Here is a 115,343-nt window from a genome sequence, read left to right as displayed (position 1 = left end):
CGACCAGCAGCGCGAGTTCCAGTCGCAGATGATAGACCTGTTGCAACTCCTCGATGTCGACGTCCGTGACGATGGTGCCGACGCCGTGGACCGATTGCACAAGGCCTTCGGCCTCGAGCCGCGCCAGCACGCGTCGGACCGGTGTGCGGCTGATCTCGAATTCCTGGGCGAGTTCTTCCTCGGAGAGCCGGCTTCCCGGCGGGTAGTCGAGCAGGCAGATACGGTCGCGCAGGATCAGGTAGATGCGTTCGAACCGTTCCCGCGCCGAGAGCGGACGCGAAGGCGGCACGGTCTTGGCCGAGGCATCCGTATCAAGCGTCATCCAGCCTCCAGGACAGCGTGCAGGAACTGCCGCGTCCGCTCATTCTTGGGTGCGCCGAAAAGCTCTGCTGGCGGCCCCTGCTCGCAAATTTTGCCCTGATAGAAGAAGCAGACGCGATCGGAAAATTCCTTGGCGAAGCCCATCTGGTGGGTGACCATGAGCATCGTCAAATCATGCTCGCGGCCGATTTGCCTTATCACTTGCAGCACTTCGCCGACAAGTTCCGGATCGAGCGCGGACGTCACCTCGTCGAACAGCATTATCTTGGGCCGCATCGCCAGCGCCCTGGCAATGGCGACGCGCTGTTGCTGGCCGCCGGAAAGCTGGGAAGGGTAGTGATCCTTCTTTTGCGACAGCCCGACCATGTCGAGAAGCTCGGCCGCCCGTGCCTCGGCATCGGCCCGCTTCATGCCAAGCACGGTCATCGGCGCCTCGATGCAATTGGCCATCGCCGTCATGTGTGGAAACAGGTTGAAGGACTGGAACACCATGCCGATCTTCGCCCGGATGCGGCGGATATGGGCGAGATTGGCGGGCACCAGCTTTCCGCCTTGCTTCATATGCGTCAGTGGCTCGCCTTCCACCCAGATGACGCCGTCGTTGATCGTCTCCAGCGTCATCAGCATGCGCAGGACCGTGGTCTTGCCGGAGCCGGACGGTCCGATGACGGAAACCTTCTCGCCGCGCGCGATTTCGAGGTTCAGCCCGTCGAGCACGGTGAGCGCGCCGTAACGCTTCGAGACATTGTCGAAACGGACCATCGGTTGTTCGGTCATCGCGCGGTCCTCCGGTTGAGCAGGCGTTCGAGGGCACGGATGAGCGCGGCCGAAACCAGGCTCATGGCCAGGAAGAACAGGCCGACCAGCGTGATCGGTTCGGTGTAGCGGAAGGTTTCGGAGCCAATGATCTTGGCCGTCTGCATGAGTTCTAGCACGGCGATGGCCGACAGCAGCGGCGTCTCCTTGAACAGCGCGACGAGATAGTTGCCGAGCGCCGGCACGATCGGCGGTATCGCCTGCGGGATGATGATGTCGCGAAAGGTCGTCCAGGAGGAGAGGTTGAGCGCGATCGAGGCTTCCCACTGGCCGCGATGGATGTTGTCGAAGCCCGCGCGGTAGACTTCCGAGCAATAGGCGGCGTAGTGGATGCCGATGGCCAGAACACCGGCCGTGAATGCGTCGAGCACGACGCCGAATTTCGGAAAGACGAAATAGAGAAAGAAGATCTGGATGAGCAGAGGCGTCGAGCGGATCAGTTCGACGAGCACCGAGATCGTCCAGCCGGTCCAGGGCACTGCGATACGGATTACCGCGAGGACCAGGCCGAGCAAAGCCGCGATGACGAAGCCGAGCAGCGTCGCCTCGATCGAGACGACGGCGGCGCGTGCCAGCACCGGGAGGATCTCCGCGGCAAAACTCCAATCCCAGATCATGCCGCCCTCCCCCGCGCCAGGCCGAGCGAGGCCCGCCTTTCGAGAAGCCGCATGCCGATGGAAACAACCAGTGACATGGCGAGATACATCAGCAGCACCAGCGTGAAGATGGGAATGGTCTTGAAGGTGTTCTGGTTCATCTGCTGCGCCTTGAAGGCAAGATCGGAGAGCGTGATCAGCGAAACCAGCGCCGTCGATTTCAAAAGCTCGATGAAAAGATTGCCCCAGGGCGGGATCATGGCGATGAAGGCCTGCGGCAGGATGATCCGGCGCAGCATTTGCGCGCGGCTCATGTTGAGCGCCGTTCCCGCCTCCCATTGGCCGCGCGCGACCGACTGGATGGCGCCGCGCACGCATTCGGATCCGTAAGCGCCAACATTCAGGCCAAGCGCCAGCACCGCGACGGGAAACGCGTCGAGCGTGACGCCGAATTGCGGCAGCACGAAAAACAGCCAGAACAATTGCACGAGCGCCGAGGTGCCGCGAAAGACTTCGACATAGACAGTCGCCAGCCATCTGAGCGGCGCCGGACCATACATGCGCGCAAGCGCGGCGAGCACGCCCATGACGACCGCCAGCAGGCTGCCGAGGACAGCGATCTCGATCGTCAGGACGGCGCCCTGCAATAGTCCCGGTAGGAACAGCCTGTATGTCTCCTGCGTCGCCAGCGCCGCGATCAAGGCCAGCGAAACGACCAGCATGGCAACGAGCGTACGGATACCCATCTGCTTCTCCGAGGAAAAAAGAGGGCGGCGCTTTCACGCCGCCCAGCAGTTGGGAATTTATTCGCCCTTGCAGAGCTCCGCAGTCGTCTTGTTCGGCAGATAGTCCTTGCCGAAGCCGAGCGGCTCGACCAGCGCGATATGCTCCGGCGTACCGAGAAACTTCTTCAGTTCGGCATTGAACGCTTCCTGCAGGTCGGTGTCCTCCTTGCGGAAGCCGAAGCCGCCATGCCCCTTCACCGACTTGCCGGCAACTTCACCGAAGGGCTTGGTCGATTCGACGCCATCGGCCTTCTTGGCCATATCGGCGATCGAGAGCGCGGTTAGCGCGGCAGCATCGGCACGGCCAGACTGGACGGCCGCGACCAGGCTGGATTGGTCGGGCAAGGAAACGACTTGTCCTTGGGCAACGCCGGCGTCCTTCGCATATCCCCCCTCGACGGCGCCCGCCATCACGGCGAGCTTGAGATCGGGATTGTCCTTGATGCTCGAATAGTCCTTCACGCCTTTCGGATTGCCCTTCGCGACCAGCATGGCCTGGCCGATGCCATAGGACGGTTCGGAAAAATTGATCTCGGCGCAGCGCTTGGGATTGATGAACATGCCGGCGGCGATGATGTCGAAGCGGCCGGCCTTGAGACCCGGAATGAGCGAGCCGAATTCGGTCAGCACGCCGTCGACCTGCGCAATGCCCATCTTGGCGAGCACCGCCTTGGCGACTTCCGGCGCTTCGCCGGTCAATTTGCCGTCAGGCGTGGCGAAACCGAACGGCGCCTCATTGGCGAAGCCGACGCGGATATAGCCGTCCTTCTTGGCGCGTTCGAGCGTCGTTTCGGCATGGGCCGGCAGTGACGTGAATGCGGTCGCGGCAAGCGCAAGACAGGCGGCGGCCTTCACGAGCGCGCGGCGGGATATCTGTGACGTGAACATGCATTCCCCTTTTCTTCTTCGATAATTTCCGGCTCCAACGACGTTTCTCCACCATCGTGTCAAGCACACTAAGAGGTATACAACTCATCTGGACATATCGCAAGACGCACTGTACGAATCTCGAAAAATCGCCGTAGAGCTCGATTTGGCGGCTTGGCGATGCGCAAGTTGTGCACAATTAAGGTGTACTTTCTCGATGCAGATACGAACCGTATTTGGATGAGACAGGAAGGAAAACGGCTTTGGACGTGTCGGGCGGGTTCAGCAAGGCGGAATACGTGCAGCGACTGGCCGACGTGAGGCAAACGCATGGCAAAGGCCGGCTTCGATCTCACCATCTGCCAGGATCCCAGCGTCACCGAAGGCGGCGGCGAGCGGCTCTGCGACGTGGCCCGCGATCCCATCGTCATTGACTGACCATCAGCCCAGGACCGGCAACTCAAGGACACCTCAATGGACCGCAATCCCTTTTCCGAAGCCGAGATCGCCGGCCGCTTGTCGAAAGTTCGCACGGCATTGGTAGAGCGCGAGCTCGATGCCGCCGTCTTCGCCTCGCCGGAGACTGTTTTCTACCTCACCGGCCTCGACCATTGGGGTTATTTCGCGCCGCACCTCCTGATCGTCACGCTCGACCGGCGCCCCATCCTGGTCACCCGGTCGATGGAGAAAGTGACGATCGAGAACCAGGTGAAGGCAGCGGAATTCCGTGGCCATTCCGACAGCGAGACCGCGGCCGACCTCGCCGCGCGCATCATTTCCGAACTCGGCCTAGCAGGCAAACGAATAGGCCTCGAACACTGGACCTCCGGCCTCAGCCACGGCCTCGCCCTGAAGCTCGAGGCGCGGGCCGACGCCAAATGGAGCGACGTCTCGGGACTGGTCGACAAGATGCGGCTGGTGAAGAGCGCCGAGGAACAGGTGCTGATGCGCCGCGCCGCCAAGGTCACGGATGCCGCGGCAGGTGCCGCGATCGCTGCCATCTCCGATGGCGCCGCCGAGCAGGAGGTTGCCGCTCAATGCGTGGCGGCGATGGTGCGCGCCGGCGGCCACGCGCCGGGCTTCGGCCCGTTCATCCGGCCCGCCGCCCGGCTCGGCGAGGAGCACACGACCTGGGGCGACGGCATCTATCGCAGCGGCGAGCCGGTCTTCGTCGAACTGTCGGGCTGCGTCTCGCGCTATCACGCACCGCTTGGCCGGCTGATCCGCATCGGCAACATCAAGGACGAAGACGCCGCCATGGCCGAGGTCACGGCCAAGGCATTCGATGCCGTCGTCAAGGCGCTCGAGCCCGGCGCCAGGGCGCGCGATGTCTACGCCGCCTGGCAAGGCGTCGCCGACGAGGCCGGCCTGTCGCACTATCGTCGCCATCATTGCGGCTATCTCGTCGGCATTGGCCAGCCGCCCTCATGGACCGGCGGCAATTCAGTGACGGGCCTCAGGCACGATTCCGATCTCGAAATCGAGACCGGGATGAGCTTCCACATCCTGTCCTGGCTAATGGGAACCGGCCGCGGCGACCATTTCATCTCCAACACCGTGCTGCTGACCGATGTGGGGGCCGAAGTGCTGACCCGCACCCCGGCCGGCCTGATCGTCCGCTAGACCATGAACATGGCGCGCTATTCGGCGTTTTCGATTTTCCGCAATGCTCTTTCCGGCCAGAAGAATTGGCAGCGTGCCTGGCGCGCGGCCGAGCCGAAGCCCGCCTATGACGTGATTGTCGTGGGCGGCGGCGGGCATGGCCTCGCGACGGCTTTCTACCTCGCCGAGAACCACGGCATCCGCAATGTCGCCGTTCTGGAGAAGGGCTATATCGGCGGCGGCAATGTCGGCCGCAACACCACCGTCATCCGCTCCAACTACCTGCTCGACGGCAACACCCAGTTCTACGAATTCTCGGTCAAGCTGTGGGAAGGCCTGTCGCGGGCGCTGAACTTCAATGTGATGTTTTCGCAGCGCGGCCAGATCGTCACCGCCCATTCGGCCGATCAGCTCGACACATTCAGCCATCGCGCCAACATCATGCGCCTGAACGGCATCGACGCCGACATTCTCGACCGCGACGCGGTGCGCCGGATGGTGCCCTATCTCGATTTCTCCGAAACCGCGCGATTTCCGATCCATGGTGGGATCCTGCAGGGCCGCGCAGGGACCGCCCGACATGATGCCGTCGCCTGGGGCTATGCGCGCGCTGCCGACGGCCACGGCGTCGACATCATCCAGAACTGCGAGGTGACCGGCTTTGTCCGCGACGGCGAAAGGATCGTCGGCGTCGAGACCAGCAAGGGCCGGATCAGCGCCGGCAAGGTCGGCCTCGCCGTTGCCGGCCATACTTCGCTCCTTGCCGCCAAGGCCGGCCTGGAACTGCCGATCGAAAGCCACGTGCTCCAGGCTTTCGTCACCGAGCCGCTCAAGCCGCTGGTCGATCACATCGTCGCTTATGGCGCAGATCATTTCTATGTCAGCCAGTCCGACAAGGGCGGGCTGGTCTTCGGCGGCAATCTCGACGGCTACAATTCCTACGCCCAGCGCGGCAATCTCGGCGTCGTACGCGAAGTGGCGGAGGCCGCGATAGCCCTGATGCCCTGCATCTCGCGTGTCAGGCTGCTGCGCCACTGGGGCGGCGTCATGGACATGACGCCGGACGCCAGTCCGATCATCTGCCCGACCCCGATAGAAGGGCTCTATCTCAATGGCGGCTGGTGCTATGGCGGCTTCAAGGCGACGCCGGCCTCCGGCTGGTGCTTTGCCCATATGCTGGCCACCGGCAAGCCGCATCCGCTGACCGCCGCCTACGGGCTCGACCGTTTCCGGACCGGCCACACGCTCGACGAGGCCGGCGCCGGCCCCTCGGCCTGGCTGCAATAGAGAGCGAGAGAAATGCTTCATATCGACTGCCCATGCTGCGGCCCGCGCGACCATGACGAGTTCCGCTATGGCGGCGACGCTTCCGCGGTGCGTCCGGCGCATGACGATCCCGACCCGGAGGCATGGTACCGCTATGTCTATGTGCGCAAGAACCCGGCGGGGCTGCACCGGGAATTCTGGCAGCATGTGACCGGCTGCCGGCAATGGCTGGTCATCGAGCGCGACACGAGAAACCACGCTATCGCATCGGTCGGCTTCGCCAGGAAAATGCCAGCATGAAAATGATTGGAAATCGTCTGGCCGCCGGCGGCCGCATCGACCTCACGCAGCCGCTCCGCTTCACATTCGACGGCCGCGAGCTGGGCGGCTATCGAGGTGATACGCTTGCTTCCGCGCTGCTTGCCAATCGGGTCATGCTGACAGGCCGCAGCTTCAAATACCATCGCCCGCGCGGCATCTTCTCGGCCGGCCCGGAAGAACCCAACGCGCTAGTCACGCTCGGAAGCGGCGGACGGCGCGAACCGAACTTGCCCGCCACGACACTGGAACTGGCTGAAGGTATGGCTGCCGAAAGCCAGAACCGCTGGCCGTCCCTTGCCTTCGACATGCAGAGCGTCAACGGCCTGTTTGCGCCGCTCCTTTCCGCTGGCTTCTACTACAAGACCTTCATGGGTCCGACCCGCCGCGCCTGGATGTTTTACGAGCATTTCATCCGCAAAGCCGCGGGATTGGGCCGGGCCGGCACCGAACCCGATCCCGACCGTTACGAGACCCGGCATGCATTTGCCGATATTGCAGTCGTCGGCGGCGGCCCTGCCGGCCTGTCGGCGGCGCGCGCCGCGGCAGCCAGCGGCGCCAGGGTCGTCCTCGTCGAGCGGGATTTTCTGCTCGGTGGCCAGCTTCTTGCCGAGCGCCCCGATGGTGAGGCGGCAGCTTGGCTGACAAAGATCGAGGCGGAACTTGCAGGCCAGCCCAACGTCACCGTGATGCGCAAGACGACGGCGTTCGGCACCTATGACGGCAACACGCTGGGGCTGATCGAGAGGCATGACGGCCAAGTCGCGCAAGACGCTGCTCGGCAGGTCTTCACCATGCTGCGCGCCCGCTCGATCGTCTTTGCAGCCGGAGCCATCGAGCGGCCGCTGGTGTTCTCCAACAACGATCGGCCGGGCGTCATGCTGGCGTCCGCCACCCGGACCTATCTCAACCGCTTTGCCGTGCTGCCGGGGAAAAACATCCTCGTTGCAACGATGAATGACGGCGCCTATCGCGCTGCTTTCGACCTCGCCGCCGCCGGCGCGCAAGTGACGATCGCGGACCAGCGCGGCGCTCCGCCCGCCGGTCTGGCGGCGGAAGCCGGACGCCTGAACGTAGAGATCCGCTCCGGAACCCGGATCGCCGACCTGCGCGGCAGCCATGCGGTGAAGGCAGCACAGCTTGCCGGGCCGAACGGCAAATCGGAAATCGCCTGCGATTTCGTCTGCGTCTCCGGCGGCTGGTCGCCGACCGTGCATCTCACCTCGCATCTTGGCGTCAGGCCCGTCTATCGCCACGACATCGACGGCTTCGTTCCGGGCGGCTTTCCGGCAGGCCAGTTCGGCGCCGGCGCGATGATGGGGCGCTTCTCGACCGCCGGCGCGATCGAGGACGGCCACCGCGCCGGCGTCGAAGCGGCATGCTTCTGCGGAAAGTCAGCGGCGTCGCCGGCGCCGCATGAACTCGATCTCGAAGAGGCCCCGGCCGCTCCCTTTCGCGCGATCTCTTCCGCGGGGCGCGGCAAGGCCTTCGTCGATCTCCAGATGGATGTGACCACGAAGGACATCGAGCTCGCCCATCGCGAGGGCTATGAATCGGTCGAACACCTGAAGCGCTACACCACGCTCGGCATGGGGACCGACCAGGGCAAGACCAGCAATTTCGCCGCGCTTTCGGCCATGGCGGCGTTGCGCCGGGCGACGATCCAGCAAACCGGAACCACGACCTTTCGCCCGCCCTATGCGGCGGTCGCGATCGGCGCGCTGGCCGGCCGTGCCGTCGGTGATCATTTCAAGCCGGTCCGCCGCACGCCGATGCACGACTGGCACCTGGCAAACGATGCCGAGATGCTCGAGGTCGGCCTCTGGATGCGGCCCTATTTCTACCGCGGCGCCGGATGCGATGTGAATGAAGCCTATGTCGCGGAGATGCGGACGGTGCGCGGTGGCGCCGGGCTGATGGACATTTCCACCCTCGGCAAGATCGACGTGCAGGGACCGGACGCGGCCATCTTCCTCGACCGCGTCTACGCCAACGGTTTCGCCAAGCTTCCCGTTGGCCGCGCGCGCTACGGCGTCATGCTGCGCGACGACGGCGTCGTCTTCGACGACGGCACCACCACGCGCTTGTCGCAAAATCGCTTCTTCATGACCACCTCGACCGCCAGGGCCGCCGACGTCCTGTCGCGGCTGGAATTCCTGCTCGACACCGCCTGGCCGGATTTGCGTGTCGCGGTCTCATCGGTAAGCGACGAGTGGGCGGCGATGTCGGTCGCCGGGCCAGGAAGCCGCGATGTCCTCGCCGCCGCCTTTCCCGCGCTCGATGTCTCCAACGAGACGCTGCCGCATATGGGCGTCATCGAAGCCGGGTTCGAGGGACGGGCCCTGCGCATCATCCGCCTCAGCTATTCCGGCGAGCGCGCCTACGAAATCTATGTCGGTGCAAGCGCCGGCGGGCAGGCCTGGAGCCGTCTCATCGAAGCAGGCGCGCCGTTCGGCCTCAAGCCCTATGGCGTCGAGGCGCTTGGTGCGCTGCGTGTCGAAAAGGGCCATGTCGCCGGACCCGAGATCGATGGCCGCACCACGCTCGACGATCTCGGCCTCGGGCGCATGGTCGGCAAACACGGCGGATTCGTCGGTGACGTCCTGCGTCGCCGCCCGGCGTTTCAGGCGCCCGACCGCCAGCGCCTCGTCGGGCTGGAATGCATCGAGGACGGCAGGCGCCTGCGCGGAGGCGCGATATTGTTCCTGCCTGGCGATGCGGTCGTCGGCCACGGGCGCGGCCGGATCACCTCGGTCACCTTCAGCCCGGAACTCGGCCACTATGTCGGACTGGCGCTGTTCGCGGGCAATGCCGCGGCCGAAGGGGACGAAGTCATCGCGGCCTATCCGATGCGGACAGAGACCGTTCGCGCCCGCATCGTGCCCTCCGTCTTCCTCGATCCCAAGGGAGAGCGCATGCATGGTTGAACCTGTGCTTTCGAAGGGCTTCAATCTGTATTCGTCGGATTGTCCGATCATTCAAATCGAGAGCTGGGAAGGAACGCTGGCGAGATTCGAAGCGAGCGTCTCGCAGGCCTTGGGCGCGACGCTTCCTGCCAGCGTCGGCGAGACGGTTCGGCATGCCGGCGCTCTCATCGTCAGGATCGCCCCCCGCCGTCTTTGGCTGATCGTCGAGAGCGGTGCGGAACCGCCCGCCATTGCAATCGATCCGGAATTGGGCTGCTCGGTTCCGCTCGGCGAAGGCCGGGTGCGGTTCAGGATGGAGGGTGCCCGTCTTCGAGACATTCTCTCTGCCTGCATGCCGGTCGACTGGTCGTCCGCCGCTTCGGCCCCCGGCCGTGCCGTACAGACGTCCATCCATCATGTGCCGGCGCTCTATCTGCGAACCGGCGAGGGCAGCTGCGACCTGATCGTGCCGCGAAGCTTCGCCCGCAGCCTTGCCGACTGGATTGCCGCCGCGCGTTAAAGCAATTCCAGGAAAGGTGCGTAACGTTTTCCGCTCGCGATTGCGTAAGGAAAAAGCTGGACCTGTTCGGCGATCCTGTCGGCCGCTGAGCCCACACTGTCCGTCGCGTGAATTCGACAGTGCCTCCTGGCATGGCGAAAGCCGGTCACCCTGCCGCGGGTGATGCGGCTCAACCGTCAATTATTCGCCGCCGGCACGACAGACATGATGATTTCCGTCCTATCCGCAGCCCTCGCTCCTTAATCCATATCAGGCTTTCTGATACAGTCCAGATAATGCGTTGACATGACCTATGGTCTAATCGAAGATGCCTGACCTAGCGGCATGCCCTTGAGAGCAGCCGCAACGGGAGGATACGGCATGTTATCGAGGAGAACTTTCATTCTGCTCGCAGGGACGGCCCTCGCCAGCAGGAAAGCCTACGCGCAGGCGCAAATACCGACTTCGGACATTCCACGCGACCAGCTTCTGATACTCGAAAACCCGGAAGGCACGATCAAGAACGCGGGATGGTTCAACATCTGGGCCATCAACGCCGGCGGTCAGTCGACGGGCCTGCATCAGCAGGCGATGGACACGTTCTGGTATATCGATGCCGACCATGGGATCGACGGCGTCTGGGACAACTCCCTTGCTTCGGACAAGCCCCGGTACAATTCCGATTTCACTGAAATGACCGTGAAGCTGCGGTCCGGCATCTTCTGGAGCGACGGCGTCGAATTCACAGCCGACGACGTGATCTACACGGTGGAAACCCACATGAAGACCAGCGGTCTACGGTGGAGCGCGCCCATCCAGATCAATGTCGCCTCAGTCGAGAAGAAAAGTCCGACCGAGATTCTCTTCAAACTGAAAAAGCCGAACTCACGCTTCCATGCGCTGTTTACGGTCCGCTGGAACGCGATGTGGATGATGCCGAAGCACGTCTTCGAAAAGGCCGGCGACGTGCTCAAATTCGACTTCAACCCACCAGTGTCGCTCGGCGCCTACAAGCTGAGGAACTACGACCAGGGGGGCAAATGGTTCATCTGGCAAAAGCGCGATGACTGGAAACGCACCAGCGTCGCCCGTTTCGGCGAACCCGGCCCGACATATCTGGCCTATATCGATCCGGGGCCACCGGAAAAGCGGGTGATCGAGCAGCGCAACCACCAGCTGGATGTCATCCACGACACTTCGCCGGAAGGCATGTTCACGCTGGCCAAGGAATCCCCGTCCTCGACCAGCTGGTTCAAGGGCTTCCCTTACGCTCATCCGGACCCGACATTGCCGGCCGTCATTTTCAATCACCAGATCGAGAAGTTCCAGAACAAGGACGTGCGCTGGGCGTTGGCCTTGCTGATCGACATCAAGGCCCTCGACATGGCCTCGTATCGTGGCGCGGCAACGATCTCGGCGATCGGTGTTCCACCGACGGGACTTTATCCAAAATGCTATTTCGAGCCCATGGAAGAATGGCTGACCAGCTTCGAGGTCGATACCGGCAAGCGAAAGATCAAGCCTTACGACCCGACAATGGGCCAGCAGATCGCGGAGATGCTGCGGCCCTCGATGGGAGACAAGGTGCCATCGAAACCTGAAGACATCGCGACCGCCATCGGGCGCGGCTGGTGGAAGCGCGACCAGCAGGCTGCCGCCGAGCTGCTGGAGAAGGCAGGCTTCACCAAAAAAGGCGACGAATGGTACCAACCCGACGGCAAGCGCTTCTCGGTCAAAGTCATGGTCGAGGGCGACCTTCGCCCGGTCATGACGCGGGCGGGCTCGCTAATCGTGCAGTTGTGGCGGCAGTTCGGCATCGACGCCCAGATCGACGTCGCGCAAGGCACTTTGATCGACCGGCGCGGCGTCGGCGACTTCGAAACCTTCATCGGGTGGAGCGTGGAGACCTGGGGCGGCCACCCCGATCTCTCCTTCTTCCTCGACAGCTGGCACTCGCAGTTCGTGGCAGAGCCCGGCAAGGTGCAGCCGCCGCGCAACTGGCAACGGTGGAAGGAGCCGCGTCTCGACAAGATCATCGAGGAGATCAGGACGATCGACTTCGATGCCCCCCGGGGCGTGGAGCTCGGCCTTGAATATCTGAAGCTCGCGACCGAAGAGATGCCCACGATACCTCTGATGTCCTACAATGTGTTCACCGTGATGGACACGACCTACTGGACCGGTTTCCCCAACGCAGAAAACGCGCCCTACACCGACCCGGTGCCGAACTGGGCCAATACCAGGTACATGATGGTGAAGCTCAAATCCACGAAGGCAGGCTAGCAGCAGACCCATCATCCTCAGGGCGGACGGAGGCGCACGCATGGTGCGCCCCCCACCGCAGGGCAAGCCGCCAAACCGACCAGAGCGACCGATGCAAGCCTACGCCATCCATGTTCTCAAGCGTCTCGGGCAATTCATCCTGGTTGTCTACATCGGCATCACGATCACTTTCTTCATCACGCACCTGACCCCAGTCGACCCGGTCGAGCATGCTGTGGCGCAGGTTAGTTCGTTCGGCTTCTCCAGTCCTGAATCGATCGAACTCCTGCGCACCTCCCTGCGCGAGATGTACGGCGTGGGCGACGATCTCGGGCTGCAATATCTCAACTTCCTGAAACGGGTTGCGGTACTGGATTTCGGCCCGTCCCTTTCGGCCTTTCCCACTCCTGTCGGCGTGCTGATCGGGCGCGCGCTGCCGTGGACGATCGGCCTGCTCGCGATCTCGACTCTGTTGAGCTGGTTCCTGGGCAACCTGCTGGGCGGTCTCGCCGGCTATTACCGGAAGAACCGGCTGCTCAAGGCGATCGGGGTGATCGCGATGGGAATGCATCCGGTACCCTATTACATCGTTGCCTTCGTCCTGCTCATTGTCTTCACCTTCCTCTTGCCGATCCTGCCCAGTGGCGGCGGATATGAGATGAATCTCACGCCCGGCTTCACGCCCCGCTTCATCGGCAGCGTCTTCATGCACTCAATTCTCCCAGCACTCTCACTGATCCTCGTCGGCATCGGCGGCTGGTTCATGGGCATGCGCGCACTCGTTTCCAACATCGTCACGGACGACTACGTCGTCTATGCGGAACTGGCGGGCGTGCCGCGAGGCCGCATCCTCGCTTCCTACGTGATGCGCAACGCCTTCATGCCCCAGATCACTGGTTTGGCGATCTCCATCGGATCGATCTTCAACGGCGCCATCATCACCGAGCAGGTGTTCGGCTACCCCGGTATCGGGCGGCTGCTGGTCGATGCCGTTCACGCGGCCGACTACTCACTTGTCCTCGGCATCGCCTCGATCTCGATTATCTCGGTGTCGGCCGCCGTTTTCCTGATCGACATCATTTACCCGCTGATCGATCCGCGCGTGCAGGTGAAGGCATGATCCAGACCGTAAGGGATCTGTTCCGCTACAATGGCGAGTTCGCGATCGGCGCCATCATCATGCTGGCGGTGGTGGCGATGTCTCTCGCGTCTTTTTTCTCGCCCTACTCACCAATCGATTCCTACCTCGTCCCAATGGATGTGCCACCATCGGAACCCTATTGGTTCGGCACAAATTCGCGCGGCCAGGATGTGTTCTGGCAGCTCACTTTCGCCCTCCGCAACACGCTGGCCTTTGGCTTTGTGGTGGCTTTCATCAGCCGCGTGCTTTCTCTCATCGTCGGCCTCCTTTCGGGCTATCTCGGCGGCATGGTCGATCGCGTGCTCATGTCGATCAACGATACCTTTATCGTCATCCCGCTCTTTCCGCTTCTTGTCCTACTCTACTTCGTCCTGCGTGACGAAATGACATGGATCATGCTGGCGCTGGTGATGTCTTGCCTCGGCTGGGCCTATGACGCCCGGCTGATACGCTCCGTGATGATCAGCCTGAAAACCCGCGAGTTCACCAATGCCGCCGTCTTCTCGGGCATGTCGACGCCGCGCATCGTCGCCGAAGAACATCTGCCCTATGTGCTGCCGATCGTGTTCTCGACTTTCATGAACAACATGAACTGGTCCATCGGCCTCGAGGTCACGCTGGCCGTGCTCGGCTTCACCGACGTGGACACCCCTACCATCGGCAGCATGATCTTCTGGGCCAACCAGCATAGCGCCATGGTTTCGGGCACATGGTGGTGGTACCTGTTCCCGACCTTCTTCATCACCCTGACATTCATCGGCCTCTTTCTGCTGTCGATCTCGATGAACGAGTATATCGACCCACGCAGCCGGCTGAGCCGGATGGGGAACGGCTGATGTCGGACCGGGGTCTCGCGGATGGCGACGCCAAGGACGCGGTGCTGCGGACCAAGAACCTGCGGGCCTATTACCAAATGAGCTATTTCGGTATCGACCGCGAAGTCCGCGCCGTCGATTCGATCACCATGCATGTCCGCCGCAACGAGATCTATGGACTGGCGGGCGAGTCCAGTTGCGGCAAGACGACGTTCATCAAGACCATCGCCGCCGCGATCCAGCCGCCTCTCAACGTGATCGGCGGCTCCATCCGCTACAGCTTTCTCGACCGCGACATCTATGCGCTGGCGCCCGAGCAACGCGACGCCATTCGCTGGCGGCATCTGTCATACATCATGCAGGGCTCGATGAGCGTCCTCAATCCTGTTCGCCGGGTCCGGCGGACCTTCGAGGACTTTGCCTTCCGGCATATGGGCCTCCAAAAAGATGCATTCCTGGAGGCGGTGAAAACCCATCTTGCACGCCTCCGCCTATCCCCCGATATCCTCCAGGCCTATCCGCATGAACTTTCGGGCGGCATGCGCCAGCGCGTCTGCATTGCACTGGCGACGGTCTGTCGGCCCGATTTCATCATCGCCGACGAGCCCACCACCGCACTCGATGTCGTCGTCCAGAAGGACGTCCTGACCATGATCCGGGAAACGCAGCGTCAGTTCGGATCTTCGATGATCTTCGTGACGCACGATTTGACCGTGCATGCCAACATCGCCGATCGCCTTGGCATCATGTATGCCGGGCGCCTCGTCGAGGAGGGCCCGACGGCGGCCGTCTTTGCCAATCCGCTGCACCCCTATACCGCACATCTGGTGGCAAGCCTCCCCAGGATCGGCGACGCCACCGCGCGGCCGGCGCTGCCAGGAGCGCCTCCCAACCTGGCCGAGCCGCCGGCCGGATGCAGGTTTCATCCCCGTTGCCCCTTGGCGATGGACATATGCCGGCGCGAGGTTCCCGCCCTTACCAGGCTCGCGCCGGACCATCGCGTTGCCTGCTTTGCGGCCAGCACCGAGGTTCGCCCGGATACGGCCGACACGGAGACTGCCGAAGAGACCGCAGAGGAAGGCGCATGACCGGGACCAGCCTTCTCGAGGTCAGCCATCTCACCAAGTCTTATGCTCGTGGCGGCATCCTTGGACGGCAGAGCTTCGACGCCGTAAGCGACGTGAGTTTCACGCTGCCAGCCGGGCGACCAGAGGTGTTCGCCATCATCGGCGAGTCGGGAAGCGGCAAGACGACCCTCGCCCGCATGATCCTGAACATGATTACGCCGACGGCCGGCAGCATACGATTCAAGGACAGGGATCTAACGGCGCTACGAAGACGTTCGGCGCGACTTGCCTTCATGAAGCAGGTCCAGCCCATCTTCCAGAATCCGTTCGAAGCGTTCAGTCCGTTGAAGCGCGTGGATCGATATCTGCTGATATCGGCAAAGAACTTCATGGGGGCCAGGTCACGTGCCCGGCGTGAGGAGTCTGCCAACACCGCCCTAGAAAAAGTCGGCCTCTCCCTGACGGAAATCCGCGGGCGCTTCCCGCACGAATTGTCCGGGGGACAACTTCAGCGCGTCGCGATCGCCCGCGCACTCGTTTCCGAGCCCTCGCTGATCGTCGCAGACGAACCCGTGTCGATGGTCGATGCGTCGCTGCGCATGTCGATCGTCAACCTGTTCAGGACACTGCGCGACGATCTCGGCGTGTCGATCATCTACATCACGCACGATCTGGCCACCGCCTATCAAATCAGCGACCGGATCATCATCATGCGCAAGGGAGAGATTGTCGAGAGCGGCCCTGCAAAGGAGATCCTCGACCATCCGCAGCACCCATATTCGCAGCTTCTCAAGGATTCCCTTCTGTCGCCGGATCCCTCGGGAACGGGCGTGCTTACCGGTTCCGGCGTGGCCGCGCAGCAGGTGCGCGCCGATGCCGGCAATCCCAAACCGGAGGCAGGCGCTGTCCGGATCGAGTGAATTTCGTACGCATTCATCCACCAGGAAACAGAGCGGTAGGACCATGCAAAAGGCACAAGTGCGTTTCGACAGAGACTTCATCATCGGCGAGACGGACAAACGTCTGTTCGGCGCTTTTGTCGAGCATCTCGGGCGATGCGTCTATGGCGGTATCTTCGAGCCCGGCCATCCCACGGCGGACAAGAACGGCTTCCACCGCGACGTCCTCGAGCTGGTGAAGGAACTGGCACCCACAATCATGCGCTATCCCGGCGGCAATTTTGTCTCGGGATACGATTGGGAAGATGGCGTCGGCCCTGTCGAAAAGCGCCCTCGCAGAATGGATCTCGCCTGGAAATCGATCGAGACCAACCAGTTCGGGACCAATGAATTCATCGACTGGTGCCGGCTTGCCGACATCGAACCGATGCTGGCCGTGAATCTCGGCACGCGCGGGCCGGACGAGGCAAGGCACTATCTCGAATACTGCAATCACCCCTCCGGCACCACGCTTTCCGACCTTCGCCGGTCGCACGGCTGGGACAAGCCGCATGACGTTAAATTCTGGTGCCTCGGCAACGAAATGGACGGTACCTGGCAAATGGGCGCCAAGACCGCCCAGGAATATGGGCGGATTGCAGCCGAAGCGGCGAAGATGATGAAGCTGACGGACCCGTCGATCGAACTTGCCGCCTGCGGTTCGTCGGGACGTAAGATGTCGACCTACGGGGAATGGGAAAGGGTCGTGCTGGAACACACGCTCGATCATGTCGAGTACATCTCGCTCCACACCTATCTCAACAACTATGCCGACGACACGCCCTCCTTCCTCGCCAGCCCCGACCTGATGGACAGTTTCATCGAGGAGGTCGTCGCTATCGCCGATTCCGTGGCGGCACGGCGCAGGTCATCGAAGCGCATCATGCTGAGCTTCGACGAATGGAACGTCTGGTATCGGACGCGGCGTGGCGACGACAACCGCATTCAGACCGGATGGCCGGTCGCGCCGGCCATCCTCGAGGAGAAATACAACATGCAGGACGCACTGGCCTTCGGAGGCGCCTGCATCTCACTGCTCAATCATGCCGACAGGGTCAAGGCCGGATGTCTGGCCCAACTCGTCAACGCTATCGCCCCTATCATGACCGAAACCGGCGGACCAGCTTGGCGCCAAACGATCTTCTGGCCCTTTGCCGACTTCAGCAATCTGGGCCGCGGACGCGTGCTGCGCACATACGTGGATGTGCCGACCTATTCCGCTCGCTACTACGACCCGACGCGGACCGAAGAGCTTTACGACAAGATCGAAGCCGTGCCGTTTCTCAAGCTTTCCGTGGTTCACTCCGAGGCTGACCGCACGGTGACGCTGTTCATGCTCAACCGCAACCTTTCCGATGGCATCGACGTGAGCATCGAAGCTACCGGCTTCGGCACGTTGACGAAGCGCCTGGCCCATGAACTGCGACACAACGATCTCCTCGCCCTCAACACGAAGGAGGCGCCGGACGAGGTCAAACCGACTGAATTCAGTTCCATCGAAGCGACGAAAGATCGAATTAGCATCAAGCTTGAGCCGGCGTCCTGGACCGTCGTGCGGTTCGACACATCGAAATGACGGAATAGGTCGGGAAGACGAGCCTTACCGGGCAAGGTGAAGGCGCATGACGATGTCCTGGTCGTAATTGCCGAAGCCACGGCCAAAGATGTTCACGCCGCCGGGATGTCGGGCATTGTCGTCGATGCCGATCCTCATCCTTATTGAGTGATGCTCCGCAAGGCCGATATCGGCTACGGTCACGCCGGAGATCGAGATGCCGTCAATGAAGGAGCCGGATTTGTTGATACGCCAGGTCTTGAGCTTGCCGTATTGCGAGCCTTCGAGCTTCCACCAGTTCGGCGTATAGACGCCGCGCTTGTCACCGAAATCGCCGGGCGAAGTCCATGTGCCGATGCGGTGGTCGTTCACCCAGAGCGTGATGTCGGAGGGCCAATCGAGATTGGTCCCCGGCACCTCGGATGAGAGCTCCATCGAGAATTCCAAGGCCTCGACACGTGAGTTCACCAGTTTGGCGTTGTTGGGAAACTTGTATTCGACAAAACCACGCCCAAACCAGACAAGGGCAGCCTGGACGCGTCCTGGATCGAGGAAGAAGTCCGGTACATCGAGCAGACCGATCACTCCTTCGGTCGAACAAAGACCACACGGAGCGTTGACCTCGCAGCCCGTGAACAGTCCGAGGGGCATCGCAACCTCGATCTGATTGTCCTTGCGGCGCTCTTCTCCTGAATCGAAGCGGAGGATGATCTCGTCGTATTTGGGTGCGCAGATCTTCTGGTGACCTTTCTTGGCCTTGATCGGGTAGGTATCGACCAGGCCGGCCTCTTCCAGCATCTGAATATTCGTGGCGACGGTGGATTGAGGGAGTCCGAGCTCCTTGCTGATCTCGTTCACATTCAACTTTCCCGATTTGTGGAGAAGCTGGAGAATGCGCATGCGGACCGGGGATGCCAGTCCTTTGAGGACCGGGACACCGTTATCCGGCGTCACGTTCAGGAAACTGCGTCTCATGCAAACTGCTCATGTGCGGCTATATATCAGAAAGTCTGATCACAAGCATACATGAGCGGGCGCTCAAAGCGCTATAGCGTGTTTTGGCCTGTCCGCGCATCTGGTGTGCCCGGCGACGCGGTCGATATCATCGCCCGCATCGGCGAAGCACGCGGCATGACTGGTGGAGACCGACACGCCAGCGCGCCGGCCTCCACCCTGGTTCGTGGCTCAGTTGTGGCGGATTTCCGTGCCGAGCACCTTCAGGCACTCACGGATGAAGGCGGCCAGCGCCGTCCATCCCTTGGCCGACACCATCGTACCATCGACATAGGCTTCCGTCGGCGAGAGGTCGATATAGGTTCCGCCCGCGAGAGTGACTTCCGGCTCGCAAGCGCCCAGCGCACCGACCTTCTTGCCGCGCACGACACCGTCGACCGCGATCAGGATCTGCACGCCATGGCAGATCGTGAAGATCGGCTTCTTGGTCTCGTGAAAGTGTCGAACGATCGTCTGCACACGCTTGTCGGTGCGGATGTATTCCGGTCCGCGTCCGCCCGCGCAGTAGACCGCGTGGTACTGGTCGAGCTGCTTTTCCGCATCCGAGAACGTCTTGTTGATCAGCGCGTAGTGCCCGAGCTTTTCGGTGTAGGTCTGGTCGCCTTCGAAATCGTGCAGCGAGGTCTTGATCAGGTCGCCTGCGTTCTTGTCGGGGCAGACGACATGGACCGTGTGACCGACGGCTTCCATGGCTTGCTGGTAAACGAAAATCTCGTATTCCTCGGTGAACTCACCGGTCAGCATCAGTATCTTCTTGCCTGGCATAGCTCTTCCTCTCTGTTGTTGGCAGGCAAGGCGCGTCACGCGCCTTGCCTCATTCGGATTGCGGCCTCAGAACGGGGAGTCGGGGAAGTAATATTCCTTGGCGTTGGCCTGGGTTATGAGCGGCGCATCAAGTTTGACGGCACCGCGAACCGGAGCCTGGCCGATCAAGTTGGCCACGGTCATGTAGATCGCGGTCTTGATCATCGCCGGCGGATACGGCGTTTCGACCGGTGTCATCGCATCCCCGTCTATCACCTTCTTCACGATGTCCTTCATGCCGTTGCCGCCGAGCGCCAGCTTGATGTCGGTTCGGCCGGACTGCTTGACGGCCTCGAGCACACCGAGAAGCATGTCGTCGTCATTGGCCCAGACCGCATCGATGTGCGGGTGCTTGGCCAGGTAATCCTGCATGAGCTTGAAGGCCTCGTCGCTGTTCCAGTGGGCATACTGCATGTCGAGCACCTTCAGGCCGGTGCCCTTGATGGTGTCCTCGAAGCCCTTGATGCGCTCGTCGTCGATGACAGTGGGAATGCCGCGCAGCACGACGACGTCACCTTTGCCGCCCAGTTTGTCGATCATGAATTTTGCCGTATTGGTGCCAACCGCGATGTTGTCGCCGGCAAGATACAGGTCCTGGACGGAAGGATCGGTCAATCCCCTGTCGACGACGGTGATGAACGTGCCCATGTCCTTGATGGCCTTCACCGGCTGGGTCAATTCCTCCGAGGTGTAGGGCAGGATCACCAGTGCATCCAGCTTGCGGCTGGCCGACAGATCCTCAAGCGCGCTTACCTGGTCGGCCGCCGAGGGCGACGTCTTCACGACCACTTCCACATCCGGGAAGGCCGCGTTGATTTCCTTTGCGGCGGCCTGCGCGTGATAGACGATGCCGGCTGTCCAGCCATGATCCGCCGCCGGGATCGACACCGCGACCACCTTCTTGTCGGCTGCAAGCGCCTGGCCGGCCACCATCAGTGCGCCGGCTGCCGCGACGGCAACCCATTTTCTGCTAAACATAAATACCTCCCAGAGATATGGACCACACAACAGGCGCCCGTCCGGTCCGACGACGGGCTATTTCGAAAACCTTTGCACGAGCATGGCGATGATGATGATGACGCCCTGCACCGCGGCGACGAGGTATTCGGAAACGAAATCCGACAGCACCATCAGGTTGGCGATCAGCTCCAGGATCACCGCACCGGCGATGGTGCCCCAGATGCGGCCCTTGCCGCCGCGCAGCGCCGTTCCGCCAATGACGACGGCCGTTATCACCTGCAGCTCCCACAGCTGTCCGGTGGTCGGGGTGGCGGCTCCGAGACGAGGCACGTAGCAGATGGCGGCGACCGCCACGCATGCACCCTGGATCACATAGGCAATGGTGCGCGTCTTGACGACGGAGATGCCCGAATAGCGGGCGACGTCCTCGTTGGCGCCCACCGCCGCGCATTTGCGGCCATATTTGGTCTTGTAAAGGACAAATGCGCCGACCACCGCAACGAGCGCCGACAGCAGGATCGGCACCGGAATGCCCGCGACGGTGCCGAAATAGACCGGCCGGTACGCGTCCCGCAGCGAGCGGTCGATCGGGATCGTGCCGCCATCGGTCATGTAGGTGATCAGTGCGCGGAAGATACCCATCGTGCCGAGCGTGGCGATGAACGGCTCGATCCTTCCGACCGTGACGATGAGACCGTTCGCGAGGCCGCATAGAAGCCCCGCGACGACCGCTATCACCATGCCTGCAGGAATGGCCCAAAGGCCGAGGCTAGGGGCCATCATGTTCATGAACATGATCGTGACGCCGGCGATGAAGGCGACCATCGACCCGACCGAAAGGTCGAGCCCGCCCGATGAGATCACGAATGTGGCGCCGACGGCTATGATGGCGACATAAGCGCTGCGCGTGATCACGTTGCCCAGGTTTGTCGCGGAAAGAAAATCCGGATTGATGAGGAATCCCGCCACCAGCAGTGCGAACAGTGCAAGGAAAGGGCCGGCATCCGTCCACGAGAAATGGTGCTGTCTGCCACTTCGGGCAGACATGGAATGGGTAAGCGCCGTCACTGTCTTCCTCCTTGGGCCGCGCCATGGCCTTTGTCGCTGGTCGCCAGCAGCGCGATGTTGCTTTCGATCATCGTATCGCCCGAGACCTCGCCGCTGATCCTGCCTTCGCGCATGACCAGGATGCGGTCGCAGATGCCGACAAGTTCCTGCATCTCCGAGGAGATGACGATGCAGGCTTTGCCTTGGCCCACGAGTTCCTGGATGAAGGCGTAGATCTGCGCCTTGTTGGCGATGTCGATCCCGCGCGTCGGCTCATCGATGATCACGACCGAAGGATTGGTCAGAAGCACCTTGGCCAGCAGAAGTTTCTGCTGGTTTCCGCCCGAAAGCTGTCCCGCCCTGGCGTTCGGGCTCTTCACCCGGATGTCGTAGCTGGAGACGGCCCGGGCGAGCGCCTCGGATTCGCGACCGCGCAGAACCAGCAGTCCCGGATGCAGAAGGCCAAGCGACGAGAGGGTCAGGTTCGGCGCCAGCCGCTCCTGCAAAAGCAGGCCCTTGCCCTTGCGATCTTCCGTCAGATAGCCGATGCCCGCCTCTATGGCCTCGCGCTGCGAGCGTATCTGTATCGGCGACCCGTTGAGCTCGATCGTCGCCGTCGCCGGCCTGAGCCCCACAATGCCTTCGAACAACTCGGTTCGCCCCGCCCCGATCATGCCGGCGAAGCCGAGAATCTCGCCTTTGTGAACAGTAAAGGACACGTCCCGTGCATAACCTGGAACAGTCGCGTTTCGGACGGTCAGCATGGGCCGGCTCGTCCGGACCTCGCGCTTGTGAGGGTAGAGCGCGGCGAGTTCGCGCCCGACCATAAGTCGCGCCATGTCGGCCTGGCTCAATGCATGGCCGGGATAGGTGCCAATCATCTTGCCGTCGCGCAGGACCGTGACCTTGTCCGCCAGCCGCTGCACCTCGTCGAGTCGATGGCTGATGTAGAGAACGGCGATACCGCGCGCCCTGAGCCCGAATATGATGGCGAGCAAACGCTCGACCTCCTCGCCGGTCAGTACCGCCGTCGGCTCGTCGAAGATGACGACCCGGTGGTCGTCGAGCAACGCGCGGGCGATCTGCACGAGCTGGCGATCCGCCAGCGAGATGTCGCGGACGAGCGCGGTCGGCGACACCTCGCACCCGATCTCGGCCAGTTTCGCGGCCGCGATGCGGCGCATGGCGCCATCATCGACGATCCCGCGCCTGGAGAGCTCGCGGCCGAGAAAGAGATTGTCGGTCACCGTAAGCGCTTCGGCCAGGAGGATTTCCTGATGCACCAGCGCGATGCCGGCCGCCTGCGCCTGGTGCGGTGTCCTGAAACTCACGCGGTCACCGGCCATGGACAGGCCGCCGGCTGTCGGTTCGATGTAACCGGAAAGCAAGCGCATGAACGTCGACTTGCCGGCGCCATTCTCGCCGATGACGGCATGGATTTGGCCTGGGAAAATATCCAGCGTGATATCCGACAACACCGTCACCGGGCCGTATTGTTTGCAAAGGCCTTCCGCGCGCAGCACCGGGGACACAGGCGGTGCGGGCTCCGGCGGCAAGGTGGTGACGCTTCCGTCGATGCGATTGGCAACGGACATCGCGGCCTACTCGAATGCAGGCAGGAGCCTGTCCCGCGAATTCTCTATGTGCACGCGCATCGCCTTTTCGGCGGCAACCGGATCGCTGGCGGCGAAAGCGGCGAGGATGGCTTCGTGCTCGTCAAGCGCCTCCTCGGTGACCCGCGAGTGATACATCAGCCGGAAGATGTGGAAGTGGGTGTGCTGGTGGTTCAGCGTCTCGCGGATGAGCTCGTTCTGCGCGAACTCCATGACCTTGTCGTGGAAGATGGCATCCTGGCGGGCGAAGTTCGAATAACGCAGGCGTTCGTCCTTGCCCACCCGCCTGGCCATCACGCCAGCCGCCTCCTGCAAAATCATCAGCCGCGTTTCATCCAGCGCAGCGGCTGCCTTTGCGGCGGCTGCGGGTTCAAGCAGCAGGCGCAGTTCATAGAGCTCGTCGAAACGGCGCCGTGTGATCTGGGGGGCGGCCCGGTACCCGATCAGATGGGTTTTCACCACCAGGCCCTCGCCTTCCAGCCGCCCAAGAGCTTCGCGGATGGGCGTATGCGAGACGTTGAACTCCTTGACCAGGTTGTCGACGGTGATCCGCGATCCCGGAGCTATCTTCAGCGACATCAGCTGCTGGAAGATCGCCTCGTAGACATCGCCCGACAGGCTGTTGGCGCGCTGGATGCGGCCCGTCAACCGGGCGTCGTTGTCGGCGGTAAGGTCTGGATTCTGCATGTTTTGCCTCTTGACAGGAGCGACCTCTAACACGATGCTTCGCGCAATTCAATCCTATATCCTATACGATTTTATAGAGGATATTTCGTGAGGCATGAAAACTCGACGACGGCTCTGGGCCCGTGCCTTGCCCGAACCAAGCACGCACGCGGCCAAGCGACGATCTCCGATTCCCCGCTCGCCAATCCATATTCGAAGGACACAGTTCATGACGCTATTTGCAGCAGCCCGGTTGCCGCGTGAGATTCTTTTCGGCAAAGGCCAGCGCCACGCGCTGCCTGATGTTGCCGCCAAATATGGCCGGCGCGCATTCATCTGCACGGATGAGCGTTTCGCCGGGACGGCAATGTTCGCGCAGATCATCGCGGCACTGAAAGCAGGCTCGATCGAAACGCTCGTCTACGATCGCATCCTCCCCGATGTCCCCCGTGACAGCGTTGCCGTCTGTGCCGCCCATGCGAAGGACTTCAAGCCGGACATGGTGATCGGGATCGGTGGCGGCAGCTGCCTGGACATGGCCAAAAGCGCCGCGCTGCTGATCAGTCACGGCGGGCGGCTTCAGGACTACTACGGGGAGTTCAAGGTACCCGGCCCTACGCTCCCGGTCATCGCGGTGCCGACCACCGCCGGCACCGGCTCGGAAGTGACGCCGGTGGCGGTGATCTCCGATCCGGAACGGACGCTTAAGGTCGGCATTTCCAGTCCCCATCTCATTGCCGCGGTCGCGCTCTGCGATCCGGAACTCACCGCGACATGCCCGCCCTCTCTCACGGCGATTGCCGGAGCCGACGCGCTCACCCACGCGATCGAAGCCTTCACGTCCGCCAAACGCGGTACCGATCCGCAATTGCCGCAGCGGCATGTCTTTGTCGGCAAGAGCGCCCTGACCGATCATTTCGCGCTGCTGGCCATCCAACTCCTGGGCCGCAGTCTCGAAAAAGCCTACCGGGACGGCTCGGACGAAGACGCACGCGCCGATGTCATGATGGGGGCGCTGGCGGCCGGCTGCGCTTTCGGCACGGCCGGAACGGCGGCTGCCCACGCCGTGCAATATCCCGTCGGTGCGCTTACCCACACGCCGCACGGATTGGGCGTGGCGACGATGCTTCCCTACGTGATGAGTTACAACCTGCCCGCCGCGACCGACGAAATCGCGGCGGTCGGCGCCGCTCTGGGGGTGACGGAGACAGAGGGCGCCGAGGCGACCGCGCGCGCCACCATCGATGAAGTGGCCCGGCTGTTCGGGGCGATCGGCATCACCCGCACGCTGGCCGATCTGGGTCTTCCACACGACAAGATCGACTGGACCGCCGAGCAGGCGCTCGGCATCGATCGGCTGATCAAGAACAACCCTCGTCCTTTCGACATCGCCGGGATGCGGCGGCTGGTGAGGGCCGCCTATGACGGCGACATGGCCGCAAGCTCAGTCTGACCAGAGGTGATGAGATGAACGTACCCCAAGGGCAACTCAACGAAGATCCGGACATGTTCGACTACACCACGTTCTCGCACGGCCTCTACATCGACGGACACTGGCGACAGGCGTCCGACGGCCGCCTCATTGAGGTGATCGATCCCTCCACGGAAGCCGTGATTGCGGCTGTCCCGGACGCAACGATTGCCGATGCCGCCGCTGCCGTCGAGGCAGCCGCGAAGGCGGCCGCCGGCTGGCGCGCAACCGCGCCGCGCAAGCGTTCGGAAATCCTGCGGCGTTGTTTCGAATTGATGGTCGAGCGGTCCGATACGCTGGCGGCGCTGATCTCGCTGGAGAACGGCAAGGCGCTGCGCGACGCACGCGGCGAGGTTGCCTACGCGGCTGAATTCTTCCGCTGGAATGCCGAGGAAGCAGTCCGCATCAGCGGCGAGTTCGGCCTGGCGCCGTCAGGCGCCAACCGGATCGTCGTCGATTATCATCCGATCGGCATCTGCGTGCTCATAACGCCCTGGAATTTCCCCGCCGCCATGGCCACACGCAAGATCGCGCCGGCGCTGGCCGCCGGCTGCACCGTCATCCTGAAGCCCGCCAGCGAGACGCCCCTGACCGCCTACGCGCTCGCCGCGCTCTACGAGGAGGCGGGCGTGCCTCCCGGCGTCGTCAACGTGCTCACCACCTCGAACCCCGGACCGGTGACCGCCGCCATGCTCGCCGACCCGCGCGTCCGCAAGCTATCCTTCACCGGTTCGACCGGTGTGGGTCGCGTTCTGCTGGCCGAAGCGGCCAAGCACGTCATCTCATGCTCGATGGAACTCGGCGGCAACGCCCCGTTCATCGTCTTCGATGACGCCGATCTGGACGCGGCGCTCGACGGCGCCATGGTCGCCAAGATGCGAAACGCCGGCGAGGCCTGCACGGCAGCCAACCGCATCTACGCACAGGCCGGCATCCATGACGCATTTGCCGAAGGTCTGCGCGAACGCATGGCCGCGCTCAAGCTCGGTTCAGGCACCGACCCGGACACCGAATGCGGTCCGATGATTACCAGGAAGGCCGTCGACAAGATCGATCGGTTGGTCAAGGACGCGGTCGCCCGCGGCGCCAGGATCCTGTGCGGCGGCGTGGTCGCCGACGACAAGGGCTATTTCTATCCGCCGACCGTCCTTCGGGACGTGCCAGCCAATGCCGAAATGGCCCAAGAGGAGATATTCGGTCCGGTGGCTCCGATCAGCCGCTTCGAGAACGAGGACGAAGTCATCGCGCGCGCCAACGACACGGAATACGGTCTTGCCGCCTATATCTATACGCGGGATCTCGCCAGGGGCATGCACGTGGCGTCGAAAATCGAAACGGGCATGGTCGCGCTCAATCGCGGCCTGATGTCGGATCCGGCGGCACCTTTCGGCGGCGTCAAGCAGAGCGGTCTTGGCCGCGAAGGCGGACAGAAGCACGGCATTGCCGAGTTCATGGAGGCGAAGTACATCGCCGTGACCATGTGAACGAGCAGCCCATGCAGGATGATCCTTTCCGCATCCGCGACCACGTCGCCGAGTTCGACGATATCGTCGCCGAGATCGTTCGTCGCAGCGCGGAGGTGCGCGCGACAATACCGATGGTTGCCGATGTCGCCTATGGAGCGCATGCCACCGAGACCATCGACCTGTTCTTTCCGGAGGGCAAACGCGACCGCTTGCCGGTCCATATGTTCATCCATGGCGGCTACTGGCGCATGTTCTCCAAGCGCGACTATTCCTATGTCGCCGAGACGGTGACGCGCGCCGGCGCGATCGCGGTCATCGTCGATTATGCCCTGATGCCGGCAGTGAGGATGGCCACGATCGTCGACCAGGTGCGCCGCGCCAAAGGCTGGGTGCTCGACCATATCGGCAATCGCGGCGGCGATACCGAGCGCCTGACCGTGAGCGGACATTCAGCCGGCGCCCAGCTTGCGACGATGCTTTTCAATGACGGCGGCCGGACATCGACAATCAAAGGCGCGTTGCTGCTTGGCGGACTCTACGACCTGAAGCCGCTTCAGACCTCCTTCCTTGCCGCCGAGATCGCGATAACCGACGAGGACGCAGCCAGGTTCTCGCCGATCACCCGCCGTTTCGATCCGTCAGTGTCGGTCGGGATCGCTGTCGGAGCCGATGAGACGCCGCCATTCCACAGCCAGGCCGCGGCGTTTGCGCGGCATCTGAAGGAGCAGGGACTACAGGTCTCGCAGACCACCCTTCCTGCAACCAATCACATGAGCAGCGTTCGCGACCTCGGCTTGGCCGGCACCGAGGCGGCAACCCTGCTGACAAACCTGGTTTCTGGCTGAGGCCATTGGCGTTCCGTCAAAAGCTGTCACTTTAGCCAGGGACATCCAGCCGCCACGCTGTGCGAGCCTGTGGTCTTGGCCCCCTGCAGATCATGCCCCTCGGGCGGGGCATTTTGTTGTCGTGGGCTTGCTCGATCCTGAAACCGGTTGTTTGGCGCCGCAGATATTGCGAGGTGGGCATCCGGCAGCAAGCTCTCTGCGAAAACTCAGCCGGATATGGCCCTCACCTCTGCGGCCTTGTCGGCGCGCAGCAGCATGCCGAAGAGGTCGCGTGGTTCGTCCGGGTCCGCCAGCAGATCGAGCTCCTCGTAGAGGCCGGTGCGCTGAAGCTGGTCGCGGACGTAGCGCAGCGCGGAAAAGTCCTCGATCGCAAAGCCGACGGAATCGAACAAGGTTATCTGGCTGGCATCCCGGCGGCCAGCGGCCTTGCCGGTCATCACTTGCCACAACTCAGTCACGGGATGGTCCGGCTCGAGTTGCTGGACTTCACCTTCGATGCGCGATTGCGGCGGGTATTCGACAAAGATGTCGGAGCGCAGCAGTATGTCGCGATGCAGCTCCGTCTTGCCGGGGCAATCGCCGCCGACGGCATTTATGTGCACACCCGATCCGACCATGTTGTCCGTCAGGATGGTCGCGGAGCGTTTGTCGGCGGTGACCGTCGTGATGATGTGGGCCCCTTCCACCGCCTCCTGCGCCGAAGCGCAGATCGCGATGTCGAAACCGAACCCGGCAAGGTTTTTCGCGCATTTCAAGGATGCCGATCGATCGATGTCGTAGAGGCGAAGCCTGTCGATGCCGAGCAGGGCCTTGAAGGCGATGGCCTGGAATTCCGACTGGGCGCCATTGCCGATGATTGCCATGCAGTCCGCCGCATCGGGGGCGAGGTATTTGGCCGCGACGGCCGACGTCGCCGCCGTGCGCAATGCGGTCAGGATGGTCATTTCCGAAAGCAGCATCGGATAGCCATTGCCGACATCGGCCATCACGCCGAACGCCGTCACGGTCTGGCGCCCGTCGCGCGTGTTTTTTGGATGACCGTTGACGTATTTGAAGCCGTAGAGCTGTCCGTCGCTCGTCGGCATCAGTTCGATGACGCCGTCGATGCTGTGCGAGGCGATGCGCGGGGTCTTGTCGAACAATTCCCAGCGTCGGAAATCCTCTTCGATGTAGGCGGCGAGATCGATGAGAAAACGATCGATGCCGACGGCAAGGACCAGCTTCATCATGTGATCGACGCTGACGAAGGGCACGATATTCAGATTGGGGGTCACAGCTCAATAACTCCGTGTGGGACGGTCCATGATCCGCCGGCCCATCAGGCTCGCGGTCAGGTCCACCAGAAGGGTCGCGGTGCGGTTGCGTTCGTCGAGTGCGGGATTGAGCTCGACCAGGTCGAGGCTGGTGACGAGACGGCTGTCATGCAACATCTCCATCACCAGATGAGCCTCGCGGAAGGTAGCGCCGCCGGGCACGGTAGTGCCCACGGCCGGCGCGATGGACGGGTCGAGAAAATCGACATCGAGGCTGACATGCAGCATGCCGTTTTCAGCGCTGACCCGCTCGAGAAAGGCGCGAAGCAGCGGGGCCATGCCATATTCGTCGATCGTGCGCATATCGTGCACGGTGACGCCCGCCTTGCGAAGCGCTTCGCGCTCCGCCGGATCGACGCTGCGGATGCCCAGTGTGCAGATACGGGCCGGATCCACGCAAGCCGCCAGGCTGGGGAAGTAGCCCTCGAAGCCTGGTTGCCCGCTGGCATAAGCCAACGGCACGCCATGCAAATTGCCGCTGGTCGTGGTGTCGAGCGTGTGAAAATCAGGATGCGCGTCGAGCCACAGCACGAACAGCGGGCGGCCGGCTTCCGCCGCCCGGCGGGCGATGCCGGCCAGCGTGCCGGCGGAAATGCTGTGATCGCCACCAAGGAAGATCGGCATGGCGCCGGCGCTGGCGGCATAGGCCGCCTCGGTGATCGCCGCCGTCCATGCGACGATTTCCGGCAGCGCCTTCAAGGCGGCATTGCCGTGGCTGATCGGGCGCAGGTCGGCAGAGGCGACGGTGCCAAGATCGGCCAGCGTATGCCCAAGTTCCGTGAGCGCGGCCGCCAGGCCTGCGGTACGGAGCGCGCTGGGGCCCATCTCGCAACCCATCCGGCCCGAGCCGGCCTGGATCGGTGCCCCGACGATCGTGCAATGCATTCCTATGTCCCCGCGCGCGTTTTGATCTCCTATTGGAGCGCGGATAGCTGGCAGGATGAACATATCAAATTGGCATATTTGTCGAAATGCCCTATCAAAATGGAATGATTTGATTGCATTCTGAGCCATGGATCAGCTTGACGAACAGCTCATCACGCTTTTGCGGCATGACGCGCGGCGCAGCATCTCGGACCTTGCCATGGACGTCGGCGTCTCGAGGGCGACGGTCAGGTCCCGTATGGAACGTCTTGAAAAAGCCGGCGCGATCATCGGGTATACCGTCATCCTGCGAGCCGATGCCGTCGACCAGCGAGTACGCGGCATCATGATGGTGGAAATCGAAGGGCATGCCGCCGATCGTGTGATCCGCGCCCTTGGCGGCTTCTCGGAGGTTTCGACGATCCACACCACCAACGGCCGCTGGGATCTGGTGATAGAACTGGGGACGCAGACACTGACCGAATTCGACGCCGTGCTGCGGCGCATCCGCCTGATTCCCGGCATTACCGGCAGTGAGACCAGCCTGTTGTTGGCGACACCCCGGAGCACCAAGGCACGGCTTTGATCGCTGTCTGTGAATAGGTTGGCTGGCCAAACCGGCAGTGCTGCCCCTGCATTGTTGTGCGCGACCCTTGAACGGCGGGATGTGTTCCCTGCCATTCGAGGTTCAGCCTCGCCTCGAACTCGTGCGGCGACATCGCCCTGACGCTGCGCGCCGTTAGATGAACCGACGCGATGACGTAGCCTGGTGGACCTCAAACTTGATCATGCCGCATCGACTGCGGGCGCACTCAAAACCCTGTGCGGCAAAGGTTTTCAAGATCCGTTTTTGCTATTCCCTCGAGGCCGAGCGCGGGAAGAATATCGTTATCCCCCCTGAGATCGCGACCGTAGGCCGCCGATAATATCGAAACTCCAGACTCGTGGAGCGTCGCCGGTTTCTCGGTGATCTTCCCCAACAATACGGTCGGCAGCAGTCCGAACGGAACATCCTCGAGAATGTAGCGGCTTTCGATTGTTGTCGGACCAAAGCCGCCACGGCCTTGACGATCCATCTCCTGGTTCATCTCCGAAACGGTTCCCTTCGGAACATGAAACGACAATGAAAAATGCTCCTGGACGGTGCGAACCGCGATACCAAAATGGGCGGCGATGGCTAGCCGTTCGGCATCCAGAGCCTCGATAAGGCGGCCAGCGGCAGGGGTGACGTTTCCCCCTTGGCTCCATTGCTCGGCTTTTTCCATGCGTGTCAGATTGAGAAGGGCAATTCCCAAGTGGTTTTGCGGATTGAGGTTGCTGAGCGCGATCGCGAGCATGCCGTCGCGCTTGACGAAACGATCACCGAATAAGCTCGTGCAAAGTCCGTATCCTTCATCCTGAGCTTTGAAAGGCAGCGTCGCGACGTCAAGCTTCTGGCGAATGGTGGTGACATGAACCTCGGTTGGTCCGAGTTGTCGCCCTGTCAACAGTGTTGTGCCCCAAAGGACGATCGGCAAGCTGACCTTGCGCTCCGCCAACCGCTTGGAGAGATACAGTGCCCCGAACGAACAATGCGAACTGATGATGACCGGGATTCCATCGATCAGATGAGGGGCGGCAGCATCCATCACCATCTTGTGGCCGTAAGCCGGAAGCGCAATCACCACCACGTCCGCGTTGGCGATGGCATCCTTGCAATCCTTGGCAATGCGCACCGGTACCTTCGCCGCGATATCTCCCGTCGCTTTCAACAATTCGCCGGTAGCCAACGCCCTGGTGCGCTGTCCCGACGGTGACCAAAGCATTGGCGAATGCCCCGATCCTGCCAAATAGGCAGCAAGACCGTAAGCGATTGCTCCTGCGCCCAGAATACTCACACGCATGACATTCCTCCTGTCGCAGGCTTTGCGGTTCGAAAATCCTTGCCGCCTTCACCTGAAGCCGGAGCCGCGTCTGGCGTCCCTGTCCGCCTCCGATCCGAATTCTGGCGCTGAAGCCGGCATATGCACAAAGCCCGTAACGAACATTCGTTTCCGCTTGACATATATCAAAAACGAATGAGACGATGTCAATCATACGGATTACGCATGTAGGAGGAACATGGAAACCCGGGACCTTCAGACCTTCCTTGCGGTTGCTGCCAGCGGCAGCATCACCAGGGCGGCTGACATGCTCGGGCGTTCCCAGCCTGCCGTGACGCGCACCATTCAGGAGCTTGAGGCCGAACTTGGCTTCGAATTGCTGCATCGGATCGGTCGACGAGTGCAGTTGTCTGAAGAAGGAGTCGCGTTCGAGGAGGAAGCACGACGCCTGCTGATGTCCTTCACCGAACTCGCAGCGCGGGCCAAGATGATCGCCGCCGGCAGAGGGCGAATCCTGCAGATCGTCACCACCTCCGCGATCGGCACGGGCTTGATCCCGACGGCCTTGGCTGAACTCCAAGGTGCCGAGCTTCCGCACGAGACGCATCTCGGGCAGTTTCTTCCCTCGACCGTCGCTCAGGAAGTGCGCAGCGGACGTGCCGAGGTCGGGTTTTCTAGCCTGCCGCTCGATACGCCCGGTCTGGATGTCCTGCGGCTCTATTCGGCGCCTGATGTTGCTGCCGTGCGGGAGGATGATCCGCTGGCCGAACTAGATGTCATACCGCTTTCCGCTTTTGCCGGCCGCCGCGTCGCCACGTTGCTCAATCCGCTGCGTTTCCAGTTGCATGTCTCCAAGGCATTGGCGGCCAGGGGCATCGACACCGGGCCAGTAATCCGCACGAATACCGCCTATGGAGCGCTGCAGATCGTACGCCGGACTGGTGTTGCGGCTGTCATCGATCCCCTCACCGCCTATGGCGTGGGCTTGCCTGGGGTCGTCATCCGCCCGATCGACGTAACCGTCCTCTTTCATTGGGGTGTTGTGGCTGCCGAAAAACGCCCCCTTCGTCCAGTCGCGCAGGCGTTGGTGGATGCGGTCGAGGCGGTGGCTGAACGGTCGATCGTTGGCTTCAAGAAACTCGATCCGACCCTGGCCGGCCAATTGGTGACCGATCCTGCCTCCGGCACAAATCACGGAACGGGAATATGAAGCACACCCCCAGTTCGCTCCCCCCGAGAGGTCTAGCCGCGCTCGAAGCACAACTTGCTCAGGACCTCGATTTTCTCGAACTGCCGGCCAAGCCATGGGTTCCCGCGCGTTCGCGCGACGGCGTGTCGGTCCGTGACGTCGTTGTGATCGGCGCCGGCATGTGCGGACTTGCTGCCACCGCAAAGCTGGTGCTGACGGGGATAACCAATGTCGTTGCCTATGATGCGGCTCCGGCCGGCTTCGAAGGGCCATGGATAACGTTTGCCCGCATGCAAACTCTCCGGTCGCCGAAAACGCTGCACGGTCCGTCGCTCGGCCTGCCGCAGCTGACATTCCGCGCCTGGTTCTCGGCACAATGGGGCGTTGAGGCATGGCGGTCGCTGGACAAAATCCCCAAAGGCCAGTGGATGGACTACCTGGTCTGGTACCGGAACGTTCTTGGTCTGCCAGTGCGCAACAGCGTGCGCATGACAGGCGTTGCAGCCGTTGGCGATCTGATTGCGATCGATGTCGAGGGCGCGGAAACCGGCCGGGTTCTCACCCGTCGTCTCGTTCTAGCCACCGGTCGGTCCGGTCTCGGCGGTTTTGCCGTGCCCGATTTCCTCACGGGCATCGATCGCTCCTATTGGGCCCATTCTGCCGACGACATCGATTTTGATGCGCTGAAGGGCAAGCGTGTGGCGGTTATCGGCGCCGGCGCCTCTTCGATGGACAATGCCGCGACGGCGCTCGAGGCGGGCGCCGGTTCAGTCGACATGTTGATCCGGCGCAAGGAAATGCCGCGCATCAACAAGCTGACCGGGATCGGCAGCCAGGGTGTCATCCTCGGCATGTATCATTTGCCTGACGCCTGGAAGTGGAGATTCTTCGACTACACCGCCTCGACCCAGACGCCGCCGCCGCGTTCATCGACGCTTCGCGTGTCTCGTCATGCGAATGCCCGCTTCTTTCTCGACTGTGGCGTAGTCGCGGTAAAGGAAGATGCCGGAGGCCTTCTGGTCGAAACCACGCAAGGGCCGATGCGCTACGATTTCATGATCGCTGCGACCGGCTTTTCAAATGACTTCAGTGGTCGCCCGGAATTCGCTGCCCTCGCCCCACACATTCGCACCTGGTCGGATGGTCGATATACGCCGGACATGGGGCCGCCGCGCGCAGGCATGTTGGAGGCACCGGATCTCGGCCCCGCCTTCGAATTTCGCGAGCGCGTCCCCGGTTCCTGCCCGATGCTGGCGCATGTCCACTGCTTCAACGACGCCGCCATGCTGACCCATGGCAAGGTCTCCGGTGATATCCCGGCCGTCAGCGCCGGTGCCGACCGTCTGGTCCGCGGCATTGCCGCGTCGCTGTTCGCCGAAGATGTCGAAACCCACTTCGCCAATCTGATCGCCTACGACACCCCGGAACTTCTGGGCGACGAATGGGTCGATTCAACACCCTTGTTGCATAAGGAGGCCGCACTGTGATTGACGCAATGGACAAGGCTGCAGGTCTTTCACCGGACGATGCCCTTTTCGCTGCACGGCGGTTTCGGCCCGAATTCGTGCGAGGGGCCGAGGAATGTCGCCTCTCCGTCCTGCAGCCGGCAAACGATCAGGGGCTGGCGCCGAATTTGCGGGTCGCTCTGGCCCGTCGCATGGCAGCTCTGAACGCCGATCCCGTCCTGATGGCTGAATATGACGTGCAACTGGCTCAGCTTGGTCCCACGGAGCAGCTTCTGTCGTTGGCCCGGGGGGAAACGGATTTGAATGAACCCCTGGCGATCATCGCCCGACATGTAGACCTGATCACTCTGACGCCGAAAAAGGCGGAGGCGAGCCACATTGCCCTGCTCGCCCAAGCCGGATTGAACAATCCCCAGATTGTTGCGCTCTCCGAACTGATTGCCTTCATCAACTTCCAGACCCGGGTCGCGACCGGCTTGCGATTGATGAGGCGGGCATGATTTCCTCGGTGCGCCTGAAGGCGCTGAATTGGCATCCCTATATCGCACCGGTCGAGCTATCGGAGGCAACGCCGGAACAGCTCGAAGCGATGAAGGTTACGCCGTCGGCCAAGAAAGTTTCGGAATATGTGCGCACCCTTGTGCATGACCCCGAGAGCTATCTTGCCCGCACTGTGTTGTTCAACGCGATCATGTACGTCGAGGGCGGGCTTGCCCGTCCCGACCGCGAGCTTGGCGCATTGGGTGCCTCGATCGTCAATGGCTGCAAATTCTGTGCCGTCGTTCACGCCCGCCGACATGCAGAGCTGACCAGGAGCAATGAAGTGGTCACCGCGCTGTATCTCGACAAACCTGAAAAGCTTGGGTCGCGCGATGCGGCAATCTACAACTTTGCCCGCCGCCTGTCGGCGGCGCCGTCGGAAGCGACGGCAGACGACATCGCCTCGCTGCGATCAGTCGGCATGAATGATGCCGAAATCATCGACCTTGTCCACGCCATAGCGATCTTCGGCTGGGCAAACCGGCTGATGCACGTGCTGGGCCATGCGGAGAGCGGGTGATGACGTCGCATACGGTCAAGCCAGTCCGTCCCACACTTTCCGAAGGGCCAACCAGCAATGCTTGAACTCAAAGATATAAAGCTGTCTTACGGAAGCACGCAGGTCCTGAACGGTGTCAATCTCTCGGTAAAGCGGGGTGACGTGGTGTCGATCATCGGCCCCAGTGGCACCGGCAAGACCACGCTGCTGAAATGCATCAACTATCTGGCCAAGCCGTCGTCAGGAACCATCGCGTTCGATCAGGTTCGGATGGATTACCAGCGTGCCGACAAGGCCGCTGTCCAGGCGATCCGGTTGCGGACCGCGATGGTCTTTCAGCAGTTCAACGTCTTCAAGAACATGACCGTCCTTCAGAACGTGATGGATCCGCTCGTTGTGGTGCAGCGCAAATCCAGGGAAGAGGCGCAGGAAATCGCGCTCAGAGAGCTCGATCGGGTCGGTCTCTCGTCGAAGCGAGACAGCTATCCATCCCAGCTCTCGGGCGGCCAGCTCCAGCGCACCGGCATCGCACGCGCGCTAGCGGTGCGTCCTGACGTCATCCTCTTCGATGAGCCTACGTCATCGCTGGATCCTGAACTTGTCGGTGAAGTTTTGAAGGTGATCAAGGATGTCACGTCGTCAGGGATCACGTCGCTGCTTGTGACCCACGAGATGCAATTCGCAAAGAACATCTCGAACCGGATCGTCTTCATGGACCGTGGCGTGGTTGCCGCCGACGGCAGTCCGGCTGAAATCTTCGACGCGCCTTCCAGTCCACGACTGGCTCAATTCCTGCAGTCAGAACTCGCTTTTCAATAGCTCAACAAGAAGGGAACCCAAGAAATGTCTGCAATCACATCCGGTTTTTCCCGCCGCCAGGTCCTGGCCGTCGCTGGTGGCATCGCAATTGCCCTCGCAACCGCAGGGATCGGCTATGGTCAGACCGTCCGGACGATCAAGATCGCGACGTCTGCCGAATCCAAGCCGCTGGCCTGGGGCGCGATCGGCGTCGAGCCGCAAGGCTACGAGCCCGATCTTCTGAGGGCGATCAATGCGAAGCTGCCGCAGTACCAGTTCGAAATGGAAGGTGTCTCTGACATCGCCCAGGAAACCGGCCTTGCCACCGGGAAGTACGACATCGCCGTAGGTGGCTACTACAAGTCGCCCGAGCGAGAGAAGCAATTCATCATTCCAGAGAACCCGATGGGCGCCAGTCTGATGAAAATCTATAGCAAGAAAGACAGCGGCATAAAGGAAATGAAGGACCTGGTCGGCAAGAGGATCGTTCCGACCACGGCCGGTGGCGGAACCTACAAGTTCATCATGAACTGGCAGAAAGAGAATCCGCAATACAAGCTCGACGTCACGGCATCGAGCGCCGGGATCCCCTACCCGAACCGCCTGGATGAAGTTCAGAACGGCAAGTTCGACGCATTGGTTCTACCGTCTAACCTCGGTGAGCAGACGGTCATCGACAATAAGAAGCTCGATATCGTCGCATCCGATCCGGTCTACAGCAACAACACCTACATGCTGATTCACCGATCAGCGGAAAACAAGGTCCTGGCCGAGGACGTCAACAAGGTGCTCAAGGAACTGAAGGACGACGGCACGATCGACAAGCTCTCACGGAAGTGGTTCGGCGAGGACATCGTGAAATACATGAAGTAACAAGCGTCCTCAACTGCGTTTGGATGTTAGCGGCAAGGCCGAACTGCAAGAAGGAGTGTTCAAGGTGGATGTCTCTGCTATGATTCCCGAGTTGCTCTCGGCGTTGCCGCTAACGCTGGCCATCACTTTTACGGCCCTCATTGCTGGGTTCTGCCTCGCTCTCCTCGCGACAACTCTCCGGGTCCGCAGGGTAGCTGTGATCAGTCACCTGGCGGACCTCTACGTATCCTATGCCCGGAGTGTTCCCGTCGTCCTCCAATTGTTCGTTGCGTTTTACGGGCTTCCCTTGTTGGTAATCCTGTTCGGCTCAGAAGATTTTTTCTCGCCGACGATCGCTGCGATGGTGGCATTGAGCTTTTATCACGGCGGCTACCTGTCAGAAGTCCTGCGACCTGCATATCTGGCCGTCGATCGCGGCCAGCATGATGCGGCAGACAGTCTTGGATATACCTTTCGCCAGAAAATCACGCGGGTCATCGGGCCACAAGCAGTGCACTTCGCGTTGCCGGGCTACGGGAACTCCGTCATCTACCTGATCCATAACGTTGCGCTGGTGATGTACATCGGGGCGGCGGATGTCATGGCGACCGCGCATTTGATCATGGAGCGCGACTATAATCAGTACCAGTTCGAAACCTATCTCGTGCTGGCGGTCATCTATTCGGTGATGTGCCTGATCGCATGGCTCATCGTCCGCTTCTTCGAGCTTCGTTCCCCGATGCAGGCACCAGAGGCTACGACATCTGCTCAGATCAAGAACACACTGATCGCGAGCGTGTGACCTAACAAGGGTATTTGACCATGTTTGATACCGATATCCTGCTCCAGGACTCGCGGGAAATTCTGGGCGCCGTACCCGTAACGCTTGCAATGGCCCTTGCGATCTTCGTGCTCTCGACGATGGTCGGCAGCCTGTTTGCGTTCGTGGAACATAGACGGATTCCCGCACTGCGAGAGCTCGTCATCGCCTACAAGGTCGTCTTCAAGGGCGTTCCGATGGTGATCGTGATCTTTCTCGCCTATTTCGGTCTTCCCCCCGCGCTCCAGTTTCCGTTTGCATTGGTTGGCATAGACTTCAACGCCCACCAAACGCCCAATTGGGTTATCCTTGTCATTGCGGTGACCGGCTGTGTCGCCGCGTTCCAGGCGGAGATTATCAAAGGAGCCCTCAACGCCTTTGACACCGGTCAGGCAGACGCAGCCTATTCGCTTGGCTATACAAGGGGCCAACTGTTTCGACGGGTGCTATTTCCCCAGGTCGCCCTGACAGCAATTCCCGATCTGACAACCTCGATGATGGTTATCATGAAGGCGCTTTCACTTGGATTCGCCATCGAGGTTGTCGATATCTTCGCGCAGTCACAGCTGACCGCCGCGTTGAATTTCTACTATCTCGAAGCCTTCGTGATTGCCGTCGTGATCTACATGGTGATTGCCTATATCGTCACACAGATCGCCGACAGGCTGGAGCAAGCCCTCAGGGTACGGACGTGAGGATGTGGAATAGAATCTTCAGGCTTCGAATATCAGGCCACACCTGGAAGGCAGTTCTTTTGGGTATGAAAGCCTGAGGAGAAGCGCAAGTAGTCGATATATGTATCGGTGATTTTGATCCGATTTGCCTCGAGCCGCGCATCGCCAGGTCCGCGAACCGCCCCGGCGACCGACCTTATCTGGCGCGGCACTGGCCAGCGCCGGAGCCGCGGATTGGGCGTGCCTTCATTCCGAAACATCGAACGGATCGCGATTTTGGTCGACAGCTTGCTGACCAAAGATAAAGTGCCGATATCGATATTGGCGGAGTGCAGGCGTGAGAGTTCTTCAGCAATTGGCATCCCTCCGTTCCAAAGGACGTGCTGCTGTTTTCGATATGGACGACCTGGCGCAGGGGCGCATGACTTCTCGTCGGATAGCAGGCGGACCTGAATCCGAGATGCGGAGGGCCGTATTGGTTGCGACCGCGTTGTTGGCGGCCCTCGTGGCTTTCGTCCAACCCGCGCAAGCAGAAAACCGGATGTGGGTCGCTGGCGAAAATGCTAAGCGGCGCAGTTGTCCATCGATGGAATGCGGCATCGTCGGGATGCTGTTTTATCGCGAGACGGTCATCGTCTACGAGACGGACCACGAATGGTCGCGCATAACCGGCTATTCCAATGCCGGCTGCTACAAGGGAGAGTCCACCTTCGTGGAATCGGGACGCAATGACTGCAGCAAGGAGAACGGCATCTCAAACGGCAAATTCGCCGAATGGGTGAGATCGGATTTCCTCGCTCCGGCAAAGCCACCATACGAGCCCGAGATCGAGGGGTAGAGCCGCGACAATTTGCGGCCTCTCGTTAAGAATGCGATAACCAATTGGTAACGGTGCCTGCCTAGCTTCGTGATCCGATGGCCGGATCGCTCGGCCACATTTTACACGGAGCGGCGACGGGCGGGCGGATGTATCTGGTATTGGAGAAGCTTGTCGCCTTCCCGGCGTCATTGTTGAAATTCGCCTTGAGGATCTCGGTCGTCATCGTGTTTTGCGCCGCCTCTGCTTCCGCCGTGCAGGCCAATTCCAGATTTTCTGGCATTGTCATCGATGCCAAGACCGGCAAGACCCTCTACAGGGATCATGCGGACGCTCCGCGCTATCCAGCGTCTCTCACCAAGATGATGACGCTCTACCTCGTCTTCGACGCGCTAGAGAGCGGCAGGATCTCGAAAGGCACGGCAATACCGGTGTCGGTTAACGCCGCCAACGAGGCCCCCTCCAAGCTCGGACTGAAGCAAGGTCAAACGATCACCGTCGAACAGGTCATATTGGCGCTGGTAACGAAGTCCGCCAACGATGCCGCGACGGCCATTGGCGAGTTCCTCGGCGGGTCGGAGGCCGGCTTTGCACGTCTCATGACGCAAAAAGCACGACAGTTGGGAATGACCTCCACCACGTTCAGGAACGCCAACGGACTGCCCGATACCGTCCAGAAGACCACGGCACGCGACATGGCACGTCTGGGCCTGGCGCTTAGGGATCATCATCCTGGCTATTATTCCTACTTCAACACCCGATCCTTCAAATACAAAGGTCGGCGCTTCGGCAACCACAACCATCTGCTCGGCCGGGTGAAGGGCGTGGATGGGATCAAAACGGGGTACACGAATGCCTCGGGCTTCAACCTAGTCTCTTCCGTCGAGGCGCAGGGCCGCAGCATCGTCGCGGTGGTGATGGGCGGACAGACGGCCAGGAGCCGAGATGCGCGCATGAAGCGTCTCATCAGCCGCTATCTGGCCAAGGCTTCCAACGGTCCCGACCGGTTCAGGATCGATCGTGGCGGAGAAAGCGCATTGGTCGCGTCCGCGGCTTCGAGCGCACCGGTGCCCACTCCGACGTGGAAGCCGGCTCAAGTGACCGATTCCCGAGCCGCTGTCGCGGCTAAGGCGATGGGCGATGTACCCAGGGAGCAGGCGTTGTCTGCTGATGCCATCGATCCGATGAGCACCGCTTCCACCCACGAAGGTCAATGGATCATCCAGATTGGATCGATGCCAAGCAAGGCCGCAGCTCGTGAAATCCTTTCACTAGCGGCTCGCAAGGCGCCAAAACTGCTTTCGAATACTTCTGCTTTTACCGAGGCCTTCGAAAAAGACGGCGATGTGTACTACCGCGCCCGATATGCCGGCTTCGACAACAAGTCGGAAGCGTGGCGCGCTTGCGGGCGACTGGCGCTCAAAAACATCGATTGCTACGCGCTCACTCGGTAGGTGGGACCGAACGTCCATGCGAACGCTGCAACTCGCTTCTCCCGAGGTCGTCTCACCAGGACCATGCGGCAATATGGAAAGATGTCCTCGAGCCCTCTTCGATCCTTCGCATGGGGCTTCGCTGTGAAACGCCGCGGTCGTGCGCCTCGAAGCAACGTCGTCTCGTCAACTTATCAAGACACCGGTTGCGGCTTTTTCGTCAGGGGTAGCCTCCTTCGTTGTTGCCTCATCGCTGCACTATGTGTTGCAACCGTCACAAAGGCCGGCCCTCAAGCTGCCGCCAATGGGATTGCCTTGCCCCGCTTCGTGTCGCTGAAAAGTTCTCCTGTGAATATGCGGGTCGGACCGGGCACCCAATATGACGTCGAATGGGTTTATGTCCGGCCCAGGATTCCGCTTGAAATCTACCAGGAATATGGAAACTGGCGGCGCGTGCGAGACTGGCAGGGAACATCCGGCTGGGTCTTCGGTCCGCTTCTTTCGGGGCGAAGGACCGCTGTAACCGCCCCATGGGGCAAGGACAAGATCGCGCTGCGCCGGAAGCCTTCGGTCTCCAGCCTCGTCACCGCTTGGCTGGCGCCGGAAGTAATTGTCGAACTGGTGCGCTGCGACGGGCAATGGTGCAGGGTCGCGGTCAATTCGCTGGCAGGCTTCGTCAGGCAAACCCGCCTTTGGGGCATCTATCCTGACGATACACTCTAACAGCAGCACTCGTCGGAAGGCTGCTGCTGGTTCGCCGGTGATGGCGTCTCGCGTCGCCTTCAGCCAAATCAAACCTCGCGAGAAGAACGCCTAGTTGAGGGCGTTCCGCACAACCGTGGCTCACATCTGGCCGGCGACAGAGCCCCACCCACCTGTCGCGAGCCTTCGCAACGGCCTGCCCGACTATTCCGGCGGCCGTCGAGCAATGGACTTCCTCAAGTCAGCCATTGCCGAACACTACCTCCGCGGGCAGTTTCCAAACATCATTCGGCAGCTTCGACCGATCTCGATGCCGGCACGATCCGTGCGGCACAATATTTGAACTCCGGGATCTTGCCGTAAGGATCGAGCATAGGGTTGGTAAGCATGTTGGCCGGGCTCTCGGCAAAGCAGAACGGCATGAAAACCATACCATCGGCGACCTCTCGATCGGCCCGCAGAATGGCTTCGACGATGCCGCGCCGCGTCTCCACGTTGATAACGTCTCCCTGCGCCAGGCCGCGGCGCTTGATCTCGTAGGGATTCATCGCAGCAATGCCGTAGGGCTCGATGGCGTTGAGCACCCCGGCGCGGCGCGTCATGGCGCCCGTGTGCCAGTGCTCCAGCAGGCGCCCGGTGGTTAGCACCAGCGGATATTCGTCATCGGGCACCTCGTCGGGAGGCAGGAGGTCGGCGGGCACGATGCGCCCGCGGCCATCCGCGGTCGGGAACCCGGTGGTGAAGACGATCTCGTTGCCAGGAACATCAGGACCATCGGCAGGATAGACGACGGACTCCTCGCGTTCGATGCGCTCCCAGGAAATGTGCTTCAGCGACGGCATTACTTGCGCCATTTCGGCGAAAACATCCGAAACGTGCCCGTAGTTCCAGCCCAGCCCCATGCGTCTGGCAAGCTCGATGATGAGATCGAGGTCCTGCCGCGCCTCGCCGGGCAGGTTAACGGCCGGCCGGCCGATCTGCACCTGCCGATTGGTGTTGGTGTAAGTGCCGAGCTTCTCCGCATGCGCGGAGGCAGGGAGCACCACGTCGGCATGCCACGCTGTTTCGGTCAGGAAGATGTCCTGAACAACCAGATGCTCCAGCTTGGCGAGCGCGGCGCGCGCATGGCTCTGGTCGGGATCGGACATGGCCGGGTTCTCGCCCATGATGTACATGCCCCGGATCTCGCCGTCATGGATCGCGTCGACGATCTCGACGACGGTCAAGCCGCGCTTGGGATCGAGCGTCTGGCCCCAGAAATTCTCGTACTGGCCGCGGATGTCGGCATTCTCCACCGATTTGTAGTCGGGGAAATACATCGGGATGAGGCCTGCGTCCGAGGCGCCCTGGACGTTGTTCTGGCCGCGCAGCGGATGCAGCCCTGTGCCGGCGCGCCCGACATGACCGGTGATCAGCGCCAGCGCGATCAGGCAGCGCGAATTGTCCGTGCCGTGGGTGTGCTGCGAAATGCCCATACCCCAAAAAATCATCGAGCGTTCCGCCTTGGCATAGGTGCGCGCCACCTCACGCAGCACACCGGCCTCGATGCCGCAGACGGGAGCCATCGCCTCGGGCGAGAAATCCTTGACCTTTGCCTTCAGCGCCTCGAAGCCGGAGACATTGGCCTGGATGTACTGCTCGTCATAGAGCCTCTCTTCTATGATGACGTGCAGCAGCGCGTTGAGCATCGCCACGTCGCTGCCCGGCTTGAAGCGCAGTGCATAGCTGGCATGGCGCATCAGTTCCTGGCCGCGCGGATCCATCACGATCAGCTTGGTGCCGCGCTTTGCCGCTTGCTTGAAATAGGTGGCCGCCACTGGATGGTTTGTCGCCGGCCGCGCCCCGATAATGATCACGCATTCGGCCTTCATGGCGTCCATGAAAGGCGCCGAGACCGCGCCAGAGCCAACGCCCTCCATCAGAGCGGCCACGGAAGAGGCATGGCAGAGCCGGGTGCAGTGGTCGATATTGTTGGTACCGAAACCCTGCCGGACGAATTTCTGGAAGAGATAGGCCTCCTCGTTCGACCCCTTTGCCGAGCCGAAGCCAGCCAGCGCCTTGCCACCATGCTGGTCGCGGATGCGCTTCAGCCCGCTGGCGGCGCGCTCCAGCGCCTCTTCCCAACTTGCCTCGCGGAACACTGTCAGCGGGTCGACACTGCGCAGATCAATGTCGCCGGCTTTCGGCGCGTCGTCGCGCCGGATCAGCGGCTTCGTCAGCCGTTCGGGCGACATCACATAGTCGAAGCCAAAGCGGCCCTTGACGCAGAGCCGGTTCTCGTTCGCCGGGCCGTTGCGGCCGTCGACCTGGACGATTTTATTGTCCTTGACGGCGACCTGCGTCTGGCAGCCGACGCCGCAAAACGGGCAAACCGTGTCGACCACCTTGTCGAACGCCTGGACGACACGTGTCTTGCCGGTCTCGTCCATCAGCGATTTCTCGTAGAGCGCACCAGTCGGGCAAGCCTGGACGCATTCGCCGCAGGTGACACAGGTCGACAGGCCCATCGGGTCGTGCATATCGAAGACAGGAACCGAGTGATTGCCGCGCTCGGCCATGCCGATCACGTCGTTGACCTGCACCTCGCGGCAGGCGCGCACGCAAGCGCCGCAGGTGATGCAGGCGTCGAGATTGACGGCAATGGCCGGATTGGTGATGTCGAATTCCGGCTCCACGCCATCCCCGGCGAACTTCGAATTGAAGCGGCTGCCCGAAATCCCCATCGAACCGGCCCATTGCCAGAACGCCGACTGGTTGTCCGGACCGTCGCTCGCCGGTCGCATGTTGCTTGCGAGGAGCTCGAATACCATCTCGCGCGACTTGCGGGCGCGTTCGGTATCGGTTTTCACGACCATGCCGGCGGAAGGCTGGCGAACGCAGGAGGCAGCCAGCACGCGCTCGCCTTCGACGTCGACCATGCAGGCGCGGCAATTGCCGTCGGGGCGATAGCCCGGCATATCGACATGGCACAGATGCGGAATCTTTGTGCCCTGGCGCTTGGCGACGTCCCAGATAGTCTCGCCAGGGGCGGCGCTCACGGTTTGCCCATCGAGGGTGAATACCACGCTCTCGGCCATCAGAGGTCACTCCGGAAATGCGTCAGCAGATGATTGATCGGATTGGGCGCCGCCTGGCCCAGGCCGCAGATCGACGAATCGCGCATCACCGCTTCGAGGTCGCGAATCTTGTCTTCCGGCATGGGGCCCTGCTCCTGCAAGATAGCCACCAATTTTTCGGTTCCCTCGCGACACGGCGTGCACTTCCCGCAGCTCTCATGCTTGAAGAATTTCATGAGGTTGAGCGTGACCTGCTTTATATTGTCGGCCCGCGAGAACACGACTATAGCATGGGAGCCGACGAAGGCCCCCTGCTTGGCCAGATCGCCGCCGAAATCGAGCGGAATGTCCCCCAGTGCCGCTGGCAGGATGCCGCCTGAGGCGCCGCCCGGCAAATAGGCCTTGAACTCATGACCGTCGGCCATGCCGCCGCAGTAGTCGTCGATCAATTCGCGCACCGTGACGCCGGCCGGCGCCAGCTTGACACCGGGACTTTTCACCCGGCCGGACACGGACCATGAGCGGATGCCGGGGTGGCCGGGCCTGCCCTGGGCAGCGAACCATTGCGCGCCCTTTTCGACGATGTCGCGGATCCACCAGAGCGTCTCGACATTATGGTTGAGCGTCGGTCGTCCAAACAGGCCGACCTCGGCGATGTAGGGGGGGCGGTGGCGCGGCATGCCGCGCCTGCCCTCGATGCTTTCCAGCATCGCACTCTCCTCGCCGCAGATATACGCGCCAGCGCCGCGGCGGAGTTCGATGAAGCCGGGCTTGACGATACCGGTGGCCTCGAGCGCGGCGATCTCCTCGCGAAGAATGGCGAGCACCGCAGGGTATTCGTCACGCATGTAAAGATAGATCCGCTCCGCCTCGACGGCGTGCGCCGCGATCAATGCACCCTCAAAGGCACGGTGCGGATCTCGCTCGAGATAGATGCGGTCCTTGAACGTGCCGGGCTCACCCTCGTCGCCATTGATCGACATCAAACGCGGGCCCGGATAGGAGCGTACGAACTGCCACTTCTTGCCAGCCGGAAAACCCGCACCGCCCAGACCCCTCAAGCCTGCATCGCCCAGGGTGGCGATGAGCTCGTCCGTGGTCAGCGCCCCAATCCGTACCCGCTGCAAAAGCTGGTAGCCGCCCGCCTGCCGATACGCCTCCAGCCCGACATAATCGGGCACGCTCACACCGGTCTCCGCTGCCGCGGCCATGCGCCTCAGGCCTTCGGCGGTTGCCTGGTCGATCTCGCGATCGCCGATACGCGCGGCAGGCGCGCCAGCGCAACGGCCCATGCAGGGTGCGCGCATGACCCTGATCGCCGCTGGATCGGCGCCCGCTTGCAATTCGGCCAGGAGGGTGTCGGCGCCCGCCAGCATGCAACTCACCGAATCGCACACGCGGATTGTCAACGGCGCAGGCGGCATCTCGCCTTCCTTCACAACGTCGAAATGGTCGTAGAAGGTCGCCACCTCGTAAACCTCGGCCTGCGACAAGCGCATATCTTGCGCCAGCGCCCGCAAATGCCGCGCCGACAGGCAGCCATATCGATCCTGGATCAGATGGAGGAATTCGATCAGCAAGTCGCGCCGTCGCTGGCGCGCGCCCAGGAGCGCCTGGACCTCGGCGAGCGCGGCGTCATCCAGCGGCCTGCCCTTTGGTCCGCGATCGCGCGGCCGTCGTTCCTGGATCGTCATGTGCTCACCTCCCCGAGTGAAACGCTCTTACCTCTTAACGATATCCCACGGGCCAGGATGTCGACTATGAGGCACGACATGTCCCCTGCACGACCAGCGCAAGCATTGCCTCGCAAATCTTGGCGCCGCCGCCGACGGGGTGCAACTCGTCACATCGTCGCGGGCTGCGTCTTTTCGATCATGAACACGACGCGGTCGCCGTCGCGTTCCGTCGCTTCAAGTCGCTCGCCCATTTCGTTGAGCAGATTGGGGATATCGATGACCGCCAGCGGGTCCGTGCAGTGAACCTCGAGCCGCTCGCCTGGCTTCAAGGCTTTCAGTGCCTTACGAGTCTTCAGTGCTGGCAAAGGGCACTTAAGCCCGGTCAGATCCAACTTCGTCGTGGTTATCATGGTCGGCATGATGCCCGACAGGGCCTGGCCCCGTCAATCGAGCCCGGGTGGCGGCTCTCGTTTCGAGGACGCGGTCCGACGGCTCTCACATAAGACTGGAATAGGGGAGGAACTGGACCGTGTGACCGGGCTCGACACGGACTATCTCCTCTCCCAATTCGACGAGACCGTCGGTCGCGACCAGCGATGACAACAGTCCTGCGCCTTCCCTGGGGAACTTCGTCACTTCGTAGCTACCATCCGCGGCCGTGCGTACGCTTGCTCGCACATACTCGCGCCGTCCCTGCTTTTTGCTATAGGAAAAGGCGGCCCGCATCGCGATCGGGGTCGGCGTTTGCTGGAGGGCCCCCGCAAGGGCGAGGATTGCCGGGCGGGCAATATGCGCGAAGGTGACGAAGCTCGCCACCGGATTGCCAGGAAGTCCGATCAGCGGGGTTCCATCGATCACCCCCATGGCGACCGGCCGGCCCGGCTTGATCGCGACGCGCCAGAACACCAGGGTTCCGGCACTCTCGACGGCGGCCTTCACGCAATCTGCCTCGCCCGTCGACACACCGCCCGAAGTCAGGATCAGGTCATGGCTCAATGCCGCTTCGCTCAGCTTTTCAGCGATCAGGCTACTGTCATCCACGAGGATACCGAGATCGGTGGTGTCGCAGCAGAGTCGAGCGAGCATCGCCGTCAGCATGAAACGGTTGGAGTCGAAAAGCTGCGCCGGTCCGCGCATGTCTCCCGGCGCGACGATTTCGTCCCCGGTCGAGAACACTGCCACGCGTATCCTGCGCCTGACCTGGAGTTCGGTGAGCCCCAATGCGGCGGCGAGCGCGATATCCTGCGGCCGCATCCGGTGGCCCGCCGGGAGGACGGCCTCGCCCAATGCGACATCTTCACCCGCAGGGCGTACATTGGCACCCTTTTTCAGGCCGGGCGGGAGAAGGATCCTGCCCGAGCCGTCGATGCTCACGTCTTCCTGCATGAACACCGTATCGACCCCGTCGGGCATTGGAGCGCCAGTGAAGATGCGTACCGTCTGGCCCGGCGGCACAGGTTCATTCGCCGCCATGCCGGCCTGAACCCTCCCGGCAACGGCGAACGCCGTCTCGACAGCCTGCGGCAGGTCTGCCCCTCGCACGGCGTAGCCGTCGACCGCGGAATTCGTGAAGGGCGGCAGCGGCAGCGAGGCTACCATCTTTTTTGCCAGGACGCGCCCATCCGCCAGCAAGAGCGGGACCGTCTCGACCTCCTGTACGGCGCTGAGTTTCGAGGCGATCAGCGCGGCAGTCTCGTCGATGGGCCGCATCTGTCCGCCGAAAGCGAAGCAGTCATCCGAGATTTGCGCCATTTATATTCCCACTCTACGAGCGTGCCGGCTTCTTCGTAATCGCATCAATCCGGCTTTTTTTAATCAGCTTCGGTTGAACAGCCTGTAAGATACGGCAAGCTAGCGCAGGCGCGAGCCAGAATACGACGTCAGGAGACTGCCATGCATTTGATGCTACGCCAACCGGAACACGCCATCATCACACCCGATCCGCAAGACCAACGGCTGACGGAGCTGGTTGCGGGCGTCGACCATACAGGCGCGACGGTGGAGGTCCGCGTACCGATCGAACGTGCCCTGACGCTCTATCTCAACGCTCAGGAGATCGTCACGATGATGACGGTCAACGACTACCCTGAATATCTCGCGCTCGGCTATCTGCTGAACCAGAACATGCTTCTGCCCACCGATGTGGTGACGGACGTCGAGTATGACGAGGACCTCCAGGTCGTGGTCGTTCGCACCGAGCGCAACACCGACTACGAGCAGAAGCTCCGAAAGCGAACGCAGACCTCGGGTTGCGCCCAAGGCACCGCCTTCGGCGACGTGCTGGAGGCGATCGAGGACATCACGCTCCCGCCTGCTGAGCTTCGCACCTCCTGGCTCTACGAGCTGACGCACAAGATCAACACCACGCCGTCGCTCTATCTGGAAGCAGGTGCCATCCATGGCTGCGTCCTTTGCAGGAAGGGCACGCCAATCTGCTATATGGAAGACGTCGGCCGCCATAACGCTGTCGACAAGATCGCCGGCTGGATGTACCGCCACGCCATCGATCCGGGGGATAAGATCATCTACACGACCGGGCGGCTGACCTCCGAGATGACGATCAAGACGGTTCGGATGGGCATTCCCATACTGGTTTCGCGCTCCGGCTTCACCGCCTGGGGCGTGGCGCTGGCCCGCCAGGTGGGGCTGACGCTGGTCGGCCGGGCGCGCGGGAAGCGCTTCACCGCACTTTCGGGCCAGGAGCGGATCGTCTTCGACCAGGACCTTGCTTCGGTCGGCGAGGAAGCGCCGCGCCACCGCCGCAAGGGTGCCGAGCATGACGACTGAGCGGCCCAAGACGCTGGGCGTCGTTCTCGCCGGCGGTCTGGGTCGGCGCATGGGCGGCGGCGACAAGCCGACGCGCGTGATCGGCGGACGCACGATGCTCGAGCATGTCATCGAACGGCTGGGACCGCAATGCGACGGGCTCGTTCTTAATGCCAATGGCGACCCCGTTCGCTTCGCCCGTTTTGGCCTGCCCGTCGTCGCCGACACGATCGAGGGTTATCCGGGGCCGCTCGCCGGCATGCTCGCCGCGCTCGATTGGACGGCGGACAACAGGCCCGACGTCGAGTGGGTGGTCAGCGCCGCCGGTGATTGTCCTTTCCTGCCGCGCGACCTCGTTGCACGTCTCCAGCGGGCGCGCATGACCGAGCGGGCGGATTTGGCGGTGGCGGCATCCGGCGGTCAGGCGCATCCTGTCATCGGGCTCTGGAAAGTCGCCTTGCGGGACGAATTGCGGCATGCGTTGACCAAAGAGGGCCTGCGCAAGATCGACCGGTGGACCACCCGCTACGGCCTTGCCACCGTGTCCTGGCCGGCAGAGCCGGTGGACCCGTTCTTCAACGCCAACACGGTCGACGACCTCGCCGAAGCCGAGCGGCTGGCCGCGCTGCTTGCCGCTAACCCGGCCGGCTGAATCCCGCGCGCTCCAGCGCCGAATGCACCTCGTCGGTCTGGAGAACTTCGAGGAACGCGTGCACCGCGGGCCGATCCTTTCGCGCGCAAACCAGCGCGAAGTCGTAGTGCTCTTCGGTCAACGGGATAAGACCGAGCCCGGCCGCACGCGCGACCGGCGCGATGGTGACGCCCCAGTCGGCGCGCTTCTGCGCCACTGCCGCGGCCACGGCATTATGTGTGCGCGGCTGGTTCCAGTAGCCGTCCGGGCGTTCCGCGCCGAGGAGTTGGTCGATCAGTATACGCGTTCCCGAGCCTTGGTTGCGGTTGACCATCATGCAATCGGGATCGGCGAGCGCGGCATGGACCGCGTCCTCCGCGCCGAGGCCCTCGAAACGCTCGTCACCTCGGCGGAACACCAAACCTTGCATGCGCCGCCAGCCTGGCACGAGTTCGAGACCGTCACCGAGGAAGGGCGCGTTGTAGTTCCGCGTCTTCGGGTCGAAGAGATGGATGGGAGCGAGATCGCACTCGCCGCGCTTGGCCGCCGCAAGACCGCCCAGGCTTCCCACAGACAGCGAGCGCACCGAAATCCCGCGGCGCGAAAGTTCGCCAACGACCAGATCGAGGCCGACGCAATGACTGCCGATGACGATGAGGTCGGGAACGCGGACCCGCGGCGTGAACAGCGTTACCGGCACGTCGGCACCGGCAGGCACGTGATCGGCCAGGGCCTCGATGCGGATGAAGCCGTCGGCTTGGGTAAAGGATGTTATCGCTCCCGAGCCCTTACCAGTCGGATAGGCCGTCAATCCTCCCTGCCCTTGCACAAGCGAGACCATCACGAATTCGGTCCGTCCGAGTTCGGAAGGAACCCGCAACGGAAGCCTTGCGGTGACCTGAGCATCGACGCGCGGCGACAGCCCCGCCATGCGCCGCAGGGCGGGTACCACCATATCATGGAAGGTGAACATGGCCGAGGTCGGAAATCCCGGCAGGACGATGACCGGCTTGCCCCCGCACACCGCCAGGCAAAGCGGCTTTCCGGGCTTCAGCGCCACGCCGTGGGCGATGATGCCGGGCTTGCCCAGTCGGCCGATAATGCGATGCGTGACATCCCCTGCCCCTTTGGACGTGCCGCCCGACAGGATCAGTACGTCGTGGGCGGCGAGCGCCTCGCGCATAGCCGCCTCAAGCGTTGCCTCGTCGTCTGGGAAGGCACCGAGAAAATGTGCTTCGCCGCCATTTTCAGTGACCGCCGCAGCGATGATCGGTCCGTTGGCATCATAGATGCCGGCCGCCCGCAGTGGCTCGCCCGGCTGAACGAGTTCATCGCCAGTGGAGAGCACGGCCACGCGTGGCCTGCGCGCCACGGCCACTTGTGCGATTCCGCACGCGGCGAGCATGCCGATTTCGCGCGAGCCGATTTGCGTTCCGGTGCGCAGCACGACCTCTCCTCGCGCCATGTCAGATCCTGCATTGGAGACAAACTGGCCGGGCGAGATGCCGCGCCCCACCTCGATGGCACTCAACCCCACCGGATGGGTATGCTCCACCATGACGATCGCGTCCGCGCCACGCGGCAGCGGCCCGCCGGTTGCGATGGACGTGGCGGTTCCGGTCAGAACGGGGAGTTGCGGAACCGTGCCGCAGGCAATCGCTTCCGCATTCAGCTCAAGCCGAACGGGACGGGTTTCAGAGGCGGCAGCCAGGTCGGCCGCACGTACCGCGAAGCCATCGACATTGGAGCGGTCGAAGGGCGGCACGTCGACCGGCACCGCCACGTCTTCGGCAAGAACCAGCCCGAGCACGTCGGCCAGCGTCCGCGTCTCGGTCGGTAACGGGCGGGGAAACAGCGCTGCCTCGAAGCCCGCCAGCGCAGCTTCGCGCGATAATATCGTCAGGAACTGCTCCTGCCCGCTCTTCTGCTGGGCCGATGATGGAGAATTCGTCATAGCGGCTCACTCGATCAAAAGTTGCGGAGCGGAAAGGCGGAGACGGGCGTGCCGACGGCATACCCCTCGCTATCGCCCGGGACCGCAAGCCAGGCGTCGGCAAGCCGCATGGCGTCCAGCGAAAAGTCGCCGACGGCGAGCGGCGTCCACATATCCCGTTCCTTCCCGAGCAGAACGAGCTCGTAAAGTCCGACCGCGGATGAGATTTTCCGCGAGAGCGGCAAGATGATGCCGGGCCGTTCAGATCTGCCCGACAGGCGGTCCAGGACTGGCTGGACAAGCGCAAGGAACCCGGCGAAAGCGTGAAGCGGCGATCCGGCCAATGCGACCACCGGTGTCTTGCCGAGCCGGCCTATTGCCGTTGTCCCTCCGGGTCGTAAGGCCATGCGGTGCCTAATCAACACCCCGCGCCGCCCAAGAGCCTCGGCGGTCACGTCGGCGTGGCCGTCACCAGTACCGCCGATCAGGAGCAGAAAATCGCAGGCCTCGCCATCCAGAGCGGCAATGATCGATGCCGCGTCGCGCTTTACGGTCTCTATATCGGCAACCGAAGCGCCCGAGGCACTCAGGCTCTCGACCACGAGCCGCATGGAGAATGTCTCGTTGCTGTCGGCGGCGACGTCGATCGCGCGCACGCGCGGGCTCCTTACGGCAAGCTGGCTCAGTCCCACTTTGCGGGCGACCAGCAGGTCGGCGACGCCGATCGCCTTTCCCTCAAGCATTGGCGGGCGGGCCGCCGCCATATCCTCGCCCGCCCGGCGCACACCCTGACCGGGCACCGCTTCAGCTACCGCTTGGATCATCGGTCCACTGCAATCGACGAGGCCGGCCTGCAGCACACAGTCGCGATTTTCAGGCATGGCCTCACCCGTCTCGACCCAGATCGGCGCGACCGGCAAAACTAAGGGCGAATAGGCTGATGCCCCCACGAGGTCGAGGGCGCGACACGCCCAGCCGTCGATGGCAGCGATGTCTCGCGCAGGCTGAGCTGGTACGACAGCCGGCATCCCGGCAGCGACATAGCCTAGGGCTTGTTCAAGCGGCACCAAGCGGGGAGTGACGGGCATTACACCATCGAGCAGCGCATCGAGCGCCGCTTCCAGGGGAGTCAGCGGGCCCGTCGAAGAAAACGTTTTCGTCATGGCGCGATATTGAAGCAGACGCGAGCCTGTTTGCAACCAGCTTCAGGAACGCTCGCGCTGCGCGTTCGGGAAGAAGAGCTGCTGGCCGTCGATCTTGTACTCTCCGATCGCCTTCTGGCCCTCCGGAGAAACCAGCCAATCGATGAAGCGCTGGCCGGCCTCCACTTTGACGTTTGGATGTTTGTGAGGATTCACCAGCATCACGCCATACTGGTTGAACAGCCGCTTGTCGCGCTCGACGGCGATGTCCAACTCGCCACGATTCTTGAACGACAGCCATGTGCCACGATCGGAAAGCGTATAGGCGTTCATCGCGGCCGCGGCGTTGAGCGCCGCCCCCATGCCCTGCCCGATCTCCTTGTACCACGGCCCCTTGGCCGCCTCGATGTCGATGCCGGCCGTCTTCCACAGACCCAATTCGGCCGAATGGGTGCCGGACCTGTCACCGCGCGACACGAAGGCCGCTTTCTTGGCTTCGATGGCGATCAGCGCGGCTGCGATGTCCTTGGTCCCGCTGATGCCCGCCGGGTCGCTCTTGGGGCCCACGAGGACGAAGTCGTTGTACATCACGTCGAAGCGCTTCACCCCGAAGCCTTCCTCTATGAACTCCTCCTCCTGCGCCTTGGCATGGACGAAGACCACGTCGGCATCGCCGCGCCGACCGGTGTCGAGCGCCTGACCGGTGCCCTGAGCGACAACCTTCACGCCGATGCCGGTTTTCTTCTCGAACAGCGGCAGGATGTAATCAAACAGGCCAGAATCCTGGGTCGAGGTCGTCGACGCCACGACGATCGACTGGTCCTTGGCAGGTGCGCCGCCCGCTAGCATCAGAAGGACCATAAGCGCAGAGAACATTCGGCGGGTCAGCATCTCAATCTCGGTACAGTTGATCAAAGCACGAGTTCGCCGCGCACGAAGGCAGCGGCTTGCGGGGTCGCGGGGCGGTCAAGGAAATCGTCGGCGTCGGCGTGCTCGCAAACGCGCCCCCGGAGCAGAAAGACGACGTCTCCCGCGATCCTGCGTACCTGGCCGAGGTGGTGCGACGCCATGATGATCTTCGTGCCCGATTGGGCAGCCGTGATGATGATCTGCTCGACAAAACGCGTCGCCGCCGGATCGAGGCTGGCTGTCGGCTCGTCGAGCAGCAGGATTTCGGGCTGGCGCGCCAAGGCGCGCACGAGGGCCAGCCGCTGCTGCTCGCCACCGGAGAGATGCCGTGCCGGACGTGCCGCGAGATCGAGAAGACCGACGCGCTCGAGCAGTTCCTCCGCGCGCGGGGCCCGGAGCCGGCGCGGACAGCCGGCTTGAGCCAGTGCATAGGTGACATTCGCGGCCGCCGAGCGGCGCAGCATCACCGGCTTCTGGAACAGGATCGCACGCCGTGTCGGCGGGGAAAACGTTCGTCCCCCCCAAGTCAGGGTTCCCGCAGAAGGTGCAACAAGCCCCATGCAGAGCCTCAGCAGGGAGGTTTTGCCCGAACCGTTCGGGCCGACGACCAGAGTCGGCGCGCGCGGCCCGATCGTCAGGTTCACCCGGTCCAGGATGGTCGTTGCACCGGCGACAAGCGACACGTCATCGAAGACAAGTGGAAGATCGCTCTGAGCAGCTCGCATCCCTAGCCCGCCCGTTGCTCGGACCAAACCCGCACGCCCCAGGCGGCGGCGTTGATCAGCAGGATGAGGAAAATCAGCATCAGGCCGAGTCCCATGGCGAGCGGCAGGTTTCCCTTCGAGGTCTCAAGTGCGATTGCCGTCGTCATGGTGCGGGTGAAGCCATCAATGTTGCCGCCGACGATCATCACGGTGCCGACCTCGGCCGCCGCCCTGCCGAAACCCGCGAGCAGAGCAGTGACGAGGCTGAAGCGGCCGTCCCACAAAAGCGTGGCGACCAGGCCCGCCGGCCCGACCTGCATCGCAGTCAGTTCCTCACGATACTCGCGCCACAGATCCTCGACAGTCTGGCGAGTCAGCGCTGCAATGATGGGCAGCACCAATAGCGCCTGCGCGATGACCATGGCGGCGGGTGTGAACAAGAGGCCGAACTCGCCAAGCGGCCCGGATCGCGATAGCAGCAGATAGACCGTCAGCCCGACCACCACCGGCGGCAGGCCCATGAAACCGTTCAGCAGCACGACGATCGCCGAACGACCGGGAAAGCGTGCCAGGGCGATAATTGCCCCCAGCGGCAGGCCTGCGAGCATGGCGATCGCGACAGCCGAAAGGCTCACGGCGAGCGACAGGCGCACGATGGCAAACAGCGCGGCGTCGCCGCCCGCGATCAGTTGCAATGCACCCAGCCCTTCCGACATTGCTCCTCGCAGTCCTGTCCAGCGTCAATGTCCTGCAACTCCTCCGTCAGAGTCAAATCCTTGAACTCATTCAGGAATATGCATATCAATGCAAGATGGATTTGCTGACGACGTCCGAAGCCGCCGATTATCTGCGCATTGGCGAGCGCAAGCTTTATGACCTAATCGCGCAGGAGCGTATCCCGTGCAGCAAGGTGGCGGGCAAGTGGCTGTTTCCGCGGCATGAACTCGACCGTTGGGTCATGTCGGGGTTGGTCCGGCCCGCAGGAATGACCCAATCCGAGCCGCCGCCGATCGTCGGTGGCAGCCAGGACGACCTGCTCGAATGGGCTTTGCGCCAATCAGGCTCCGGCCTGGCCTTTCTGACGGAAGGCACGGAAGCCGGCGTGACACGCCTGCAGCGCGGCGAGGTGTCTGCCGCCGCGATCCATTTCCACAGCCGCGACCCGGACCCGAATGTCGCCGCGATTGCGACCAGGCCGCGGCTTTACGATGCGGTGCTGGTCGGATTCGCCCGCCGCGAGCAAGGCCTGCTGCTGGCGCCAGGCAATCCAAAATCGCTCAGCAACCTGACCGACGTACTTGCGACCGGCGCACGCATCGCGGTTCGCCAACACGGCGCAGGCGCGGACATGCTGCTCACGCAATTGCTGGCGGACTCCGGCGCGAAACCAGACGACGTCAACCGGTTGGAGCCGCCCTGCCTGACTGGACCCGATCTCGCGGCTGCCGTGCGCATTGGTAGGGCCGATTGCGGAATAGCCACGCGCGCGGCCGCACGCGCCGCTGGCCTCGATTTCGTTCCATTGGCCTGGGAGAGCTTCGATCTCCTGATGCGGCAGCGGACCTACTTCCAACAACCGATCCAGGCGCTCCTGCGTTTGCTAGGGCAGGAGATCTTCGCCAGCCGCGCGGCCGAGCTTGCCGGATACGATCCATCGCCCGCCGGGCAGATACGGTTCTTCAAATAGCAGCCGACCCCGATCAAGCCGCAGCTCTCATCCCAGATCGATCTCGCCCTCGACGACATGGCGCAGGCCTGCCGGCTCCGAGGTGATGACGGCCCTCACGGTCAGTCGGCCCTGTCCTTTCAGGCCCTTCTCCGCCACGGCTTTCTCGATTGCCTGCTGCGAAGTCACGCCGACCTGCTTGAGGAACTTGCGCATGGAGACGTTGAAGGGATCGGTTTCCATATTCTGGGTCATATGATTGCCTCGAACGGTGTGAACGATATGGCCGGTCCGGCAAGCTTGGTGCCCGCAACGGCGGCGCTGCGCCAACGGAGCACGGAATGGCCCGGGGTGCAATGAGGACGACGCTCGCACTATGTCTGACGGCCGTTGGTCCGTTCCTCTGCGGCGTAGAAACGCGTGGTGCCGAGCTTCGCGGTCATGGCGGAGCGATGCGGGCGATTGCCGTGACGGCCGATGGGCAAACAGCGATCACCGGTGGTTTCGACGCCAAGGCGATCATCTGGCCGGTCAGGACCGGCCAAGCGAGGGAGGTGCTGTTTCACGATAGCCAGTCGGCGACGTCCGCAAGGCCGTTTCGCGGGCACGGTCAGACGGCCCTCTTTGGCGGAAACCAGGCAGCAAGTGGCAATTGACGAAGAGCATGATGCATAGGGCGTTTTTCGCCTGTCAGCGCGCCTTAAGCAATCCTGGTGCCGCTACGAGCATCGAACAGATGCACCTTGGATATCATGATCTCCAACCCAACCTCTTGATCAAGTTTGAAGGGCGGCTGATCCCGCACCTCGGCCACGAGGTCGACTCCACCTGCACTTAATGTAAGCTCCTGGGCCTCACCGGTCGGCTCGACCACTTGCACCCTCGCCTGAGAGTGGCGGCCGCCAACCGAAATGTGCTGCGGACGAATCCCGTAAACTACCCCATCCCTGTCGCCCATCCGAGAAGCCGCCGGCAAGGGTAAGCGCAAGCCCTGATCGGCGACGAATGCGCCGTTGTCGATGCGGCCCTCGATCAGGTTCATTTCCGGCGAGCCGATAAAGCTTGCGACGAACAGATTAGCCGGGTTCTCGTAGAGCTCGGAAGGGCTGCCGATCTGTTCGATCCGGCCTTTGTTCAACACCACGATGCGGTCGGCGAGCGTCATCGCCTCGGTCTGGTCATGCGTGACATAGATGCTTGTTCGGCCGAGCCGTTGATGAAGCTTCTTGATTTCGGCGCGCATCTTGACGCGCAACTTGGCATCGAGGTTGCTGAGCGGCTCATCAAACAGGAAAGCGGCTGGATCGCGCACGATGGCGCGGCCCATGGCCACACGTTGGCGCTGGCCGCCGGACAACTGCCGCGGCATGCGGCCAAGCAGGTCCTGCAGGCCAAGGATTTCGGCAGCCGCCTTGACTCTCGAGACAATCTCTTCCCTGGGGACCTTCGCCAGTCGAAGCGCGAAGCTCATATTGTCGGCCACGCTCATATGCGGATAGAGCGCGTAGCTCTGGAAGACCATGGCTATGTCGCGCGACTTGGCCGGCATCTCATCGACGACACGCCCGCCGATGCGGATCTCGCCGGTCGTCTGCTCTTCCAGCCCGGCGATCATGCGTAGCAGCGTTGACTTGCCGCAGCCTGACGGGCCGACCAGCACCACGAACTCGCCGCTGGCGATCTCGATATTGACGTCGCGCAAAACTTCCACGGCGCCGAAGCTCTTGCCGAGCTGTTCTATCTCAATTGCAGACATCTATTGTCCTCCCGTCCGGCACCACTCATTTTTGTTGAGCATGCCGCCATGCTCGGTATTCGGCCTCGCCCTCGGGGCTCAACGGGTAGTATTTCCGCAGGTCTCCCCCTTGCGCCAGGCGCGAGCGCGAAAACTCTTCCCACTCAATATGCGCTCCGGCGAGCTCGACCAATTTTGGAGCAAGGGCGACCGGCACGACGACCACGCCGTCATCGTCGGCGACGATGATATCGCCAGGGATGACCAGCACGTTCGAGCAGGCGATGGGAACGTTGACGGCGAACGGCACGATGTTGGTTTGGGCGTGGAAATTCGGCGTGACGTCCCTCACCCAGATGCCGATGTCCAAAGCCGCCGCCTGGGCGGAATCGCGGATGCAGCCGTCGACAACCACGCCGGCCCCGCCGCGCCCGGCGAAATAGGTCAGCATCATCTCGCCGAAGATGCCGCTTCCCAGATCGCCGCGCGCATCGACCACCACCATGTCGCCCGGCTGCGTGGGATAGAGCACGTGACGGTGCAACTGCCGCTCCGGCTCCTCATATTCGGTCTCGTTGTAGAGATCCTCGCGCTTCGGCATGCACTGGAGCGTGAGAGCAGGCCCCGCCGCCGTGCGGCCCAGCCTCAACGGACGCGGGCCCCGTATCTGCGGGTCGCGAATGCCCATCTTGTGGTAGAGTTCGCTGGCCAGCGTCGCCGAGCCGATCGCCGCAAGCGCATCGACCAATTGTCTCGGCGGCCGCGAAATGTCCGATATCGCCGGTATCTGATCAGCTGCCATTCCGTATCCTCCGATTGCGCGGCGAGGTCCCTGACCTCACCGATCGTCACTCAGTTGCGTATCCCGTCGTCGAAGCCGTCGAGCGTTTTGGGTGCATGTCCGCCATTCAGCCGCGGACGGCACCGGTGGTGAGACCCTTGACCAGCAGCCCCTGGGCGAACCAGACAAACACCAGGGTCGGGATGACCATCAGGACGCCGGCTGCCGACATGGCGCCCCAGTCGATGCCGAATTGCGAGACGAAGTTGGTGAGCCCGACCGGCAGAGTCTGAGCGGCCTTGCTGGAGGTCAGGGTCAGGGCAAGCAGCAGGTCGTTCCAGGTGAAGAGAAAGGTGATGACCGCGCTGGCGCCAATACCAGGAGCAATCAGCGGCGCCACGATCTGGACCAGCGTGCGCACCGTGCCGGCGCCGTCCGACTGGGCAGCCTCCTCGATCTCTTTCGGCACGTCCTGGATGAAGCCCAGAAGCAGCCAGATGGCGACAGGCAGTTTGGCCGCCGTATGGCTCAGGATCAGCGCCCAGATGGTGTCGAGCATGCCCATGGCGGCAAACACGGCAAAGAGCGGAATGGCAAGCGCGATGACCGGGATCATGCGCATGATCAAAAGCAGCCCAAAAATCAGCGTCGCGCCCGGCATCCTGAAACGCGACAAGGCATAGGCGCAAGGAATGGCCAGCAGATGGACGAGGATGACCGTCGCCACCGAGACGATGACGGTGTTCCAGACATAGTCCATCGTGTCGTACTCCGCGAAAACGGAGACGTATTGTGTTAGCGTCGCGGTCTCGGGGATGATGTGCACCGGCACCGAGAAGATGTCGGCCGAACTGCGGATCGACGTCAGGAATAGCCATACCAGCGGAAAGACGGTGAACGCGACGGTCAGGGCCAGCGCCATATACTGGCCGGCGGTCCCCACCGTAAACCGACGGCGCCGGCGCTTTGGCCTGGGACGTGCGCTAACGATTGCGGCTTCGCTCATATCGCCCTCCGTTTCGCAATTAGCCACGGTATTCCGTAGAGGAGCCCGAGCACGAACAGCGACATCCCCAAGGCGATGTAGGAGACGGCCGCCGCATGTCCGAAATCCACCGCCTGAAACGCCAGCAGGTAGGAATAGACGGTGAGCAGGTTGGTGGCGCCGCCCGGCCCGCCCTGCGTCATCAGCCAGACGACGTCGAAGGTCCGGAACGTGTCGATGATGCGAAGCATCAGGGCGATCATGATGATCGGACGCATCAGCGGCAGCACGATATGCCAGAAGCGCTGCCATGGCGTTGCGCCGTCCACGGTGGCCGCCTCGAGCGGTTCCTGTGGCAAGGACTGCAGGCCGGCAAGGAACAGTAGCACCATCAACGGCGTGTTCTGCCAGACATCGGCGACGATCACGGAGACGAGCGCCCAGGTCGGATGGTTGAGCCATGGAATGTCGGGCAGATTGAACATGCGCAACAGCGCGTCGACCAGGCCGTACTGGGTGTTGAACAGCCACCGGAAATTCAGGCCCACCACTGCGGGCGCGATCATCGGAGGCACCAGGAGCAAGGTGCGCGCGAGCCGCATGCCGCGCAATTTGCCATTGACGAGCACGGCGATAGCCATTCCAGCCACCACTTCAATCGTGATCGAAATGATGCTGAATATGGTCTGATTTCGCAGTGCCTGGTTGAACTGGCGGCCGAAGAGTTCGTCGGTGTAATTTGCCATCCCGATGAAGGGCGCCGAACCGCTCAGATCCCAGCGGAAGAAACTCATGGTGAAAGAGTATCCGAGCGGATAGAGCAGGATGGCCAGCATGACGAGGAGCGCCGGACTGGCCAGAAGGTATCCTCTCGGCCAGGTGTAGGGCAGCGGCGAACGTCGCCGACGCCCCGACACCGTATGCTGTGCGACGGACGTCATCGTCAATCGTAAGCTCCGGCCCGGCGCATGATCTCCTCAGCCTCCGTCGCCGCCTGGTTGAGCGAGTCCGCAGGAGAGACCTGGTCGGTCAAGGCCTGTTCGATGGCCGAAAACATCAGCGTGCAGACTTTCGAGAAGCCGGCCAGCTTCGGCCATTCCTTGCCGTTGGCTATCGTCGTCTCGAGCTGCTGCAGCCACACGGCCTGAGGCCCCTTTGCCGCTGATATCACTTCCTTGGCGATCGCCTGGCTGCTGGGGAAGTTGGTGAATTGGTCGAACTGCAACCGCTGCGCCTCGGGACCGACCGTATACTTGATGAATTCGACGGCGGCGTCCTTGCGTCCGGATTGTCCGTTGAGCGCCATGGCATGCGAAATGGCGCATGAAATCGCGGCCTTGTCCTTGACGTAGGGCGCAGTCGACCACTTGCCGACGACGCGTGAGGTCTCCGGATTCGACAGGGTCGCGAATGCGCCCGGCCAATCGAAATTCGCGTAGACGGTGCCGGACGAGAATTCGGTCGAATTCTCGTTCCACTGATAGCCGACCGCATCGGGTGGCACGATTTTGTGCTTCTGGATGAGATCGCGATAGAAGGTCAGGGCCTTGATGCCGGCTTCGGAATTGAAGGCCGGCTTATTGGCCTGGTCCACCCAATCGCCGCCGGCTTGCCAGAGCAGATCGCTGAAGGTGCGTTGTGCTGGATCGCCCTGCCCCGGCACGACCAGCCCATAATGGCCATTGCCGGTCAGTTTCAGCCCGACATCGACGAGCTCCTCCCAGGTCTCAGCCGGCTTCAGGCCTTTTTCCTGATAGATGTCGCTGCGGTAGTACTGGACGCGCGAATCCATGTTGCGCGGAATGGCCGCCAGGTTTCCGGTCTTGGGATCGCGCAGATACTTGACCGCGACCGGGTAGAATTCCGCGAGTTCGCTGTCGCTGAAATAGCTGTTCAGCGGCGCGAAATGGTTGAAGTAGGAATCGATCTGCGCCGTATGGGTGCTATAGACGTCGTATTGGCTCGATCGCGCCGCGCTCAACGTGACCACCTTCGCCGTCAGCGGGGTGAATTCCAGCAAGTCGTAGCGAACCTTGATACCGGTCTTGGCGGTGAAATCCTGAACGATCTTTTCCCAGTATTTGGGATAGAGCGGGCCGCCGGTGATCAGCAGTGCGGTGATCTCGTTCGCGTCTGCCCTGGCGATCCATGGCGCGGCGAGCGAGCCGGCTGTCACTGCCGCACTCGCGGCCAGGAATTTGCGTCTCGACAGGTTTGCGGACATCATAATCTCCTCCTTGGTTTTGATTGGTCGGCCCATCCAAGGGTCGGCCGATGACTTCAACCTTTCCGGCAAATCCGCGGCGGCTTGCTCCTCCCGCAGCGAGATTGCCTGGATTACGTCCCCAACGACGCTTGCGAGCCCGCCGGGCGATCAGGCACCTTGTTCCAACGCGGCCGGGGCGTTCGCGAAGGCGTCTCGATCCTGATCTCGGACGACGGGAACCGGGATGGGACGACCTCCACCGTTCGATCCTCCCTTCACGCAGGCCGAGTTATAGGCTAGTGAGCACCATGAGATAAGTTGACTGCATATCTAGCTATCAGCCTATAAGCTTATCAGACAAGTGGATGTTAATGATGGATGCCATGGAGGTCAAGCTTCAAACTTTGCCCAAGCAGGTGGCCGGCGTGCTTGCGCGCCGCATCGCCAGCGGCGGCGTCGCCGGCGGCCAGGGACCGTCGGAGCAGCAGATCCTTCAGGAGTTCGGGGTTTCGCGCGCGGTGGCGCGGGAAGCGCTCAAGATCCTGGCGTCTCTCGACATGATCGAAATCGCGCAGGGACGGCGCGTGGTGCTGCGTCCCGCAGACGAATGGGACTACCTCAGTCCATTGCTTATCGACTGGCTGCCGCCCGAGCAGACCCGCGAGATCTTGGCGGAAGCGCACGCGACGCGGATAATCATCGAACCGGCCATCACCGCCATCGCGGCCAAGCATATGACCAAAGAAAACCTTGAGCGTCTTGGCACCCTGCTGGCAGCGATGTCGGCCAGCGAAGACAATGCGGACGCCTATCTGAAACTGGATCTGGATTTCCACATGGAGATTTGCCGGGCAGCCAAGAATAGGATCCTCGACCGCTTCATGTACTCGTCCCGGTGGTGGCAGATGGCAAGCAGGCGCATCAGCAACCAGGTGCCTCATGCCCTGCCCTCGGCGACTGAGATGCACAGAGCGATCTACGAGGCCCTCGTGGCGCGTGATGCAAAACGGGCGGAAGAGGCGATGCGCCGGCACCTGAAGATCACCACGGCCGTTGGCCTGCCCCCATAAGAAATCGCCAGCCGACGCTCCCGAGCGGCGCAGCCAGCAATCGGGCTGGCCGCGCCGCTGCGCGCCGGGAGGACGCGGCGGATATCAGGCGCTTTTTGCTTGCTGTTCCTGGCGCTGGCGCGCGCGAAAACCGAACATGTCGCCCTTGTCTTTGATTTCCGCCCATACCGGTCCGGTAATCTTGTCGATGGCCGCGACGTCCGCGTCGGAAATCGCCCAGCCTGCGCTCTCGGCATTTTCCTCGAGTTCCTTGACCGTGCGCGCGCCGACCAGCGGCGAACTCACGCCCGGCCTGCTGGTAAGCCACTGGATCGCAAGTTGCGGAACCGTCTTGCCGTAGCGCGCCGCAATCGGCTTCAGGGCGTCGACGGCGTCAACCGCGCGCTCGTAGGTGCCCGGCTGGAACAGAACGGTGGTGCGGCGCTCATCGCCTTCGACGAATTTGGTGTCCGGCGACAACAGTCCGGTAAGCAAACCCTGGGCGAGACCACTATAGGGCATCACGCCGATATTATGCTTGCGGCAATAGGGCAGCGTCTCAGCCTCAACCTCGCGCCACAGCATGTTGTAGGGTGGTTGGAGGACGTCGATCACGCCATGTTGACGAGCGTTGTCCATGTCGGCGGTGCTGAAATTCGAGACGCCGACTGCCTTGATACGCCCGGACGACCGCAGCCGCTCCATCATCTCCATGGTCGGGCCGATCGGAAAATCCGAGTTCGGCCAGTGGACAAAATAGATATCGACATAGTCCGTCTGCATCCGCTTCAGCGAACCGTCGAGCGCCGCCTCAATCATGGCGGGTTCGAGATGATTGGGCGCAACCTTGGTCGCGATAACGGCCTTGTCGCGGCGGCCGGCCAGTGCCTTTCCGACGATCTCCTCGGCATGGCCATGTCCATAGGCTTCGGCGGTGTCGATCAGCGTGATGCCAAGCTCCGCGGCGCGTCGGATCACCCGGATCGATTCCTCGTCGTCGGCCGCGCCCCAAAAGGCGCCGGACATACCCCAAGTGCCTAGACCGATCTCCGATACCTTGACCGGCGACGATCCCAACTGTCGCTGTTGCATCCTGTTCCTCCTGATTAGCAGCATGTATGGGCTATCACCCTGCTGGCATCCAATTTATACGCTTATATACTCGTCTAACAAGTAGGCTCCGGCGTATTTATGTCGCTTGGCGCGGAGCCACGAATTTCCCAAATGATTCAACGATAGCTTCCGCTGCGAGGTGCATTTGCGCAAAATCGTTCAAAGGGGGTTTACGTCTCATCTTCTCATCTTGTATGCTTATTGGACAAGTTGACCTAAGCTGACGATATGCGTTTGAAGGCGCCGCGCGCCGTCACGGGGAGGAGGTTTCGATGAAGATCACGGACATCAAGACAGCGGTCGTCGCCTATCACGGCAAGGCGACCCTGATCCGCATCGATACGGACGCCGGCATCTCCGGTTATGGCGAAGCAAATCCCGATGCAGGCGCCGCCGCAATCGTCGGGCTGATTTCGGAACTGAAGTCGGAGCTGATCGGCCAGGATCCGCGAAATGTCGAATATTGCTGGGACAAGATTCGCCGTGACCATGTGTTTTCCGGTGCGCAGGCCGGCATCTTTCTGATCGCGCTGACCGGGCTGGAGATGGCGCTGTGGGACGTCGCGGCGAAAGCCGCCGGCCAGCCGCTTTATCGCATGTTCGGCGGCAAGTTCCGCGACCGGATAAGACTTTATGCCGACTGCGGCGACGGCGATGAGGAATCGGGATCGCCGCAGGGATGCGCGGCACGCGCGCGCCGCATGGTGGCGGAAGGCTTCACGGCGCTGAAATTCGACATCGACAATCTGCGCCATCCGGCGAAGTTCGACGCGGTGAACCATACCATCAACGGCGCCGAACTGCGCTTCATGGTCGAGCGTGTCGCAGCGGTCCGCGATGCGATCGGCCCCGACGTCGATCTCTGCATCGACCTGCACGCGCGCTACGACGTGCTCAGCGCCAGCCGCATAGCGGCCGAGATGGAACGCTTCAACCTTCTCTGGCTGGAAGAGCCGATCCCGGCGGAAAATGTCGAGGCCCTGAAGCAGATCCGCATGCGGACCAAGACGCCGATCTGCGTCGGCGAAAATCTCTACCTGCGCTGGGGCTTCCGCGAACTGTTCCAGAACTACGGCGCCGACGTCATCATGCCCGACGTGCCGAAATGCGGCGGCCTTGCGGAAAGCCGCAAGATCGCGAATCTCGCCGAGATGTACTATGTGCCGTTCGCGCCGCATCTGGTGTCGACGCCGCTGGGCACGATGGCGACATGCCATGTGTGCGCCAGCGTTCCGAACTTCCTCGTTCTGGAGTGGCACGCGCTTGAAGAGCGGGAGGCGTGGGACAGTTATGTGCGCCTTCCGGACGGCGCGAAGTCGATCGTCGAGGACGGCCACATCGTGGTGTCTGACGTACCTGGCATCGGCGTCGAGCTCGACATGGAAGGCGTTCGCAAGCACGCCGTGCCAGGCTTCGGCATCTTTGAATAGCTGACGACCGGACCGGGCGGACTGCGCTGCCCGATCAAACAAATCCGTTGTGAGGGACCCATGGGCAAGCGGATCATCTTCACCGGCGGCAGCGGCAAGATCGGCCGGCACGTCATACCCTATCTGCTCGAGCGCGGGCATCAGGTTCTGAATCTCGACCTGACGCCGCTCGATGTGCTGGGCGTCGACACCGTCATCACCAATCTTGCGGACGCTGGCGAGACCTACAATGCACTGACGCTGCATTTCGGGTTCGACGAATATTTCGGCGGAAGGAGCCGCGGCCCGGTCGACGCGGTGGTCCATTTCGCGGCGATCCCGCGGATATTCCTGCGACCGGACAACGCCATGTTCGCCGCCAATGTGCAATCGACCTACAATGTGATCGAAGCCGCCACCAAGCTTGGTATCCGCAAAATCGTCACCGCTTCCAGCGAAACGGTGTACGGCGTGTGCTTTGCCGAAGGCGACCGCGAGTTCACATCGTTTCCGGTGGACGAGGATTATGACGTCGATCCGACCGACAGCTATGGTCTCTCCAAAGTGCTAGGCGAGAAGATTGCGCGCTCTTTCGCCTCCCGTACTGGAGCCGACGTGTATGCCCTGCGGATCGGCGGCGTCGTCGAACCGCGCGACTATGCCCGCTTCCCGGAATTCCTCGCCGACGCCTCGAAACGGCGGCGCGACGGCTGGACCTACATGGACGTGCGCGATCTCGGCCAGATCGTCGATCTCTGCATCGAGAAGGACGGCCTGGGGTTCCAGATATTCAACGCAGTCAACGACAACATCGTAGCCGAGATGCCGACGGCGGAATTTCTCGACAAGCACGCACCCAACATACCAGTCACACGCGCCATGGACGTATTCGAGGGACCGATCTCAAATCGGAAGCTGCGCGACATCCTTGGGTTCCGGCAAGAGTATGACTGGCGCACACAGCCTGCGGATTCTTGACTGGTGGCGGAGGAGGCTGCGGCAGATGGGATGTTCCTGAGGCCGAGGTTGGCGCAGAAACCAGATTTTCCTGAACTCAAGCAGCGCGCCGGCTGAACGTAGCGCTCGGTCCACGAATATTGCCACACGGCTTCAGGGCCTTTGGCCGGGCTAGTCCAACGTCTGCTCCCTAGCTCACGCAGTTTGGAGCTAAACGGCGGGCTGGAGGCGCAAAGCTCCCATCCGCAGACGATGCGATCGGCGAGCGTCTGGACCATCGCCTTGGCGAACCGCTTCGTAGCCTAATGGCGAATAACGACGATGGTGGGCCCGGAGGGCCGACGTTTTCTACTGGAAAGTCAACACGTTAGCGCACGGTCGGCAACCCGTTTCCTTCATATTCTCTGGTATGATCTGGCGAACCTAAGGACCGGGGCGAGCACTGGTTTTTAATACGCGTGGTATCTCTGTCTTATCGCGCAAAGGGGTCGATGCATGTTGACCCAGGACATGAGCTGACTGCTTAGGGGGCCAATAGCGGACGGGCGACTCCGAAGATATAAAAACCATAGGCCGACTTTATCCTGCGGTCCAACTCGAGGCGTAACACCCAAGTGACAACCAATCGTTTCCTTAGTATCTGGCGATCGCTCTCCGGTGCCGGCATGGCCCTCGGCATGCTGTTCTTCGCGGCCGCCCTGACGCCGACGCTCGTTCCCCGCACCGACCTGACGCAAGGCGTACTGGCGGGCGCGTGCTTCGCCATCGGCTACAGCCTTGGCGTCGCCTTGCGGTGGCTGTGGAAATATCTCGAGATCCCGGAACTGCCGCCGCGGCCGCGCTTGCTGTCCAAGGCGATCATCCTGGTCCCGTGCCTGGGCCTTGCCCTTGTGGCACTGTGGCGATCCGGCGCGTGGCAGAACTCCATCCGCGCGGTGATGGGCATGCCGGCTGTCGATGGCGCCCATCCCGTCAATGTCTGCGCCCTGGCCATTTGCACCTTCATCGTCGTGCTGGCGCTGGCGCGCCTTGTCGCTTGGCTGGTGCGCGCCATCGCCGGGGCACTGAGACGCTACATACCCCGGCGCCTGGCGAATGTCGCCGGCGCCGCTGTCGCCGTGCTGCTCATCTGGTTGCTGGTGAGCGACGTCGCGATCCGCGCGATCTTCGGCGCGCTCGACTCCTCGTTCGCCAAGTTCGACGCACTCATGGAACCGGAGCGCCAGCAGCCGAGCGAAGCCTCCAGGACCGGAAGCCCCGCCTCGCTGGTCAGGTGGGACGAGCTCGGCCGCGCCGGCCGCGAGTTCATCGCGGACGGCCCCGCCGCCGCCGAGATAGGGACCTTCACCGGCCGGCCGGCGCAACAGCCGGTCCGGGTCTATGTCGGACTAGGAGCGGCAAACAGTCCGCAAGCCCGCGCGAAGCTCGCGCTGGAGGAGCTGAAGCGGGCGGGCGGCTTCAGCAAATCTACGCTTGTGGTCATCACGCCGACCGGTACCGGGTGGGTCGATCCGGCCTCGATGGATGCGCTCGAATATCTATGCCGCGGCGATGTCGCCAGCGTCGCCGCGCAATATTCCTATCTGAGCAGTCCGCTTTCGCTGCTGGCGCAGCCGGAATACGGCGCTGAGACGGCCCGCGCGCTGTTCCTCGAAATCTACGGCTACTGGACCACCCTGCCGAAGCAATCGCGGCCGAGGCTTTACCTACACGGGCTCAGCCTTGGCGCGATGAACTCCGAAAGATCGGCCGGGCTGTTCGAGATATTCAGCGACCCGATCAGCGGCGCGCTCTGGAGCGGCCCGCCCTTCGAGAGCCGGACCTGGCGCTCGGTCAGCGATACGCGCAACAACGGCTCGCCGCAGTGGCTGCCAATCTTCCGCGACAGCAGCCTGGTCCGGTTCATGAACCAGAACGGCCCGGCGGTGGCGCCGGACACGCCCTGGGGGCCGCTGAGGATCGTCTACCTGCAATATGCCAGCGACCCGATCGTGTTCTTCGACTATCGCGACGCCTACCGGCAGCCGGATTGGATGAAGGCGCCGCGCGGGCCGGACGTCTCGCCGCAACTGAGCTGGTACCCCGTGGTGACCATGCTGCAGCTCGGTCTCGATATGGCCGTGGCGACAACCACGCCGATCGGCTACGGCCATGTCTACGCGCCGCAGGACTATGTGGAAGCCTGGAGCGCAGTGTTGGGCGTGAAGGACTGGTCGCGGCAGGACCTCGCCGCCCTTAAAACCCATCTTGCCACCAAGGTTGCAGCACAGGCCGACAGAGGCGGCTAGCTGAGGCTTCAGGGCACGGCCGAAATCAGCAGGAACACTCCCTGAAGTCTCGTCGTGCGGCCCGTGCCGAGCGTGAGCGTGCTGACGAACATGGTGAGCAGAAGAATCACCGCGAGCCCCGACATCCGTTTAGGCTCACGACGCAGCCGATTTGCCACTGACGTAAATGGCGGAAAACGGCAGCGGGCGTAGGGAGCCCGCTGCCGCCAGGAGCGAGGCACGACGACTGATTGACGTGCGCGGCTCCTTGTTCCCGCAGCGGCTTGGCGGCAGACATCGCCGCGGGAAATTGCTGGATGTTCCGCGGCTATCGCGGCGGCAGCATTTGGGGCGGGCGCCTCGAAACCAACAGGCTCCAGACCGGCTTCTGTCAGGCCTTGCCCACGGGCACCGCGACGAACCGGCTCGAGTCTTCGCGGGTGATCTGCATCAGTACGGCCTTGCGGCCGGCCTTGGCTGCATCGGCCATGGCCTTGGTGACGTCATCAGTGGTGTTCACCTTGGCCGAACTGACGGCGGTGATGACATCGCCCGGCTGGATGCCACGATCGGCTGCATCACTGTTGGGATCCACATCGGTGACGACCAGTCCTTTGCCATCGTCTGACTTGGCGATGGTCAGGCCAAGATCGGCCAATGCGTCGGCCTTGGCCGGCGCGACTTGCGTGCCGTCGTCGCCGGAGGCCTGCTTGTCGCTGGCCGGCAGTGTGCCGAGATCGACCTTGATCGTCCGGCTTTTGCCATCACGCAATACGGTAAGATCGACCGACTTGCCCGGCGCATAGGCGCCGATCGTGCGGGCGAGGTCCTTGGGCGAATCGACATCCTTGCCGTCGACCTGGGTGATGACGTCACCGGCGGCAATGCCTGCCTTGTTGCCAGGACCAGCGTCCTGAGCGTTCGAAACCAGTGTGCCCTTGTCGGATTTCAGACCAAGCGATTCAGCAATTTCAGCGGTGACCGGCTGGATCTGGACGCCGAGCCAACCTCGCTTGATGGAGCCTTCCTTCATCAGGTCTTCCACGACCTGCTTGGCGGTCGAGGCCGGGATATCGAAGCCAATGCCGACACTGCCGCCCGACGGCGAGAAGATGGCTGTGTTGATACCGATCACCTGGCCATTGAGATTGAAAGTCGGGCCCCCCGAATTGCCATGATTGACCGGAGCATCGATCTGGATGAAGTCGTCATAGGGGCCGGCGCCGATATCGCGGCCCCGAGCGGATACGATGCCGGAAGTGACGGTGCCGCCGAGGCCGAACGGGTTGCCGACTGCCACCACCCAATCACCGATGCGGATCTTGGAGTCGTCGGCGAAGTCGACATAGGTGAACTTGCCGCCGCCATCGACCTTCAGCACAGCCAGGTCCGTCCGCGGATCGGTGCCGACCAGCTTGGCATCGAGTTCCTTGCCGTCACTGGTGACGACGGTGAAGGACGAGCCTTCCGAGACGACGTGATTGTTGGTGACGAGATATCCGTCCTCCGAGATGAAGAAGCCTGAACCCTGCGCCACCGGGCGCGGCTTGCCGTCGCCATGATTGAAGCCGCGCTGCTGCCGGTTGTCGGGCAGGCTCTCGAAACCATCCTGATCGTCGGAACCGTCGTCGGCGACCGGCTGGACCGTGGACTTGACCTTGACGCTGACGACCGCCGGCGAAACCTGCTCGACGACATCGGCGAAGCTCGGCATCTGCGGCGCCTGGACATGCACTGCGTCGGCCAGCGTGGGGACAGTGCCGGAGACAACAGCGCCGATGCCGATAGCGGTCAGTGACGCTACAGCCGCCGCCAAGCGCCGACGAGTTCTGGAATACGAATTGGGAAAAATATTCATGGCCTATCCTTTTGAGTGGGATGCACTGAGCATCCTTGCCAGAAGGGTTAGAAGAAGCCACATTACGGCATCATTTCCATTTCATGAAAGTTTTGTCATTTTCTATCGTAATATTTATAAGACTACATACTTCCATCGTTTGAGAATTGTGAATTTGTAACTTGCATATTGAAGCATTTTTTATTCGATGACATCGAACCCAGTGGACTTGCGATGTCACGAAAATCGAAATCGAGACCAGAAAAGGTGAATGTCCCGTCTGATCTATTTGGAGTGTACGCGACGTTGAGTCGAGGATTGCACCACCGCGATTTCAGGTCGAATTTCATGGCGAGCTGTTTATATAATGATTGCATGGCGGCTCACTTGAAGGTGGCGCGCATGTCATTGGGCGCTCCTTTGTCACCGGAACGCCAAGAGGCCGCCCCGGACTGTGATTCTCAGCAGCGTGAAAGCCCCAGGGGATGATCATCGCCTAAGGAGAAGCGTCGAGAGGTCTGTCGCGGGCTCGCCATAGACCCGCACACGGCCGCCACACCAATGGCCCTCCCATCTCCCGTCACCACCGGCATTCAAGGCACATTGGTGGCGCCCGTCGCGCCAGGCGTCCTCGGCGGAAAGACATACTGTTCGACTGGTCTCATTCATTCCGGAAGCAAGAAATAAACGCTCGATCCACGTTTGGGATTTACAGCATATTCCAAGAAAACGAGGTGCTGGCCTAGAGTTACCTGGATTTGATCTCATCCGCAGCGGCGGGGCGTACGGCGGGAGATGAAGTTTACGGGAGAAGCATATGAAGCGCATCATCGTCGCCGCGATCATCGCAAGCTTGGCAGCCCCCACCTGGGCAATGCCCGTCGGAGCGCTAAGGCCGTCGGTTTCCGATACGGTCACGAACATTGACCTAAGGAGGCCTTCCCGCCATCGACCGGGACATGGAGTACGGCCACCGCACCACAGGCCACCCCATTATCGGCCCTCCCGTCCGCCACGCCATCACCGGCATTCGAGGAACAATAATGGCGCCGTCGCCGCAGGCCTCATTGGCGGAATGCTGCTCGGCGGAATGGCGGTTTCGGCTGCCCGCCAGCACAATCACAGCGCTTGGAACAACCATGTGAACTGGTGCTCACAGCGCTACCGCTCTTTTCGGGTCTCGGACAACAGCTGGCAGCCGTATAATGGTCCACGCCGGCAGTGTATATCGCCCTTCTAAGCGTCCTCTGGACTCCTTGGTCTGGCGAGCCCACGGGATTTGCTGCAACGGCTGAATTCAAGCTTGCACGAGAGTGCAGGCCGACCTGGCAGAGGCCGGCAAAGCCATTGGCGTGAGCTAGCCGAAATGTCCCGCCTGTTCGAAGCGCAGTTCGCGAAGGCTTTTGCCGATCAGTTGATACAGCTTCTCTGTTTGATCCACGCGGATGCGCCAGTTGGGAGGACTATTGTGCAAAAAAATCTATCGATCGCGGCAATTGGCGCGGTGATGATTGTGAGCTTCAATTATTCCGCGTTCGCCACGTCGATCGGGGTAGGCAATCCCTATCCCGTCAGCAATTACAAGTGCGAGGACGGCACGCGTCTGGCAGTGCGTCTTCTGGGGGATCGCGCTTCTGTATCCGTCAACGACGCAGCCGAGGTCGACCTGCCCTCCAAAGGACCGGAAGGAACGACGTACTCGAACGGTCAGTGGACGCTGACCATCGTACAGGGACGCCTGTCGTGGGGCGTTGGTCGAGCTGTGCCGTCTTCATGCGTCGGCGGATGAGCGTCTCACCTCCGGAAAACTGACGAAGATTATTCAGTTCGGTCGCGCACTTCATCAGCTTTCGAGATCTCGCGTCGGCTCCTCGTGCATTTCAGTGTTTCGGCGCGGCCGGTCACAGGAACAATGCCACCCGCGGCGATCTCTGTCCGTCAAACCAACGGTTAATCGCAAGACATACACCTTCGCAATAAAAGCGAAAACAGAGGCGCTCAGACAGAAATGCTAAATGCAAAGAATCCAAGAACTAGGCATTGTGTCTCCAAATATCCAAGCCACCATGCGGAATTATTGACAACGTGTTCGCATGCGCGTGATGTCGGCTTAATTCACCAAAGAGGACGAAAGATATGCGGAGATATGCACTAGCTGCCCTGTTAAGTGCCGCACTCGGCTTTGGCACTCCTCTTGCCACTGTGTCCCCAGCAGGAGCAGTGACCGTAAATATAAATATCGGATCAAACCTTAATAACGGCCGCGCGATTACTTGCGTCCAAGGCCAGCGATTGATTCAGAGCAGAGGCTTCAGGGACGTGCGTCGCGTGGACTGCAGGGGACGCAATTTTGTTTATCACGCGCGTCGTATTGGCGGCAGCACTTTCGAGATAGTCCTGAATGCCCGTACTGGCCGCGTGGTGGATTTCCATCGCATTCGTAGATGACTCCGGGAGGAGGTGCGGGAATGGCACAGTTGTCGGAGGCTCAGCAACCGAGACAGTCTGCATGGGCGAACTCGGCGATCGGAATCGTCTTTATTCTCGCCGGCGTCTTCGTGTTGGGCGACCTGGCGCTGGCCACCACCATCAGCGCGCTCGTCCTGGGCATTGCGATCGTATGCGCCGGCTTTCTCGAGATTGCGCTTGCCGTCTGGGCCGGCGGGTGGCGTGGTTTTCTCTGGCAGACGACGCTCGGCATCCTCTACGTCGTTTTTGGCTGCCTGCTCATCAGCCTGCCGGTGCTGGGATCTATTATCCTCACATGGGTGCTCGGTGTCGTGCTCGTGATATCTGGGCTCGGAAGAATGTCTTTGAGCCTGCGCTATCTGTCCACCGACCGATGGATGATGCTTGTTTCCGGCCTGTTCGGTCTCGCGGCGGGCTTCTTGATACTCATCGGATGGCCATCGACCGGGGTTTGGGTGATTGGAGCGTTCGTGGGTATCGACCTGGTCCTTCACGGCCTGGGCTGGCTCATTACAGGCTTGCGGCCAACGGATACGCCCCGGTGATCCAGCCATCTTCACCGTGACCGGTGCCGCGACGGCCTTCGACGGCGGCCGCTTTTCGCGGAGTTCATTTTGTCCTGGACCATGGCGGACGGCCGCATGACGGGGACCAGCCACCCTTCAAGACGGCGCAGCCTCGCTGATCGTATGGAAGAAGCTCGGACGCCCCGGACCAGAATTCGTCGCGATGGGCCGAGCGCAACCGACGAAGCGGTCGACGTTCAATGTCGAACCGCGAGATTGCCGGTCCGACAGGCGAGCAAAATGAGACGTGCTGCACACTATTCGGATTTCCGGCTCAATCTTTCACTTTCGAGGATGTGTATTACGTGGCCTTGAAGAAGTCTTAGCCTAGGAGTTTCCCATGTCCGATCTGATCGCCATCGTCTATCCGAACGAGGCCAAGGCTGAAGAGGTACGTCAACGCCTCATAGGGCTTCAAAAGGAATACATCATTAAGCTTGGCGACGCGGTTATTGCCACCAAGACCGAAGCGGGCGCGATAAAGCTCAATCAACTCGTGAATACGACAGCGGCAGGTGCCGTATCCGGTAGTTTCTGGGGCTTGCTCATCGGTGTTCTCTTCCTGAATCCGCTCATCGGGCTTGCGGTAGGCGCCACTTCCGGAGCGCTTGGCGGCGCCTTGACGGACGTAGGTATCAACGATGCGTTCATGCGCGATCTGTCAGCCAGCATCCAGCCTGGGGACGCTGCCCTGTTCGTGCTTGCGCACGAAATGACGGCGGACAAGGTGCTCAAGGAAATCAAGGCCTTTGGCGGTGTGGTGCTTAAGACGTCGCTGGATGAGACGAAGGAACAGGTCCTGCGCGATGCGTTGCAACGCGCGACGGCCACAGCCGGCCAAGGCGCCACCGCGACCGCCTGAGCGCGGTCGCCGAAACATCCAGAACCGGAAATCTGCTGGTCGGCAAGGGCGATGGATGGCCGGATAGCAAGTGGGCGATGCAAGCATGTCCGGCCTTGAGACAGCGGTCCTGCTTTTGATCGAAGCCATCTGCGGCGCGGGCGGAGCTTTCGCTACGGTCCGGTTTTGACGCATGGCTGCACTGAGCTGGAAATCTGTCGCGGCGGCTGGCGTCGTGGGTGGGCTGGCCCTGACATTGCTGGCTGGTCGGATTCCCGCCTTGGCAAACTTCGTCGGCAACGTCGAAAATGCTGTCGATGCCACCGCTCGTGGTGTCGGCACCCTCACGCCCGGCGTGCTGATCGGCGTCGGCATTGCGGGCCTTCTTGGCGGCATCCTGTCGGTGTGTGTCATCGGCCTCGTCCAGGGCGCGGAATCCGGACGTCGCTAGGGGCGCGGCCAATCGAATTTCCCAGCGGCTATCACGCGTTCCGCCGATCGGCGGACCCAAGCAATTGAGCGATCCAGAGGGTCGCCGACGATTGCGAGCAAAAGGTAACCAGCGCGATGGTGATGGGCACACCTATGAACGCGCCGAACACCCCCCAAAGAAACGACCAGAAGAAGACCGAAAACAGCACCACAAAAGGCGACATCGCCAACACGTAACCGGCAACCCGCGGTTCTATGTAGCTGCCGATGACGAACTGAATGATGTTGAGGCCCGCAAAAATCGAGACGGCGGCCTGTGGCGATCCGAACTGCGCGAGCGCGTAAAGCGTCGGCAAGAATGTCGCGACGAACGGCCCGATAAACGGAATATAGTTCAAGGTGAAGGCGATAACGCCCCACTCGGCGGCAAACCGCAATCCGAAAGCCGCCGAAAGCGCCCAGACCATCGAGCCCGTTGCAAGGCTCATCAATGTCCGAACCAGCATGTAACGCCGCCATTTCGAGGCCGTCTGACTGCTGCCATTGATCAGTGCGTCCGCCGCCTGGGCGCTCAGCGCTACACGAGCATTGCGAGCCGCCGCTTCAGCGTCGAGAAGACCCAGAAGCACGTAAACGACCACAACGATCCAGAACGAGATCACGGTATTCAGCCTTGCGGTCACACCCTGAGCTATCCGCACGAACCAGCCGACATTGAAATGCTCGGCCCAGGCGCCGGCCATCACGACACCGTGCCCTTCCAACCACTCGGCGAGTTGACTGTAGAGCCCTTGAAAGCGGGCGCTGTCGGCGAGGACCGATCGGCCAATGCGGCCAAACCCCCAACTGGCGATCGATGCAAAGGCGAAGAATGCCAGGACGACGACACAGACGACTATCGCCAGTGCGATCAGCTTTGGAAGAAGCCGCTGCAGGTTGCGCTGCAATGGCCACACCAGCGCGATGAGGAAAAGAGCGCACACGACTGGCGCGAAAATGGAGGCAGCGGCCTGCAGCGCCCATATGACGGCGATAACCGCCAGAATATACGTAGGCGCAAAGAGCGTTCGCTTTGCCATGGTATGGTCTGTTCCCGGCCGGCTGGATGGCGTTACAGACAACTCCGAAATTGGTCCGGAAGCTTACTCAGCGCCCAGACCAATGTTCATCGATATCGCTCAATCAGCTCGATTCATGGCGAATAAAGCTGATCTTACGCATCGCGCCTAGCAACGTTCTGTGATGGGTCGACCCTGACGATCCCGAACCGTGTGGCCCCAGCGATCACGAACCCAGCATTCGCGATGATGCGCGCGCGGTGCCGTCGCGGCGCCGACCACAGCCCCCGTGCCGCCACCGACCGCCGCGCCTACAAGGGCACCTCGACTGCCGTTTGCAAGGCCGCCGATGACCGCACCCGTTCCGGCTCCTGCCAACGCCGTGCCTGCTGTTCGCTGTTTCGTGGCAGTACAACCCGCAGCCATCAGAGCCAAAGCAGAAACAAATATGACACTTTTCATGTCTTTATCTCCTGGTACATTTACATTTTCTCGCCAACAACGAGCATTCCGTCCAAACACGATTGTTCCTAAAGGATTGGAAGCGACTCCAACGCTCCAGAAGCAATTCTGGGCAAACGGTCTTTATGTGCTGGAGGCCATGTGCTGGAGGCCGTCCGACTGCGTATGGCCTTCAGACTATTTGGGAGCCGACCGGCCGCCTGTATCGAGCCTGGCCGGATTGCTATCAATAGTCGACTGCATCACGGATGATAGGGCAGGTCATGCAATGACCCCCGCCCCGGCCGCGGCCGAGCTCCGCGCCTGTGATAGTGATGACTTCTATGCCTTCCTTGCGCAGCAGCGTATTTGTGTACGTGTTGCGATCGTAGGCAAAAACGACACCAGGCGAGGCGCAAACCAGGTTGGCGCCGCTGTCCCACTGGGTGCGCTCGCGCATGTAGTCGTTGCCGCCGGTTTCAACGACGCGCATCTTCTTGAGACCAAGCGAGTCACGCACCGTCTCAATGAAACTGCCTTTGTCCTTGTGGAGTTCGACGCCGCCCTTGCCGTCAGGGCGATAGGAGAATGCGTCAATGCCGTTGACGATGTCCGGATACATCAGCACGCAGTCACGATCGGCAAACGTGAATACCGTGTCGAGATGCATCGCCGCGCGCAGCTTAGGCATTGCGGCGACGATCACACGTTCGGCAGCTCCTTTCTCAAACAGGGCCGCCGCCACCTGGCTGATAGCCTGGCGCGAAGTGCGCTCGCTCATGCCGATAAGGACATTGCCCTTGCCGATCGGCATGACGTCCCCACCCTCGAATGTGGCGAGCCCCCAATCCTTGGTCGGGTCACCCCACCAGACATTGACCTTGTCGGCGAAGTCCGGGTGGAACTTGTATATCGACGTGGTGAGGATGGTCTCCTCGTGGCGCGCGGGCCAATAAAGGGCGTTCAGCGTCACGCCGCCATAGATCCAGCAGGTGGTGTCGCGGGTATAGAGCGTATTGGGCAAAGGCGGCAGCAGATATTCGTTGACGCCGGCCGCGTCACGGATCAGCGCCAGTTGTTCGCCGCCGATGTTTTCCGGGAATTCGAAGGTCGACAGCCCGCCGATCAGTGTCTCGGCGAGGTCGCGATTGGAGAGGCCGTCGAGATAGGAGCGGACCTCGTCGATCAGGCCGAGGCCGACCTGGTTCGGCACGATCTGCTGGTCGAGGATCCACTTCTTGGCTTCCGGAATCGCGACCGTCTCGGCGAGCAGATTGTGCATCTCGACCACCTCGACGCCCCTGTCGCGCATCTTGGTCATGAAGTCGAAATGGTCGCGCTTGGCATTGTCTACCCAGAGCACGTCATCGAAGAGGAGTGCGTCACAATTGCTGGGTGTCAGCCGCTGGTGGGCCCGGCCGGGCGCGCATACCATGACCTTGCGCAACTGACCAACCTCGGAATGAACGCCGAACGAAGTATTGTTTGTCATGACCTTCCTGCCTTCTGTTCAAGGTGCGATGGTGCCCGTCAGCAGCCCGTAGGCTCCGATCAGGCCAGCGACGAGCGTTACGGCAAACACGAAGAGTTCAGTGAGCGTGAACAGCTGCAATTTCTGCTCTCGCCGCGCCCAGACGTAGAGGATGGTTCCGGGCACGAAGAGGACGGCGACCAGCAGCACGTATTTGAGCCCGGCGGCGACGAACATGAAGATCGTATAGATCGCCGCGACCCAGGCGAAGAGCTGGTCACGACCGCGTTGATCCGGCGTCTCTTCATAGCCAACGCCGCTGCGGGCGAGCAGGATGCCGTAGCCGGCCACCAGCAGGTAGGGCAGCAGCGCGGTGACGCTCGTCATGTCGAGCATGAAGTTGAACGCGTCCCTGGACCAGTAGGTGGAGATCACGAAGAGCGACACCACGATGTTGGTGAGCCAGAGTGCGTTGGCGGGGACCCTGTTGCCATTCTGAGCTGCGAAGAGCTTTGGCATGTCCTGCGACTTCGCCGCCGCAAACAGCACCTCGGCGCAGATGAGGGACCAGGCGAGATAGGCGCCGAGCACCGAGATCAGAACGCCGATCGAGATGAAGACCGCACCCCAGTGACCGACGACCGCTTCGAGAACGCCGGCCATCGACGGCTGCTGGACACCGGCGACAGCCGATTGTGGCAGAGCCGCGTAGGGCAACAGCGTGACCGCTACCATCAGGCCTGTGACGCCGACGAAGCCGAGGATCGTCGCCGTACCGACGTCGGAACGCACCTTGGCAAAGCGGGAATAGACGCTGGCGCCCTCGATGCCGAGGAAGACGAAGACCGTGATCAGCATTGTGTCACGCACCTGGGCGATCAGGGACTTCGGCGGCATGTCCACGCCGCCGAAGAAATTCTCGCGGAACTGCCCGAAATGGAAGAAGAAGATCAGGAGCAGGATGAAGACCAGGATCGGCACGATCTTGGCGATCGTCACGACAGTGTTGATGAAGGTCGCCTGCTCGACGCCGCGCAGGATCATGAAGTGGAAAGCCCAGATGCCGATCAGCGAGACGATGATGGCGAAGGCGCTGCTGCCGTCCCCAAAGATCCCGGGAAAGAACCGCCCCAGCGTCGAGCCGATGAGCACCCAATAGAAGACGTTGCCCAGGCAACTACCGAGCCAGTAGCCGAAGGCGGACAGGAAGCCCATGTAGTTGCCGAAGCCGGCCTTGGCATAGGCGAAGACGCCTGAGTCGATGTCTGGCCTCTTCTCGGCCAACGCCTGGAAGACCCGCGCCAGCATGTACATGCCGATTCCCGCAATTGCCCAGGCGATGATCGCGCCGAACGGACCTGTCGCAGTCGCGAACCGGCCAGGCAGATTGAAGATGCCCGCGCCGACCATCGATCCCACAACCATGCTGGTCAGCGCAAACAGCGAAAGCTTCTGATTTTCGTTTGAAGTCATAAACCGCTCTCCTGGCTGCGCGAACCAGAGTTCGCGATCAGACGCCTCGCCGACACGTCTCGGTCCAGCAAGGTTAGGTCTGATCAGAAGCAGTAAATGCGAATGTCGGCAACCGGTTAAACGAACCAAGGCAAAGGTTTTGGACGTCAGGTATACTAGTGGGATTTTATGCCAATCACGTGGGCGCTAGATTCGAGCTAGGTTGCAGGCGTAACAATGAGGCCGCTGGACCGCCGTCCGCCAAAGGAATTGTTGATCCAATTCAATGAACTCGACCGTCCAGCAAAAATTCTCGATATGGACCCTGACGGCTATGGTCGTGGGTTCGATGGTCGGCGCGGGCATCTTCTCGTTGCCGCAGGCCTTTGGTCGCGAAACCGGTCCGTTCGGGGCCATGATCGCTTGGACCATCGCCGGCGTTGGAATGCTGATGTTGGCCTTCGTCTTCCAGACTTTGTCGGTTCGCAAGCCGGACCTTGATGCGGGCGTGTATGCCTATGCCAAGGCTGGCTTTGGCAACTATCTCGGCTTCCTCTCGGCCCTCGGTTACTGGTCTGCCGCCGTTCTCGGTAACGTTTCCTATTTCGTGCTGATAAAGTCGACGCTGGGGCTTTTCTTTCCTGTGTTCGGCGATGGCAATACCATCACGGCGATCGTCATTTCCTCGATGCTTCTGTGGATCGTACATTCGCTGGTCCTGCGGGGCGTCAAGGAAGCGGCGGCGATCAACACCATTGTCACCTACGCCAAGATCATTCCGATCTTTCTCTTTATCATCTTCGTTATCCACGGCTTCAGCGCCGATATCTTCACGGCCAATTTCTGGGGCGGGGAAGAAGTCAGCGTCGGCAGCATCGCGAGCCAGGTTCGCGGCACCATGTTGGTGACCGTTTTCGTCTTTGTCGGAATCGAAGGTGCGAGCGTCTATTCGCGTTATGCACGCAACCGCGGGGATGTCGGGGTCGCGACGCTCCTTGGTTTTCTCGGCGTGCTCTGTCTGCTTGTGCTGGTCACCATTCCCTCCTACGGGATCATGCTTCGTCCCGAGCTGACAGCGCTGCGCAACCCTTCCATGGCCGGCGTATTGGAAGCGGTGGTCGGGCCATGGGGCGCCAAGTTCATCAGCTTCGGCCTGCTGATCTCCGTTGCCGGCGCCTATCTGTCCTGGGTGCTGCTGGCCGCTGAAATCCTGTTCACCGCATCACATCACCAGACCATGCCGCGTTTTCTTGCGCATAAAAACAAGCATGGCGTGCCGTCGCGAGCGCTCTGGCTGACCAATACGGTCGTGCAGGTCTTTCTGGTCCTGACGCTCTTTGCTCAACAGGCCTTCAGGCTTGCGCTCGAGCTGACCAGTTCCATGATCCTCATCCCATATCTTCTTGTCGCCGCTTACGGGTTCAAGCTCGCATGGGGCGGTGAGAGCTACGAGAACGATCCCGCAGCGCGGCGCGTCGATTTCGCAAGGGCAGCGATAGCATTGATCTATACGGCCGGTCTCATCTACGCCGCCAGCGCCAAGCACCTGCTGCTCTCGGCCGTCATCTATGGACCGGGCACGATCCTCTTCGTCATGGCTCGGAAGGAGCGGGGGCAGAGGGTGTTTACTCCCGCCGAGATGGGGATGTTCGTCGTCGCCGCACTTGGCGCGGTCGCGGCAATCTACGGCATCCTTGCCGGCGCCATCGCAGTCTAGGGCCCAAAGCTGTTTCGCAGCAGAAGACCACTCAGCGTGTGCGCCCTGCTGTCAGCCTGCATGATCTGCTGCGAGCTCGAGGCCTGGGCGCCTTGCCAGCCTTCCACGCGGGCCTCCTTTGGCGTAATGCCGAATTCCTTCCTGAACATCCGGCTATACGCCGACGGATCCGTGAAGCCCCAATCCCCGGCAATGGCGGAGATCGGTCGCCCATCCAGGCTGTTGGAAAGTATATCGCGTGTCTTGAGCAGGCGTTTGTGGCGAATATAATTCGAAACACCTCCAGCCGGTTCAAATATCCGGTAGAGGCGAGAGCGGGACACACCGAGTTCGCGGCAAAGCCTGTCGGATGCCAAGGACTGATCATTCAAACTTTGTGCAATGATTTTGGCAGCGCGCTCGGCGATCACGGCGTCGATCACACGCTTCGCCTCGGTGATGCGGTCATGCGAGGGAGACACGCACGCAGCCAGCAGATTGGTGGTGGCAGTGGCAATGTGCGATACATCCACGGCCCTCAAATCGGAAAGGGAACGGTGCAGCAGAAGCATGTAGTCTGCCAGGAGTCTTTTCGACTCCTCACGTATTTCAAACCTGGATGATTGGATGAAAGGCAGGTCGCGTGGCAGGAAAACGGCAAGGAGGGCATCGTTCTCCGTCACGCACTCATAGGGCTCTGCAAAAGATTGCAGCGTCGTTTTCACGACCTGCCAATTTCCAGGATGCCTGCCCTTGGACAAGGGCAGGCTCAAATACCAATTGTCTACCGAAGGGTTTTTCAAATGCCGCCAACGGCAGCGGTAGCCACTGCCAGGCAATTCGAGGAACATGACCGTCAACGTTCCCAAATCCCACACTGTTTCATGCGCTGGAAACGAATGGCTCTGTTTTTGCAGAAGTTCAGTATCGGCAACACCCTGATACCAGCTTCGAAACAGGTCGAATTGCTCGGCAGGTGGTGCCGTGGAGGTATCGATGTCGACGGCGCATTGCAGCGCCTTCTCGGCACCTGCTCCTCTGGATAGCCCAGCGGCATGAACTATAGCATCCATAGCAATTATCCGTCTTTTGTTGGCGCAATACGGACTATCGCAAGTACATTAGTTCGTTCTAAAATAGACGATCCAAGCAGCAGTGTCGGGACGGATGTACTGCCTGTCTACCGTCAGCATGAAATCATGTTAACAAATCGTCAACGTGCCATCTAGCCCACTTGATGTAATCAGTAGCGGACTGGTCTGAATTGCGCCCGACGGCAGTCGCGAAGGTGGCTTGAGTCATATCGAACGCTTTTTCACACGGGTTGTTGTGGTGGCTCTCAACTCAGTATGCAAAGCATCCCAATCATAGACTACCGGTCCATTTTTCTTCTTGGAGGCTGTACTCCCTGAAACGTCTTGTGGACTAATGCCCGGAGACCACGTGCTCAACGGGGATCGGTGAGGATGATCCAGCGCCCTCGCAGGCATCACGAGATCCAACATGATCCTCATCCGGCAGGGACCACAGCCATGGCGAATGAAACCAGCGAGGGCCTCGGACGTCGCGACTTCATGATCGCATCGGTCGCTACGATCGGCGCCGCCGCTGCGCTCATCGCCGGGCCGGCGCAGGCGCAAACGGGCTCGGCAGCTGCAAGTGCGTCTCCCGCAGGGACGTCGGGGACCATCTATACCGGCGATGTCATCGACGGAAAGAAAGTCATCAGTTCGCTTGACATCGCGGATCTGGAACCAGGCAAGCACAGCTTTTATTTCCAGGGCGTACAGATGCCGACGGGCCAGCACTGGTACGTCTCGGTGATGGTCGCCAAGGGGGCAGCCCCGGGCAAACGGCTGGGGCTGACGAGCGGGGTGCATGGCGACGAAATGAGCCCCATTCACACGGTGCAATCCGTAATGCGCGAGCTCGATCCGGCCGCGATGTCCGGATCCGTGATGGCCGTATTCGACATTTCACGCCCCGCAATGGAGGGCATGGAACGGCGATGGCCGAATTCTGGGCGCGGGATCGACCTGATCGACATCAATCGGTTGTTCCCTGGCAATGAGGGCGCTCCCGACGCCCCGACGCGCCACGCCGGCCTGATATTCAACCGGCTTTTGCGGTCAAACCTCGACTACGCGATCGATTTTCATACGGCCGCCACGGGTATGGACGCGACGGCGTTCCACCTCGCGCGCATGGATCTCCCCGAAGTGCGCGCGATGGCGGAACTCTATCCGGTCGATCAGATTTTCGACAACTTTGGCGAGCCGGGCCTTCTTGCCAATGCCCTCATCGATGCGGGCATTCCAGCCTTCACGCCCGAGATCGGCAAGCCGCGGATCTTCGATCACGCGATGATCATCCTGTTCATCGAAGGGACGATGAACGTCATCAAGCATCACGGAATAATTTCAGGTCCTGTCGGCAGAACCAGCAAGGATTCGAACGTTTTCGTCGCGGACGGCATGTTCCCCGTCATCGCAACGCATGGCGGCTTCGTCGAATTGCTGGTCGAGCTCAATGAAACTGTGCAGCCCGGCCGGAAGGTTGCCATCCAGAGGAACACGTTCGGTGAAGTCGTGGCGGAATATCCCGTGACCCTCGGCGGCAAAGTTGGCGCCAGGCGGACCGATGCGACAGCCGAACCCGGAACTCCGATCGTATTCCTCATCTTTGACAGCGCCAATCCTGTCGGCGGCGATGTGTTGGTCGAGTAACGGGACCTGAAACGACAAGAACCGCGACACGAAGCCGCCGTCGGCAACGTGCAGTGTCGCTCAACCGGAGGCAAAAGAGACATGCTGCGGCTAGGCTCGAAGTACGGTCACCTTGTTCACAGATCCGGTTGCGGCTGTTTCAATCCCGATCTTCAAAGGGCTTCCCGTCGCCTGGAAGCCTTTTCCCGGCGTAGCTTTCTTTCCGGCATCGGGGTCGCGACCATTGCCGGCGTCCTGACCAAGCCGTCGTTCGCGCAGACGGCTACGCCGCCCTCCAAAATCCTGTTTCGCGAGGTTCGGTTATTCGACGGCAAGTCAGGCATGGTGAAGGATGGCGCTCAAATCCTGGTGGAGGACAACAGGATTTCCGGAATCGATATGACGAATGCCCCTCCCCCGAACGACGCTACCATCATCAAATGCCGCAATGGCGTCCTCATGCCAGGGCTGATCGACGCGCATTGGCATGCAATCTTCGCGGCGGTCCCTGTCAACATCCTGCTCAACGGCGACCCGGGAATTATCTTCGCCGCGTCCACCGCCGAGGCGGATCGCACGCTCAGTCGCGGCTTCACCGCCATACGCGATCTGGGAGGCCCTTCCTTCTCCTTCAAGCAGGCCATCGACACGGGGCTGATCCCTGGCCCGCGCATCTATCCCTCAGGCGCAATGATCACGACCTCCGGGGGCCACGCCGATCTTCGCCTGCCGAGCGAGATTCCGCGCGACGGCGGCAAGCTCAGCAAAGGAGAGCTGCTGGGCGGCTCGGCCATAGTCGACGATATCGGCGACCTGAAGATGCGTATCCGGGAACAGCTTCTTCAAGGCGCCTCACAGATAAAGTTGGTGGGCAGCGGTGGCGTATCGTCGCCGCGCAGTCCGCTGGACATAGTCACCTTCAGCGAAGAAGAGTTGCGGGCGGGCGTCGAGGTGGCACAGGATTGGAACACCTACGTTACCGTGCACGCCTATACGTCTCGCGCGATACGGCGCGCGCTGGCAGCCGGGGTGCAGTCGATCGAGCACGCGCATCTGATGGACGAGGACACGGCGGCCATGATCGCCGAGAAGGGCGCATGGCTCAGCACCCAGCCTTTCCTGACAGCGGAGGACACAGGCCCGCTGACCGGACCTAGCGCCGACCGCGCCCAGCAGCTTTTCTCAGGCACGCCGAAGATATATGCCTTCGCTCGCAAGCACGGCATCAAGACGGCCTGGGGTTCCGACGTGCTGTTCTCGCCCGCGTTGGGTCCGCGCCAGAGCATGATGCTCACGCATTTAGCCAACTGGTACAAGAACGCCGAAGTCCTGCAGATGGCGACCTCCGGCAATGCCGAACTGCTCGCGCTCTCCAATCTGCGCAACCCTTATCCTGGCAAGCTCGGCGTCATCGAGGAAGGAGCTTTCGCGGACCTCCTGGTCGTGGACGGCAACCCGCTCGACGACATCCGGCTGATCGAGGATCCGCACAAGAATTTCGTCGTCATCATGAAGGACGGCCGGCTGCACAAGAGTACCCTTTGAAAGCCAGCGGAAAGCCGTATGCCGCATTCACGTCGCAGCGATCAGTATCCGACACGGCCTCACGGACCTGACGAAGCAAGGGCGCAAGAAGATCTCGACCACGCAGCCGTCGTCATCGGGAAATCTCGCCGAGAGGCGGCCAGACTGGCTCCTGACGTTCCGTCCGGTCTGTCCGCAGGGTGCGAGATCGATATTTAGAACCTGCATGGAACGGGGACATGCCAGAAAAATCAGATCACCCGCCTGCAACGCCATATGAACGGGCCGAAATCGAGCAGAGCAAGTGGCGCAGGTTTCTGCTCTTTGGGATCCTCCTGCTTGCGGGCGGTGTTTTTTCAGTCGCAGTTCCCACCGTTTCCAATTTCGCATCCAACGTCGTGTTCGCCGTGGCCCTGATGGCAGTCGGCGTCATCAAGGTCATCCAATCTCTCTGGATCAAAAGTTGGGCGGGTTTCGTGTGGCAGGAACTGACCGGCTTCTTCGAGCTCATCGGCGGCATCATGATTTACTTCAACCCTATAAAAGCATCGGCCGCAATATCACTGTTCATAGCATTTGTACTATTCGTCCACGGTATTCTTCAACTAATCATTGCCACGGAAGTCAGGAAAGTCGGCGGCTGGTATTGGTTCGCCGTTTCCGGAATCGTCGCCATATTTGCTGCCTTCTCCATACTGTTGAAGTGGCCGATCGTCAGAGAGATGCCAACTGGCTTGGTGGCCGGATTTTCCATGATGATTGCCGGACTGGCGTATCTCGTCATTGCGCTGAGCGTGCGCAGGACGAAGGGTTGGCTTTAGAGCGGGATGCGAGGGCCCATGATGAAAAGCAATTTTGATTTTCGAGCCAAGATCGTGGCGGCTGCAATGCTGGTCGGCGTGGCCGGCTTCGCGGGCGCGGCACGTACGCAGACCGCGCAGCCGGCGCCCGTGCCGGTGGTCGTGCAGAAAGTCCAGTCCGGTCCAGCAAACGCGCCGCTGACATACAACGCGCAGGTCGAGGCCATCGACGCGGTCGACATTCAGGCGCGCGTGTCCGGCCTGTTGAAGGAGATCCGGTTTTCGGAAGGCCAGCGTGTGAAGGAGGGCGATCTGCTTTTCGAAATCGAGCCGGATCAACTGTCGGCGGCGGTGATGTCGGCCCAAGCACAAGTGGCGCGATCCGAAGCCACCCGCAATGCCGCGCAACAAAGCCTGTCGCGCGCCAGGGACCTGCTCAATCGCAGGACTATTGCTCAGGCCACGCTGGACGATGCGCAGGCTGCATTCGATGTCGCCGCGGCGGATGTCCAAAGCGCCAACGCTGCGCTCCATACGGCTGAACTCAATCTTTCCTATGCTCAGATCAGGTCTCCCATCGATGGCACCATCGGCCGCTCCCTGGCGACGCGCGGCAATCTCGTGGGGCCCGGCTCCGCGCCATTGGCGCGCATCGTGCAACTCGACCCTATTCGCGTCGCATTTTCGATCGCCGACAGCACCTTGGTCGACATCAGGCAGAAACTGGCCGGCGGCCAGAAAATCGATCCGAACGGGTTTCGCCTGAGCCTGTTGCTCGCCAACGGCACCGAATTCGCTTCGCCGGGGCGGGTGCAGTTCATCGACAATGAGGTCAACCAGCAGACCGGCACCGTCGCCGTCCGCGCGCTGTTCCCCAACCCCGACCATATATTGGCGCCAGGCCAATTCGTCCGGCTGACAGTCGTCGATGAAGACGCCAGAAAATTGCCGATGGTGCCGATGGCGTCCGTTCTTCAGGACCGCCAGGGCAAGTTCGTCTTCGTGCTCAACGACAACAATACCGTGACCAGGCAGGCGATCACGACCGGTGCGCGCATCGACAATCGCTGGGCAGCGACGAGCGGATTGAAAGGCGGCGAGACGATCGTCGTCGAAGGACTGCAGCGCGTTTCCGATGGTCAGCAGGTCACCCCGCGCGAAAGCGAGGGCACGCAATGATCTCGGACCTGTTCATCACCCGCACCCGGCTCGCGATCGTTATCTCAATCATCATTTCGATCGCCGGTGCGATAGCGGTGTTTTCTCTTCCCATACAGCAATACCCGCAGATCAGCCCTCCAACGGTGACAGTGTCGGCCTCCTATCCGGGAGCAAGCGCGGAAGTCATCGCCGACGTCGTCGGTGGCCCGCTGGAGACGGCCATAAATGGCGTGGATCACATGATGTACATGTCGTCCACCAGCTCCAACGCCGGCCAATACACGCTGTCGGTGACCTTCGAAGTCGGAACCGACCCCGAGACGGCGCAGATCAACGTACAGAACCGTGCCCAACTGGCGATCTCGCGCCTGCCGGCGGCGGTTGCGCAGCAAGGCGTGTCCGTGCGCGCTCGCTCGCCGGATTTCATCCTTGGTATCGCTTTCTATTCACCGGACGACAGCCTCGATGCGCTGGCGATCACGAATTTCATCACCACGACCATCGCCGACACGATATCGCGTGTGCGGGGCGTCGGTGAGGCTTCGGTTGCGGGGGCCTCGGAATACTCGATGAGGGTATGGCTCAACCCACAGCGCATGGATGCGCTTGGGCTGACGCCCGACGATGTCTCAGCCGCCATCCAACGCCAGAACATCCAGGCGACACTCGGGCAGGCGGGCGCGCCGCCGCAGGCGCAAGGCTCGGAGCTGCAGTACACGCTGGTCGCGCAGGGGCGGCTGAGGAGCGTCGAGGAGTTCGGCGACATCGTCGTGCGCACGGGCTCGTCGGGGGCCAAGGTCTACCTGCGCGACATCGCGCGGCTCGAGCTCGGCGCGCGAAACTATGCTTCGAGTGCCAGCTTTGCCGGACACGCATCGGCGATGATGCAGATCAACCAGTCGCCCGGCGCCAACGCCATCCAGACCGCGGCCTCGGTACGCGCCGAACTGGAGCGCCTTTCGTCACGCTTTCCCAAAGGCATGCAGTACCACATCGTCTACGACGCGACCCGCTTCGTGAATGCCAGCATCTCGCTGACGACCCGAACCCTGCTTGAAGCGTTCCTGATCGTTCTCGCGGTCACCTATGTCTTCCTGCAGGATTGGCGCGCCACGTTCATATCGGCGCTTGCCATCCCGGTTTCCATGCTCGGCGCCTTGGCGGTGCTGTTTGCCGCCGGCTATTCGCTGAACATGGTTTCTCTTCTGGCGCTGGTGCTGGCAATCGGCCTGGTGGTGGATGATGCCATCCTTGTCGTTGAGAACGTCAAGCATGTGCTGGAGGATACGCCGGACATCGGGGTCGCCGACGCCACGCGCAAGGCGATGCACCAGATCACCGGGCCGATCATATCCACGACCCTGGTGCTGCTGGCCGTGGTGACGCCGACAGCGTTTCTCGGCGGCATAGGTGGCCAGCTCTACCGGCAGTTCGCCGTGACGCTGTCTTCGGCGCTGGTGATTTCCTCGTTTGTCGGATTGACCCTGAGCCCGGCGTTGGCCGCACTGCTTCTGCGGCGCCATGCGGGTCATTTCAAGCGCGGCCCCTTGGCCTGGTTCACGGCATTCATGAACAGGACGCGCGACGGCTATGGACGCCTCGTCGGGTTTCTGGTGCGGCATTGGTACGTGCCTTTGGCGGGATTGCTTGCCTGTTTTGGCGCCGCCTATCTAATCTTCACCGGGCTGCCGTCGACTTTCCTGCCCGACGAGGACCAGGGCGCGCTGTTCATCGACATCCAGTTGCCCAATGCCGCTTCACTCGATCGCACGAAAGCCATCGTGGAGGACGTGCGCAAGATTCTGGCCGACACCGGCGGCGTGCAAGATGTCATCACGGTTGCGGGATTCAGCATCCTTCAGTCGACGAGTTCGCCCAGCGGCGCAATGGCGGTCGCGGCGCTGAAGCCCTGGGACGAGCGCACGTCCAGGGAACTGCAGCTCGCCGGCATCCTGCAGGCGCTGCGGATGAAATTCTCCCAGATCCCCGGCGCGAATGTCGCCGTGTTCGCTCCGCCGGCGATCGCCGGCATCGGCTCGGTCGGTGGCTTGGACTTCCGCCTGCAGGCGCTAGAAGGGCAACCGCCGCAGGAGATCGCGCAGGTCGTCAGCGCCCTGCTTGGCGCCTTCAATCACCTGCCCGAACTCGGCGGGGCCGCCACCACCTTCAGCGCCAATGTCCCGCAAGTCTATGTCGACGTGGACAGAACGCGTGCCGAGGCGCTCGGGGTAAGCGTGTCGGACGTCTACTCCACGATCGGCGCGGCTTTCGGGTCGCGCTACGTAAATGATTTTACGCTCAACGGCCGCGTGTTCCAGGTCAATCTGCAGGCCGATGCCGATTTCCGTGCCCATGCGGAAGACATCTTGGACCTGCACGTGCGCAGCCGGAACGGCACCATGGTGCCCTTGAACACTCTGACGTCGCTGACGACGATCCTGTCGCCGTTCGCCATCCAGCGCTACAACCTGTCGGTCGCCGCTCCGATAAACGCCATTACCGCACCTGGAAGCTCGAGCGGCGGCGCCATGGACGCAATGGAGAAGACAGCGGCCCAGGTTTTGCCGAACGGCTATGGTTTCGAATGGTCGGGCCTGTCGTTTCAAGAACGTCGCGGCAGTGGCCAGGAGGGTCTGGTCTTCGCGCTGGCGTTCCTCTTTGCCTATCTCTTCCTTGTCGCCCAATACGAGAGCTGGTCGCTTCCGTTGGTCGTCATCCTTTCGCTCGGAGCGGCTCTCTTCGGCGCCATCGCGGCATTGAAGGTCTTCGGATTGCAGAACAGCCTCTACGTGCAGATCGCCATGGTGCTGCTGATTGGGCTGGCGGCGAAGAATGCCATCCTGATCGTGGAATTCGCCAAGGAGCGCCGCGATGAAGGACAGAGCATAGTGGAGGCCGCGCGGACCGGGGCCGAGCAGCGCTTCAGGGCGGTCATGATGACCGCGGTCTCCTTCATCCTCGGGATCATTCCTCTTGTCGTGTCGACCGGCGCGGGCGCCGGCGCGCGGCGGGCTGTTGGCGTCACAATCTTCGGGGGCATGGCCGCGGCTACCACGATCGGCCTGCTGATCATTCCCTCGGTCTATTTTGTCGTCCAGAAAGCAACCGAGTATCTGTCGTTCCGGCGTCCGGAAGACCGTGCGGAACGCCTCGATACGATCGAACCATCCCGTTGAGGTTCGTCCTCGCCAAAGGGCGGCCGAGATGGTCCGCGGCCATCATCCATATTCTTGGAATCTCAATTCTTGGCTTTGCGTCCATTTTTCGCCGAATGGACTCGTTTCCCGAACCGCGACGATAGACTGACGGCCGGATGTCAGTACATTCGGCGCAATATTTTGGCGAAGCTGCCCCGCCAGAGGCCGGTTTCCGGGCGGCCTTCGAATTCAGTGACGCTTCGCCTGGAGGCTGCAACCGTGAGCCCAGATTCCTGCTCGTCTCCACCATTAGCCGCTTCACTTGCGGTGTTGTCGGTGTTCGCCACCGCGACCGGCAATGCAGAGGCCGCATCGCTGACCGCACGCGGCAACGAGCCGAGTTGGCAGATCAGTATCTCGGACACCGCGCTCAGCTTCAACGCCTTAGGGGGCGAGACCTTCACGGTTAAGCCGGCTCCGAGCCCTACGAGGCAAGGCGACGCCGACACCTATTTGGCAACGGTCGGCGGCCGGCAACTCGCGGTGACCGTCGCTGCCAAAATATGCGTCGATACCATGAGCGGAATGCCATACCCCCAAACCGCGACCGTCATCCTTGGCGACCGGAAATTTGAGGGCTGCGCCGGAGAGCCGGGCGACCTCCTTCACGGAGATTGGCTCGTGGACGAGATTCGAGAAGAAACCACGGTCGCGGGTTCGAAACCAACCCTTGCCTTCGAGCCGAATGGACGCATCCATGGGAATGGTTCGTGCAATCGGTTCTTTGGCGGCTTCGCCTTGACCGGGGAAGCGCTGACGATCTCGGAAACCGGCTCGTCGAGGATGATGTGCGATCAGCCACTCATGGATCAAGAGCGCAATCTTCTGAAGGCACTCGGGTCCGTCCATCGCTTTGAAGCCCCACAGACAGGACGAGTGCAACTGTTGGACAAGGATGGCCAAAGGCTGGTGAGTTTACAAAGATAAGCCGGCGCGGCCAGCAGGATGCAGAACCCCGCAGGACGATTTGTGTTGGTTATCTCGCTGGCGTTGCTGGTGCAAAGCTGCGCCGGTCCAAGAGCCGTGACGGGCCTTGCCTCGCCTGTACAAATTAGCAACGAAATGTCGGCTATTCGCTTCCTGGTCGCCACCACGCGCACAAGATCCCCTATCTCCGAACCACCCTATTCGCGGGATCGTTCCCCGACATTGAGTTTTTCGCAGTTGACTGTCGTCGTGCCGGCTACACACCGGCCGGGCGTCGTCGAGACGTCATCGACATCACCCGATCCGAAGCGCCATTTTTCCGCTCGTGATCTTGTCCGCTTCGAGAACAGGGCATCCTTCGCAGGTCGGTTAAACGGTATGCTGGCGAAGCGTCCGCCTTCGGAACGCGAGGTGTTTATCTTCGTGCACGGCTACAACAACAATTTTGCCGAAGGCCTGTTTCGCAATGCCCAAGTCGTCCACGACTACCATATCTCCTCGGTGCCGGTTCATTTCTCCTGGGCGTCGGCGGGATCCATCGGCGGCTATCTTTTCGATCGCGATAGCGCTCTGCAGGCGCGGGACGGCTTGGCCGAAACGATCGAAATCGCAGCTCGATCGAACGCTACCGGTGTTTTCATCGTCGGCCATTCCATGGGCGCGTATGTCGTGATGGAGGCGCTCCGCACCCTTGCGTTGCAAGGCAAGGCGGAGGTGACCTCAAGAATCCGCGGCGTCTTGCTTGCCGCGCCCGATATCGATCCGGATGTCTTCAGCAGCCAGGTTAGGGACATACACCAACTGCCACATCCCTTCACGATCGTTGTCTCTCGGCGAGATCGTGCCTTGAGCGTGTCGCGCCGCATCGCAGGTGGCCGGCCACGAGTGGGCAGTGGCTTCGAGATTCCGCTCCTTCAGAAAAAGAACATCCAAGTTATCGATATTTCCGGCGTGGACGGCGGCGGACACAGCGGCTTCGCAACATCGGAAACACTGATGAAGCTGTTGGGGTCCGGGCATCTGCTGCGTCGTCTCATCGTGAACGAAGATATGCCGGTCGAAGACAAAGCCGAAGAGGCCCGGCAGATCATCTTCAACAACGCCTTCCTCGTTCTCCACCTGCCGCTCACAATCCTGAAGCGGTCGGCATCCCAGCAATCCGTGTCCCGGCAGCCGGCGCCCGAGATCGGCGCCATGTGATGAAAGCCCTGCATCTTGAATAAGACGGAATGAACATTTGGAAGCTGAAGTCGCGATAACTCAATCAATCCTGCTGAAGCTTGTGCTTGCGTTGCTGCTCGGCGCGCTGATTGGTGCGGAACGCCAGTACCGGCAACAGTATACAGGACTTGTGACGTACGCACTGGTCGCACTGGGTGCGGCAGCATATTCCTCGCTGCCGGGCGCTCTCGGCTCAGGTCTCGATCTTCGAATGGGGGCTCAGGTCGTAACCGGCATTGGTTTCCTTGGCGCCGGCCTGATCATCAGGGACGGTTCCAACATAAGAGGGTTGAGTACGTCCGCGACGATCTGGAGCACTGGCTCTGTCGGAGTGTTCGTAGGCTTTGGCTTTCTGCTGCTGGCCGCGGAAACCGCAATGCTGATTATCGTACTCAATTCGCTTCTTCCTAATTTCTCAAGATTCTTTCGAAGGCACTCTCAGGAACAACCTGCCGTCGAATACACGTACACCATAGAGATCGTATGCCCACGGGATAATGTTTATTTGCTCAGATCGATCCTGCTTCAGACCATCAATACAAACCTCCTCCGCCTACGCTCCCTTAACAGCCATCCCATCAATGAGGGCGACGCCATGAGAATAGAAGCAACGTTGTTCAGCAACCGTGATGATGCGCAATCAGTCGAACGCGTCGTCGCTCACCTCGCGCTCGACTCGAATGTTCAGTCGGCTTCCTGGGAGCCGGAAGAAAAGACCGAATAGAGCGAAAGCCAGAAAGACCCTCGACACCACCTCGAAACGTCAAATTTAAGGAGCTGCGACAATGGAAGGAACCACCAAGGCCCTGTTGGCAAACAAATTGATAGCTATCGGCCTCTTGCTCATAGGCTTTCTCATTTTTGCATCGGGCTATCGCTACGGCTCTCCATCGAGCATCACGGTTGGCTGTCTTCTCTTTGCTATCGGAATCATTCTCCTGATTATAAAGATCGCCCGCAGAAACAAGCCGGACTCGGTTGCTTGACTTATCGAGTTGGACGAAAGCGATCGCGTCCAACCCCAGTCCGGACAAAAGACTTGGAGAGGCCCTCGTTGTTGGAGGCTCCTAACTGGTACGCCCGCCAATATAATTCCGTGGTCGCGCGCACCCGCGAGTCTGATCCCGACGCGGAATTCCATATCCAGCAGATTGGCGAGCAGCGCCATGCATCGAGCCTTGCAACGATAGACTATGGCGACACGTTCGTCCTCGATTTGCGGGACAAGGGTGGCATCGCCATGGCTGGGGCGATCAATGACGATGCGTTGACGGCGGTGTTCCTCTGGGGCGAAGGCACAACCTTCAACGGACAACGGAGTGAAGTACCGCAATTGCGGATCATCGGCCCGGGAACGGAATTCAAGCTGGAGATGCCAGGAAGCTATCGCCTCATGCGGATCGGTCTGCGTGGGTCCGCGCTCGAGTCTCTGCGCACGGCATCAGCCTCCCACCTGGGCCAGAGGAGCTCGTTGACGCCAGGGATACATGAGCAACGCCTCACGGCAGGAGCCGAACTGGAGCTTCAGCAGAAGCTGCTGCGAACCGTCGGGTTCGCGGAAGCTGCAGCACAGCGTGGCTATGACCTAAGTGCCGGCCTGGCCGTTGCGGCGAGCGAAGCGGGCGCCGCGCTCGCGCGGGTGCTTTCCCTCACAGAGCAACCGTCCCCCCGCGCCCCCGGCTCCAGCGATCGGCGCGATATCGTTGACGCTACCCTGGCCATTCTGGAGGCAAAGCCTCATAGCCCTGTTTCCGTCAGTGCAGTCTGCGAGGTACTGGGCATTGGCGAGCGAATGTTGGAGCGCGCCTTTCAGGAACGTCTGGGAGTCAGCCCTCGAGCTTACGAGCGGGAGCGGCGGCTTCGGGCCGCGCACGGCCTTATCCTGACGCAGGGCGATCGCCTCTCGATCACCGATATCGCCATGAGCTTTGGTTTCTGGCACCTGGGCCGTTTCGCTGGAGCCTATATGTCAATCTTCGGATGCTCCCCCAGTGAGGCGCGTCGACGCTTCTGGAGACACACAGCACCAGACCGATGGGATGCCCAACCTGCCGATCCGAGGCTGGTTAACGCGGGGCCCCAGGCATTTTGATCAGGATGGAGCCGTCGGCTCCTGTTGGACGGAGGCAGTCGGCAGAAATGCCGGCCCCCCGGTCCCAAGCCAAGAACATACCTACGCATAGAGCCTCATCACAGCTTGTGCAGCCCGCATTCGGCCTATTGCCTACTGAACCACCCCAATCCCGAGAGCTTTCACGCACTCCGTCGGAAAGTGGATAGAAATTGGTTGGCCGTCAGGAGATTCTCATGTCGCGACCTCTGTGGGTCGCAACAGACCTTCCGACCGGTTGGTCGCAAGCAAGAGAATGCAAGGGTCACTCCACATGGCGCGCTCGGCGCCGACGAGAATGGCCATGGTTGCAAGGGTAAATACGATGGGAAAAACGCTGTCCCCGTTTCCACGAGAAATAAACGCATTGCCTATGTTTGGGATTCCTAGCCCACTCTAGGGGCGTATCTCCGGCTTAAGATTGTCTCAAAATCGATCTCATCCGCGGCGGCAGGTTGAGGCGTGTTTTATTGTCGGTTTCCTTGCGGGAAACGGCCTGCCGACCCCTTGAGTTGCCTATACTTCGGCGTCTCTTGTACGACAGGAGTTTGTTATGGACGCGAGAGTAACCGCTGCCGGCGTTCCCACCGACCCTTTTGCGGATGAACCTCTAAGATGCGCCATCGACGTAAGTAGCTTGTTGGCGCCCCCAGCCGAACAGTTTGATTTCTATCGATCATGGTTTACCGGGGTTGCCGAAATACAGCTTCTTCGAGCTGAGCACTCCGCGTTCCCGGCTCGTCATCAGGTATGGCAGTTGGGCGATCTGGCGTTGAGTTCCATCGAAATTCCAGGCGCCGGTTACGAGATACAATGGGAACATCGCAGACGACCGCTGTTGGATCACTGGATGCTGTCGGTGCCGTTCTCGCGTTGTGCCGGGGGCGAGATGATATCTCGTCGGCCCCGCATGAGGTGTCTGGCCCTGCCCGATGTTGGAGTGAGCAACGACGACCTGTTCATCACACTTTTTCTGCCGCGCACATAGCCGGCAACCAGATCATCGAAAATCGAAGCCAGCGACGCAGCGCTTGATTTTCTTGCCCACTACGCGGTTCTTCTGCACCGCTCACTTCCTCACTTGAGAGAAGCGGATCTACCCCATATCGTTACCGCGACCGCCAATATTTCCGCGGCTGCTCTTATGCCGACAAAAGATCATCTGGCAGAGGCGCAAGGGCCTGTGAACGCCGTGTCTGCCGCTCGGATTGCCAAGCGTATCGCGGAGAGGTTGAGCGATCCCGACTTGACGCCCAACAAACTCTGCCGTGCGGTCGGTGTCTCGCGCTCCCGTCTCTACCGGATTTTCGAGCCGGTAGGCGGTGTGTCCAACTATGTGCGACGCAAGCGGCTGCTCAAAACGCGCGACGCCCTGGCGGACAGTTCGGACAAGCGAACGATCTCCAGCATAGCCGAAGCATGGGGCTTCCACGATCCGTCTACCTACAGCCGGATGTTCAAAACAGAGTTCGGCATCTCTCCAAGAGAAGCGCGCGAACTCGGGTGGCAGGGCGTCAAGCATTCGACTTGGCTGACTGTGGATGAGCCAGTCGCGGATGCTGGCATCCTGAGCAACCTTCTGATCAACAATTCATTGGGATTGTCCCTTTCTTCAAGACAGTGACGGATTCCTGGCAGAGGTCGGGGGCGCCTGGAGATCATCACACAAGCTACAAGAAATATACGTCAAACCCATATTATGGATTCCTCGCATATTTTTCAAAAATCGATGACCGTTTAAGCTCGGCCGCGCTCTCGTCATTAGCATCACGATTTTCGATAACTCCACCCTGGATTTTTAATTGTCAGGACCGTCTCCTTGCGAAAGGCACATCGTTCATTGTTGATCTGCTAGCGCGATAGGAGCTTGTGATGGAGGTAACAGTACGAAGCGATACTCTTGGCGAGCCGATCGCTGGAGCAGTTGCCATACACGCGGCCGACATCCGCACATCATCGATTCTGCTGGCTGGGCGAGATGTTCTTGTCGACTGGCTCCATACCACCCAAGCAGGTGCGGGTGTCGGGATTTCAAGTCCCATAACCTCGATCTCGCCGCGGCTACATCCGCCGGGGATGAGCCCGACACGTCTGGTCTCTTGATCGAGAACTCCATGGGGTTGGCGTCACCCTCTTTCAAGCAATGAGTTTGCCTCAATGCAAGACAAGCCATCAATTGTCAGCGAAAGTGAAGCGATCGGGACCGCGGAACCTCTAAGATGCGTCGTAGACGTTGATACCTCGCAGGTGCCACCGGCCGAGCAATTCGACCTGTTCCGGAGTTGGCACTCAAATATTGCCGACGTCGAATTGCTGCGAGACGAGTTCGGCTCGTTCTCGGCGCGCGAGCGGGCGTGGCGATTGGAGAGCCTCGTGCTGGCTTTCATCGAATATCCCGGGATGGGGTACCGTCGGCGGTGGCGCAGCAGAAAGAGTCCGGTGTTCGACCACTGGGCTCTCTCGGTGCCCCAGACAATCCCCGCGGGCGGCGGCCCGCCAAGAATGGGACAGCTACGCTGGCAATGCCTGGGTGCACCCCATGAAGATCAGGGTGAGGATGACGGTGTCCTTGCGCTATTCCTTCCGCGGGATTTCGCCTTCTCGCAACCCTTCACGCTCGATATCCGGCCCGAGATGGCTACGTTCGTCGCCGACTATGTTCTGCTGCTCTATCATTCCTTCCCCGATCGCACGGAAAACGACGTCCCGTATATCGCATCGGCGACCACCAGCCTGCTTGCCGCGTGCATTTCCCCGTCCCGGGATCACTTTTTCGAAGCACAGGAGCCGATCGACGCGGTCATCATGGCCCGCGCAAACAAGATCATAGTAGCCAATCTGGCCGACCGGAACCTGACACCGGGAAAGCTCTCGCAAGACCTCGGCATTTCACGCTCCCGACTTTATCGGATTTTCGAACCAGCCGGAGGCATCTCGCACTATATCCGGCGACAGCGGCTGCTGAAAACGAGGGACGCGCTCGGGAACATCGCGGATGGACGCCCGATTTCAAGCATTGCGGAGGAGTGGGGCTTCATGGATCCCTCGACATATAGCCGGACATTCAGGCGCGAGTTCGGAATTTCGCCCAAAGAGGCACGGGAGGCGGGCTGGCTGGGCCTCAAGCATCCTCCTTTGGCGGAGCGGTCGAACAACGGCAAACCTTCCCTGAACAGCCTCCTGGCTAACAATTGCCTTCTCAGCCATCAGCTTTCGAGTATGTGATTGGAGTCTCCGGCTGAGGTAATCTTGTCGAGACAAGAGTGAACCCATTCCTTGGCGAAGCCGGAGATTGGACGCCGGTCGAACTGCCCGCCGGGAACACCACGCAGCCTGACGAGGCGCTCGTACGGCATAAGAGATTGCACCCTCAAGCGGAGAGGCCGATGTCAGAAATGTTGGTCCCGATAGCACAGGCTTATCGAAACTCACAAAATACCAGCCAACAAGTCATTATATTTTGGAGGTTCATTTGGTGAATTCTTTGAGCAGACGATCCCTGATCGTTGGGGGAATATCATTTCTGGCGCTGTCCGGGCGTGCGGAAGCTTCCCAAAAAAGTTGGTATATCGGGAGAATTCCAGATCAGCCGTTTGACATCCCTCTCGTAGACAAGACGCGCATCCCCCAGCAATTCCGTCGGCAAACGGTGCCTTACTTGGGCAGGGAAACCGCCGGAACCATCCTAATCAACAAGCAGGAGCGCTTCCTGTACTATGTCGAAGACGCCGGCAGGGCGATCCGCTTCGGCATCGCAGTCGGTCGGGACGGACAGAGATGGGATGGAGAGGCAATCGTTGGACGACGAGCCCAATGGCCGACCTGGACCCCCACCGCCAACATGCGACGCCGTAACCCGAGCTTGCCGCAGCGCGTTCCGGGAGGCCCAAACAATCCTCTCGGCGCGCGGGCGCTGTATCTGTATCGCAATGGCCAGGACACGCTGTATCGCATTCATGGGACCAATGAGCCCTGGACCATTGGAAAAGCTGCATCATCCGGCTGCATCCGGATGTTGAACGAGCATGTTTTTGAACTCTTCGGGACAGTGCGCAACGGCGCCCGCGTTATCGTTGTCTAGCCTGCGCCAATCATGGATGCCATGGTGCGGCAGCCTCTAAATGCCGAGGCCGGCGCATGGAGACATCGTCGTCACAGGATACCGTCTCTTTCGGAAGGTTGAGCGCAAAGGAAGCCGGCACTTCTCCGGTTTCGTCTGGCTACCGTACGACCAATACAGGCACACTTCCATCCGCGAGAACCTCCGATGTCTGGCTTCCCAGCAAAAGCTTTCTGATGCCACGACGGCCGTGGGAAGCCATCACAATCAGGTCGCAGCCCCGTGACTTGGCGGTGTCGATAATCGCCTTGGCCGGGTGGGCATCCGGGACATGTAGAAATTCCGCGGATACCCCCATCCGGTCAGTTGCCTCCCTGACTTGATCGAGGACTTGCCCTGCGAATTCCTTGCTCGCGGCCTCAAAACTATCAACCTCCTCCTGCGAAGGAATAGACCCGGAGGTAAATCCGGTTCCATAGTCAATCAGCATTGGCTCCGTGACAGTGACAACTGTCGCCTTGGCAGCCAAGGCTTTCGCCAAGGCTATCCCCTGCTCAACGCCCTTCCTGGCGACGTCGGAGCCATCCGTGCTCACGAGGATATTGGTGTACATCTGAGTTCTCCCTGCCTGGTCGATCACGGTTCCGGCAACACCAACAGTAGTCGAGATATGCACGTTGGTGCACTGCAAGTCCGGAGGAATAGCGCTTGCCCGGCCCGCCGATCACCAATCGCCTTCTCATGTACCAGCTATGGTTAAATCACAGACAAGACGACAGATGTTCGCAATGCCTTTGTTGCCCGCTCAACCTACAATTCATCGGGTCATTGCGTTATGTGCAATTTATCCCAATGAATTGCATCTCGTCCAATTCTTCTTATTGCGATGACATATGTTAGCGATACCTCTTTCGACCCCGAAATCGAACAATATGATTTGATCAATGTATCTTTCGGTGGGGATCTCCACATGAAAAGAAGCCCATTTCTGACTGGAGGGGCGGCAGCCGTCACCGCCTGTCTGTAGAGCCCGCATTTTCGCGGTCGACCTCGGAGACGGCCAGCCGCTAACTGTCACCGATTTGAAGAACTCGGCCGCTCAGCTTCGACCCGCTTTTTCCCGGGGTTTCGATCCCGCCTGGTGAGTGTCCATCAGGGTGAACGCGCGATGCTACCGATGATCGACACAGCCCGAGCCAAGGCCCCGATTTGCAGGTCCGAGGGTAAGGAAACAGTGCCTTCGCACGCCTAAGTCCTCCACCACGGTACCTGAATGCCGGAGCACAGTGCAGGCTCGCGCTGTGTCGAACCTCCCGCCGTGGCAGACCGACTCCTTCTGCGAAAGCCACAGACGCCAAGCGTCCAAACGCGCGGCACGACCGCGCCGCCCTCCACGGGCCAAGGTTGCCGGACAGCACGGATAACCTTCGCCTTGCTCCTGCGCAGCGGCCGGGATCCTGTTGTCCTCAGTAGTGCTGCGCCCCTATGGGGCTGGATCAAGATGCTACGGCTTTCGCTTTTTGCAACGGTGCCCCCCGCGCGGCGTCAATCCTGCTTTCGCCGCCACAATTGCGAGACCAGCGCGGTGATCAGGCTGCCTACGACAATCCATGCGGCGATCTCGCCGTCATGCACTTCAGGCCGGCGCGGCGTGTCTATCTTGTTGCCGCTCAACACCACTACCGGCGCAAGGTCTGGCCGGCTTCCACGCCTGACCGAGTAAGCGCGCGTAATTTCTGCACCGAAGAGGAAGATCTGCGCTGAATAATACACCCAAAGCAGCACCACCATCAGCGCGCCTGCCGCTCCGTAGGAAGTCGCTATCGCGCTGGTGCCGATGTACCAGCCGATCAGCGACTTGCCGATGGTGAACAGCAACGCAGTGACCACCGACCCGACGGCAACATCGCGCCATTTGAGCGTGCGATCCGGCAAGACCTTGTAGATCGCTGCGAAGAGCAGCCCAATCAGCAAGAAAGAGACAACCGTGTTGACCGTGCTGAGCACCAGTTCGCCGAACGGCAGGTGGTGATTGATGACTTCGCTTAGCGCGGTGATCGCTGCGCTTGCCGCCAGCGATACCATCAGCATGAAGCCCAGTGCGGCAACCAGGCCGAGACTTACCGCACGCGCCCGCACCAGGCGCGAAAGCGACAGGCCGTCGGCTTTTACCTTCCAGATCTCGTTCAGCGACTGTTGCATCTCACCGAAAACACCGGAGGCAGTGAAGAAGAGCGTCACCAATCCGATGACCGTGGCAAGCGTCCCGGACCATCGGTGCGAAGCCGTCTCGATCGTCGCCTTGAGTAGATCGGCACTCTGCGCGCCCATGGCACCGGATATCTCCGCCGACAGGGCGAGCTGGGCCGCATCCTTGCCCACTGCCAGACCAGCGACCGCCACGACGATCAGAAGGATCGGCGCCAGCGATGTCGTGGCGTAGAAAGCCACCGCTGCCCCGTGGCTCAACGCATTGTCGTTGATGAAGCCGGTGACGGCATCCTTCAAGAGAATCCAGGCACCGCGAACCCAGTGTGGCATCTCCCTCATCCGTCACGCCATATCGGACGCGGAGCGTCGTGGCCTGTCACGATCGGCGGAAACTGCCCTGCACGTCGGTCTCTGACCGCTTCCGCCACTGCCAGCACCGCGATGCGGACCCCGGTCTGGATCGCACGGTCGGCGTCAAGCGCTTCATGGCTCGGCTCCCAGTGGCCGATATAGCGCGCGAGTTCGGCCACTTCGCCAATGGGATCAAGCTTCATCGAGCGCAGCCCGTCGGTAAGGCTGACGCGGCGAGATGGCGTGGATAATCCCATCCCGCGAGCTCGGCCTCGTTGGCGAGCTTTACGTCGCAGGGTGATGCGTCAGCCATTTCGGGCCGCGCAATTTTTCTTGAGCCTTATGATTGCCGACATGTGGACGGTAACCACACCGCCACAGTCAATCCGTACGCTCAGCTTGTTGGTTTCAAGATCGACCCGAGTGACGTCCCCAACAAGAACGACTTTGTCTCCGACGTGAGTTCTGGGGGGCGCATCGATTGCATAAGGACGATCATAGGAGGGGATGCTCACCCTAGCGCGTCCACTGGGAAGCATGTCCATGACCGTACTCGTCAGGGCAACTTCATCACCGATTGCAACTTCTCGAGGCAGGTTGAATTGCAGCATGGCATTTCTCCCGAGACTGTCCCAAATCAATGCTGGCAGCTCGAGTTGGTTGCCTGAAATCGCACCTACATAGCAGGCAATCGGAGACCTGCTGACGCGCATCGCGAGTCGCGAGCTCAACAGCTCGCCGGGGAGGAACACACGGGGCGGAACCTTTAAGAGCCAAGCCAGCCGATATTGCGTGATCGCGAAACGTCCCAGCGCGCAACGGCGTCTCGCCCGAGTTTGGGTTGCATCTTGTAGGGCTCGCGTTCGCCATAGCACCCGAGTGGACATTTGCTGTCCATTTCCGCAGGAGAAGCATCCGGCCTCCAGCACGTTAGGCGCAGTCTCTTTCGCGAAGTGTCGAGGCGAATTGCGTGGCCGACAAGGCAGGCCGACCACGCGGGCCAGCTTGCCGTAGCGCTGACGTAGAACAAGTTGAGATCGGAGCGTGGGGCGCGCGAGACGCTCCGTCATCGATGCAGTGGCCGTCGCCGTTGGAAACAAAAGCGCGCCTTTGCGGAACAAGCAGCCCGCGCCGCAGTTATGCAGGTACTCATCCCGGGGACGGCGGCTGGCTGTGATGTTTTGCAGTGTTACACTGTTGTAGTCGAGGCCTATCGCTTCTCTGGATTTTCGCAGCGGTTACCCTGTCGGGTTGCGCGGGAGGCGTGCTCGACCCGCAGGGACCGGTCGGCGCGGGGAACCGCACGATCCTCCTGAACTCACTGGCCGTGATGCTGGTCATCGTCATTCCGACGCTGGTCGCGCTGCTTGCCTTTGCCTGGATATTTCGTGCCTCGAACAGCAGGGCTCGGTATGATCCAGAGTTCACGTATTCCGGCCGGATCGAGCTCATCGTCTGGTCGATTCCGACGCTGACCATCCTCTTCCTCGGTGGCTTGATCTATTATGGATCGTACCATCTCGATCCTCGCAAGCCGATCGACTCCAGCCGGCCGCCAATCGAAATCCAGGTGGTGGCGCTCGACTGGAAATGGCTGTTCCTCTATCCCGATCAAGGTGTCGGAACGGTCAACCAGCTGGTTATTCCAACCGGCATGCCGGTACGTTTCAGACTAACTTCGGCCAGCGTCATGAACACCTTCTTCGTGCCGCAGCTCGGCAGCATGGTCTATGCCATGAATGGCATGCAGACCGAGGTCAACCTGCAGGCTGATCGCGAGGGCGAGTACTTCGGCCTTTCGGCGCATTTCAGTGGCGATGGCTTTTCGGACATGAATTTCCGTGTCAGGGCAGTCTCGGCTGACGCCTTCGCCAGTTGGGCCTCCTCCTTGCATGGCGGAGGCGGCGTGCTCAACGCCAGCGCCTATCGCCAGCTTGCCAGGCAAAGCATCAACGCGCCGGCATCCTCGTTCGGCCATGTGCAGCCGGGCTTGTTCGATGCGGTCGTGCGCCAGACGCTGCCTCCAGGGCCGGGACCTGCTGGAACTGCCGCCGGAGGGCCGCAGGTGAGCCCGAAAGCTGAGCCCAAGGCGGGAGCGCCGCCCATGGCTCATCAGCACGATGAAGGAGGATGACGATGCTCGGCAAGCTCGACTGGTCGGCCGTTCCCTTTGACCAGCCTATTCCGCTCGGCGCGGCCCTGATCGTCTTCCTGGCCGCCGCCGCCGTTCTGACCTGGGTAACGATAAAAGGCTACTGGCCCTATCTTTGGCATGAGTGGATAACCTCCGTCGACCACAAACGCATTGGCGTCATGTATATCGTGCTGGCGGCGCTGATGCTTCTGCGCGGCTTCGTTGACGCCGTCATGATGCGCACCCAGCAGGTGCTCGCCATCCACGGACCGGGATACCTGCCGCCGGAGCACTACGACCAGGTCTTTTCGGCCCACGGCACGATCATGATCTTCTTCGCCGCGATGCCCTTTGTCATTGGGCTGATGAATTTCGTCATCCCGCTGCAGCTCGGCATCCGCGACGTCGCCTTCCCGACGCTGAATTCAGTGAGCTTCTGGCTGACCGCGACCGGCGCGCTGCTGGTCAACATTTCGCTCGTCGTCGGCGAGTTCGCGCGCACCGGCTGGCTGCCTTATGCACCGCTGTCGGAGACGACCTACTCGCCAGGCGTCGGCGTCGACTATTATCTGTGGTCGATTCAGATCTCCGGCGTCGGCACCCTGCTCACGGGCGTCAACCTGGCGACCACCATCCTCAAGATGCGCGCGCCAGGCATGGGCTATCTGCGCATGCCGATGTTCTGCTGGACCTCGCTTGCCTCCAACATGCTCATCGTCGCCGCATTCCCTATCCTTACCGCAACCCTCGCCATGCTAACCCTCGACCGCTATCTCGACTTCCATTTTTTCACCAACGAAGCCGGGGGCAACCAGATGATGTTCGTCAATCTCATCTGGGCCTGGGGTCACCCCGAGGTCTACATCCTCGTGCTTCCCGCCTTCGGGATCTATTCGGAAATCTTCTCGACCTTCTCGTCGAAACCGCTGTTCGGCTATCGTTCGATGGTTGCGGCGACGATGTTCATCTGCATCGTCTCCTTCATGGTCTGGCTGCACCACTTCTTCACCATGGGCGCCGGCGCCGATGTCAATGCGGCTTTCGGCATCGCCACCTCGGTTATCGCCGTCGGCACCGGCGTCAAGATCTACAACTGGCTCTTCACCATGTATGGCGGGCGCGTGCGCTTCGAAACGCCAATGCTGTGGGCGCTAGGCTTTGTCACCACGTTCATCATCGGCGGCATGACCGGCGTGCTGCTCGCCGTTCCGCCGGCCGATTTCATGCTGCACAATTCGCTCTTTCTCGTGGCGCATTTTCACAACGTCATCATCTCGGGCGTGCTGTTCGCGGCCTTTGCCGGCTTCACCTACTGGTTCCCGAAAGCCTTCGGGTTCCGGCTGCATGAGGGTTGGGGCAAGGCGGCGTTCTGGGTCACGCTTGCCGGCTACATTCTGGTATTCGTGCCGCTCTATATCGTCGGCCTTCTCGGCATGACCCGCCGCCTTCAGCATATCGATATGGATATGTGGGCGCCGTGGCTTGTCGTGGCGGCCTTCGGAATCGTGGTGATGATCGTCGGCGCCGCATGCCAAATCACGCAGCTTGTCGTCTCGATCAGGCATCGCGACGAGTTGCGCGACGAGACCGGCGATCCTTGGGACGGGCGCTCGCTGGAATGGTCGACATCCTCGCCACCGCCCGTCTTCAACTACGCGCGGCTACCGCATGTCGAAAACGAGGAGCCCTACTGGACCATCAAGCAAAGGGCAATGGACGAGCAGAGTCAGGAGACCGAAGAAGACTACGAGGCGATCGAGATGCCGCGAAATAGCCCCACAGGCTTCATCACCGCCTTCTTCAGCACTCTGATTGGCTTCGCGCTCATCTGGCACATCTGGTGGTTGGCGATTGTCGGCTTCATCGGGGCCTATGCCACCTTCGTTGTATTCGCCTGGCGCGAGCATGGCGATTACGAGATCCCTGCCGACGAGGTCGGTCGCATCGATCTTGACCGCAAGGCAGCCCAGCTTGCCTGGATGCGCAGACGCGAGCGTGTGGCATGAGCGACATCTCCGCCGACACCGCAACGCACGATCCCTACCGGCTGGGTCGCACCGCAGGGCATGGCCATCACGTGTTCTCGGCGACCGGCCACGGCGAGGGTGGCCCCGCCTCCAAGTTCGTCACGGTTGCCTACGGCTTTTGGATCTTCCTGTTGTCGGACATCATAATGTTCTCGGCTTTCTTCGCCGCGTATGCCGTCCTGTCCAATTCGGCGGCGGGCGGGCCAACAGGCAAGGAGCTGTTTGAGTTGACGCGCGTCGCGGCACAGACGGCGCTGCTGCTCACCTCGAGCTTCACCGGCGGCCTTGCGATGCTCGCGACCCACCGCCGGTCGATGGCCGCCACCCAGTTCTGGTTGCTGGTGACCGGCCTGCTTGGTGCAGCCTTCCTGTTCCTGGAGGTGCAGGAATTCGCGGCCATGGTGAATGAGCAGGCGGGTCCATCACGTAGCGCCTTCCTGTCCGCGTTCTTCGCCCTTGTGGGCTGCCACGGAACCCATGTTGGACTTGGCCTGCTTTGGCTCGGCACCATGATGGCGCAGCTCTGGATAAAAGGCTTTCGTCCCGACATATTGCGCCGGCTTCACTGCTTCAGCCTGTTCTGGCACGCGCTCGACATCATCTGGATCGCCATCTTCACCCTGGTCTATCTGCTGGGAGCGTCATCATGAGCGAAATGGACAGCCGGAACGAGGACATGCTTGACCGCCGCGATTCCGCACCAGGCGAAGAACGCAGCGAGGAACACGAGGTGGCGGGAGGCCTTTCCGGCTATCTGCTGGGCTTTGGCCTGGCAATCCTGTTGTCAGTGGCGTCCTTCATCGCGGCACAAACCGATCTAATTTACCAGCCGGCCGTGATCTCGGCCCTGACGGTGCTTGCCATCGCCCAAATGGGCGTCCATCTCGTCTTCTTCCTGCACCTGACGACAGGACCTGACAACACCAACAACGTGCTCGCGCTCGCTTTCGGCGTGCTGATCGTGACCTTGGTCGTTTTGGGCTCGGTGTGGATCATGAATCATCTCAGCCAGAACATGGGAGCGATGGATGCGCATCAGGCTCACATGATGCCATGATGCGGTTCCAGCTCCGTGGCCTGGGCGCAAGACCGCCCGTCCATCGGTTCGGCTACCTTGCGCATAGCGTCTGCACCTTCAGGCGTCGAAAATCCATAGGTGCGGAGAGCCAAGCCGATACCACTCGTACCCCCAGTGATGACGATGCTCTGTTGGAAAACTTGCCCATAGCTCACAGTCCGCACGGCGTTTGCACCTTGGACGCTGCGAAATACATAGTTGCGCCGGATTAGCGGGCCAGGGTGTGATGAGGGCAGGCTCCCTCGCCTTCTGGCAGCCGCATGCCCCGGTCTTGACCTGGACGCGATCCCGTAGCGCTGGCGACGGCGGATCCAGGGCGGCATCGAGGACGAAGGCGAACTCGGACGCATCATTTCCCGTCACACCTTGCCGCTTCGGATGGTGGCTTAGACTACCTCGGACCTCGGCTGGCCGCATGCGTGACCAAGCGTGTTTTTCCGGGCTGTCATCCTGCTGCGGCCAACATGGAAGGTGACCAACGAGCTGCGTCGATGCCTTTTCAATGAGCTGCTGCCTATGTCGCAGCGTCTATGCCTTTCATCATAATTTCAGGAAGTAGGAACATAGGGGCCTCGTCCGAGTTCCATTGAAAGTGCGGGAACATAGCTCAGTTTGCGAGGGGATTCCTTGCTCTGTGAGCGCTCTCACTTTCCACGTTGTGTTCAACGAATGCTCCGGATCATGGGTCGCCCACAGCTTTTCTCCCTGGCTTTCAGCCTCCTGGTACTCGTTAATTGCGCCTTGCTGCAAAGCAGGGCTTGGGCACAGCTACCCTGCCCCGCCGACCACGCCAAGCTCCTGGCTGCCCTCAAGGCAAACGTCAAAGCAAGCGGCGGCCCTGCCAATGGCGGCTTCGAGACCAATGAATGGGCGGCGATCGTCACGCGTGACGGAACAGTTTGCGCTGTTGCGTTCAGTGGCCCCACCAGCGATGCGCAGTGGCCCGGCAGCCGGCTGATCGCAGCCGAAAAGGCCAGCACGGCCAACGGGCTCAGCGTTGCCCAGATGGCTCTCTCGACGGCGAACCTATATGCGTCTGTTCAGCCAGGCGCCCCCTTGTTCGGCTTGCAGCTTACCAATCCTGTCAACCAGGCAGCCGCCTATGCCGGCGACAGCAAGGCCTTTGGGAGTGCGAGCGATCCGCTGATTGGCAAGCCGATCGGCGGCGTCGTGGCATTTGGCGGCGGCCTTGCTCTCTACGACGGCAAAACGATTGTCGGCGGGCTTGGCATCAGCGGCGACTCCTCGTGCGCCGATCACAATGTCGCTTGGCGGCTGCGTGTGGACCTAGGGTTGGACAAGGTTCCGGCGGGCGTCAATCCCAACGCCAAGGACGCTATCATCTACGATCTCGATCCCGGCGGAAAGAGCGCCTCCGGTTGGGGTCATCCGTTGTGCGCGGGAACCGAGGCGGACATCGCTGCGGAACTCGGCGCCGGAGTGGGAGGTTCGATCCGCAAATGAGGGGATTGCTGAAACTGGCGGGGAAATACGCATGGGCGACACCAGACGGTCGAGGAACGGAAAGGGGCCGGTGTTTTGACTTTAGGCCGTTGAAGTGGCTGGTGCTGGCCGCAGGCTGCTCATTGCTGAACGCCGCGGCCGCGCAGTCTGCGGTCACACCCGCCATCGCACCGCCCGCCGCGGCCGCGCCACCCGATGACGGCCAGTGGACAATGCCGGCTAAGAATTATGCCTCGACGCGCTACAGCGAATTGGCGGACATTAACGAGGACAATGTCAAGAACCTTCAAGTTGCCTTCACCTTTTCGACCGGAGTGAACAAGGGTCAGGAAGCGGCGCCACTCGTCGTCGGAAACACGATGTATATCGTGACGCCTTTTCCAAACATCGTCTACGCGCTCGATCTTTCCAAGCCGGGCGCGCCGATGAAATGGAAATATGAGCCAAATCCTGAACCTGCCGCGCAGGGCGTTGCCTGCTGCGACGTCGTCAACCGCGGTGCGGTCTTCGCCGACGGGCGCCTCTTCTTCAACACGCTGGATGGTCACACGATCGCGCTGGATGCCGCCACTGGCCAACCGGTGTGGAACGCGCATGTCGGCAACATCAATATCGGCGAGACCATAACCATGGCGCCGCTTGTGGTGAAGGGCAAAGTGCTGGTCGGCAATTCCGGCGGCGAGATGGGGGTGCGCGGCTGGGTCAAGGCGCTGGACGCGGGCGACGGACATGTCGTCTGGACGGCCTACGGCACCGGACCCGACAAGGACGTGCTGATCGGACCGGATTTCAAGCCGCATTACGACATGGACAGGGGCAAGGACCTTGGCGTGACCACATGGCCGCCCGAAGCCTGGAAGATCGGCGGCGGCAACATGTGGGGCTGGATCTCTTACGATCCGGACCTCAACTTGATCTATCACGGGACCGGCAATCCAGGGCCGTGGAATCCGGACCTTCGGCCCGGCGACAACAAATGGACCTCCGGCATCTTCGCGCGCGACCCCGATACCGGGGCCGCGAAATGGTTCTACCAATGGAGCCCACACGACCTGCACGATTACGACGGCATCAACGAGCAGATCCTGCTCGATATGAATTGGCAGGGTAAGCCGCGCAAGGTGCTGGTCCGCCCGGAGCGCAACGGCTATCTCTACATTCTGGATCGGACCACCGGGGAGGTCCTGTCGGCGACACCCTATGGGGCCGTTAATTCCAGCAAGGGCGTCGATCTGAAAACCGGGCGCCTGATCGAAAACCCCGACAAGAAAACCGGCACCGGCAAGGTGATCCGGGATATCTGCCCGACAGCATCCGGGCTCAAGGATTGGCAGCCATCCGCGTTCTCGCCCAAGACAGGGCTGCTCTACATCCCACACAACAATCTGTGCATGGACGAAGAGGGCCTCGAGGTGAACTACATCGCCGGCACCCCCTATGTCGGCATGAATGTGCGCATGATCCCGGGCCCGGGCGGCAACCGCGGTGCCTTCACCGCCTGGGACATCGCCGCGGCAAAGCCAGCCTGGAGCCTGAAAGAAAATTTTCCGGTGTGGAGCGGCGCGGTCGTAACCGCCGGCAACGTCGTCTTCTACGGCACAATGGAAGGCTGGTTCAAAGCTGTGAGCGCAAGGACAGGGGAATTGCTTTGGCAGTTCAAGACCTCGTCCGGGATTATTGGGCAGCCGGTCACCTATCGCGGCCCCGACGGACACCAATATGTCGCGATCCTGTCGGGCGTCGGTGGTTGGGCCGGCGCGATCGTGTCAGGCGACCTCGACCCGCGCGACGCTACCGCCGCGCTCGGCTTCGTCAACGCGATGAAAGACCTGAAGAACGCGACCACGGCGGGAGGCACGCTCTATGTGTTCCGGCTCCCCTGATGCTTTCGAGTTGACGGCAGTTCGAAGACGCGAGGCGAACGGACATCTTGTAGCCGCGGTGGTAGCGTTTGCCTCGCTGCTCTTCGCGGTTGCCGCCGACGCACGTGAACTCAAGGTGTGTGCCGACCCTAACAACATGCCGTTTTCCAACGCCGCTGGACAGGGCTTCGAAAACAAGATTGCCCAGATCATCGCCAAAGAACTGGATGCAAGACTTTCCTATACCTGGTGGGCCCAACGCCGCGGTTTCGTTCGCAACACGCTCAAGGCAGGCCTGTGCGATCTCATACCCGGCACCCCCGCCAATCTCGAAATTCTCCGCGCCACCGCTCCCTATTACCGCTCGACCTATGTCTTCGTGACGCGGAAGGACAGTCCCGAGATCACGTCTTTCAACGATCCACGCCTGCGCACTTTGCGCATCGGCGTGCAGCTCATCGGCGATGACGGGGCCAATTCCCCACCGGTCCAGGCACTCGGCCGCCGCGGCATTGTCGGTCATCTCGTCGGCTATCCAGTCTATGGCGACTATTCGGCCCCCAACCCGCCCGCGCGCATTGTCGAGGCGGTGGCCAGCGGCGAGATCGATGTTGCCGTCGTCTGGGGCCCGCTCGCTGGTTATTTCGCCGCCAAGCAGAAGATACCGCTGCGCATCACGCCCGTGACACCTCGAATCGACGGGCCTCAATTGCCAATGGTCTACGACATCTCCATGGGCGTCCGACGCGGGGACGACGCGCTGCGCGACGAAGTGGATGCAGCCCTTGCCAAGCACAAGGCTGAGATCGACGCGACCCTGGCCCGATACGGTGTACCGCGCCTTGATACCGGCGGGAGCGCGGACCGATGAGGCGGAACCTCACCGTGCTCTTGTCGGCGATGCTGGCCCTTGCCGCTTGCCAGCGGGAAGAGCGCGAGACACGTCCGCAATCGGCCCTTGGGTCCGGCCAACAGCCAACGCCGGTGACTGCGTTGGAGCCAGGCGGCCAAAGGCCATCCCCAAGCGACAACAAGGCGGCCAGCTTCGAGGCCAACGCCTTTCATCTCAGCGAGGGCAAGCGCCTGTTCAGCTGGTTCAATTGCTCGGGGTGCCATGCCAATGGCGGCGGCGGCATGGGACCGGCGCTGATGGATCAAAAGTGGATTTACGGCAGCTCGATCGAGAGTATCCACGCAACGATCCGGGACGGTCGGCCTAACGGCATGCCGAGCTTTCGAAACAAGATTCCCGATGATCAGATTTGGGAGCTTGCAGCCTTCGTGCGTTCGTTGGGCGGCAACGCGCCCTCCTCCGCCGCACCGCAGCGTAACGACGACATGATGGTCCATCCGTCGGAAAATCGCCTGCCCGATGCCGCGACGCTGGGGAAATCGCCGTGAAACGCTTTTTTCCAAAAGCGTGTTGCGCAACCGCTCTCTTGGCCCTTGCAGGTTGCAGCGGCTGGCAGTCCGCTCTTGATCCGAAAGGCCCCGCCGCGGGCGAGCTCGCCTGGCTGATATGGTTCTTCACCGCACTGTGCGCGGCAGTGTGGATGCTGGTGATGGTCGTGCTGGTCGCCACCCTGTTCCGGCGGGCTCGAACAGGAAAAGATCCGCTCGTCCTCGACCTCGCTTCCGAACATCGCAAAATGCGCGTGGTCGTGACTGCGGTTGGGGTGACGGCGGCGATCTTAATTGGGCTAACCCTGTTGAGCTTCTTCGCCAACAGGACCCTTGCCGGGATCGGATCGGATGAGGCGCTGACGATCCGCGTGACCGGCCACCAATGGTGGTGGGAAGTGCGCTACGAGAATGCTCAGCCAAGCCGCATCCTGACGACGGCGAACGAGATCCACATTCCAGCCGGCGAGCCGGTTCGGCTTCTTTTGACTTCGACGGATGTAATTCACTCCTTCTGGGTGCCAAGCCTTGCGGGCAAGCTCGACCTCATCCCCGGATATATGAATGTGCTGGACATCAGGGCTGACAAGCCAGGCGTCTATCGTGGTCAATGTGCTGAGTTCTGCGGCGCGCAGCACGCCAACATGGGCACCTTCATCATTGCCGAGCCGCGGCCGCAGTTCGATGCCTGGCTGGACGACCAGTTGCGGCCCGCCGCCGCTCCGGCGAACGCCGAAGCCAAGGCCGGCGCCGACCTTTTCCTCCGGCGGCCCTGCGTGATGTGCCACAGGATCGGCGGCACACCCGCGGGCGGCACAGTGGCGCCTGATCTTACCCACATTGCGAGCCGGCAAACTATCGCAGCCGGAACGCTGACGATGAGCCGCGGTAATCTCGCTGCCTGGATCGCCGACCCGCAAGGCATCAAGCCCGGCTCCCATATGCCCGTAATGGAACTCAATGGCGACGAGCTCAATGCCATCGTCGCCTATCTCGAGGGGTTGAAATGAGCAGCGCCGGCCTGACGAGCGGACGTGACCTGCGGGCGGAAGACGAAGCAGGCTCCACGGGAGATCTTGCTCCCGAGCAGGACGGACCGCGCGATACCGGCATGGAAAAAGCCGACCTCCAGCGGTGGCTGGAACGCACCTGGCGTACGCCTCCCGGCATCATCGGCGCGCTTTCGAGCGTCGACCATAAGGTCATCGCCAGGCGGTATCTGATCACTGCCTTTATCTTTCTGTGTCTGGGCGGGCTCAACGCAGTGGCCATGCGTGTTCAGCTCTCGGGCCCGCAGCGTGGGCTGATCGGGCCGGACCTCTACAACCAGCTGTTCACGATGCACGGCGTCACGATGATGTTCCTGTTCGCGGTACCGATCGTTCAGGCGACCGGCATTTATCTGGTGCCGCTGATGGTCGGCACCCGCAACATCGCGTTTCCGCGGCTGAATGCATTCAGTTACTGGGTCTATGTCTCGGGCGGCCTGTTCGCCTGGGTGTCTTTCGCTCTCAACATGGCGCCGGATGTCGGCTGGTTCGCCTATGTGCCGCTGTCCGGCCCCGAATTCGCCCCTGGCAAGCGCGCCGACGTCTGGGCGCAAATGATTACCTATACCGAAGTATCGTCGCTGGCTGTGGCGGTAGCGACGATCGTCACGGTCTTGAAGCAGCGTGCTCCCGGCATGTCGCTGGACAAGATCCCGCTATACGTCTGGGCAATGCTGGTCACCTCCTTTGTCGTCGTCTTCGCAATGCCGGCGGTGATGATCACTTCGACATTCCTGATTCTCGACAGGCTGGTCGGCACGCACATCTTCAACCCGGCCGAAGGCGGTGACGCCTTGCTGTTCCAACATCTGTTCTGGTTCTTCGGCCACCCCGAGGTCTACATCATATTCCTGCCGGCGACCGGCATGGTTTCCTCGATCATCCCGGCCTTCGCCCGGCGACCGATGTTCGGCCATCTCGGCCTGGTTCTGTCGTTGATCGCGGTCGGCTTCCTGTCCTTCGGCCTGTGGGTCCACCACATGTTCGCGACAGGCCTGCCCAAGCTCGGCGCCAGCTTCTTCACAGCTTCCAGCATGATGATCGCTATTCCCAACGGGGTGCAGATATTCTGCTGGCTGGCGACGATGTGGGACGGCAGGCCGGTGATCCGCACGCCATTGTTGTTTGTGTTCGGCTTCTTCTTCATCTTCGTCATCGGCGGTCTCACCGGCGTCATGCTGGCCTCCGTGCCGCTGGATCTGCAGGTGCACGACACCTACTTCGTCGTCGCGCATTTCCACTATGTGCTGATCGGCGGATCGGTATTCCCGCTGCTGGGCGCGGCCTATTTCTGGTTTCCCAAAATCACCGGCCGCATGATGAGCGAGCGCCTCGGCCGCTTGCATTTCTGGCTGGCCTTCATCGGCTTCAACGCAGCCTTTTTTCCCATGCACATCGTCGGCCTGTGGGGCATGCCGCGACGGGTCTATACCTATCCAGCCGAGCTTGGCTGGGGAAACATCAACCTGTTCATAACAGCAGGTGCGGTGGTCTTCTTCCTGAGCTTCGTCCTGTTCACCTTCAATCTTGCACATGGCGCGTCGAAAGGCGCGCCGGCAGGCAGCAATCCGTGGGATGCCGGCACGCTGGAATGGGCGACGTTCTCACCACCGCCGAGCTATAATTTCGCCCGCATTCCGGTCGTCACCAACGTGGAGCCACTCTGGGCCGAGCGCGACGCCCTGCCTGTAGCGACCGGGCTTCGCGTCGACACGCGCGAGCTGCTGGTGTCAACAGTCGCCGAAGCCCATCCCGACATCCGCGAGAAATCGGCGACACCCTCGATCTGGCCGCTATTTGCGGCGCTCGCCGTAGGCAGCACGTTTCTCTATTCGATCTTCACGCCCTGGGCCATCGTGTGGGGCGCCCTGCCAATCGCCGTCACCTTGATCGGTTGGTTCTGGCCAAAAGGTGATCCGGAGGACGAGGAATGAACGAGCGTCCCGTCACAGATGTTTCCGGGCTCCCCACCTTTGGGCATGGTCCGCGCAGCCCTACCTGGTGGGGCACGTTGGGCTTCATGGCTCTGGAGGGCACCGGCTTTGCGCTCGCCGCAGCCGCCTATCTTTACCTGGCGCTCTCGTGGCCTGAATGGCGGTTGAGTGCACCGCAGCCGAACCATTGGCCAGGAACGATCGTCACGCTTCTGCTGATCGCCAGTCTGGTGCCGAACCACATCCTCGACCACTATGCCAAGCAATGCGCCATCGTACCAGTGCGGATCGGGCTGGTTGTCATGTCGCTGCTCGGCCTCGCCCCGCTCCTTGTGCGCTGGTTCGAGTTTCCGGCCTTGAACGTCTATTGGGATACGAACGCCTACGGCTCAATGCTTTGGGTGCTGCTCGGGCTCCACACCACGCATCTGATAACAGACGTCGGCGACACGATCGTGCTGACGGTGCTGATGTTCACGCGCCATGGTTATAACGGACGACGCTTCGGCGACGTCGGCGACAACGTTTTCTATTGGGATTTCGTGGTCGCAACCTGGCTTCCGATCTATGTGCTGATTTACTGGGTACCGAGGCTCGGCTGACATGCGCGCGGTGCAGTTAGGAACGTCCTGGGGTGGACTTTTGTCGGGCCCGTTGGGTTGGGCGGTCTCGACCCAATTGAACTACGCGCTGGTGCCCTGGCAATGCAATCACCAGGTGCCGGTCGTGCTTCCCGTAGCGTTGCTGCTTGCCTTGTTCTCGCTTCTGGGCGGTGCTCTGTCCTGGCAGGCAAAGCGGCAAGGCGGCGCCGCTTTCAAACCATCGCGCACGCGCGGTACTGAGCATTTCGTCGCCGATCTCGGCATGCTGGCGGCTCTGCTGTTTGCACTGGTCATCATCATGCAGGGCAGCGCCGCACTCATCCTGGACGAGTGTCTGCGATGAACCTGGCCACGCTCTTCTCCACCTCGATCTGCTACGGCTCCGGCGCGCCCGAGGCCGGATGGACACTTGCGCTTCCCATCACGGTTCCGCTGACTGCCGTTGCGCTCATCTACATGGCCGGTGCGATGCGCCTGTGGCGCCGCAGCGCTCGCGGCCGTCCCCTCAGGATGCGTCAGGCACTGCTGTTTGCCGCCGGCTGGAGCGTGCTGACGGCGGCCTTGGTGAGCCCGATCCATGCTCTCGGCGAGCGGCTGTTTGCCGCGCACATGATCGAGCACGAGTTGCTGATGGCGGTGGCTGCGCCGCTGCTGGTCATCGCCTGCCCCGCCCCTGCTCTGTTGTGGGCATTTCCCGTAACGTTTCGGCGTGCCCTGGGTATGGTTGGGCGTGGCAAATCGCTGCGAGCGCTCTGGACCTTTGCGAGCCGGCCTGTCACCGCAACGATTGTTCACGGGATCGCGATAT

General features: G+C 61.4%; 108 protein-coding genes (1 of these 108 running past the window's edge). 67 read left to right on the top strand and 41 right to left on the bottom strand.

Going from position 1 to position 115,343, the window contains the following annotated elements; genetic code table 11:
• The 5 genes in view from LB566_RS09470 to ehuB are tightly spaced (at most 57 nt apart) and all read right to left on the bottom strand, a layout consistent with a single transcriptional unit that may run on beyond the window.
• Positions 1-322: the start of a GntR family transcriptional regulator gene (locus LB566_RS09470; RefSeq protein ID WP_140499279.1), read on the bottom strand. It extends 404 nt beyond the left edge of the window; 322 of the gene's 726 nt are visible here — the first part of the coding sequence; the start codon lies at positions 320-322; the stop codon falls past the left edge of the window.
• A complete protein-coding gene (ehuA, locus tag LB566_RS09465; RefSeq protein ID WP_140499280.1) occupies positions 319-1,098 on the bottom strand; it encodes an ectoine/hydroxyectoine ABC transporter ATP-binding protein EhuA in 780 nt (259 codons plus the stop codon). Before ehuA ends, LB566_RS09470 begins: the two co-directional genes overlap by 4 nt.
• Positions 1,095-1,754, bottom strand: a complete 660-nt coding sequence (ehuD, locus tag LB566_RS09460) for an ectoine/hydroxyectoine ABC transporter permease subunit EhuD (protein WP_140499281.1) — start codon at positions 1,752-1,754, stop codon at positions 1,095-1,097. The genes ehuA and ehuD overlap by 4 nt, the downstream gene beginning before the upstream one ends.
• The gene (ehuC, locus tag LB566_RS09455; RefSeq protein ID WP_224624209.1) at positions 1,751-2,479 is read right to left on the bottom strand and encodes an ectoine/hydroxyectoine ABC transporter permease subunit EhuC; all 729 of its coding nucleotides are present in this window, start codon (positions 2,477-2,479) and stop codon (positions 1,751-1,753) included. Before ehuC ends, ehuD begins: the two co-directional genes overlap by 4 nt.
• Before the next feature lie 57 nt (positions 2,480-2,536).
• Positions 2,537-3,406 (bottom strand): ectoine/hydroxyectoine ABC transporter substrate-binding protein EhuB, encoded by an 870-nt coding sequence (ehuB, locus tag LB566_RS09450; protein ID WP_140499283.1) that lies wholly within the window; start codon positions 3,404-3,406, stop codon positions 2,537-2,539.
• Between the two features lie 453 nt (positions 3,407-3,859).
• Between ehuB and LB566_RS09445 the strand changes: the two genes are divergently transcribed.
• The 11 genes from LB566_RS09445 to LB566_RS09395 all read left to right on the top strand — a co-directional run bounded on the left by LB566_RS09445 (position 3,860) and on the right by LB566_RS09395 (position 17,775).
• Positions 3,860-5,008, top strand: coding sequence for a M24 family metallopeptidase (locus LB566_RS09445; protein ID WP_224624208.1), 1,149 nt, complete (start codon positions 3,860-3,862; stop codon positions 5,006-5,008).
• 9 nt (positions 5,009-5,017) lie between these two features.
• The gene (locus tag LB566_RS09440; RefSeq protein WP_224624207.1) at positions 5,018-6,274 is read left to right on the top strand and encodes a sarcosine oxidase subunit beta family protein; all 1,257 of its coding nucleotides are present in this window, start codon (positions 5,018-5,020) and stop codon (positions 6,272-6,274) included.
• Between the two features lie 12 nt (positions 6,275-6,286).
• The gene (locus LB566_RS09435; protein ID WP_224624206.1) at positions 6,287-6,553 is read left to right on the top strand and encodes a sarcosine oxidase subunit delta; all 267 of its coding nucleotides are present in this window, start codon (positions 6,287-6,289) and stop codon (positions 6,551-6,553) included.
• A complete protein-coding gene (locus LB566_RS09430) occupies positions 6,550-9,498 on the top strand; it encodes a sarcosine oxidase subunit alpha family protein (protein ID WP_318012834.1) in 2,949 nt (982 codons plus the stop codon). Before LB566_RS09435 ends, LB566_RS09430 begins: the two co-directional genes overlap by 4 nt.
• On the top strand, positions 9,491-9,997 hold the full coding sequence (locus LB566_RS09425) for a sarcosine oxidase subunit gamma (RefSeq protein WP_224624205.1): 507 nt from the start codon (positions 9,491-9,493) through the stop codon (positions 9,995-9,997). The genes LB566_RS09430 and LB566_RS09425 overlap by 8 nt, the downstream gene beginning before the upstream one ends.
• A gap of 360 nt (positions 9,998-10,357) precedes the next feature.
• Positions 10,358-12,259: an ABC transporter substrate-binding protein gene (locus LB566_RS09420; RefSeq protein ID WP_224624204.1), complete on the top strand. Its 1,902-nt coding sequence runs from the start codon at positions 10,358-10,360 to the stop codon at positions 12,257-12,259.
• A 91-nt stretch (positions 12,260-12,350) separates the two neighbouring features.
• Positions 12,351-13,358, top strand: coding sequence for an ABC transporter permease (locus LB566_RS09415; protein WP_140552077.1), 1,008 nt, complete (start codon positions 12,351-12,353; stop codon positions 13,356-13,358).
• Positions 13,355-14,215, top strand: coding sequence for an ABC transporter permease (locus tag LB566_RS09410; RefSeq protein ID WP_140552078.1), 861 nt, complete (start codon positions 13,355-13,357; stop codon positions 14,213-14,215). Before LB566_RS09415 ends, LB566_RS09410 begins: the two co-directional genes overlap by 4 nt.
• Positions 14,215-15,282: an ABC transporter ATP-binding protein gene (locus LB566_RS09405; protein ID WP_224624203.1), complete on the top strand. Its 1,068-nt coding sequence runs from the start codon at positions 14,215-14,217 to the stop codon at positions 15,280-15,282. Before LB566_RS09410 ends, LB566_RS09405 begins: the two co-directional genes overlap by 1 nt.
• On the top strand, positions 15,279-16,181 hold the full coding sequence (locus LB566_RS09400; RefSeq protein WP_224624202.1) for an ABC transporter ATP-binding protein: 903 nt from the start codon (positions 15,279-15,281) through the stop codon (positions 16,179-16,181). Before LB566_RS09405 ends, LB566_RS09400 begins: the two co-directional genes overlap by 4 nt.
• 43 nt (positions 16,182-16,224) lie before the next feature.
• Positions 16,225-17,775, top strand: a complete 1,551-nt coding sequence (locus tag LB566_RS09395) for an alpha-N-arabinofuranosidase (RefSeq protein WP_224624201.1) — start codon at positions 16,225-16,227, stop codon at positions 17,773-17,775.
• A gap of 24 nt (positions 17,776-17,799) precedes the next feature.
• Here the strand turns inward: LB566_RS09395 and LB566_RS09390 are convergent, their stop codons facing one another.
• The 6 genes from LB566_RS09390 to LB566_RS09365 form a co-directional block, all read right to left on the bottom strand.
• Positions 17,800-18,729, bottom strand: a complete 930-nt coding sequence (locus LB566_RS09390) for an ArsR/SmtB family transcription factor (protein ID WP_140552082.1) — start codon at positions 18,727-18,729, stop codon at positions 17,800-17,802.
• 210 nt (positions 18,730-18,939) lie between these two features.
• Complete coding sequence (locus LB566_RS09385; RefSeq protein WP_140499290.1) at positions 18,940-19,533, bottom strand: DJ-1/PfpI family protein; 594 nt, start codon at positions 19,531-19,533, stop codon at positions 18,940-18,942.
• 66 nt (positions 19,534-19,599) lie between these two features.
• A complete protein-coding gene (locus LB566_RS09380) occupies positions 19,600-20,550 on the bottom strand; it encodes a substrate-binding domain-containing protein (RefSeq protein WP_224624200.1) in 951 nt (316 codons plus the stop codon).
• 57 nt (positions 20,551-20,607) lie between these two features.
• A complete protein-coding gene (locus tag LB566_RS09375; RefSeq protein ID WP_140552180.1) occupies positions 20,608-21,579 on the bottom strand; it encodes an ABC transporter permease in 972 nt (323 codons plus the stop codon).
• Between the two features lie 17 nt (positions 21,580-21,596).
• Positions 21,597-23,174 (bottom strand): sugar ABC transporter ATP-binding protein, encoded by a 1,578-nt coding sequence (locus LB566_RS09370; RefSeq protein ID WP_224624199.1) that lies wholly within the window; start codon positions 23,172-23,174, stop codon positions 21,597-21,599.
• Positions 23,175-23,180: 6 nt separating this feature from the next.
• Positions 23,181-23,879, bottom strand: coding sequence for a GntR family transcriptional regulator (locus LB566_RS09365; protein WP_224624198.1), 699 nt, complete (start codon positions 23,877-23,879; stop codon positions 23,181-23,183).
• 208 nt (positions 23,880-24,087) lie between these two features.
• Between LB566_RS09365 and LB566_RS09360 the strand changes: the two genes are divergently transcribed.
• Genes LB566_RS09360 through LB566_RS09350 form a run of 3 tightly spaced genes read left to right on the top strand, consistent with a single transcriptional unit; the run spans position 24,088 to position 27,640 of the window.
• The gene (locus LB566_RS09360; RefSeq protein ID WP_224624197.1) at positions 24,088-25,311 is read left to right on the top strand and encodes an iron-containing alcohol dehydrogenase; all 1,224 of its coding nucleotides are present in this window, start codon (positions 24,088-24,090) and stop codon (positions 25,309-25,311) included.
• Positions 25,312-25,325: 14 nt separating this feature from the next.
• Positions 25,326-26,813, top strand: a complete 1,488-nt coding sequence (locus LB566_RS09355) for an NAD-dependent succinate-semialdehyde dehydrogenase (protein WP_224624196.1) — start codon at positions 25,326-25,328, stop codon at positions 26,811-26,813.
• An 11-nt stretch (positions 26,814-26,824) separates the two neighbouring features.
• Entirely contained in the window at positions 26,825-27,640 is an 816-nt protein-coding gene (locus LB566_RS09350) for an alpha/beta hydrolase (RefSeq protein ID WP_224624195.1), read from the top strand.
• Between the two features lie 206 nt (positions 27,641-27,846).
• Here LB566_RS09350 and LB566_RS09345 read toward each other — a convergent pair whose 3' ends face one another.
• Positions 27,847-28,914 (bottom strand): ornithine cyclodeaminase, encoded by a 1,068-nt coding sequence (locus LB566_RS09345; protein WP_140552089.1) that lies wholly within the window; start codon positions 28,912-28,914, stop codon positions 27,847-27,849.
• 3 nt (positions 28,915-28,917) lie between these two features.
• A complete protein-coding gene (gene rocF, locus LB566_RS09340; RefSeq protein ID WP_224624194.1) occupies positions 28,918-29,838 on the bottom strand; it encodes an arginase in 921 nt (306 codons plus the stop codon).
• 127 nt (positions 29,839-29,965) lie between these two features.
• On the opposite strand from rocF, the gene LB566_RS09335 reads away from it, so the two are divergent.
• Positions 29,966-30,403 carry an Lrp/AsnC family transcriptional regulator gene (locus LB566_RS09335; protein WP_140552091.1) on the top strand — a complete coding sequence of 146 codons (438 nt, stop codon included), beginning with the start codon at positions 29,966-29,968 and terminating at the stop codon, positions 30,401-30,403.
• Positions 30,404-30,629: 226 nt separating this feature from the next.
• On the opposite strand, the gene LB566_RS09330 is transcribed toward LB566_RS09335, so the two are convergent.
• Complete coding sequence (locus tag LB566_RS09330; RefSeq protein WP_224624193.1) at positions 30,630-31,700, bottom strand: NAD/NADP-dependent octopine/nopaline dehydrogenase family protein; 1,071 nt, start codon at positions 31,698-31,700, stop codon at positions 30,630-30,632.
• A 217-nt stretch (positions 31,701-31,917) separates the two neighbouring features.
• On the opposite strand from LB566_RS09330, the gene LB566_RS09325 reads away from it, so the two are divergent.
• The 8 genes from LB566_RS09325 to LB566_RS09290 all read left to right on the top strand — a co-directional run bounded on the left by LB566_RS09325 (position 31,918) and on the right by LB566_RS09290 (position 38,538).
• A complete protein-coding gene (locus LB566_RS09325; RefSeq protein ID WP_224624192.1) occupies positions 31,918-32,889 on the top strand; it encodes a LysR family transcriptional regulator in 972 nt (323 codons plus the stop codon).
• Positions 32,886-34,355, top strand: coding sequence for an NAD(P)-binding domain-containing protein (locus LB566_RS09320; protein ID WP_224624191.1), 1,470 nt, complete (start codon positions 32,886-32,888; stop codon positions 34,353-34,355). Before LB566_RS09325 ends, LB566_RS09320 begins: the two co-directional genes overlap by 4 nt.
• 8 nt (positions 34,356-34,363) lie before the next feature.
• The gene (locus LB566_RS09315; RefSeq protein ID WP_224624190.1) at positions 34,364-34,834 is read left to right on the top strand and encodes a CMD domain-containing protein; all 471 of its coding nucleotides are present in this window, start codon (positions 34,364-34,366) and stop codon (positions 34,832-34,834) included.
• Positions 34,831-35,394: a peroxidase-related enzyme gene (locus LB566_RS09310; RefSeq protein ID WP_224624189.1), complete on the top strand. Its 564-nt coding sequence runs from the start codon at positions 34,831-34,833 to the stop codon at positions 35,392-35,394. Before LB566_RS09315 ends, LB566_RS09310 begins: the two co-directional genes overlap by 4 nt.
• Before the next feature lie 57 nt (positions 35,395-35,451).
• On the top strand, positions 35,452-36,192 hold the full coding sequence (locus tag LB566_RS09305; protein WP_224624188.1) for an amino acid ABC transporter ATP-binding protein: 741 nt from the start codon (positions 35,452-35,454) through the stop codon (positions 36,190-36,192).
• 24 nt (positions 36,193-36,216) lie between these two features.
• Positions 36,217-37,044 carry a transporter substrate-binding domain-containing protein gene (locus LB566_RS09300; protein ID WP_224624187.1) on the top strand — a complete coding sequence of 276 codons (828 nt, stop codon included), beginning with the start codon at positions 36,217-36,219 and terminating at the stop codon, positions 37,042-37,044.
• Between the two features lie 64 nt (positions 37,045-37,108).
• Complete coding sequence (locus LB566_RS09295; protein ID WP_140552181.1) at positions 37,109-37,825, top strand: amino acid ABC transporter permease; 717 nt, start codon at positions 37,109-37,111, stop codon at positions 37,823-37,825.
• A gap of 20 nt (positions 37,826-37,845) precedes the next feature.
• A complete protein-coding gene (locus tag LB566_RS09290) occupies positions 37,846-38,538 on the top strand; it encodes an amino acid ABC transporter permease (RefSeq protein ID WP_224624186.1) in 693 nt (230 codons plus the stop codon).
• A gap of 32 nt (positions 38,539-38,570) precedes the next feature.
• Here the strand turns inward: LB566_RS09290 and LB566_RS09285 are convergent, their stop codons facing one another.
• Positions 38,571-38,879 (bottom strand): hypothetical protein, encoded by a 309-nt coding sequence (locus tag LB566_RS09285; protein WP_224624185.1) that lies wholly within the window; start codon positions 38,877-38,879, stop codon positions 38,571-38,573.
• 245 nt (positions 38,880-39,124) lie between these two features.
• On the opposite strand from LB566_RS09285, the gene LB566_RS09280 reads away from it, so the two are divergent.
• From LB566_RS09280 to LB566_RS30490, 3 genes are all read left to right on the top strand, one after another.
• The gene (locus LB566_RS09280) at positions 39,125-39,355 is read left to right on the top strand and encodes a hypothetical protein (RefSeq protein WP_224624184.1); all 231 of its coding nucleotides are present in this window, start codon (positions 39,125-39,127) and stop codon (positions 39,353-39,355) included.
• Between the two features lie 77 nt (positions 39,356-39,432).
• Entirely contained in the window at positions 39,433-40,788 is a 1,356-nt protein-coding gene (locus tag LB566_RS09275) for a D-alanyl-D-alanine carboxypeptidase (protein WP_224624183.1), read from the top strand.
• A gap of 327 nt (positions 40,789-41,115) precedes the next feature.
• The gene (locus tag LB566_RS30490; RefSeq protein ID WP_318012833.1) at positions 41,116-41,490 is read left to right on the top strand and encodes an SH3 domain-containing protein; all 375 of its coding nucleotides are present in this window, start codon (positions 41,116-41,118) and stop codon (positions 41,488-41,490) included.
• A 263-nt stretch (positions 41,491-41,753) separates the two neighbouring features.
• Here the strand turns inward: LB566_RS30490 and fdhF are convergent, their stop codons facing one another.
• From fdhF to glp, 4 genes are all read right to left on the bottom strand, one after another.
• Positions 41,754-44,546, bottom strand: coding sequence for a formate dehydrogenase subunit alpha (gene fdhF, locus LB566_RS09265; RefSeq protein WP_224624181.1), 2,793 nt, complete (start codon positions 44,544-44,546; stop codon positions 41,754-41,756).
• Positions 44,546-46,219, bottom strand: a complete 1,674-nt coding sequence (locus LB566_RS09260; RefSeq protein ID WP_224624180.1) for an NAD(P)H-dependent oxidoreductase subunit E — start codon at positions 46,217-46,219, stop codon at positions 44,546-44,548. Before LB566_RS09260 ends, fdhF begins: the two co-directional genes overlap by 1 nt.
• Before the next feature lie 149 nt (positions 46,220-46,368).
• Positions 46,369-46,620, bottom strand: a complete 252-nt coding sequence (locus LB566_RS09255) for a sulfurtransferase TusA family protein (protein WP_224624179.1) — start codon at positions 46,618-46,620, stop codon at positions 46,369-46,371.
• A gap of 76 nt (positions 46,621-46,696) precedes the next feature.
• A complete protein-coding gene (gene glp / locus LB566_RS09250) occupies positions 46,697-47,953 on the bottom strand; it encodes a gephyrin-like molybdotransferase Glp (RefSeq protein WP_224624178.1) in 1,257 nt (418 codons plus the stop codon).
• Positions 47,954-48,103: 150 nt separating this feature from the next.
• On the opposite strand from glp, the gene LB566_RS09245 reads away from it, so the two are divergent.
• Positions 48,104-48,988: a formate dehydrogenase accessory sulfurtransferase FdhD gene (locus LB566_RS09245; RefSeq protein ID WP_411910471.1), complete on the top strand. Its 885-nt coding sequence runs from the start codon at positions 48,104-48,106 to the stop codon at positions 48,986-48,988.
• Positions 48,978-49,619, top strand: a complete 642-nt coding sequence (gene mobA, locus LB566_RS09240; protein ID WP_224624176.1) for a molybdenum cofactor guanylyltransferase MobA — start codon at positions 48,978-48,980, stop codon at positions 49,617-49,619. The genes LB566_RS09245 and mobA overlap by 11 nt, the downstream gene beginning before the upstream one ends.
• On the opposite strand, the gene LB566_RS09235 is transcribed toward mobA, so the two are convergent.
• The 5 genes from LB566_RS09235 to LB566_RS09215 are packed head-to-tail and all read right to left on the bottom strand — an operon-like array spanning position 49,603 to position 55,002.
• Positions 49,603-51,552 (bottom strand): molybdopterin biosynthesis protein, encoded by a 1,950-nt coding sequence (locus tag LB566_RS09235; protein WP_224624175.1) that lies wholly within the window; start codon positions 51,550-51,552, stop codon positions 49,603-49,605. The two genes, mobA and LB566_RS09235, sit on opposite strands and share 17 nt — an antisense overlap.
• Positions 51,553-51,566: 14 nt before the next feature.
• The gene (locus LB566_RS09230) at positions 51,567-52,694 is read right to left on the bottom strand and encodes a molybdopterin-binding protein (protein WP_224624471.1); all 1,128 of its coding nucleotides are present in this window, start codon (positions 52,692-52,694) and stop codon (positions 51,567-51,569) included.
• A gap of 42 nt (positions 52,695-52,736) precedes the next feature.
• A complete protein-coding gene (locus LB566_RS09225) occupies positions 52,737-53,564 on the bottom strand; it encodes an extracellular solute-binding protein (protein WP_224624174.1) in 828 nt (275 codons plus the stop codon).
• Positions 53,565-53,584: 20 nt separating this feature from the next.
• Positions 53,585-54,307, bottom strand: coding sequence for an ATP-binding cassette domain-containing protein (locus tag LB566_RS09220; RefSeq protein ID WP_224624470.1), 723 nt, complete (start codon positions 54,305-54,307; stop codon positions 53,585-53,587).
• Positions 54,308-54,309: 2 nt separating this feature from the next.
• Positions 54,310-55,002, bottom strand: a complete 693-nt coding sequence (locus LB566_RS09215; protein WP_224624173.1) for an ABC transporter permease — start codon at positions 55,000-55,002, stop codon at positions 54,310-54,312.
• Positions 55,003-55,097: 95 nt separating this feature from the next.
• On the opposite strand from LB566_RS09215, the gene LB566_RS09210 reads away from it, so the two are divergent.
• Positions 55,098-55,973, top strand: coding sequence for a helix-turn-helix transcriptional regulator (locus LB566_RS09210; protein ID WP_224624469.1), 876 nt, complete (start codon positions 55,098-55,100; stop codon positions 55,971-55,973).
• A 27-nt stretch (positions 55,974-56,000) separates the two neighbouring features.
• Here LB566_RS09210 and LB566_RS09205 read toward each other — a convergent pair whose 3' ends face one another.
• Complete coding sequence (locus LB566_RS09205; RefSeq protein WP_140499366.1) at positions 56,001-56,207, bottom strand: DUF6494 family protein; 207 nt, start codon at positions 56,205-56,207, stop codon at positions 56,001-56,003.
• Between the two features lie 86 nt (positions 56,208-56,293).
• On the opposite strand from LB566_RS09205, the gene LB566_RS09200 reads away from it, so the two are divergent.
• The gene (locus LB566_RS09200) at positions 56,294-56,608 is read left to right on the top strand and encodes a hypothetical protein (protein WP_224624172.1); all 315 of its coding nucleotides are present in this window, start codon (positions 56,294-56,296) and stop codon (positions 56,606-56,608) included.
• 44 nt (positions 56,609-56,652) lie between these two features.
• Here LB566_RS09200 and LB566_RS09195 read toward each other — a convergent pair whose 3' ends face one another.
• From LB566_RS09195 to LB566_RS09175, 5 genes are all read right to left on the bottom strand, one after another.
• Positions 56,653-57,708, bottom strand: coding sequence for an ABC transporter ATP-binding protein (locus LB566_RS09195; RefSeq protein WP_140552111.1), 1,056 nt, complete (start codon positions 57,706-57,708; stop codon positions 56,653-56,655).
• A 25-nt stretch (positions 57,709-57,733) separates the two neighbouring features.
• Positions 57,734-58,489 (bottom strand): ribonuclease activity regulator RraA, encoded by a 756-nt coding sequence (locus LB566_RS09190; RefSeq protein ID WP_140521326.1) that lies wholly within the window; start codon positions 58,487-58,489, stop codon positions 57,734-57,736.
• A 106-nt stretch (positions 58,490-58,595) separates the two neighbouring features.
• On the bottom strand, positions 58,596-59,474 hold the full coding sequence (locus tag LB566_RS09185; protein WP_224624171.1) for a carbohydrate ABC transporter permease: 879 nt from the start codon (positions 59,472-59,474) through the stop codon (positions 58,596-58,598).
• Positions 59,471-60,394 (bottom strand): carbohydrate ABC transporter permease, encoded by a 924-nt coding sequence (locus tag LB566_RS09180; protein WP_224624170.1) that lies wholly within the window; start codon positions 60,392-60,394, stop codon positions 59,471-59,473. Before LB566_RS09180 ends, LB566_RS09185 begins: the two co-directional genes overlap by 4 nt.
• A gap of 2 nt (positions 60,395-60,396) precedes the next feature.
• Positions 60,397-61,677, bottom strand: a complete 1,281-nt coding sequence (locus tag LB566_RS09175) for an ABC transporter substrate-binding protein (protein ID WP_181167675.1) — start codon at positions 61,675-61,677, stop codon at positions 60,397-60,399.
• Between the two features lie 356 nt (positions 61,678-62,033).
• Between LB566_RS09175 and LB566_RS09170 the strand changes: the two genes are divergently transcribed.
• Positions 62,034-62,729: a FadR/GntR family transcriptional regulator gene (locus tag LB566_RS09170; protein ID WP_224624169.1), complete on the top strand. Its 696-nt coding sequence runs from the start codon at positions 62,034-62,036 to the stop codon at positions 62,727-62,729.
• Between the two features lie 84 nt (positions 62,730-62,813).
• Here LB566_RS09170 and LB566_RS09165 read toward each other — a convergent pair whose 3' ends face one another.
• Positions 62,814-63,800: an aldo/keto reductase gene (locus LB566_RS09165; protein ID WP_224624168.1), complete on the bottom strand. Its 987-nt coding sequence runs from the start codon at positions 63,798-63,800 to the stop codon at positions 62,814-62,816.
• 293 nt (positions 63,801-64,093) lie between these two features.
• On the opposite strand from LB566_RS09165, the gene LB566_RS09160 reads away from it, so the two are divergent.
• From LB566_RS09160 to LB566_RS09150, 3 genes are all read left to right on the top strand, one after another.
• The gene (locus LB566_RS09160; RefSeq protein ID WP_224624167.1) at positions 64,094-65,251 is read left to right on the top strand and encodes a mandelate racemase/muconate lactonizing enzyme family protein; all 1,158 of its coding nucleotides are present in this window, start codon (positions 64,094-64,096) and stop codon (positions 65,249-65,251) included.
• Between the two features lie 60 nt (positions 65,252-65,311).
• On the top strand, positions 65,312-66,208 hold the full coding sequence (locus LB566_RS09155; RefSeq protein ID WP_224624166.1) for an NAD-dependent epimerase/dehydratase family protein: 897 nt from the start codon (positions 65,312-65,314) through the stop codon (positions 66,206-66,208).
• Between the two features lie 644 nt (positions 66,209-66,852).
• On the top strand, positions 66,853-68,475 hold the full coding sequence (locus LB566_RS09150; RefSeq protein WP_140552120.1) for an alpha/beta hydrolase: 1,623 nt from the start codon (positions 66,853-66,855) through the stop codon (positions 68,473-68,475).
• Positions 68,476-68,845: 370 nt separating this feature from the next.
• On the opposite strand, the gene LB566_RS09145 is transcribed toward LB566_RS09150, so the two are convergent.
• Positions 68,846-70,312: a Do family serine endopeptidase gene (locus LB566_RS09145; protein ID WP_224624165.1), complete on the bottom strand. Its 1,467-nt coding sequence runs from the start codon at positions 70,310-70,312 to the stop codon at positions 68,846-68,848.
• A 796-nt stretch (positions 70,313-71,108) separates the two neighbouring features.
• Between LB566_RS09145 and LB566_RS30485 the strand changes: the two genes are divergently transcribed.
• From LB566_RS30485 to LB566_RS09120, 5 genes are all read left to right on the top strand, one after another.
• Complete coding sequence (locus LB566_RS30485) at positions 71,109-71,531, top strand: BA14K family protein (protein WP_140552122.1); 423 nt, start codon at positions 71,109-71,111, stop codon at positions 71,529-71,531.
• Between the two features lie 126 nt (positions 71,532-71,657).
• On the top strand, positions 71,658-72,080 hold the full coding sequence (locus tag LB566_RS09135) for a hypothetical protein (protein ID WP_224624164.1): 423 nt from the start codon (positions 71,658-71,660) through the stop codon (positions 72,078-72,080).
• Positions 72,081-72,759: 679 nt separating this feature from the next.
• Complete coding sequence (locus LB566_RS09130; protein WP_224624163.1) at positions 72,760-73,305, top strand: HdeD family acid-resistance protein; 546 nt, start codon at positions 72,760-72,762, stop codon at positions 73,303-73,305.
• A 361-nt stretch (positions 73,306-73,666) separates the two neighbouring features.
• On the top strand, positions 73,667-74,188 hold the full coding sequence (locus LB566_RS09125) for a DUF1269 domain-containing protein (RefSeq protein WP_140552125.1): 522 nt from the start codon (positions 73,667-73,669) through the stop codon (positions 74,186-74,188).
• 172 nt (positions 74,189-74,360) lie between these two features.
• Positions 74,361-74,618 (top strand): hypothetical protein, encoded by a 258-nt coding sequence (locus tag LB566_RS09120; protein WP_224624162.1) that lies wholly within the window; start codon positions 74,361-74,363, stop codon positions 74,616-74,618.
• A gap of 31 nt (positions 74,619-74,649) precedes the next feature.
• Here LB566_RS09120 and LB566_RS09115 read toward each other — a convergent pair whose 3' ends face one another.
• From LB566_RS09115 to LB566_RS09105, 4 genes are all read right to left on the bottom strand, one after another.
• Positions 74,650-75,678 (bottom strand): AI-2E family transporter, encoded by a 1,029-nt coding sequence (locus LB566_RS09115; RefSeq protein WP_140552127.1) that lies wholly within the window; start codon positions 75,676-75,678, stop codon positions 74,650-74,652.
• A 147-nt stretch (positions 75,679-75,825) separates the two neighbouring features.
• Positions 75,826-76,083 (bottom strand): YMGG-like glycine zipper-containing protein, encoded by a 258-nt coding sequence (locus tag LB566_RS30555; protein WP_411910470.1) that lies wholly within the window; start codon positions 76,081-76,083, stop codon positions 75,826-75,828.
• A 262-nt stretch (positions 76,084-76,345) separates the two neighbouring features.
• Positions 76,346-77,590 (bottom strand): arginine deiminase, encoded by a 1,245-nt coding sequence (locus LB566_RS09110; RefSeq protein ID WP_224624161.1) that lies wholly within the window; start codon positions 77,588-77,590, stop codon positions 76,346-76,348.
• 18 nt (positions 77,591-77,608) lie between these two features.
• Positions 77,609-79,042: a basic amino acid/polyamine antiporter gene (locus LB566_RS09105; protein WP_224624160.1), complete on the bottom strand. Its 1,434-nt coding sequence runs from the start codon at positions 79,040-79,042 to the stop codon at positions 77,609-77,611.
• Positions 79,043-79,307: 265 nt separating this feature from the next.
• Here LB566_RS09105 and LB566_RS09100 point away from each other — a divergent pair, with 265 nt between their 5' ends.
• A complete protein-coding gene (locus LB566_RS09100) occupies positions 79,308-80,738 on the top strand; it encodes a basic amino acid/polyamine antiporter (RefSeq protein WP_140552131.1) in 1,431 nt (476 codons plus the stop codon).
• Here the strand turns inward: LB566_RS09100 and LB566_RS09095 are convergent.
• A complete protein-coding gene (locus LB566_RS09095; RefSeq protein ID WP_224624159.1) occupies positions 80,735-81,790 on the bottom strand; it encodes a helix-turn-helix domain-containing protein in 1,056 nt (351 codons plus the stop codon). The two genes, LB566_RS09100 and LB566_RS09095, sit on opposite strands and share 4 nt — an antisense overlap.
• Before the next feature lie 459 nt (positions 81,791-82,249).
• Here LB566_RS09095 and LB566_RS09090 point away from each other — a divergent pair, with 459 nt between their 5' ends.
• From LB566_RS09090 to LB566_RS09025, 14 genes are all read left to right on the top strand, one after another.
• The gene (locus tag LB566_RS09090; protein ID WP_224624158.1) at positions 82,250-83,443 is read left to right on the top strand and encodes a succinylglutamate desuccinylase/aspartoacylase family protein; all 1,194 of its coding nucleotides are present in this window, start codon (positions 82,250-82,252) and stop codon (positions 83,441-83,443) included.
• An 81-nt stretch (positions 83,444-83,524) separates the two neighbouring features.
• Complete coding sequence (locus tag LB566_RS09085) at positions 83,525-84,967, top strand: metal-dependent hydrolase family protein (RefSeq protein ID WP_224624157.1); 1,443 nt, start codon at positions 83,525-83,527, stop codon at positions 84,965-84,967.
• A gap of 218 nt (positions 84,968-85,185) precedes the next feature.
• Positions 85,186-85,767 (top strand): HdeD family acid-resistance protein, encoded by a 582-nt coding sequence (locus LB566_RS09080; protein WP_224624156.1) that lies wholly within the window; start codon positions 85,186-85,188, stop codon positions 85,765-85,767.
• 21 nt (positions 85,768-85,788) lie between these two features.
• Positions 85,789-86,925: an efflux RND transporter periplasmic adaptor subunit gene (locus LB566_RS09075; RefSeq protein ID WP_224624155.1), complete on the top strand. Its 1,137-nt coding sequence runs from the start codon at positions 85,789-85,791 to the stop codon at positions 86,923-86,925.
• Entirely contained in the window at positions 86,922-90,083 is a 3,162-nt protein-coding gene (locus LB566_RS09070) for an efflux RND transporter permease subunit (RefSeq protein ID WP_224624154.1), read from the top strand. Before LB566_RS09075 ends, LB566_RS09070 begins: the two co-directional genes overlap by 4 nt.
• Positions 90,084-90,152: 69 nt before the next feature.
• Positions 90,153-91,031, top strand: coding sequence for an META domain-containing protein (locus tag LB566_RS09065; protein ID WP_224624153.1), 879 nt, complete (start codon positions 90,153-90,155; stop codon positions 91,029-91,031).
• 18 nt (positions 91,032-91,049) lie between these two features.
• Positions 91,050-92,231 (top strand): alpha/beta hydrolase, encoded by a 1,182-nt coding sequence (locus tag LB566_RS09060; protein WP_140552139.1) that lies wholly within the window; start codon positions 91,050-91,052, stop codon positions 92,229-92,231.
• A gap of 37 nt (positions 92,232-92,268) precedes the next feature.
• Complete coding sequence (locus LB566_RS09055; RefSeq protein ID WP_181172550.1) at positions 92,269-92,976, top strand: MgtC/SapB family protein; 708 nt, start codon at positions 92,269-92,271, stop codon at positions 92,974-92,976.
• Positions 92,977-93,037: 61 nt separating this feature from the next.
• The gene (locus LB566_RS09050; RefSeq protein ID WP_140552140.1) at positions 93,038-93,238 is read left to right on the top strand and encodes a hypothetical protein; all 201 of its coding nucleotides are present in this window, start codon (positions 93,038-93,040) and stop codon (positions 93,236-93,238) included.
• Positions 93,239-93,306: 68 nt separating this feature from the next.
• On the top strand, positions 93,307-94,344 hold the full coding sequence (locus LB566_RS09045; RefSeq protein WP_224624152.1) for an AraC family transcriptional regulator: 1,038 nt from the start codon (positions 93,307-93,309) through the stop codon (positions 94,342-94,344).
• Positions 94,345-94,915: 571 nt separating this feature from the next.
• A complete protein-coding gene (locus LB566_RS09040) occupies positions 94,916-95,350 on the top strand; it encodes a hypothetical protein (RefSeq protein ID WP_224624151.1) in 435 nt (144 codons plus the stop codon).
• 156 nt (positions 95,351-95,506) lie between these two features.
• Positions 95,507-95,986, top strand: a complete 480-nt coding sequence (locus LB566_RS09035; RefSeq protein WP_224624150.1) for a helix-turn-helix domain-containing protein — start codon at positions 95,507-95,509, stop codon at positions 95,984-95,986.
• A 533-nt stretch (positions 95,987-96,519) separates the two neighbouring features.
• Positions 96,520-97,587, top strand: a complete 1,068-nt coding sequence (locus LB566_RS09030; RefSeq protein WP_224624149.1) for a helix-turn-helix domain-containing protein — start codon at positions 96,520-96,522, stop codon at positions 97,585-97,587.
• 250 nt (positions 97,588-97,837) lie between these two features.
• A complete protein-coding gene (locus tag LB566_RS09025; RefSeq protein ID WP_224624148.1) occupies positions 97,838-98,443 on the top strand; it encodes a L,D-transpeptidase in 606 nt (201 codons plus the stop codon).
• A 139-nt stretch (positions 98,444-98,582) separates the two neighbouring features.
• On the opposite strand, the gene LB566_RS09020 is transcribed toward LB566_RS09025, so the two are convergent.
• From LB566_RS09020 to LB566_RS09005, 4 genes are all read right to left on the bottom strand, one after another.
• A complete protein-coding gene (locus LB566_RS09020; RefSeq protein ID WP_224624147.1) occupies positions 98,583-99,035 on the bottom strand; it encodes a universal stress protein in 453 nt (150 codons plus the stop codon).
• 932 nt (positions 99,036-99,967) lie between these two features.
• Positions 99,968-100,963, bottom strand: coding sequence for a YihY/virulence factor BrkB family protein (locus LB566_RS09015; RefSeq protein ID WP_224624146.1), 996 nt, complete (start codon positions 100,961-100,963; stop codon positions 99,968-99,970).
• A 5-nt stretch (positions 100,964-100,968) separates the two neighbouring features.
• Positions 100,969-101,187, bottom strand: coding sequence for a hypothetical protein (locus tag LB566_RS09010; RefSeq protein WP_224624145.1), 219 nt, complete (start codon positions 101,185-101,187; stop codon positions 100,969-100,971).
• Positions 101,188-101,289: 102 nt separating this feature from the next.
• Complete coding sequence (locus LB566_RS09005) at positions 101,290-101,595, bottom strand: preprotein translocase subunit YajC (RefSeq protein ID WP_140552148.1); 306 nt, start codon at positions 101,593-101,595, stop codon at positions 101,290-101,292.
• A gap of 653 nt (positions 101,596-102,248) precedes the next feature.
• Here LB566_RS09005 and cyoA point away from each other — a divergent pair.
• The 13 genes from cyoA to LB566_RS08940 form a co-directional block, all read left to right on the top strand.
• Entirely contained in the window at positions 102,249-103,118 is an 870-nt protein-coding gene (gene cyoA, locus LB566_RS09000; protein ID WP_411910465.1) for a ubiquinol oxidase subunit II, read from the top strand.
• 2 nt (positions 103,119-103,120) lie between these two features.
• Positions 103,121-105,124 (top strand): cytochrome o ubiquinol oxidase subunit I, encoded by a 2,004-nt coding sequence (gene cyoB / locus LB566_RS08995; RefSeq protein ID WP_224624143.1) that lies wholly within the window; start codon positions 103,121-103,123, stop codon positions 105,122-105,124.
• Positions 105,121-105,795, top strand: a complete 675-nt coding sequence (gene cyoC, locus LB566_RS08990) for a cytochrome o ubiquinol oxidase subunit III (protein WP_224624142.1) — start codon at positions 105,121-105,123, stop codon at positions 105,793-105,795. Before cyoB ends, cyoC begins: the two co-directional genes overlap by 4 nt.
• A complete protein-coding gene (gene cyoD / locus LB566_RS08985) occupies positions 105,792-106,202 on the top strand; it encodes a cytochrome o ubiquinol oxidase subunit IV (protein ID WP_140517457.1) in 411 nt (136 codons plus the stop codon). Before cyoC ends, cyoD begins: the two co-directional genes overlap by 4 nt.
• A 648-nt stretch (positions 106,203-106,850) precedes the next feature.
• Positions 106,851-107,687 carry a GlcG/HbpS family heme-binding protein gene (locus LB566_RS08980; RefSeq protein ID WP_224624141.1) on the top strand — a complete coding sequence of 279 codons (837 nt, stop codon included), beginning with the start codon at positions 106,851-106,853 and terminating at the stop codon, positions 107,685-107,687.
• A gap of 122 nt (positions 107,688-107,809) precedes the next feature.
• Positions 107,810-109,570: a methanol/ethanol family PQQ-dependent dehydrogenase gene (locus LB566_RS08975; protein ID WP_224657933.1), complete on the top strand. Its 1,761-nt coding sequence runs from the start codon at positions 107,810-107,812 to the stop codon at positions 109,568-109,570.
• A 58-nt stretch (positions 109,571-109,628) separates the two neighbouring features.
• On the top strand, positions 109,629-110,420 hold the full coding sequence (locus tag LB566_RS08970; RefSeq protein ID WP_411910464.1) for a substrate-binding domain-containing protein: 792 nt from the start codon (positions 109,629-109,631) through the stop codon (positions 110,418-110,420).
• On the top strand, positions 110,417-110,950 hold the full coding sequence (locus LB566_RS08965) for a c-type cytochrome (RefSeq protein WP_224624138.1): 534 nt from the start codon (positions 110,417-110,419) through the stop codon (positions 110,948-110,950). Before LB566_RS08970 ends, LB566_RS08965 begins: the two co-directional genes overlap by 4 nt.
• A gap of 38 nt (positions 110,951-110,988) precedes the next feature.
• Complete coding sequence (coxB, locus tag LB566_RS08960) at positions 110,989-111,960, top strand: cytochrome c oxidase subunit II (protein WP_224624137.1); 972 nt, start codon at positions 110,989-110,991, stop codon at positions 111,958-111,960.
• On the top strand, positions 111,957-113,933 hold the full coding sequence (gene ctaD, locus LB566_RS08955) for a cytochrome c oxidase subunit I (protein ID WP_224624136.1): 1,977 nt from the start codon (positions 111,957-111,959) through the stop codon (positions 113,931-113,933). The genes coxB and ctaD overlap by 4 nt, the downstream gene beginning before the upstream one ends.
• Positions 113,930-114,535, top strand: a complete 606-nt coding sequence (locus tag LB566_RS08950) for a cytochrome c oxidase subunit 3 (protein WP_224624135.1) — start codon at positions 113,930-113,932, stop codon at positions 114,533-114,535. The genes ctaD and LB566_RS08950 overlap by 4 nt, the downstream gene beginning before the upstream one ends.
• A gap of 1 nt (position 114,536) precedes the next feature.
• Entirely contained in the window at positions 114,537-114,878 is a 342-nt protein-coding gene (locus LB566_RS08945; RefSeq protein ID WP_140552158.1) for a hypothetical protein, read from the top strand.
• Positions 114,875-115,343, top strand: a 469-nt coding sequence (locus LB566_RS08940; protein ID WP_224624134.1) for a cytochrome c oxidase assembly protein, incomplete at its 3' end; no start/stop codon positions are given. The genes LB566_RS08945 and LB566_RS08940, both read left to right, overlap by 4 nt.

Source organism: Mesorhizobium sp. CA13 (assembly GCF_020165235.1).
Lineage (GTDB): Bacteria > Pseudomonadota > Alphaproteobacteria > Rhizobiales > Rhizobiaceae > Mesorhizobium.
Note: the sequence above shows the minus strand (reverse complement) of the source record. Positions and strands in the feature narration are given on the sequence as shown.

Coding starts and splice junctions, on each gene's coding strand:
- LB566_RS09040 (WP_224624151.1), top strand. CDS start 94,916: ATGGACGCGAGAGTAACCGCTGCCGGCGTTCCCACCGACCCTTTTGCG.
- LB566_RS09195 (WP_140552111.1), bottom strand. CDS start 57,708: ATGTCTGCAATTGAGATAGAACAGCTCGGCAAGAGCTTCGGCGCCGTG.
- LB566_RS09440 (WP_224624207.1), top strand. CDS start 5,018: ATGGCGCGCTATTCGGCGTTTTCGATTTTCCGCAATGCTCTTTCCGGC.
- cyoC (WP_224624142.1), top strand. CDS start 105,121: ATGAGCGACATCTCCGCCGACACCGCAACGCACGATCCCTACCGGCTG.
- LB566_RS09355 (WP_224624196.1), top strand. CDS start 25,326: ATGAACGTACCCCAAGGGCAACTCAACGAAGATCCGGACATGTTCGAC.
- LB566_RS09050 (WP_140552140.1), top strand. CDS start 93,038: ATGGAAGGAACCACCAAGGCCCTGTTGGCAAACAAATTGATAGCTATC.
- cyoB (WP_224624143.1), top strand. CDS start 103,121: ATGCTCGGCAAGCTCGACTGGTCGGCCGTTCCCTTTGACCAGCCTATT.
- LB566_RS09370 (WP_224624199.1), bottom strand. CDS start 23,174: ATGTCCGTTGCCAATCGCATCGACGGAAGCGTCACCACCTTGCCGCCG.
- LB566_RS09390 (WP_140552082.1), bottom strand. CDS start 18,729: ATGAGACGCAGTTTCCTGAACGTGACGCCGGATAACGGTGTCCCGGTC.
- LB566_RS09095 (WP_224624159.1), bottom strand. CDS start 81,790: ATGGATGCTATAGTTCATGCCGCTGGGCTATCCAGAGGAGCAGGTGCC.
- LB566_RS09135 (WP_224624164.1), top strand. CDS start 71,658: ATGTCCCGCCTGTTCGAAGCGCAGTTCGCGAAGGCTTTTGCCGATCAG.
- mobA (WP_224624176.1), top strand. CDS start 48,978: ATGACGACTGAGCGGCCCAAGACGCTGGGCGTCGTTCTCGCCGGCGGT.
- LB566_RS30555 (WP_411910470.1), bottom strand. CDS start 76,083: ATGGCTGCGGGTTGTACTGCCACGAAACAGCGAACAGCAGGCACGGCG.
- LB566_RS09185 (WP_224624171.1), bottom strand. CDS start 59,474: ATGAGCGAAGCCGCAATCGTTAGCGCACGTCCCAGGCCAAAGCGCCGG.
- LB566_RS09375 (WP_140552180.1), bottom strand. CDS start 21,579: ATGTCTGCCCGAAGTGGCAGACAGCACCATTTCTCGTGGACGGATGCC.
- LB566_RS09015 (WP_224624146.1), bottom strand. CDS start 100,963: ATGCCACACTGGGTTCGCGGTGCCTGGATTCTCTTGAAGGATGCCGTC.
- cyoD (WP_140517457.1), top strand. CDS start 105,792: ATGAGCGAAATGGACAGCCGGAACGAGGACATGCTTGACCGCCGCGAT.
- LB566_RS09260 (WP_224624180.1), bottom strand. CDS start 46,219: ATGACGATCCAGGAACGACGGCCGCGCGATCGCGGACCAAAGGGCAGG.
- LB566_RS09205 (WP_140499366.1), bottom strand. CDS start 56,207: ATGACCCAGAATATGGAAACCGATCCCTTCAACGTCTCCATGCGCAAG.
- LB566_RS09005 (WP_140552148.1), bottom strand. CDS start 101,595: ATGCTGCAATTCAACCTGCCTCGAGAAGTTGCAATCGGTGATGAAGTT.
- LB566_RS08950 (WP_224624135.1), top strand. CDS start 113,930: ATGAACGAGCGTCCCGTCACAGATGTTTCCGGGCTCCCCACCTTTGGG.
- LB566_RS09010 (WP_224624145.1), bottom strand. CDS start 101,187: ATGAAGCTTGATCCCATTGGCGAAGTGGCCGAACTCGCGCGCTATATC.
- LB566_RS09075 (WP_224624155.1), top strand. CDS start 85,789: ATGAAAAGCAATTTTGATTTTCGAGCCAAGATCGTGGCGGCTGCAATG.
- LB566_RS09405 (WP_224624203.1), top strand. CDS start 14,215: ATGTCGGACCGGGGTCTCGCGGATGGCGACGCCAAGGACGCGGTGCTG.
- LB566_RS09225 (WP_224624174.1), bottom strand. CDS start 53,564: ATGCTGACCCGCCGAATGTTCTCTGCGCTTATGGTCCTTCTGATGCTA.
- glp (WP_224624178.1), bottom strand. CDS start 47,953: ATGGCGCAAATCTCGGATGACTGCTTCGCTTTCGGCGGACAGATGCGG.
- LB566_RS09190 (WP_140521326.1), bottom strand. CDS start 58,489: ATGGCAGCTGATCAGATACCGGCGATATCGGACATTTCGCGGCCGCCG.
- LB566_RS09120 (WP_224624162.1), top strand. CDS start 74,361: ATGGCTGCACTGAGCTGGAAATCTGTCGCGGCGGCTGGCGTCGTGGGT.
- LB566_RS09230 (WP_224624471.1), bottom strand. CDS start 52,694: ATGACGAAAACGTTTTCTTCGACGGGCCCGCTGACTCCCCTGGAAGCG.
- LB566_RS09310 (WP_224624189.1), top strand. CDS start 34,831: ATGATTTCCTCGGTGCGCCTGAAGGCGCTGAATTGGCATCCCTATATC.
- LB566_RS09245 (WP_411910471.1), top strand. CDS start 48,104: ATGCTACGCCAACCGGAACACGCCATCATCACACCCGATCCGCAAGAC.
- LB566_RS09060 (WP_140552139.1), top strand. CDS start 91,050: ATGCAGAACCCCGCAGGACGATTTGTGTTGGTTATCTCGCTGGCGTTG.
- LB566_RS09445 (WP_224624208.1), top strand. CDS start 3,860: ATGGACCGCAATCCCTTTTCCGAAGCCGAGATCGCCGGCCGCTTGTCG.
- LB566_RS09105 (WP_224624160.1), bottom strand. CDS start 79,042: ATGACTTCAAACGAAAATCAGAAGCTTTCGCTGTTTGCGCTGACCAGC.
- LB566_RS09395 (WP_224624201.1), top strand. CDS start 16,225: ATGCAAAAGGCACAAGTGCGTTTCGACAGAGACTTCATCATCGGCGAG.
- ehuA (WP_140499280.1), bottom strand. CDS start 1,098: ATGACCGAACAACCGATGGTCCGTTTCGACAATGTCTCGAAGCGTTAC.
- LB566_RS09080 (WP_224624156.1), top strand. CDS start 85,186: ATGCCAGAAAAATCAGATCACCCGCCTGCAACGCCATATGAACGGGCC.
- LB566_RS09410 (WP_140552078.1), top strand. CDS start 13,355: ATGATCCAGACCGTAAGGGATCTGTTCCGCTACAATGGCGAGTTCGCG.
- LB566_RS09330 (WP_224624193.1), bottom strand. CDS start 31,700: ATGCGTGTGAGTATTCTGGGCGCAGGAGCAATCGCTTACGGTCTTGCT.
- LB566_RS09070 (WP_224624154.1), top strand. CDS start 86,922: ATGATCTCGGACCTGTTCATCACCCGCACCCGGCTCGCGATCGTTATC.
- LB566_RS09430 (WP_318012834.1), top strand. CDS start 6,550: ATGAAAATGATTGGAAATCGTCTGGCCGCCGGCGGCCGCATCGACCTC.
- ehuC (WP_224624209.1), bottom strand. CDS start 2,479: ATGGGTATCCGTACGCTCGTTGCCATGCTGGTCGTTTCGCTGGCCTTG.
- LB566_RS09400 (WP_224624202.1), top strand. CDS start 15,279: ATGACCGGGACCAGCCTTCTCGAGGTCAGCCATCTCACCAAGTCTTAT.
- LB566_RS09235 (WP_224624175.1), bottom strand. CDS start 51,552: ATGACGAATTCTCCATCATCGGCCCAGCAGAAGAGCGGGCAGGAGCAG.
- LB566_RS09275 (WP_224624183.1), top strand. CDS start 39,433: ATGGCCGGATCGCTCGGCCACATTTTACACGGAGCGGCGACGGGCGGG.
- LB566_RS09170 (WP_224624169.1), top strand. CDS start 62,034: ATGGATGCCATGGAGGTCAAGCTTCAAACTTTGCCCAAGCAGGTGGCC.
- LB566_RS09035 (WP_224624150.1), top strand. CDS start 95,507: ATGCCGACAAAAGATCATCTGGCAGAGGCGCAAGGGCCTGTGAACGCC.
- LB566_RS09305 (WP_224624188.1), top strand. CDS start 35,452: ATGCTTGAACTCAAAGATATAAAGCTGTCTTACGGAAGCACGCAGGTC.
- LB566_RS09100 (WP_140552131.1), top strand. CDS start 79,308: ATGAACTCGACCGTCCAGCAAAAATTCTCGATATGGACCCTGACGGCT.
- LB566_RS09220 (WP_224624470.1), bottom strand. CDS start 54,307: ATGCGAGCTGCTCAGAGCGATCTTCCACTTGTCTTCGATGACGTGTCG.
- LB566_RS09385 (WP_140499290.1), bottom strand. CDS start 19,533: ATGCCAGGCAAGAAGATACTGATGCTGACCGGTGAGTTCACCGAGGAA.
- fdhF (WP_224624181.1), bottom strand. CDS start 44,546: ATGGCCGAGAGCGTGGTATTCACCCTCGATGGGCAAACCGTGAGCGCC.
- ehuB (WP_140499283.1), bottom strand. CDS start 3,406: ATGTTCACGTCACAGATATCCCGCCGCGCGCTCGTGAAGGCCGCCGCC.
- LB566_RS09200 (WP_224624172.1), top strand. CDS start 56,294: ATGGCCCGGGGTGCAATGAGGACGACGCTCGCACTATGTCTGACGGCC.
- LB566_RS09150 (WP_140552120.1), top strand. CDS start 66,853: ATGGCCCTCGGCATGCTGTTCTTCGCGGCCGCCCTGACGCCGACGCTC.
- LB566_RS09300 (WP_224624187.1), top strand. CDS start 36,217: ATGTCTGCAATCACATCCGGTTTTTCCCGCCGCCAGGTCCTGGCCGTC.
- LB566_RS09090 (WP_224624158.1), top strand. CDS start 82,250: ATGGCGAATGAAACCAGCGAGGGCCTCGGACGTCGCGACTTCATGATC.
- ehuD (WP_140499281.1), bottom strand. CDS start 1,754: ATGATCTGGGATTGGAGTTTTGCCGCGGAGATCCTCCCGGTGCTGGCA.
- LB566_RS09415 (WP_140552077.1), top strand. CDS start 12,351: ATGCAAGCCTACGCCATCCATGTTCTCAAGCGTCTCGGGCAATTCATC.
- ctaD (WP_224624136.1), top strand. CDS start 111,957: ATGAGCAGCGCCGGCCTGACGAGCGGACGTGACCTGCGGGCGGAAGAC.
- LB566_RS09380 (WP_224624200.1), bottom strand. CDS start 20,550: ATGTTTAGCAGAAAATGGGTTGCCGTCGCGGCAGCCGGCGCACTGATG.
- LB566_RS09110 (WP_224624161.1), bottom strand. CDS start 77,590: ATGACAAACAATACTTCGTTCGGCGTTCATTCCGAGGTTGGTCAGTTG.
- LB566_RS09160 (WP_224624167.1), top strand. CDS start 64,094: ATGAAGATCACGGACATCAAGACAGCGGTCGTCGCCTATCACGGCAAG.
- LB566_RS09130 (WP_224624163.1), top strand. CDS start 72,760: ATGGCACAGTTGTCGGAGGCTCAGCAACCGAGACAGTCTGCATGGGCG.
- LB566_RS09350 (WP_224624195.1), top strand. CDS start 26,825: ATGCAGGATGATCCTTTCCGCATCCGCGACCACGTCGCCGAGTTCGAC.
- LB566_RS09365 (WP_224624198.1), bottom strand. CDS start 23,879: ATGCAGAATCCAGACCTTACCGCCGACAACGACGCCCGGTTGACGGGC.
- LB566_RS09165 (WP_224624168.1), bottom strand. CDS start 63,800: ATGCAACAGCGACAGTTGGGATCGTCGCCGGTCAAGGTATCGGAGATC.
- LB566_RS09210 (WP_224624469.1), top strand. CDS start 55,098: ATGGATTTGCTGACGACGTCCGAAGCCGCCGATTATCTGCGCATTGGC.
- rocF (WP_224624194.1), bottom strand. CDS start 29,838: ATGCATTGCACGATCGTCGGGGCACCGATCCAGGCCGGCTCGGGCCGG.
- LB566_RS09285 (WP_224624185.1), bottom strand. CDS start 38,879: ATGCCAATTGCTGAAGAACTCTCACGCCTGCACTCCGCCAATATCGAT.
- LB566_RS09180 (WP_224624170.1), bottom strand. CDS start 60,394: ATGACGTCCGTCGCACAGCATACGGTGTCGGGGCGTCGGCGACGTTCG.
- LB566_RS09030 (WP_224624149.1), top strand. CDS start 96,520: ATGCAAGACAAGCCATCAATTGTCAGCGAAAGTGAAGCGATCGGGACC.
- LB566_RS09020 (WP_224624147.1), bottom strand. CDS start 99,035: ATGTACACCAATATCCTCGTGAGCACGGATGGCTCCGACGTCGCCAGG.
- LB566_RS08945 (WP_140552158.1), top strand. CDS start 114,537: ATGCGCGCGGTGCAGTTAGGAACGTCCTGGGGTGGACTTTTGTCGGGC.
- LB566_RS09175 (WP_181167675.1), bottom strand. CDS start 61,677: ATGTCCGCAAACCTGTCGAGACGCAAATTCCTGGCCGCGAGTGCGGCA.
- LB566_RS09335 (WP_140552091.1), top strand. CDS start 29,966: ATGGATCAGCTTGACGAACAGCTCATCACGCTTTTGCGGCATGACGCG.
- LB566_RS09360 (WP_224624197.1), top strand. CDS start 24,088: ATGACGCTATTTGCAGCAGCCCGGTTGCCGCGTGAGATTCTTTTCGGC.
- LB566_RS09085 (WP_224624157.1), top strand. CDS start 83,525: ATGCTGCGGCTAGGCTCGAAGTACGGTCACCTTGTTCACAGATCCGGT.
- LB566_RS09315 (WP_224624190.1), top strand. CDS start 34,364: ATGGACAAGGCTGCAGGTCTTTCACCGGACGATGCCCTTTTCGCTGCA.
- LB566_RS09435 (WP_224624206.1), top strand. CDS start 6,287: ATGCTTCATATCGACTGCCCATGCTGCGGCCCGCGCGACCATGACGAG.
- LB566_RS09320 (WP_224624191.1), top strand. CDS start 32,886: ATGAAGCACACCCCCAGTTCGCTCCCCCCGAGAGGTCTAGCCGCGCTC.
- LB566_RS09280 (WP_224624184.1), top strand. CDS start 39,125: ATGCTGTTTTATCGCGAGACGGTCATCGTCTACGAGACGGACCACGAA.
- LB566_RS08965 (WP_224624138.1), top strand. CDS start 110,417: ATGAGGCGGAACCTCACCGTGCTCTTGTCGGCGATGCTGGCCCTTGCC.
- LB566_RS09125 (WP_140552125.1), top strand. CDS start 73,667: ATGTCCGATCTGATCGCCATCGTCTATCCGAACGAGGCCAAGGCTGAA.
- LB566_RS09155 (WP_224624166.1), top strand. CDS start 65,312: ATGGGCAAGCGGATCATCTTCACCGGCGGCAGCGGCAAGATCGGCCGG.
- LB566_RS09215 (WP_224624173.1), bottom strand. CDS start 55,002: ATGTCGGAAGGGCTGGGTGCATTGCAACTGATCGCGGGCGGCGACGCC.
- LB566_RS09255 (WP_224624179.1), bottom strand. CDS start 46,620: ATGCCGACCATGATAACCACGACGAAGTTGGATCTGACCGGGCTTAAG.
- LB566_RS09115 (WP_140552127.1), bottom strand. CDS start 75,678: ATGGCAAAGCGAACGCTCTTTGCGCCTACGTATATTCTGGCGGTTATC.
- LB566_RS09290 (WP_224624186.1), top strand. CDS start 37,846: ATGTTTGATACCGATATCCTGCTCCAGGACTCGCGGGAAATTCTGGGC.
- LB566_RS09420 (WP_224624204.1), top strand. CDS start 10,358: ATGTTATCGAGGAGAACTTTCATTCTGCTCGCAGGGACGGCCCTCGCC.
- LB566_RS09145 (WP_224624165.1), bottom strand. CDS start 70,312: ATGAATATTTTTCCCAATTCGTATTCCAGAACTCGTCGGCGCTTGGCG.
- LB566_RS09325 (WP_224624192.1), top strand. CDS start 31,918: ATGGAAACCCGGGACCTTCAGACCTTCCTTGCGGTTGCTGCCAGCGGC.
- LB566_RS09425 (WP_224624205.1), top strand. CDS start 9,491: ATGGTTGAACCTGTGCTTTCGAAGGGCTTCAATCTGTATTCGTCGGAT.
- LB566_RS30485 (WP_140552122.1), top strand. CDS start 71,109: ATGAAGCGCATCATCGTCGCCGCGATCATCGCAAGCTTGGCAGCCCCC.